110 protein-coding genes (2 of these 110 running past the window's edge) are annotated in these 113,620 nt (G+C 66.8%); 53 read left to right on the plus strand and 57 right to left on the minus strand.

Annotated elements, in window-relative coordinates:
• The 5 genes from G6N14_RS11570 to G6N14_RS11590 form a co-directional block, all read left to right on the plus strand.
• Positions 1 to 17: the end of a hypothetical protein gene (locus G6N14_RS11570; RefSeq protein WP_133054887.1), read on the plus strand. The gene continues 427 nt to the left of window position 1, outside the view; only the last 17 of its 444 coding nucleotides appear in the window; the start codon falls outside the window, past its left edge; the stop codon is at positions 15 to 17.
• 177 nt (positions 18 to 194) lie between these two features.
• Positions 195 to 1,280, plus strand: a complete 1,086-nt coding sequence (locus G6N14_RS11575; RefSeq protein ID WP_234808775.1) for a phage major capsid protein — start codon at positions 195 to 197, stop codon at positions 1,278 to 1,280.
• A gap of 116 nt (positions 1,281 to 1,396) precedes the next feature.
• Complete coding sequence (locus tag G6N14_RS11580) at positions 1,397 to 1,759, plus strand: Gp19/Gp15/Gp42 family protein (RefSeq protein WP_234808776.1); 363 nt, start codon at positions 1,397 to 1,399, stop codon at positions 1,757 to 1,759.
• Positions 1,760 to 2,224: 465 nt separating this feature from the next.
• Complete coding sequence (locus G6N14_RS11585; protein WP_234808777.1) at positions 2,225 to 2,575, plus strand: phage tail termination protein; 351 nt, start codon at positions 2,225 to 2,227, stop codon at positions 2,573 to 2,575.
• A 1,318-nt stretch (positions 2,576 to 3,893) separates the two neighbouring features.
• Entirely contained in the window at positions 3,894 to 4,067 is a 174-nt protein-coding gene (locus G6N14_RS11590) for a hypothetical protein (RefSeq protein ID WP_163787141.1), read from the plus strand.
• Between the two features lie 874 nt (positions 4,068 to 4,941).
• Here G6N14_RS11590 and G6N14_RS11595 read toward each other — a convergent pair.
• Positions 4,942 to 6,438 (minus strand): recombinase family protein, encoded by a 1,497-nt coding sequence (locus tag G6N14_RS11595; RefSeq protein ID WP_085133944.1) that lies wholly within the window; start codon positions 6,436 to 6,438, stop codon positions 4,942 to 4,944.
• 44 nt (positions 6,439 to 6,482) lie between these two features.
• Here G6N14_RS11595 and G6N14_RS11600 point away from each other — a divergent pair, with 44 nt between their 5' ends.
• Positions 6,483 to 7,823, plus strand: coding sequence for a macrolide-binding ATPase MABP-1 (locus G6N14_RS11600; protein WP_085133945.1), 1,341 nt, complete (start codon positions 6,483 to 6,485; stop codon positions 7,821 to 7,823).
• 11 nt (positions 7,824 to 7,834) lie between these two features.
• On the opposite strand, the gene G6N14_RS11605 is transcribed toward G6N14_RS11600, so the two are convergent.
• Together G6N14_RS11605 and G6N14_RS11610 are read right to left on the minus strand one after the other, a co-directional pair.
• On the minus strand, positions 7,835 to 8,080 hold the full coding sequence (locus G6N14_RS11605; protein ID WP_085133946.1) for a WhiB family transcriptional regulator: 246 nt from the start codon (positions 8,078 to 8,080) through the stop codon (positions 7,835 to 7,837).
• Between the two features lie 304 nt (positions 8,081 to 8,384).
• Positions 8,385 to 10,508 (minus strand): ATP-dependent DNA helicase UvrD2, encoded by a 2,124-nt coding sequence (locus tag G6N14_RS11610; protein WP_085133947.1) that lies wholly within the window; start codon positions 10,506 to 10,508, stop codon positions 8,385 to 8,387.
• Between the two features lie 73 nt (positions 10,509 to 10,581).
• Between G6N14_RS11610 and G6N14_RS11615 the strand changes: the two genes are divergently transcribed.
• Positions 10,582 to 10,830, plus strand: a complete 249-nt coding sequence (locus G6N14_RS11615; RefSeq protein ID WP_179960833.1) for a mycoredoxin — start codon at positions 10,582 to 10,584, stop codon at positions 10,828 to 10,830.
• A gap of 12 nt (positions 10,831 to 10,842) precedes the next feature.
• Here the strand turns inward: G6N14_RS11615 and nudC are convergent, their stop codons facing one another.
• The 4 genes from nudC to G6N14_RS11635 form a co-directional block, all read right to left on the minus strand.
• Entirely contained in the window at positions 10,843 to 11,766 is a 924-nt protein-coding gene (gene nudC, locus G6N14_RS11620) for an NAD(+) diphosphatase (protein WP_085133948.1), read from the minus strand.
• 73 nt (positions 11,767 to 11,839) lie between these two features.
• Complete coding sequence (locus tag G6N14_RS11625; RefSeq protein ID WP_085133949.1) at positions 11,840 to 12,916, minus strand: potassium channel family protein; 1,077 nt, start codon at positions 12,914 to 12,916, stop codon at positions 11,840 to 11,842.
• Positions 12,917 to 12,972: 56 nt separating this feature from the next.
• Complete coding sequence (locus tag G6N14_RS11630; RefSeq protein WP_085133989.1) at positions 12,973 to 16,302, minus strand: ATP-dependent helicase; 3,330 nt, start codon at positions 16,300 to 16,302, stop codon at positions 12,973 to 12,975.
• Complete coding sequence (locus tag G6N14_RS11635) at positions 16,299 to 19,439, minus strand: ATP-dependent helicase (RefSeq protein WP_085133950.1); 3,141 nt, start codon at positions 19,437 to 19,439, stop codon at positions 16,299 to 16,301. The genes G6N14_RS11630 and G6N14_RS11635 overlap by 4 nt, the downstream gene beginning before the upstream one ends.
• A 57-nt stretch (positions 19,440 to 19,496) precedes the next feature.
• Here G6N14_RS11635 and G6N14_RS11640 point away from each other — a divergent pair, with 57 nt between their 5' ends.
• Both G6N14_RS11640 and G6N14_RS11645 read left to right on the plus strand, forming a co-directional pair.
• The gene (locus G6N14_RS11640) at positions 19,497 to 20,285 is read left to right on the plus strand and encodes an alpha/beta fold hydrolase (RefSeq protein WP_234808778.1); all 789 of its coding nucleotides are present in this window, start codon (positions 19,497 to 19,499) and stop codon (positions 20,283 to 20,285) included.
• Positions 20,286 to 20,296: 11 nt separating this feature from the next.
• Positions 20,297 to 20,590 (plus strand): MGMT family protein, encoded by a 294-nt coding sequence (locus G6N14_RS11645; protein WP_085133952.1) that lies wholly within the window; start codon positions 20,297 to 20,299, stop codon positions 20,588 to 20,590.
• A gap of 87 nt (positions 20,591 to 20,677) precedes the next feature.
• Here G6N14_RS11645 and G6N14_RS11650 read toward each other — a convergent pair whose 3' ends face one another.
• The 3 genes from G6N14_RS11650 to G6N14_RS11660 form a co-directional block, all read right to left on the minus strand.
• Positions 20,678 to 21,532: a TIGR02569 family protein gene (locus tag G6N14_RS11650; protein ID WP_085133953.1), complete on the minus strand. Its 855-nt coding sequence runs from the start codon at positions 21,530 to 21,532 to the stop codon at positions 20,678 to 20,680.
• 92 nt (positions 21,533 to 21,624) lie between these two features.
• Positions 21,625 to 22,803: an adenylyltransferase/sulfurtransferase MoeZ gene (moeZ, locus tag G6N14_RS11655; protein WP_109559652.1), complete on the minus strand. Its 1,179-nt coding sequence runs from the start codon at positions 22,801 to 22,803 to the stop codon at positions 21,625 to 21,627.
• 95 nt (positions 22,804 to 22,898) lie between these two features.
• On the minus strand, positions 22,899 to 23,930 hold the full coding sequence (locus tag G6N14_RS11660) for a DUF3152 domain-containing protein (RefSeq protein ID WP_109559653.1): 1,032 nt from the start codon (positions 23,928 to 23,930) through the stop codon (positions 22,899 to 22,901).
• A 204-nt stretch (positions 23,931 to 24,134) separates the two neighbouring features.
• Here G6N14_RS11660 and G6N14_RS11665 point away from each other — a divergent pair, with 204 nt between their 5' ends.
• Complete coding sequence (locus tag G6N14_RS11665) at positions 24,135 to 24,821, plus strand: HTH-type transcriptional activator FasR (RefSeq protein WP_085129327.1); 687 nt, start codon at positions 24,135 to 24,137, stop codon at positions 24,819 to 24,821.
• Here the strand turns inward: G6N14_RS11665 and G6N14_RS11670 are convergent.
• Together G6N14_RS11670 and G6N14_RS11675 are read right to left on the minus strand one after the other, a co-directional pair.
• Complete coding sequence (locus G6N14_RS11670; protein WP_085133955.1) at positions 24,811 to 25,068, minus strand: DUF3107 domain-containing protein; 258 nt, start codon at positions 25,066 to 25,068, stop codon at positions 24,811 to 24,813. The genes G6N14_RS11665 and G6N14_RS11670 overlap by 11 nt on opposite strands.
• Positions 25,069 to 25,214: 146 nt before the next feature.
• Positions 25,215 to 25,910, minus strand: coding sequence for a ferritin-like fold-containing protein (locus tag G6N14_RS11675; protein WP_085133991.1), 696 nt, complete (start codon positions 25,908 to 25,910; stop codon positions 25,215 to 25,217).
• Positions 25,911 to 26,165: 255 nt separating this feature from the next.
• Here G6N14_RS11675 and G6N14_RS11680 point away from each other — a divergent pair, with 255 nt between their 5' ends.
• Complete coding sequence (locus tag G6N14_RS11680) at positions 26,166 to 27,674, plus strand: DEAD/DEAH box helicase (RefSeq protein ID WP_085133956.1); 1,509 nt, start codon at positions 26,166 to 26,168, stop codon at positions 27,672 to 27,674.
• Between the two features lie 14 nt (positions 27,675 to 27,688).
• Complete coding sequence (locus tag G6N14_RS11685) at positions 27,689 to 28,924, plus strand: Rv3212 family protein (RefSeq protein ID WP_085133957.1); 1,236 nt, start codon at positions 27,689 to 27,691, stop codon at positions 28,922 to 28,924.
• Here the strand turns inward: G6N14_RS11685 and G6N14_RS11690 are convergent, their stop codons facing one another.
• On the minus strand, positions 28,925 to 29,716 hold the full coding sequence (locus G6N14_RS11690) for a ParA family protein (protein WP_085133992.1): 792 nt from the start codon (positions 29,714 to 29,716) through the stop codon (positions 28,925 to 28,927). It lies immediately after the preceding gene.
• 87 nt (positions 29,717 to 29,803) lie between these two features.
• On the opposite strand from G6N14_RS11690, the gene G6N14_RS11695 reads away from it, so the two are divergent.
• Positions 29,804 to 30,406, plus strand: coding sequence for an acid phosphatase (locus G6N14_RS11695; protein WP_085133958.1), 603 nt, complete (start codon positions 29,804 to 29,806; stop codon positions 30,404 to 30,406).
• Positions 30,403 to 31,518 (plus strand): isochorismate synthase, encoded by a 1,116-nt coding sequence (locus tag G6N14_RS11700; RefSeq protein ID WP_085133959.1) that lies wholly within the window; start codon positions 30,403 to 30,405, stop codon positions 31,516 to 31,518. Before G6N14_RS11695 ends, G6N14_RS11700 begins: the two co-directional genes overlap by 4 nt.
• On the opposite strand, the gene G6N14_RS11705 is transcribed toward G6N14_RS11700, so the two are convergent.
• Positions 31,478 to 31,870, minus strand: coding sequence for a hypothetical protein (locus tag G6N14_RS11705; protein WP_085133993.1), 393 nt, complete (start codon positions 31,868 to 31,870; stop codon positions 31,478 to 31,480). The two genes, G6N14_RS11700 and G6N14_RS11705, sit on opposite strands and share 41 nt — an antisense overlap.
• A 55-nt stretch (positions 31,871 to 31,925) precedes the next feature.
• Between G6N14_RS11705 and G6N14_RS11710 the strand changes: the two genes are divergently transcribed.
• Positions 31,926 to 32,891 carry a diacylglycerol/lipid kinase family protein gene (locus G6N14_RS11710; RefSeq protein ID WP_085133960.1) on the plus strand — a complete coding sequence of 322 codons (966 nt, stop codon included), beginning with the start codon at positions 31,926 to 31,928 and terminating at the stop codon, positions 32,889 to 32,891.
• Positions 32,892 to 33,144: 253 nt separating this feature from the next.
• The gene (locus G6N14_RS11715; protein WP_046189156.1) at positions 33,145 to 33,399 is read left to right on the plus strand and encodes a WhiB family transcriptional regulator; all 255 of its coding nucleotides are present in this window, start codon (positions 33,145 to 33,147) and stop codon (positions 33,397 to 33,399) included.
• Between the two features lie 65 nt (positions 33,400 to 33,464).
• On the opposite strand, the gene G6N14_RS11720 is transcribed toward G6N14_RS11715, so the two are convergent.
• Together G6N14_RS11720 and G6N14_RS11725 are read right to left on the minus strand one after the other, a co-directional pair.
• Entirely contained in the window at positions 33,465 to 34,952 is a 1,488-nt protein-coding gene (locus tag G6N14_RS11720) for a two-component system sensor histidine kinase PdtaS (RefSeq protein WP_085133961.1), read from the minus strand.
• A 32-nt stretch (positions 34,953 to 34,984) separates the two neighbouring features.
• Positions 34,985 to 35,200: a biotin/lipoyl-binding carrier protein gene (locus G6N14_RS11725; protein ID WP_085133994.1), complete on the minus strand. Its 216-nt coding sequence runs from the start codon at positions 35,198 to 35,200 to the stop codon at positions 34,985 to 34,987.
• Between the two features lie 321 nt (positions 35,201 to 35,521).
• On the opposite strand from G6N14_RS11725, the gene G6N14_RS11730 reads away from it, so the two are divergent.
• Together G6N14_RS11730 and G6N14_RS21475 are read left to right on the plus strand one after the other, a co-directional pair.
• The gene (locus tag G6N14_RS11730; RefSeq protein ID WP_085133962.1) at positions 35,522 to 35,914 is read left to right on the plus strand and encodes a hypothetical protein; all 393 of its coding nucleotides are present in this window, start codon (positions 35,522 to 35,524) and stop codon (positions 35,912 to 35,914) included.
• Between the two features lie 114 nt (positions 35,915 to 36,028).
• Positions 36,029 to 36,103, plus strand: a complete 75-nt coding sequence (locus tag G6N14_RS21475) for a 50S ribosomal protein bL37 (RefSeq protein ID WP_011728008.1) — start codon at positions 36,029 to 36,031, stop codon at positions 36,101 to 36,103.
• A gap of 73 nt (positions 36,104 to 36,176) precedes the next feature.
• Here the strand turns inward: G6N14_RS21475 and rsrA are convergent, their stop codons facing one another.
• From rsrA to G6N14_RS11755, 5 genes are all read right to left on the minus strand, one after another.
• Positions 36,177 to 36,476 (minus strand): mycothiol system anti-sigma-R factor, encoded by a 300-nt coding sequence (rsrA, locus tag G6N14_RS11735; RefSeq protein WP_085133963.1) that lies wholly within the window; start codon positions 36,474 to 36,476, stop codon positions 36,177 to 36,179.
• Entirely contained in the window at positions 36,473 to 37,141 is a 669-nt protein-coding gene (locus tag G6N14_RS11740) for a sigma-70 family RNA polymerase sigma factor (RefSeq protein WP_234808780.1), read from the minus strand. The genes rsrA and G6N14_RS11740 overlap by 4 nt, the downstream gene beginning before the upstream one ends.
• A 228-nt stretch (positions 37,142 to 37,369) precedes the next feature.
• The gene (locus G6N14_RS11745; RefSeq protein ID WP_234808779.1) at positions 37,370 to 37,735 is read right to left on the minus strand and encodes an anti-sigma factor antagonist; all 366 of its coding nucleotides are present in this window, start codon (positions 37,733 to 37,735) and stop codon (positions 37,370 to 37,372) included.
• A gap of 322 nt (positions 37,736 to 38,057) precedes the next feature.
• The gene (locus G6N14_RS11750; protein ID WP_085133966.1) at positions 38,058 to 38,231 is read right to left on the minus strand and encodes a CsbD family protein; all 174 of its coding nucleotides are present in this window, start codon (positions 38,229 to 38,231) and stop codon (positions 38,058 to 38,060) included.
• 102 nt (positions 38,232 to 38,333) lie between these two features.
• Entirely contained in the window at positions 38,334 to 38,969 is a 636-nt protein-coding gene (locus tag G6N14_RS11755) for a TetR/AcrR family transcriptional regulator (protein WP_109559657.1), read from the minus strand.
• Positions 38,970 to 39,255: 286 nt separating this feature from the next.
• Between G6N14_RS11755 and G6N14_RS11760 the strand changes: the two genes are divergently transcribed.
• Complete coding sequence (locus tag G6N14_RS11760; RefSeq protein WP_085133967.1) at positions 39,256 to 40,113, plus strand: SDR family oxidoreductase; 858 nt, start codon at positions 39,256 to 39,258, stop codon at positions 40,111 to 40,113.
• A 49-nt stretch (positions 40,114 to 40,162) separates the two neighbouring features.
• Here G6N14_RS11760 and G6N14_RS11765 read toward each other — a convergent pair whose 3' ends face one another.
• The 3 genes from G6N14_RS11765 to G6N14_RS11775 all read right to left on the minus strand — a co-directional run bounded on the left by G6N14_RS11765 (position 40,163) and on the right by G6N14_RS11775 (position 43,156).
• On the minus strand, positions 40,163 to 41,602 hold the full coding sequence (locus tag G6N14_RS11765; protein WP_179960834.1) for a sensor histidine kinase: 1,440 nt from the start codon (positions 41,600 to 41,602) through the stop codon (positions 40,163 to 40,165).
• Positions 41,599 to 42,321 (minus strand): response regulator transcription factor, encoded by a 723-nt coding sequence (locus tag G6N14_RS11770; protein ID WP_085133968.1) that lies wholly within the window; start codon positions 42,319 to 42,321, stop codon positions 41,599 to 41,601. The genes G6N14_RS11765 and G6N14_RS11770 overlap by 4 nt, the downstream gene beginning before the upstream one ends.
• Before the next feature lie 79 nt (positions 42,322 to 42,400).
• Positions 42,401 to 43,156 (minus strand): SOS response-associated peptidase, encoded by a 756-nt coding sequence (locus G6N14_RS11775; protein WP_085133969.1) that lies wholly within the window; start codon positions 43,154 to 43,156, stop codon positions 42,401 to 42,403.
• Positions 43,157 to 43,403: 247 nt separating this feature from the next.
• On the opposite strand from G6N14_RS11775, the gene G6N14_RS11780 reads away from it, so the two are divergent.
• The 4 genes from G6N14_RS11780 (at position 43,404) to rsgA (ending at position 47,432) form a co-directional block, all read left to right on the plus strand.
• On the plus strand, positions 43,404 to 43,703 hold the full coding sequence (locus G6N14_RS11780; RefSeq protein ID WP_085133970.1) for a PE family protein: 300 nt from the start codon (positions 43,404 to 43,406) through the stop codon (positions 43,701 to 43,703).
• 14 nt (positions 43,704 to 43,717) lie between these two features.
• Complete coding sequence (locus G6N14_RS11785) at positions 43,718 to 44,956, plus strand: PPE family protein (RefSeq protein WP_085133971.1); 1,239 nt, start codon at positions 43,718 to 43,720, stop codon at positions 44,954 to 44,956.
• Positions 44,957 to 45,159: 203 nt separating this feature from the next.
• The gene (gene aroA / locus G6N14_RS11790; protein WP_109559658.1) at positions 45,160 to 46,452 is read left to right on the plus strand and encodes a 3-phosphoshikimate 1-carboxyvinyltransferase; all 1,293 of its coding nucleotides are present in this window, start codon (positions 45,160 to 45,162) and stop codon (positions 46,450 to 46,452) included.
• Entirely contained in the window at positions 46,449 to 47,432 is a 984-nt protein-coding gene (rsgA, locus tag G6N14_RS11795; RefSeq protein WP_085133972.1) for a ribosome small subunit-dependent GTPase A, read from the plus strand. Before aroA ends, rsgA begins: the two co-directional genes overlap by 4 nt.
• 25 nt (positions 47,433 to 47,457) lie before the next feature.
• Here rsgA and G6N14_RS11800 read toward each other — a convergent pair whose 3' ends face one another.
• The 3 genes from G6N14_RS11800 to G6N14_RS11810 form a co-directional block, all read right to left on the minus strand.
• The gene (locus tag G6N14_RS11800) at positions 47,458 to 48,717 is read right to left on the minus strand and encodes a fatty acid desaturase family protein (RefSeq protein ID WP_085133973.1); all 1,260 of its coding nucleotides are present in this window, start codon (positions 48,715 to 48,717) and stop codon (positions 47,458 to 47,460) included.
• 82 nt (positions 48,718 to 48,799) lie between these two features.
• Complete coding sequence (locus tag G6N14_RS11805) at positions 48,800 to 49,945, minus strand: ferredoxin reductase (RefSeq protein ID WP_085133974.1); 1,146 nt, start codon at positions 49,943 to 49,945, stop codon at positions 48,800 to 48,802.
• Between the two features lie 64 nt (positions 49,946 to 50,009).
• On the minus strand, positions 50,010 to 50,519 hold the full coding sequence (locus G6N14_RS11810) for a DUF6912 family protein (RefSeq protein ID WP_085133975.1): 510 nt from the start codon (positions 50,517 to 50,519) through the stop codon (positions 50,010 to 50,012).
• Between the two features lie 128 nt (positions 50,520 to 50,647).
• Between G6N14_RS11810 and G6N14_RS11815 the strand changes: the two genes are divergently transcribed.
• The gene (locus tag G6N14_RS11815; protein ID WP_163787143.1) at positions 50,648 to 51,325 is read left to right on the plus strand and encodes a TetR/AcrR family transcriptional regulator; all 678 of its coding nucleotides are present in this window, start codon (positions 50,648 to 50,650) and stop codon (positions 51,323 to 51,325) included.
• 61 nt (positions 51,326 to 51,386) lie between these two features.
• On the opposite strand, the gene dmpG is transcribed toward G6N14_RS11815, so the two are convergent.
• The 5 genes from dmpG to G6N14_RS11840 all read right to left on the minus strand — a co-directional run bounded on the left by dmpG (position 51,387) and on the right by G6N14_RS11840 (position 56,733).
• Positions 51,387 to 52,415, minus strand: coding sequence for a 4-hydroxy-2-oxovalerate aldolase (dmpG, locus tag G6N14_RS11820; RefSeq protein WP_163787145.1), 1,029 nt, complete (start codon positions 52,413 to 52,415; stop codon positions 51,387 to 51,389).
• A gap of 5 nt (positions 52,416 to 52,420) precedes the next feature.
• Positions 52,421 to 53,350, minus strand: a complete 930-nt coding sequence (locus G6N14_RS11825) for an acetaldehyde dehydrogenase (acetylating) (RefSeq protein ID WP_163787148.1) — start codon at positions 53,348 to 53,350, stop codon at positions 52,421 to 52,423.
• Between the two features lie 121 nt (positions 53,351 to 53,471).
• Positions 53,472 to 54,317, minus strand: a complete 846-nt coding sequence (locus G6N14_RS11830) for a mycofactocin-coupled SDR family oxidoreductase (RefSeq protein WP_085134224.1) — start codon at positions 54,315 to 54,317, stop codon at positions 53,472 to 53,474.
• Positions 54,314 to 55,111, minus strand: a complete 798-nt coding sequence (locus G6N14_RS11835) for a mycofactocin-coupled SDR family oxidoreductase (protein WP_085134225.1) — start codon at positions 55,109 to 55,111, stop codon at positions 54,314 to 54,316. The genes G6N14_RS11830 and G6N14_RS11835 overlap by 4 nt, the downstream gene beginning before the upstream one ends.
• Positions 55,111 to 56,733: a flavin-containing monooxygenase gene (locus G6N14_RS11840; RefSeq protein WP_085134226.1), complete on the minus strand. Its 1,623-nt coding sequence runs from the start codon at positions 56,731 to 56,733 to the stop codon at positions 55,111 to 55,113. Before G6N14_RS11840 ends, G6N14_RS11835 begins: the two co-directional genes overlap by 1 nt.
• 121 nt (positions 56,734 to 56,854) lie before the next feature.
• Here G6N14_RS11840 and G6N14_RS11845 point away from each other — a divergent pair, with 121 nt between their 5' ends.
• The 5 genes from G6N14_RS11845 to G6N14_RS11865 all read left to right on the plus strand — a co-directional run bounded on the left by G6N14_RS11845 (position 56,855) and on the right by G6N14_RS11865 (position 62,493).
• Positions 56,855 to 57,916, plus strand: coding sequence for a ferredoxin--NADP reductase (locus tag G6N14_RS11845; RefSeq protein ID WP_085134227.1), 1,062 nt, complete (start codon positions 56,855 to 56,857; stop codon positions 57,914 to 57,916).
• 75 nt (positions 57,917 to 57,991) lie between these two features.
• A complete protein-coding gene (locus tag G6N14_RS11850) occupies positions 57,992 to 59,173 on the plus strand; it encodes an acyl-CoA dehydrogenase family protein (RefSeq protein WP_085134360.1) in 1,182 nt (393 codons plus the stop codon).
• Positions 59,174 to 59,183: 10 nt separating this feature from the next.
• Positions 59,184 to 60,092 (plus strand): biphenyl-2,3-diol 1,2-dioxygenase, encoded by a 909-nt coding sequence (gene bphC / locus G6N14_RS11855; protein ID WP_085134228.1) that lies wholly within the window; start codon positions 59,184 to 59,186, stop codon positions 60,090 to 60,092.
• 575 nt (positions 60,093 to 60,667) lie between these two features.
• A complete protein-coding gene (locus G6N14_RS11860; protein WP_085134229.1) occupies positions 60,668 to 61,549 on the plus strand; it encodes an IclR family transcriptional regulator in 882 nt (293 codons plus the stop codon).
• The gene (locus G6N14_RS11865) at positions 61,546 to 62,493 is read left to right on the plus strand and encodes a LipP1 family hormone-sensitive lipase (protein ID WP_085134230.1); all 948 of its coding nucleotides are present in this window, start codon (positions 61,546 to 61,548) and stop codon (positions 62,491 to 62,493) included. The genes G6N14_RS11860 and G6N14_RS11865 overlap by 4 nt, the downstream gene beginning before the upstream one ends.
• On the opposite strand, the gene G6N14_RS11870 is transcribed toward G6N14_RS11865, so the two are convergent.
• On the minus strand, positions 62,486 to 63,721 hold the full coding sequence (locus G6N14_RS11870) for an NADH:flavin oxidoreductase (protein ID WP_085134231.1): 1,236 nt from the start codon (positions 63,719 to 63,721) through the stop codon (positions 62,486 to 62,488). The two genes, G6N14_RS11865 and G6N14_RS11870, sit on opposite strands and share 8 nt — an antisense overlap.
• A 101-nt stretch (positions 63,722 to 63,822) precedes the next feature.
• Between G6N14_RS11870 and G6N14_RS11875 the strand changes: the two genes are divergently transcribed.
• On the plus strand, positions 63,823 to 64,188 hold the full coding sequence (locus tag G6N14_RS11875) for a hypothetical protein (RefSeq protein WP_085134232.1): 366 nt from the start codon (positions 63,823 to 63,825) through the stop codon (positions 64,186 to 64,188).
• Positions 64,181 to 64,807 (plus strand): Dabb family protein, encoded by a 627-nt coding sequence (locus G6N14_RS11880; protein ID WP_085134233.1) that lies wholly within the window; start codon positions 64,181 to 64,183, stop codon positions 64,805 to 64,807. The genes G6N14_RS11875 and G6N14_RS11880 overlap by 8 nt, the downstream gene beginning before the upstream one ends.
• Positions 64,808 to 64,812: 5 nt before the next feature.
• On the opposite strand, the gene G6N14_RS11885 is transcribed toward G6N14_RS11880, so the two are convergent.
• Together G6N14_RS11885 and G6N14_RS11890 are read right to left on the minus strand one after the other, a co-directional pair.
• Positions 64,813 to 65,700, minus strand: coding sequence for an SDR family NAD(P)-dependent oxidoreductase (locus G6N14_RS11885; protein WP_085134234.1), 888 nt, complete (start codon positions 65,698 to 65,700; stop codon positions 64,813 to 64,815).
• A complete protein-coding gene (locus G6N14_RS11890) occupies positions 65,697 to 67,619 on the minus strand; it encodes a flavin-containing monooxygenase (RefSeq protein ID WP_085134235.1) in 1,923 nt (640 codons plus the stop codon). Before G6N14_RS11890 ends, G6N14_RS11885 begins: the two co-directional genes overlap by 4 nt.
• A 118-nt stretch (positions 67,620 to 67,737) precedes the next feature.
• On the opposite strand from G6N14_RS11890, the gene G6N14_RS11895 reads away from it, so the two are divergent.
• The 10 genes from G6N14_RS11895 to G6N14_RS11940 all read left to right on the plus strand — a co-directional run bounded on the left by G6N14_RS11895 (position 67,738) and on the right by G6N14_RS11940 (position 78,847).
• A complete protein-coding gene (locus G6N14_RS11895) occupies positions 67,738 to 69,321 on the plus strand; it encodes an acyl-CoA synthetase (protein ID WP_085134236.1) in 1,584 nt (527 codons plus the stop codon).
• Between the two features lie 228 nt (positions 69,322 to 69,549).
• Positions 69,550 to 70,668, plus strand: a complete 1,119-nt coding sequence (locus tag G6N14_RS11900) for a zinc-binding dehydrogenase (protein ID WP_085134237.1) — start codon at positions 69,550 to 69,552, stop codon at positions 70,666 to 70,668.
• A gap of 25 nt (positions 70,669 to 70,693) precedes the next feature.
• A complete protein-coding gene (locus G6N14_RS11905) occupies positions 70,694 to 72,118 on the plus strand; it encodes an aldehyde dehydrogenase family protein (RefSeq protein ID WP_085134238.1) in 1,425 nt (474 codons plus the stop codon).
• Between the two features lie 59 nt (positions 72,119 to 72,177).
• Positions 72,178 to 72,963, plus strand: coding sequence for a crotonase/enoyl-CoA hydratase family protein (locus G6N14_RS11910; protein WP_085134239.1), 786 nt, complete (start codon positions 72,178 to 72,180; stop codon positions 72,961 to 72,963).
• On the plus strand, positions 72,963 to 74,114 hold the full coding sequence (locus tag G6N14_RS11915) for an acyl-CoA dehydrogenase family protein (protein ID WP_085134361.1): 1,152 nt from the start codon (positions 72,963 to 72,965) through the stop codon (positions 74,112 to 74,114). Before G6N14_RS11910 ends, G6N14_RS11915 begins: the two co-directional genes overlap by 1 nt.
• A complete protein-coding gene (locus G6N14_RS11920; protein ID WP_109559692.1) occupies positions 74,111 to 75,148 on the plus strand; it encodes an acyl-CoA dehydrogenase family protein in 1,038 nt (345 codons plus the stop codon). Before G6N14_RS11915 ends, G6N14_RS11920 begins: the two co-directional genes overlap by 4 nt.
• 110 nt (positions 75,149 to 75,258) lie before the next feature.
• Positions 75,259 to 75,765, plus strand: a complete 507-nt coding sequence (locus tag G6N14_RS11925; protein ID WP_085134240.1) for a nuclear transport factor 2 family protein — start codon at positions 75,259 to 75,261, stop codon at positions 75,763 to 75,765.
• 3 nt (positions 75,766 to 75,768) lie between these two features.
• Positions 75,769 to 76,659, plus strand: a complete 891-nt coding sequence (locus G6N14_RS11930) for an SDR family NAD(P)-dependent oxidoreductase (RefSeq protein ID WP_085134241.1) — start codon at positions 75,769 to 75,771, stop codon at positions 76,657 to 76,659.
• Between the two features lie 10 nt (positions 76,660 to 76,669).
• A complete protein-coding gene (locus tag G6N14_RS11935) occupies positions 76,670 to 77,626 on the plus strand; it encodes an alpha/beta hydrolase (RefSeq protein ID WP_163787150.1) in 957 nt (318 codons plus the stop codon).
• Between the two features lie 144 nt (positions 77,627 to 77,770).
• Positions 77,771 to 78,847 carry a hypothetical protein gene (locus tag G6N14_RS11940; RefSeq protein ID WP_085134243.1) on the plus strand — a complete coding sequence of 359 codons (1,077 nt, stop codon included), beginning with the start codon at positions 77,771 to 77,773 and terminating at the stop codon, positions 78,845 to 78,847.
• Between the two features lie 64 nt (positions 78,848 to 78,911).
• On the opposite strand, the gene G6N14_RS11945 is transcribed toward G6N14_RS11940, so the two are convergent.
• Both G6N14_RS11945 and G6N14_RS11950 read right to left on the minus strand, forming a co-directional pair.
• A complete protein-coding gene (locus G6N14_RS11945) occupies positions 78,912 to 79,202 on the minus strand; it encodes a hypothetical protein (protein WP_085134244.1) in 291 nt (96 codons plus the stop codon).
• On the minus strand, positions 79,192 to 80,364 hold the full coding sequence (locus G6N14_RS11950) for a 3-ketosteroid-9-alpha-monooxygenase, oxygenase component (protein WP_085134363.1): 1,173 nt from the start codon (positions 80,362 to 80,364) through the stop codon (positions 79,192 to 79,194). Before G6N14_RS11950 ends, G6N14_RS11945 begins: the two co-directional genes overlap by 11 nt.
• A gap of 135 nt (positions 80,365 to 80,499) precedes the next feature.
• Between G6N14_RS11950 and G6N14_RS11955 the strand changes: the two genes are divergently transcribed.
• A complete protein-coding gene (locus tag G6N14_RS11955; RefSeq protein WP_085134245.1) occupies positions 80,500 to 82,179 on the plus strand; it encodes a 3-ketosteroid-delta-1-dehydrogenase in 1,680 nt (559 codons plus the stop codon).
• Between the two features lie 16 nt (positions 82,180 to 82,195).
• Here G6N14_RS11955 and G6N14_RS11960 read toward each other — a convergent pair whose 3' ends face one another.
• The gene (locus G6N14_RS11960; protein ID WP_085134246.1) at positions 82,196 to 82,864 is read right to left on the minus strand and encodes a PadR family transcriptional regulator; all 669 of its coding nucleotides are present in this window, start codon (positions 82,862 to 82,864) and stop codon (positions 82,196 to 82,198) included.
• Positions 82,865 to 82,994: 130 nt separating this feature from the next.
• On the opposite strand from G6N14_RS11960, the gene G6N14_RS11965 reads away from it, so the two are divergent.
• From G6N14_RS11965 to G6N14_RS11975, 3 genes are read left to right on the plus strand one after another with little or no spacing between them, the layout of a single operon-like run.
• Positions 82,995 to 83,531 carry a flavin reductase family protein gene (locus tag G6N14_RS11965; RefSeq protein ID WP_085134247.1) on the plus strand — a complete coding sequence of 179 codons (537 nt, stop codon included), beginning with the start codon at positions 82,995 to 82,997 and terminating at the stop codon, positions 83,529 to 83,531.
• Complete coding sequence (locus tag G6N14_RS11970; RefSeq protein WP_085134248.1) at positions 83,524 to 85,071, plus strand: FAD-binding protein; 1,548 nt, start codon at positions 83,524 to 83,526, stop codon at positions 85,069 to 85,071. Before G6N14_RS11965 ends, G6N14_RS11970 begins: the two co-directional genes overlap by 8 nt.
• On the plus strand, positions 85,068 to 85,682 hold the full coding sequence (locus G6N14_RS11975) for a PaaI family thioesterase (protein WP_085134364.1): 615 nt from the start codon (positions 85,068 to 85,070) through the stop codon (positions 85,680 to 85,682). Before G6N14_RS11970 ends, G6N14_RS11975 begins: the two co-directional genes overlap by 4 nt.
• Before the next feature lie 8 nt (positions 85,683 to 85,690).
• Here the strand turns inward: G6N14_RS11975 and G6N14_RS11980 are convergent, their stop codons facing one another.
• The 4 genes from G6N14_RS11980 to G6N14_RS20885 form a co-directional block, all read right to left on the minus strand.
• Positions 85,691 to 86,317, minus strand: a complete 627-nt coding sequence (locus G6N14_RS11980) for a hypothetical protein (protein WP_308214865.1) — start codon at positions 86,315 to 86,317, stop codon at positions 85,691 to 85,693.
• The gene (locus G6N14_RS11985; RefSeq protein WP_234808796.1) at positions 86,314 to 87,078 is read right to left on the minus strand and encodes an Rv1363c family protein; all 765 of its coding nucleotides are present in this window, start codon (positions 87,076 to 87,078) and stop codon (positions 86,314 to 86,316) included. The genes G6N14_RS11980 and G6N14_RS11985 overlap by 4 nt, the downstream gene beginning before the upstream one ends.
• Positions 87,079 to 87,241: 163 nt before the next feature.
• Positions 87,242 to 87,643: an Rv2576c family protein gene (locus tag G6N14_RS11990; RefSeq protein ID WP_085134249.1), complete on the minus strand. Its 402-nt coding sequence runs from the start codon at positions 87,641 to 87,643 to the stop codon at positions 87,242 to 87,244.
• The gene (locus tag G6N14_RS20885) at positions 87,636 to 88,031 is read right to left on the minus strand and encodes a hypothetical protein (protein WP_085134250.1); all 396 of its coding nucleotides are present in this window, start codon (positions 88,029 to 88,031) and stop codon (positions 87,636 to 87,638) included. The genes G6N14_RS11990 and G6N14_RS20885 overlap by 8 nt, the downstream gene beginning before the upstream one ends.
• Before the next feature lie 142 nt (positions 88,032 to 88,173).
• On the opposite strand from G6N14_RS20885, the gene G6N14_RS11995 reads away from it, so the two are divergent.
• Positions 88,174 to 88,686 carry an Rv2253/PknI dimerization domain-containing protein gene (locus G6N14_RS11995; RefSeq protein WP_085134251.1) on the plus strand — a complete coding sequence of 171 codons (513 nt, stop codon included), beginning with the start codon at positions 88,174 to 88,176 and terminating at the stop codon, positions 88,684 to 88,686.
• Positions 88,687 to 88,728: 42 nt separating this feature from the next.
• Here the strand turns inward: G6N14_RS11995 and G6N14_RS12000 are convergent, their stop codons facing one another.
• From G6N14_RS12000 to G6N14_RS12035, 8 genes are read right to left on the minus strand one after another with little or no spacing between them, the layout of a single operon-like run.
• Complete coding sequence (locus tag G6N14_RS12000; RefSeq protein WP_085134252.1) at positions 88,729 to 90,276, minus strand: MCE family protein; 1,548 nt, start codon at positions 90,274 to 90,276, stop codon at positions 88,729 to 88,731.
• The gene (locus G6N14_RS12005) at positions 90,276 to 91,511 is read right to left on the minus strand and encodes an MCE family protein (protein WP_109559693.1); all 1,236 of its coding nucleotides are present in this window, start codon (positions 91,509 to 91,511) and stop codon (positions 90,276 to 90,278) included. Before G6N14_RS12005 ends, G6N14_RS12000 begins: the two co-directional genes overlap by 1 nt.
• A gap of 5 nt (positions 91,512 to 91,516) precedes the next feature.
• Complete coding sequence (locus tag G6N14_RS12010) at positions 91,517 to 92,980, minus strand: MCE family protein (RefSeq protein ID WP_085134253.1); 1,464 nt, start codon at positions 92,978 to 92,980, stop codon at positions 91,517 to 91,519.
• Positions 92,977 to 94,059 (minus strand): MCE family protein, encoded by a 1,083-nt coding sequence (locus G6N14_RS12015; RefSeq protein WP_085134254.1) that lies wholly within the window; start codon positions 94,057 to 94,059, stop codon positions 92,977 to 92,979. Before G6N14_RS12015 ends, G6N14_RS12010 begins: the two co-directional genes overlap by 4 nt.
• Complete coding sequence (locus tag G6N14_RS12020; protein WP_085134255.1) at positions 94,059 to 95,090, minus strand: MCE family protein; 1,032 nt, start codon at positions 95,088 to 95,090, stop codon at positions 94,059 to 94,061. The genes G6N14_RS12015 and G6N14_RS12020 overlap by 1 nt, the downstream gene beginning before the upstream one ends.
• Entirely contained in the window at positions 95,087 to 96,280 is a 1,194-nt protein-coding gene (locus G6N14_RS12025) for an MCE family protein (protein WP_085134256.1), read from the minus strand. Before G6N14_RS12025 ends, G6N14_RS12020 begins: the two co-directional genes overlap by 4 nt.
• 16 nt (positions 96,281 to 96,296) lie before the next feature.
• Positions 96,297 to 97,145 (minus strand): MlaE family ABC transporter permease, encoded by an 849-nt coding sequence (locus G6N14_RS12030; protein ID WP_085134257.1) that lies wholly within the window; start codon positions 97,143 to 97,145, stop codon positions 96,297 to 96,299.
• Between the two features lie 13 nt (positions 97,146 to 97,158).
• Positions 97,159 to 97,971 carry an MlaE family ABC transporter permease gene (locus G6N14_RS12035; RefSeq protein WP_085134258.1) on the minus strand — a complete coding sequence of 271 codons (813 nt, stop codon included), beginning with the start codon at positions 97,969 to 97,971 and terminating at the stop codon, positions 97,159 to 97,161.
• A 309-nt stretch (positions 97,972 to 98,280) separates the two neighbouring features.
• Here G6N14_RS12035 and G6N14_RS12040 point away from each other — a divergent pair, with 309 nt between their 5' ends.
• Positions 98,281 to 98,691, plus strand: coding sequence for a hypothetical protein (locus tag G6N14_RS12040; protein WP_407663167.1), 411 nt, complete (start codon positions 98,281 to 98,283; stop codon positions 98,689 to 98,691).
• A 49-nt stretch (positions 98,692 to 98,740) separates the two neighbouring features.
• Here the strand turns inward: G6N14_RS12040 and ppk2 are convergent, their stop codons facing one another.
• Positions 98,741 to 99,571 carry a polyphosphate kinase 2 gene (gene ppk2 / locus G6N14_RS12045; RefSeq protein ID WP_085134260.1) on the minus strand — a complete coding sequence of 277 codons (831 nt, stop codon included), beginning with the start codon at positions 99,569 to 99,571 and terminating at the stop codon, positions 98,741 to 98,743.
• Positions 99,568 to 100,962, minus strand: coding sequence for a WS/DGAT/MGAT family O-acyltransferase (locus tag G6N14_RS12050; RefSeq protein ID WP_085134261.1), 1,395 nt, complete (start codon positions 100,960 to 100,962; stop codon positions 99,568 to 99,570). Before G6N14_RS12050 ends, ppk2 begins: the two co-directional genes overlap by 4 nt.
• A gap of 207 nt (positions 100,963 to 101,169) precedes the next feature.
• On the opposite strand from G6N14_RS12050, the gene G6N14_RS20705 reads away from it, so the two are divergent.
• Positions 101,170 to 101,703 (plus strand): Rv3235 family protein, encoded by a 534-nt coding sequence (locus tag G6N14_RS20705; RefSeq protein ID WP_234808797.1) that lies wholly within the window; start codon positions 101,170 to 101,172, stop codon positions 101,701 to 101,703.
• Positions 101,704 to 101,718: 15 nt separating this feature from the next.
• Here the strand turns inward: G6N14_RS20705 and secA are convergent, their stop codons facing one another.
• The 4 genes from secA to G6N14_RS12075 form a co-directional block, all read right to left on the minus strand.
• Positions 101,719 to 104,520 carry a preprotein translocase subunit SecA gene (secA, locus tag G6N14_RS12060; protein WP_085134263.1) on the minus strand — a complete coding sequence of 934 codons (2,802 nt, stop codon included), beginning with the start codon at positions 104,518 to 104,520 and terminating at the stop codon, positions 101,719 to 101,721.
• A 109-nt stretch (positions 104,521 to 104,629) separates the two neighbouring features.
• Complete coding sequence (gene hpf / locus G6N14_RS12065; RefSeq protein WP_085134264.1) at positions 104,630 to 105,322, minus strand: ribosome hibernation-promoting factor, HPF/YfiA family; 693 nt, start codon at positions 105,320 to 105,322, stop codon at positions 104,630 to 104,632.
• Between the two features lie 130 nt (positions 105,323 to 105,452).
• Complete coding sequence (locus tag G6N14_RS12070; protein ID WP_085134265.1) at positions 105,453 to 106,100, minus strand: ComF family protein; 648 nt, start codon at positions 106,098 to 106,100, stop codon at positions 105,453 to 105,455.
• A gap of 36 nt (positions 106,101 to 106,136) precedes the next feature.
• A complete protein-coding gene (locus tag G6N14_RS12075) occupies positions 106,137 to 106,811 on the minus strand; it encodes a carboxymuconolactone decarboxylase family protein (protein WP_085134266.1) in 675 nt (224 codons plus the stop codon).
• Between the two features lie 164 nt (positions 106,812 to 106,975).
• Between G6N14_RS12075 and G6N14_RS12080 the strand changes: the two genes are divergently transcribed.
• Genes G6N14_RS12080 through G6N14_RS12090 form a run of 3 tightly spaced genes read left to right on the plus strand, consistent with a single transcriptional unit; the run spans position 106,976 to position 110,777 of the window.
• A complete protein-coding gene (locus tag G6N14_RS12080) occupies positions 106,976 to 109,315 on the plus strand; it encodes a nitric-oxide reductase large subunit (RefSeq protein WP_085134267.1) in 2,340 nt (779 codons plus the stop codon).
• On the plus strand, positions 109,312 to 109,953 hold the full coding sequence (locus tag G6N14_RS12085; protein ID WP_085134268.1) for a hypothetical protein: 642 nt from the start codon (positions 109,312 to 109,314) through the stop codon (positions 109,951 to 109,953). The genes G6N14_RS12080 and G6N14_RS12085 overlap by 4 nt, the downstream gene beginning before the upstream one ends.
• A complete protein-coding gene (locus G6N14_RS12090; RefSeq protein WP_085134269.1) occupies positions 109,950 to 110,777 on the plus strand; it encodes a slipin family protein in 828 nt (275 codons plus the stop codon). The genes G6N14_RS12085 and G6N14_RS12090 overlap by 4 nt, the downstream gene beginning before the upstream one ends.
• On the opposite strand, the gene G6N14_RS12095 is transcribed toward G6N14_RS12090, so the two are convergent.
• Entirely contained in the window at positions 110,774 to 111,544 is a 771-nt protein-coding gene (locus G6N14_RS12095) for an SDR family NAD(P)-dependent oxidoreductase (protein ID WP_085134270.1), read from the minus strand. The genes G6N14_RS12090 and G6N14_RS12095 overlap by 4 nt on opposite strands.
• 167 nt (positions 111,545 to 111,711) lie before the next feature.
• Here G6N14_RS12095 and dosR point away from each other — a divergent pair, with 167 nt between their 5' ends.
• Complete coding sequence (dosR, locus tag G6N14_RS12100; protein WP_046321513.1) at positions 111,712 to 112,353, plus strand: hypoxia response regulator transcription factor DosR/DevR; 642 nt, start codon at positions 111,712 to 111,714, stop codon at positions 112,351 to 112,353.
• On the plus strand, positions 112,346 to 113,620 hold the 5' portion of the coding sequence (locus G6N14_RS12105; protein ID WP_085134271.1) for a GAF domain-containing sensor histidine kinase. Its footprint extends 432 nt past the window's final position; 1,275 of the gene's 1,707 nt are visible here — the first part of the coding sequence; the start codon lies at positions 112,346 to 112,348; the stop codon falls past the right edge of the window. The genes dosR and G6N14_RS12105 overlap by 8 nt, the downstream gene beginning before the upstream one ends.

The following is a 113,620-nucleotide window of genomic DNA, read 5'->3' on the forward strand; positions in this document are numbered from 1 at the left end:
ATCGCCCTGGCGCTTAGTCACCCATAGTTTTCCGCTGAACCCGGTTTGTGGTCGGGTTCGGCGTGCGCCAGCGGCGCACCCATGGCATCCGTCTGTGGCGGTGCTGATTAATCCATCGAAGCCATCCGGTACATACCGGGTGGCTTTTTCGTTTGCCGGGGTAACGCCCTGGCTTGTCTCTATAGGAGATTTTTGTGAGTACTACACGTGCTGATCTGGCATCTGCTTGGTTGCCCGAGGATTATGGCGACCTGGTGAATTTGGCTGTTCAGGCTAAATCTATCGCCGCTAACGCCGCGACGTTTCTGACTACGAATAAGTCGAAACTCAATGTCCCGGTGTGGAAGTCTGACCCCGGTGTTGGTTGGTATGACGAGTTGGACCCGATTGCTGAGGCTGATGGTGATGCCGAAGAGGTCACGGTGGTCCCGGCGAAAACCGCCGGCCTTACCTTGGTCGGTAATGAGTCTGTCGGTGACACCGATCCGGCTATCGCTGACCGTATCGGTCAGGCGCTTGCTAATCAGATTGCTCGGTCTGTTGATCAGGCATTTTTCGCTAACACCACCGCGAAAGGTCCAGACGGGTTGCTGTCGCTGGGGTATTCGGTGGTCAGCACTGGTGGTTCGCTGACCAACTTGGATGCTTTTGTGACCGCCCGGTATAGGGCGCTGGCGTTTGGCAGCGTGTTGACTTCGTGGATTGTCTCGCCGGAAACCGCTGAGGCTTTGTCCAAGTTGAAGATCGCTTCGGGCAGCAACCAGTCGTTGCTGACTTTTGTCGAGGACGGTATTCAGGTGTGCGGCCTACCTGTGTTGGTCTCTGACCAGGTGGATGCGGGCACGGTGGCGTGGGGTATCCCTAAGGAGCACACGCTGTTTGTGCAGCGCACAGGTACCGAGGTTTCGCAGTTCCACAACGTCCAACAGGATGGTCGGTGGATTCGCGCTACTAGCCGTATTGGCGTCGCGTTCGTCAATGAGCCTGGTGTGGTTCGGATTGTGGATGGTCCGATCACTTACGCGCTGAGTTTTGGTGGCGCTACTGGTGGTAACGCGACGGTGAGCCTGAATGGTCTTGGTCCGTCTGTGACTATCGCCCACAACGCGAACGCTACGGCGGTTAAGGCTGCAATTGTCGGTATTGATGACGGCATCGTGGCCGATGACGTGACCGTTACCGGTTCTGCTGGTGAGTTCACCGTGATTGTTCCGGGTGTGTTGACCGTGAATGGTGCTGCGCTGACCGGTGGTACCGGCGCGTCGGTGACCCTCGCCTAGATTCCCCAATCTGGCACGGGCAGGTGGGACCGCTAACCCACCTGCCTGGCTAGGGGGAGGTTCCCTAATTGGCTTACGCAACAACCGCCGATGTCGTAGTACGGCTCGGAAGACCGTTGACGGCGGACGAATCCGCCCAGGCTGAGATCCTGCTCGAAGATGCTGAGCTGGAAATCCGGCAGCGTATCCCCGACCTAGACGAGAAGGTCACCAACGGTGGCCTAGATGAGTCGATAGTGGTCCGGGTGGAGTCCACCGCTGTAAAGCGGGTGATCCAAAACCCCGAGGGTTACACCTCGGAGACCGATGGTGACTACACCTACCAACTCAACTATGAGTTGGCCTCGGGTGAGCTTCAGATCACTAACCGCGAGTGGGGCCTGTTGGGTGTGGGGTCCGCGTTGTTTTCGATCCACCTCAGAGTGCCTACTCCGTTCGAGCGTTTCCGGGCCGATCCACGGTTCGCATTTCCATTGTGAAACAGGGGGTTTCATCGTGTCTCTGTTAGATCGCGGTGGTCAGTATGAACCTGTCACTGTTTATCCCGAGGTGCTTACCGAGGACATCGACGGTAACCCGCGAACGTCACCGGACCCGGATGGAATCCCAACCACCGCAAGATTCCAGGTGATGAACCAAACCGGTACGTCTGCCCGCAGGTCTGAGGAAGACAACGAGGGTTTCGAATCCGAAGAGGTCTACTCGATGCGGTTTCCCCGTTCGTTCGACCGCGCCCACGGGTTGCTCGGTCTGCAATCACAGATCGACTGGCACGGTGATCGCTGGTCGGTGTTTGGGTATGGAAACCGTTTCAACGGTTCCCCCCGTACTGCTCGGTTCGTCTACACGATTAAGAGGTCGTAGTGCCTCGCCTGCCAAGGGTTTTCAGTGTGGTGGCACCGGTCCTCAGAGCCGAGTTTCCCGACTGCCAAGTGGTGTCGTGGGTGCCTAACGTCAAGCATCGAACGTTTCCGCTCATCCAATTGCGTCGATCCGGCGGTGTCCGTCACCGTACCGAACCGACGCTGTTGGGTACTCCGATTGTTGAGCTGACCGTTCACTCTAAGGACGGTCTACCCGAGGTTGAAGAACTCTACGAGGATGCGCTGGAAGTTCTCTACGACGTGGTGCGGCGTCAGATCGTGACGCCTGCCGGTTACCTGCATTCGATCTTTGAGCGGTCGGGCAGCACTCAGGTCAGTTCCCCGTTCCAGGATGCTTGGGCAGTCCAGGGGCTAGTGCAGTTTGGCGTGCGCCCTCCACGTACCCGCGTGCTGCTTGGCCCTGCGGCCTAGCCCTCTGGCACTGGCAGGTCAGCCAGTGCCTTGTGTGGGCGTCGGGGTAGTGGGTGGCCCTGTGTTTGCTACCGCCCTCGCCCGCGCAGCGTGGCCGCTGCACTCCTGCTGCACTGCCGCACTACCGGCGGGGCAGCACGTCAGAGTATTAGCAGGTCAGAGGGGTGGGGGTATCACCCCTCCCCCCCCGCATCCCGACCGGGCTGTAATGCGGCGACGACATCCGGTGTGGTTTAAAACGTCGTTGCCGATGGTTCCGAGTGTTTGCTGGTTTACCTAGCCAGCAGTGCTGCCACGTCGCTAAAGGTCTCGTAGACTTTGGCATCTACAGCTAAGCTGCGCTGGCCGTCCAAGTGCGTATGGTCTGTGAGAGTTGCGAATACCTCTGCTGGTTTGCCGTCCGCTTTAGGGAATGCACCTGGTGGATCGTTACGGACCTCCCAGGACCAAGGCCCTTTGTCTGCTCTGAATCCATCCGGGTGTTGTTCAACTGTCCAACCGTGTTGCTCTGCAAGTTCTCTCAACGTGTCGATATTCACGGTGAGCAGCTAAGCACCTGATACCCGTTGTGGTGTTCGGTTCCGGCCAGCTCGTCGTCGGCAGGAGGCCTAGGCGTGGGTCTGCGGTAAGCTCTTGCCGTCCTGGCCGGTGACAGGTGCGTCATTTGACGCACCTCGATCTCTACGGACAGTTGGCTCACTTGCCCCGGTCACATCTGCGATAGCCCGGTTCGACATCCCCACCCCGGCCAGCTCGGCAACCACTTCCCGGCGTTCTACTGCCGGTAGCTTGAAACCGTCCAGCTCTGAGTTGCACCGTTTTCATTTTTCCGACTAGATATTTTCCGATTTCCGCAGGTAGCGAGTTTTTCGCTACCTGTTTTTGGCAACTAAAAGACGGGAGAAACCGTTGAAATTCACGGTGTTAGACCTCCCCAATAGGTTTGATCGTGCGTAAGCCTCGCGGTTTAGAAACTGCCGGCTCGAATTTGTGGACTCGCATTACCGCTGAGTTTGATATGGATTCTGAGCCTCATAAGGTGGCAATTCTAGAGTCTGCTTGTCGAACCGCTGATGACGTTGCGCGGTTTGAAAAGGCCGCTGCTGATGCGCCGTTGTGTGTTAAGGGCAGCGCTAACCAGCTTGTTATTCATCCGCTCCGCAGCGAGATTAGGTTTTCGCGTGGTTTGTTGAGTCAGCTTTTGGCTCGACTCAATTTTGAAGGTCAGGAAGTTCTATAATGCAAAGATTGTTTTGCGATGGCAGGTAGTTTACCTAAGACACGCAGACGGAGCCGGTCGCCTGTTAAGGCGGCAGAGTTGCCGGATAACTTGAAATCGTTTGATGATTGGGTTTACCCGAACGGCTTATATGATTACATGTCAGCTTTGGGTCAGGTTGTTGGCGGCAACCAGCGTTTGACGCCGATTATGAATCAGGCTGGCTTGAGTGCTGCTGATTGGTTCCGCAGGGCGCTGTCTGTATTGAAGTGATTCCCGTTGGGGTTGCGTCACTTAAACCATTGTTTCCCTGCTGGGTAGAACGCTGTTTCTAGGCAACGGTATTTGTAGAGTCCGTCCTTACTTTTACCAAGCTCTAGCGCCCCTATTTCGACCAGCCGGGCGACCTCCGCACATTCAGCTATGTGAGTGGGGAGTGCATCCTTTGGGTATGACTGCACCGTCCGTGCTGCCGCCACGTCGGCAGGTGTAGCACCTGGTAGGTCGTTAACTGTCGACGGCCAATCATTATCATCATCCATGTTTTGAGATTAACAGCTCCGGTGTGATGTCGCCATGTTCGATAGCGGATTCGATGGCCTCAGCGGGGAGACGGGATAGTTCGTAGAGTGCCTGCATTGAATACGGGAAATGTAGAGAGTTGTCTACATTTGAGATGGCCGGATTTCCACTAATCTCCATTAGCCTCGCCGCCCATGATCGGCTTATCCCGATCTGTTTAAGCATCGACGCTTGCAGGGAACCTGCTGGCGCTTGGCGTCGGCAGATCGTTCCCATGGGAACGGTTGCCTAGCTGTAGCCACTCCCCGTGCATCATCTCGCAAAGCGTCCACCGTAGGCATCTGACGACAGCTCAACGTGCGGCTGTGGCGCTGGACTCCCACCGGAGTTTGCGTCTGGGCGTCGGCAATCTTCGATTGCCTAGCAGCGGTGGAGTACGAGCGGATCTACGCGGAACAGGCCAGAGCACGGCAAGGCCAAAGATCAGACCTTCGGGAAAATTTGCCCGAAGGTGGGAGCGATTACCACGCTTCTGATGAGGCCGGTGAACTGCTCAACGTCTCGGGCAGGTCAGTCCGCGATGCAAAGTTTGTGGCCCAGCATGATCCCGAGACGTTCGACAAGATCAAACAAGGTGAAAGTTATCCTCGTATAATTCCGGTGGTGTTCTAATATCGAAAACGCGAGCTTTACTACCGCTCCCGCCGATTACGCAAGCTTGGAATGTTATCCCGGCGCGTTCTAGTAGTTGGCGGCGTTCTTCGGGGTTATCTTCCAGCGACCGCCATAGGTCGCCGTAGGTGCCACCTGTTTCTCTCCACTCCCACCGCGCCTCATGAATAGGTTGCGACTCTAGTTCTACGATTTTCTTATCTAATGCAGCAAGTTGTCGTTGTAGCCGATCTTTCATGGTGGCCGACGCTGCTTTTCCTGCGGCTAGGGTTAGTTCATCTACGGCCTGTAGTGCCTCTGCCATTGCTTCTGTGTTGTCGCTACCTGGTACCCATACCCGCTCACGGGCGGGGCGGTTGCCGAGTTTGTCGAGGAACGTCTCATCTGCGAGTGTGTCCAATTCGTCAGCCCGTATCATCGGACTGCATCGGTCTGCACATGAGTAATACCGGTAGGTACGCCGCTCGCCTGTTTTATTTCGTGTGCTGGTATTGCTTTCTGAGACAAGTTGTTTGCCGCAGGCGGCGCAGAACGCTATACCAGATAGTAGTGATTTCGGTGAGCGCCGGGCGTCTTTGCGCACGGCAGAATTGCCATCGAGTATAGCTTGTATACGCTCCCATTCACCTACGGTTATTAAGCCATCGGCTAATTTGACTGGTAGCCCGTCGTCATCACGTACTGTTCGGCCATCGTAATTTAGTTGGCCGAGAATTGTGCGGCCTCTTAGTATTTGTCGAATCGGTGTGACCTGCCACTTGCGCCCGATTGGTTTTAGCCCACGATTGACCCGGTGCCTATCCGATGGTGTGTGGATGCCCCCAGCTGTAAGCCGTGCGGCTATCCCGTTCATAGATGAGCCGTCTAGCAGTTCTTTGACGATGCGGCGAACCACGTCGGCAGCCTCGTCGTCTACTTCTAGCAGCCATCCGCCGCCTTTAAGCTCTACTGGCGTGTAGCCGTACGGCGGCGTACCGCCTCCCCACCGGCCTAGTTCCCTTAGTTTGGCGCGGCTGGCTTTGGTCCGTTCCCGTATCGCCTCTAGTTCACCTTCGGCTAGGAATCCGATTACGGATGCGATGAGCCGTCCCACGGGTGTTGATAGGTCGATGGACTCAGAGCACGACACTAGAGTTTTGTCGTGATCGAGGCACCACGCGAAGAGTCGGTTTAGATTGATCGTGTTGCGGGCCAACCGGTCCAGCTTCCAGGTGGCGATCACGTCGAAGTCGTGTATTCGGTGCTTGAGCCAGTGCCCCAACTGTTGTGTGTCAAACGGGTTTGTGGCACCGGATACGTCGATGTCTTCGGCCCAACCGACAATGACGCCACCGTTGGCGGCTGTCCAATTTTCGATTACTTCCCGCTGACGCTCTACCGACGTTGACTCGTCGGTGGCTCTGGATAGCCGTACTCTGCCTAGTACGCGACGTGGTTCACACTGCGTCATAGTTGGTCACCCTAGTCGGATTTTTGTGTATCGTGAGGATTGAAGTGTCAGAGATCAAACGCGGTAGCGCGGCGCGCAATGCGAAGCTGGCCAGCCTGCCCGTCGGCTTCGCCGGCCGGGCAGCGCTCGGGTTCGGAAAGCGGCTGACGGGCAAGTCCAAGGACGCGGTCACCGCCGAGCTCATGGAGAAGGCGGCCAATCAGCTGTTCACCGTCCTGGGTGAACTCAAGGGCGGCGCCATGAAGGTGGGCCAGGCCCTGTCGGTGATGGAAGCGGCCATCCCCGAGGAGTTCGGTGAGCCCTACCGGGAGGCGCTGACCAAGCTGCAGAAGGACGCCCCACCGCTGCCCGCGGACAAGGTGCACCGAGTGCTCGACGGACAGCTGGGCACGAAGTGGCGGGAACGGTTCAGTGCCTTCGACGACACCCCCATCGCCTCAGCCAGCATCGGGCAGGTGCACAAGGCGGTGTGGGCCGACGGCCGCCCCGTAGCGGTCAAGATCCAGTACCCTGGCGCCGACGAGGCGTTGCGTGCCGACCTCAAGACGATCCGGCGGCTGACCGGCGTCTTCAAGCAGCTGGCCCCGGGCGTCGACGTCAAGGGCGTCATCGACGAGCTGATCGAGCGCACCGAGATGGAGCTGGACTACCGGCTGGAGGCCGACAACCAGCGCATCTTCGCCAAGGCCTACGCCGGGCATCCGCACTTCTGCATCCCCAACGTCGTTGCCAGCGCACCCAAGACGGTGATCCAGGAGTGGATCGACGGCGTGGGCATGGCCGAGATCATCCGCAACGGCACCGTCGAGCAGCGCGACCTGATGGGCACCAGGCTGGCGGAATTCACCTGGGACGCGGCCCGCCGGCTGGAGCTGATCCACGGCGACGCGCACCCCGGCAACTTCATGCTGCTGCCCGACGGCCGGATGGGCATCATCGACTTCGGCGCGGTGGCGCCCCTGCCCGGCGGGTTCCCCCCGGAACTGGGTGCGTCCGTACGTTTTGCCCACGACGGTGACTACGACAAGGTCATCGCGGTCATGCGCCAGGGCGGCTTCATCCAGAAGGGCCAGGACGTCTCCGTGCGCGAGATCGACGAGATGCTGCGCCAGCACGTCGAACCGGTCCAGGTCGAGGTGTTCCACTACACCCGCAGGTGGCTGATGCGGATGGCCGGCAAACAGCTGGAGCGGCCGGTGGAGCAGCTCAAGACCGCCCGCCAGCTGGACCTGCCGCCCAAGCTGGCGATGCCGATGCGGGTGCTCGGTTCCACCACGGCGATCCTGTGCCAGCTCGACGCGCATGTGCCGACCAGGCGGATCTCCGAGGAACTGGTGCCGGGCTTCGCCCACCCCGAAGAGGTCCTGGCCGAGCCGTCGGCCTGAGCCTGCCGGACCTAGGCGGCCAGCGGCTGCTTACGCGGCCGGCCGCGGGGCCGTTTGCGGCCCACCACGTTGCCCCGGTCGAGGATCTCGCCGCCCCAGACGCCCCACGGTTCGCCGCGGTGCAACGCCGCTGCAAGGCACTGCTGGCGAATCGGGCACCCAGCGCAGCGCCCCTTGGCCCGCTCCAGGTCGGCCGGGTTCTCGGCGAACCACAGGTCGGGGTCGCCCGTGCACGGCAGCTGAAGTGTTCTCGACATGGTGTACCTGCTTTCCGGTCGGCTCGTGATGGTCGGATCCGGGCCGGAAGGCGGGCTGGCCGAAAACAAAAAAATGACCACGGATCCTGGTTGGGTCCGTGGCCATCGGGTGGCTGGGGCGAAGCGGCCCTAAGGCGAACCCCGATGCACGGACTCGGCGGCGGCGTGACGCGCCGCCGCCTGGGCAGCGGCGCCATGGCGCGCGCCGGCCGGGCGTACCCACAGGACGCTGATCGTGGTCATGGGTTCGAAGGGTAACCGCTGGGCGCACCGCCCCACAACCGAATTTTCTCCAGGACCGCCGTCAGCCCCGGTTGCGGATCATCTCCAGCACGTCGGAACCGAACTGTTCCAGCTTGCGCGCGCCGATACCCGGAATAGCCACCAAGGCGGCCTCGTCGCCGGGCAACATCTCGGCGATCGCGGTCAAGGTGTTGTCGGAAAAGACGATGTAGGCGGGCACTTTCAGCTCGGTGGCGGTCCGCAGTCGCCAGTCCTTGAGGGCGACCAGCAGGTCGGTGTCGACGTCCGCGGCACAGGTCTCGCAGCGGCTGAGCATGATGGCCGCCGGGGTGACCAGCGCCTTGTTGCAGACACGGCAGTGTTTTGGGGCACCACGGGACCGGCGCTTGGCCGGTGCGGTGGAGGCGTCGGCCTGCGGAGCGATACCGCTGAGGAAGCGCGACGGCTTGCGGCCGGCCCGACCGCCCGGGGCGCGGGCCAGCGCCCAGCTCAGGGTCAGGTGAATCCGGGCCCGGGTCACCCCCACATACAGCAGGCGGCGCTCCTCCTCGACCGCCTCACTGTCGGCGCCGTGGGCCAGGGCATGGGAGATGGGCAGCGTGCCGTCGGCAAGGCCGACCAGGAACACCGCGTCCCACTCCAGGCCCTTGGCGGCGTGCAGCGACGCCAGGGTGACCCCCTGCACCGTCGGTGGGTGCCGGGAGTCGGCGCGTACCCGCAGTTCGGCGACCAGCCCGGGCAGGTCGAGGTCAGGCCGCTGGGCCACCTCGTCGTCGACCAGTTCGGCCAGTGCGCCCAGCGCCTCCCAGCGCTCGCGCGCCGTGGCCCCGCTCGGTGGTTCGGCGGTCAGACCGAGCGGTTCGAGAATGCCGCGCACCAGGACAGACAGCGCCGGCCCGCTGCCCCCGCCTTCGCCGCGCGCGCCTTCTCTTTCCGCGGCCCGTTGCAGGGCGACCAGTGCCTGGCGGATCTCCTGGCGGGTGAAGAACCCCTCGCCGCCGCGGACCTGGTAGGCGACCCCGGCCTCGGTGAGAGCCTCCTCGTAGGCCTCGGACTGCGCATTGATGCGGTACAGCACGGCGATCTCGGCCGGCGCGACGCCGTCGTGGATCAGCCGGGCGATCGATTTGGCCACCGCGGTGGCCTCGGCGACCTCGTCGGGGTGTTCCCGAAAGACCGGTGCCGGGCCGGATTCGCGCTGACCGATCAGCTTCAGCTTGCTGCCGGCCACCCGCCCCCGGGCGGCGGCGATCACCCGATTGGCCAGCGACACCACCTCGGGGGTGGAGCGGTAATCGCGTTCCAGGCGTACCAGGACCGCGTCGGGGAACCGGCGGGTGAAGTCGAGCAGGTAGCGCGGCGAGGCTCCGGTGAACGAGTAGATGGTCTGGTTGGCGTCGCCAACCACGGTCACGTCGTCGCGCTCCCCCAGCCAGGCCGACAACACGCGCTGCTGCAGCGGCGTGACGTCCTGGTATTCGTCGACGACGAAGCAGCGGTAGCGATCCCGGAATTCCGCTGCCACCGCCGCGTCGTTCTCGATGGCCGCGGCGGTGTGCAGCAGAAGGTCGTCGAAGTCGAGCATCGCCACCTCGCCTCGGGCCTTGAGCGCCTCGTAACCGGCGTAGACGTCGGCCAGTTTCGCCGCGTCCAACGGGATGTCGCGGCCGGCTGCGGCCACCGCCCCGGGATACTGTTCCGGCCCGATCAGCGAGCCCTTGGCCCACTCGATCTCGCCGGCCACGTCGCGTACGTCGTCGTTGCTCAGCCGCAGGCCGGCGTGCCCGGCGGCGCGAGCAACCACCCCGAACTTGCGGTCCAGCAGCTCCCAGGCGGTGTCACCGACCACCCGCGGCCAGAAGTAGCGCAGTTGCCGGCGAGCGGCCGCGTGGAAGGTCAGCGCCTGCACTCCGGCGACCCCGGCGGCCGCTCCCCCGCCGGCCGCCGCACCCAGCGCACGCAACCGTGACCGCATCTCGCCGGCGGCACGCTGGGTGAAGGTCACCGCCAGCACCTGGCTGGGCGCGACGTGACCGGCGGCGACCAACTGGGCGATCCGGTGGGTGATGGTGCGGGTCTTGCCGGTCCCCGCCCCGGCGAGCACGCACACCGGGCCACGGGGCGCCAGCACCGCAGCGCGCTGCTCCTCGTCCAGGTCGGCGATGAGCGCATCCATGGCGTCCATCTTGGCAGGCACCTCCGACGGCCCCTGACGCCGATTCGGGAATGGCTACCCGACCGACTACGTTTGCACAGTTATGAACCAGCTCGTCATGTACACCACCCGGTGGTGCGGCTATTGCCGGCAGCTCAAAGCGGCGCTGAAGAAGCTCGAGATCCCCTACGAGGAGATCGACATCGAGCTCGACCCCACCGCCGCGGAGTTCGTCGCCTCGGCCAACGGCGGCAACCGCACGGTGCCCACGCTGCGCTTCGCAGACGGCTCCACGCTGACCAACCCGACCGGACGTGAGGTCAAGGCGAAGCTGGAAAGCCTCGGCGCCTAGGACCGGGGCGGCTCAGCCCGATTCTGCCCAGGACTCGATGATCGTCCGGGCGATCGAGATCGAGCCGGGCAGAAGCAATTTCGCATTCGGATCGCCGCTGTTCCAGGCACCGGCCGACAGCGCTGCCCGCACCTCGTCGCGGGTGAACCACGCCGCCTCGGTGATCTCGCCGTCGCTGAAGACAAAGGCCTGGTCCGGGTCGGCGACGGCGTGGAACCCGACCATGAGCGAGCGGGGGAACGGCCACGGCTGGCTGCCCAGGTAGCTCACGTCGCGAACCGTCAGGCCGACCTCTTCGTGGACTTCACGGACCACGCAGGCCTCGAAGGATTCGCCCGCTTCGACGAACCCGGCCAGCAGGGAGAACATTCGCAGCGGCCAGTTGTGCTGCCGGGCCAGCACCACCCGGTCAGCCCCGTCGTGCACCAGACAGATCACCGCGGGATCGATTCTGGGGAACTCCTCGGCGCCGGTGATCGGATTGACCCGCGCCCATCCCCCGCGCGCCGGCTTCGTCGGTGTGCCGTCGACCGGCGAAAACATGGCGCTCTCATGCCAATTCAGCAACGCGATAGCCGACGACACCAGCTGGGCGCTGACGTCGTCGATGACGTCGCCGACCGAACGGATGTCCAGCACCGAGACGTCGGCCCCGGGCGGGGCCTGCAGCGCGGCACGCACGGCCCAAATGTGCCGGCCGTCGGCAATGCGGCCCAGGAATACCGCTTCCGGCGGTGGTGTGTCGCCCAGCTCTGCCGCCTGCTGCAGCACCACCCGGCCGTCGGCGACCAGAACCTGATTGCGGCGATCGACCCGCAGCAGCGCGGCCTGCTGCCACCCGGCGGTGGCCGCGTCGGTGTCGGTGCGCAACTGGTCCGCGCGGTCGGCCCCGATCCGCGAGAGTAGGGGTACCTGGCGCAGTTCGAAGGTGCCCATCACCGCTCCCCGTGCCGCGCCGTCACCGGCACGCGGGTGGTCCCGTCGGCCGGCTCGGCCGGGCTTGCGGCGGTCACTGGTTGCTCACCGTACGCACGTAGAGCAACCGGTCGCCGGCCTCGATCACATCAACCTCCGGGGTATCCAGGCGCAGCAGACGCCCGTCGCGGACCACGGCCAGCACGATCTCGTTGAGGTGCTTGGCCGACCCGCCGACCTCTTGCTGCTCCACCGGCCGTTCGGCGATGGCGTAGCCGGCGTCGGGGGTCAGCAGGTCTTCGATGATCTCGACCACGTTGGGCGTGGTGGTTGCGATGCCGAGCAGCCGTCCGGCGGTCTCGGAGGACACCACCACCGAGTTGGCCCCGGACTGTTCCAGCAGGTGCTGGTTCTCGGCCTCCCGGATCGCCGCGACGATGGTGGCCTGCGGCGCAATCTCCCGGGCCGTCAGGGTGACCAGTGCCGCGGTGGCGTCCGAACCGGTGGCCACCACGATCGCCGCCGCGCGCTGGGCGCTGGCCAGCCGCAACACATCCGACCTGGTCGCGTCGCCGTCGACGGTCACCAGCCCGGCGCTCTTGGCGCGGTCGAGCACCGCGCGGTCGCTGTCCACCACGACGATGTCGCTGGGGGTGGTCTCGTCGTCGCCGAGCATCGCGGCGATCGCGGTCTTACCCTTGGTGCCGTACCCGATGACGATGGTGTGGTCGCGCACTCTTCTCCTCCATCGCTGAATGCGGAATGCCTGCTGCGACGTCTCGGTGAACGCCTCCACGGTCGTTCCGACCAGCAGGATCAGGAAGGCGATCCGCAGCGGGGTGATGATCAAGACGTTGATCATGCGGGCGAACTCGGTGATGGGCGTGATGTCGCCGTACCCGGTCGTCGACAGGGTCACCGCCGAGTAATAGAGGCAGTCCAGAAAGGTCAACCGGTCGCCTTGGACGTCCTGGTAGCCGTCGCGGTCGACGTAGACGAGCAGCGTGGACGCCAGCAGCGCCGCCAGGGCAATGGCGGTGCGCCGGTAGACTATGCGGCCAGGACTGGATTGCCCCTGGGGGATGCGCAGGACGCCGACGAGGGCGTGGCTGGGCTGGGCGGTCAGCGTCTCATCGAGACGACGCAGCCGCCGCCAGCTAGCTCCCGCCACGGTGGGCGGTCATCGGTCGCACCTGACGCACGGACCCACTGTAGCCACCCGCGCCGTCAGTCGGTGAGCAGCGCGGCCAGCTCGGCCAGTTCGGGCAGATCGTCAGCCACGACGGTGGTCCCGGACCGCACGTAGTGGAAGGCAGCCCGCACCTGAGCTTCCGGGCAGCCGGTCAACGCGGCCCAGGCCAGCCGGTAGACGCCGAGCTGGACCGCGGCGTGCCGGCGCGCTGCCGGCCCGTCCGGGGCAGCACCGGTTTTCCAATCCACCACGGTGACACCGCCGTCCGGGTCGGCAAAGACCGCGTCGATCCGGCCGCGCACCACGCGGCTGCCGATGGCCATCTCGAAGGGCACCTCCACGGCGACCGGGCTGCGGGCAGCCCACGGCGAGTCCAGGAAGGCCGCCTGCAGGCTGGCCAGCTCCTGCGCATCGGCACGGGTGGTGTCGGCGTCGGCCGCACCGGGCAGGTCCTCCAATTCGAAGAGCCGCTCGGCCCCGAAGAGCCGCTGCACCCAGTCGTGGAACGCGGTGCCCAACAAGGCATGCGGGTCGGGTCTGGCGGGCAGTCGCCGGCTCAGGCGCTGCCCCGCCCCGGCCGGGTCGCGGCTCAACTCGACCAGGCCGCTCACCGAAAGCTGGCCGGGCAGGACGCCGGCGCGCCGCGTCGCCGCCGCCGACCGCTCCGCTAGCAGCGCCTCGATGTCGGCGGCCCAGGGGCTGTCCGGAGCCGAGTCGTCCTGAGGTTCGCCGTCGCGCAACGCCGCGGCGACCAATGCCGCACCGCGCTCGACGCCGCCCCGCCGGCCGGCCAATGGGTCCGCCGGCCAGATTCCCTCGGCATCGGTGGCGGACAACGGGTTCTGCTCGCCCGCGGCCGGTTCCTGCGCCCAGTGCTCGATAACCCCGCAGGGGGCACCGGCAGCAGCCGATTCATCGATCACCGCCTTGATCTCATCGAGGAAGGCCGACGGGCCACGTGGCTTCGCCTCGCCCATGCCCCAGTGGTGACCCGAGACCAGCAAGGCGTCCTCGGCCCGGGTGACGGCAACGTAGAGCAACCGGCGCTCTTCATCGACCCGTCGCTGGTCCAGGCGGCGCCGATGTTCGGAGATGGCGTCGGTCAGCTGCTTACGGTGGGTCACCGCGCCGGTGTCGAGAAGCGGGACGCCTTCGACGATCTCGGCGCCGGGCTGTGCCCGGTCGCCGCGCAGAAGCGGCGGCAGCTCGCCGGCGTCGGACAGCCAGCTGCGGCGCGAGGCGGTCGAGGGAAACACCCGTGACACCAGGTGCGGAACAGCGACCACCTGCCATTCCAGCCCCTTGGCCGCGTGCACGGTGAGGATCTGAACGCGGTCGGCGGCCACCGCCGGCGCAGCCGGGGCCAGCCCGTTCTCCACGACCGCTGCCGCGTCCAGGTAGGCGAGCAGCCCCGCCAGTGCACCGCCGCCTCCGGTGCCCGGCCCCCAGGACGGCAGCCCGCCCTGCCCGGCGGGGGCCGGCTTCGCCATCGCCTCGGCGTAACCGGCCACCACATCGGCGAAGGCGTCCAGCTGTTCGGTGCCGGATGCCCCCGCCGCCACCGGCTGCGCGGCGATCACCTCGCAGTCCAGGCCGAGCACCCGGCGTACCTCGGCCACCAAGTCGGGCAGCGGATGCCACAGATGGCTGCGCAGCACCGTCAGCTCCTCGGCGAGCGCGATGATGCGCCGGTATCCGGTGGCCGAATAACGCTGCGCCGGACCCGGATCGGCGAGGGCGTCGGCCAGACAGGGGGCGTCGATGTCGGGCCCGGCGCCGGCGGCGATCTCCGCGGCCGAGGCCGGTGCCGTGGCCGCGTCGGGGCGGGACAACTCGGCGGCACGCCGCCACAGGGCGGCGATATCGGCGGCGCCGAGTCGCCAGCGCGGTCCGCTCAGCACGCGCAGTGCCGCCGCACCAGCAGTCGGTTCCTGAATCAGCCGCAGCATCGCGACCAGGTCGGCCACCTCCGGTATCGACAGCAGGCCCGCCAGTCCCACCACTTCCACCGGGACGCCGCGGGCACGGATCGCCTCGGCCAGCGGCGCGGCATCGGCATTGCGGCGCACCAGCACCGCGGCGGTGGGCGGGGCCACGCCGTCGTCGGCGGCTTTGCGGTAGCGCTGCTGCAGGGCATCGGCGACCCACTGCACTTCAGCGGCCACATCGCCCAGCAGGGCGACCCGTACGTCGCCGGGCGGGGCCGCCGGGCGGGGTCGTAGCGACTGCACCGTCACCGAGCGCCGGCGGGCCTCCTGGGATATCTCGTTGGCCAGGTGCAGCACCTCGGGTGGGTTGCGCCAGCTGGTCCGCAGTTCCAGGGTGGGCGCCGGGCTGCCGTCGGAGAGCGGGAAGTCGGTGGCGAATCGGGGCAGGTTGGTGGCCGAGGCGCCCCGCCAGCCGTAGATCGACTGGATGGGGTCGCCCACGGCGGTCAGGGCCAGGTCGTCGTCGGCGCCGCCCCCGAACAGCGACGACAGTGCGATGCGCTGGGCGTGCCCGGTGTCCTGGTATTCGTCGAGCAGCACCACCCGGTAGGTGGCGCGCAGCCGGGCGCCGACCGTCTCGTTGGATTGCGCCAGGCGAGCGGCGGTGGACATCTGCGCGCCGAAGTCCATGGCTCGTTCGGCGCGCATGCGCTGGTTCAGTGCGTCGATCAACGGCACCAGCTCGGCCCGCTCGGTCTGGATGTCGAGCATCTTCAGCAGCGTCTGGTTGGGTTCGGCTCGCTGGCGCGGGCCGGGAGGCAGGGTGTGCACCAGCCGCTCGAGCTCCCCGTGGGTGTGGCGCAGGGCGTCGGTGTCCACCAGGTGTTCGGCCAGCTGGCCGGCCAGCCGCAACACCATGGCCGTGACCGCGGCGGGATCACTATCGGTGCGCAGTTCCCCCGGATAGCGGCTGACCACGTCGAAGGCCATCTGCCACAACCCCGTCTCGGTGAGCAGCCGGGTGTCGGGCTCGATGCCGAGCAGCAGTCCGTGTTCGCGCAGCAGTGCCCCGGCGAAGGCGTGGTAGGTGCTCACGAGGGGCGCCGCCGGCGCAGCGGCACCGTCTGCTTCCGTGCCGGGCTCGGTTGGCATCAGTCCCGCACCGGCCAGGCGCGCCAGCCGGGAGCGGACCCGGCGCAGCAGCTGTCCGGCGGCCTTGCGGGTGAAGGTCAGCCCCAGTACCTGGCCGGGCTCGGCGTAGCCGTTGGCGACCAGCCACACCACCCGGGCAGCCATCGTCTCGGTCTTGCCGGCGCCCGCGCCGGCGATCACCACCAGGGGGCCCGGCGGCGCGGCGATCACGGCGGCCTGTTCCTCGGTGGGCTGGTGCAGCCCGAGCGCGGCCGCCAGTTCGCCGGGCTCGTAGCGGGTTGTCATGCGCCGCACCCTCCGTCGTGGGCCGGGCAGATCGGCCGGACCGGGCAGTGCCGGCACCCGTCGTTGACCCGGGCGGTGAACGTCGGCCCGGCGGTGGCCGCAGCCGCCTGTGCGATGCGCTCGCGCCATTGGCCGCCGGTTTCGGGCGTCAGCGGGTCCTGCTCGCGCTCGGTGGCTCCCGCCGCCCCGGGTTTGGCCGGATAGACCAGCCGGGCTCCGCCGGGCTGCTCGTCTGGCCCGATCAGACCGGCTTCCACGGCCAGCTGATACACGGCGAGCTGCGCGTGTTGTTGTGCGTCGTCCTTGCCCGCCGGGGTCTTGGCGGTCTTGACGTCGATGACCACCAGCCGCCCGGCGGCGTCGCGCTCGACCCGGTCGATGCGGCCGCGCAACCGCACGCCGTCGCCGGCGTCGATCACGCCGTCGAAGGCCACCTCGGTTCCGACTTCGGTGAGTTCGCCCCGGGTCTGGGCTCGCCACTGCAGGAACGTCTCGATCATGGCGCGATGCCGGTCGTGTTCGTTTTCCGAGTACCACGGCGAGGCGAACGGGAGCTCCTGCCATGCCCGGTCCAGCTCGGCGAGCAGCTGCTGCGGACTGTCGGCGGATTGCGCGACCAGAGCGTGAATCATCGATCCGATCGTCGAACGCAGATCGCGGCCGTCGGTGCCGCCGTGGCGTTCGGCCATCCAGCGCAGCGGACAGTCCAGCAGGCTCTGCAGAGCCGAGGGAGACAGCGTGACCGGTCCGGCACCCGGTTGCCGTAGCGGTTCCGCGGTGCTCACCGGCGCCAGCCCATACCAGCTCTGCGGGTCCGCGCCGGGCACGCCTGCCCTGGCGAGTCTCACCAATTGCCTTGCCGCGTCAGCTCGTTCGGCACCGCTGACGATGCCTTCCGGCGCGCAGACCACGGCACGCAATCGGCCCACCAGTCCCGCGGCGGACAGCACCGGCGGCGCCAGTACCGGCGATACCGGCGACGCAGGACCCTCCGCGGTGGCGCAGGCCGCCAGTTCGGTGAAGAACTCCGACGGGATCTGTTCCTCGTCGCCGCCGTCGCCGTCGCCGTCGACGGCGGTTATCACCAGCCGGCGCCGCGCCCGGCCCAGGGCGGACACCAGCAGCCGCCGCTCCTCGGCAAGCAGCGGAGCCCGGGTCGAGACCTCTTCGCCGAACCCGTGCAGGGTGTCCAGGAGGCGTTGGGTGCCCAGCACGCCGCCACGCGGAACGGTGTTGGGCCACAGGCCTTCCTGCACACCGGCGATGACCACCAGATCCCATTCGCGGCCGAGCGCGGCGTGCGCGCTGAGCACGCCGACGGCCTCCATACCTGCCACGGGAGTTTCGGTCCGCGGTGCGGCCAGCTGCATGGCCGTGACGTACTCGACGAGCCCGGCCACGGTGGCGCCCGCGGTGCGCGCCACGTACTGCTCGGCGAGCTCGAACAGGGCGGTCACCGCCTCTAGATCGCGGTCGGCCTGTGCACCGGCCGGGCCGCCGCGCTCGACCGCCGCCAGCCAGCGTTGCTGCAGGCCCGACCGATTCCACGCCTGCCACAGCGTGTGGTGTGGGTCGCGGCCCTCGGCGTGGCTGCGGGCCGCGGCCTGCAGCACCGCACGAACCCGGCGCAGCGCGCGGCTCTGCGCGGCCGGCAGCTCGCCGGGCGGCCCGGCCAATACCGCCACCAGGCGGTCGTCGGGGTCGGCCGGCGCATCCGGGCGGGCCGTACTGCGGCGCAACGTGCGCTGCAGCTGGCGCAGTGAGATCGGGTCCACCCGCCCGATGGGCCCGCTGAGCAGACTCAGCGCGCGGGAACCGTCCACCCCGTCGGCGGTGCACTGCAGCACGGTGATCAGTGCCGCCACCGCCGGCTGCTGGGCCAGCAATGCACCGCTGGCAGGCACCGTGACCGGGATGCCCGCGGCTGCCAGGGTGCGCGGCAGCCGCATGGCCGCCCGCGGCACCGACCGCACGATCACCGCCATCTGCGACCAGGGCACGCCGTCGATCAGGTGGGCGCGCCGCAGTATGTCGGCGATCAGCGTCGCCTCGGCCTGGCCGGTGCCCGCGGTGTGCACACTCACCGCCCCGACATCGGGCCCCGTGCCCTGCAACCCGCGGCAGGCGCCGGCACCGGGCAGTCGCCCGGCGACGGCGCGCACCGCCCGGGCCACCGCCGGGGCGCATCGGTAGGAGGTCGTCAGCGTCACCACCGGGGCCTGAACCCCGCCAGGTTGTAGGTCGTCGGCCAACAAGACGGTGGGTTCGGCACCCCGGAATCCGAACACCGCCTGATCCGGGTCACCGGCGATCACCGTCCGCTGCACGCCGGCGGCGAGCACCCGCACCAGCCGGGCCGCCTGCGGGTCGAGTTGCTGCGCGTCGTCGACCAGCAGCAACCGGATCCGGCTGCGCTCCTCGACGAGCAGGTCCGGGTCCGCGGCGAGGGCCTCCAGCGCCGCCCCGACCAATTCCGCCGCTCCCAGCGCCGGCGTGGTCGCCTGGGGCGCCGCGGTACCGACCGCGGCCCGCAGCAGCATCACCTGCTCATACTGCTGGGCGAACCGGCCCGCGGCGCTCCACTCCGGGCGGCGGAACCGCCGGCCCAGTCGGGTCAGATCCGCCGGGTCCACGCCCCGTTCGGCGCAGCGCGCCATCAGGTCCCGTAGTTCGGTGGCGAAGCCGTCGGTGGCCAGGGCGGCATGCAACGACGGCGGCCAGGCCCCGGCGCCGTCGCCGGCGAGCAGTTCGCGGATCGCGCTGTCCTGTTCGGCCCCGGTGACCAACCGCGGTGGCGTGGCCTCTGCCCGCTTCGCGGCGCGTTGCAGCACCGCGAAGGCGTAGCCGTGCACGGTCCGCACCAGCGGTTCCCGGATGGCCCGGCCCGCCGCCGGCCCCCCGGCGGCCAGCAACGCCGCGGTCAGCGCCCCCCGGTCGCTGGCGGGAAGCCGGCCCGAGCCGGTCAGCAGCAGCACCGAATTCGGGTCGGCGCCCGCGGCGACGTGCGCGGTGGCCACCTCCACGAGCAGGCTGGTCTTGCCGGTGCCCGGACCACCCCGCACCTGCAAGACGCCACGCGCGCGCGGATTCAGCGCCGCGGCGACCTGCGCGGCATCGGATCCCCAGTGCTGTGGCATGCCGCTATGAGAGCACTGCCCTCTGACAAGTGCGTGCGCGGCTGGCACCATCGACGGGTGAATCCCGATCATCGACTCCATGTGCACCGCTACGGCCCAGCCGGCCCGGTGGGGCTGCTGGCGGTCCACGGCTTGACCGGTCACGGGGCGCGCTGGCGACATGTGGCCGAGTATCTTCCCGACGTCGCCATCGCCGCGCCGGACCTGATCGGCCATGGGCATTCGTCGTGGGCGGCCCCGTGGACCATCGACGCCAACGTCGCCGCGCTGGCGGCGCTGCTGGAGCGCGCCGCGGCCGGCCCGGTTCCGGTGGTGGCGCATTCCTTCGGCGGCGCGATAGCGCTGCAGCTGGCCGCGGCACGGCCCGACCTGGTCGACACGCTGGCCCTGCTGGACCCGGCGGTCGGCCTCGACGGTGAGTGGATGGCGACGATCGCGGCCGCGATGCTGGCCTCGCCCGACTACCCCGATCCCGCCGAGGCGCGCGCCGAGAAGGAGCACGGCGCGTGGGCCGATGTGGATCCCGCTCGCCTCGACGACGAACTCGAGGCGCACCTGATCACGCTGCCGGGCGGCCGGGTCGGCTGGCGGATCAGCGTTCCCGCGGTGATGGCCTACTGGAGCGAGCTGGCCCGCCCCGTCGTGGTTCCCCCGGCTACGCCGACCACGCTGGTGCGGGCCACCCGCACCTCGCCGCCGTACGTCCAACAGCCCTTGATCGATGCGTTGCGGGAGCGGCCGGGCGCGAAGTTCGCGCTGGTGGACTTCGACTGCAATCACATGGTGGACCAGGCCCGCCCTGCCGAGGCCGCCGCCGTGATCCGCGCCCAGCTGGCGCGCCGCTAGGAGGCCGGGCCGTGGCGGTCACCGACGACCAGGTCGAGCTGGTACGGGCGCTGATCGCCGGCGTGCCGGCCGGCCGCGTCACCACCTACGGCGACGTTGCCTGCGCGGCGGGGCTTTCCAGTCCCCGCATCGTGGGCTGGATTCTGCGGACCGACGGCGCCGACCTGCCCTGGCACCGGGTGGTTCCGGCGTCGGGCCGGCCGTCGGCGCCCCGGAGCGCCGAACAGCTGGAGCGTCTTCGCTCCGAAGGAGTGCCGGCGGTGGACGGCAAAGTCGATCTGTGTGCGCTGCGACATCGGTTCTGACGGCGCCACTTTCACCGAGCGTGTATTCAGCGCGTAAAACTGGCCGAAATTCCGGCCTGAGTACACGTTCGGCGGGAAACGAGAACGCTAGAGCGCCAGCCGCACCAACGCCGCGGTGCGCGCCAATCCGGGGAATGCCTCCTCGGTCGAGCGCGGATGCAGCGCATGGACGGCAAGGCGGAACATCAACGCGCGCAGCAGCATCTGCGGCCACTCGGGCAGTGTCTCCCAGCGCTCGATCAGCCCGTCGTCGGCATCGCCCCACGACAGGGCATCGACCACCACGACCCCGGCCGCCCACGACGCCGGGCGCCAGTAAGGGGTGACGTCGGTGACGCCGGGAGCCGCCGCACCGGAGAACAGCACCGTTCCGTACAGGTCCCCGTGGACCAGCTGGCTGGGACTCTTGGTGGGTTTACGCAAGGTGGCCAGCTGGTTGATCAGGTCGATCGACCGCTGACCGTCCACCGAACCCGGGGCCAGCCGGGCACCGGCCTGCAGCGAGGCGAACGGCCGCTCCTCCCAGGCCGCCCGGTCCGCCGCGATGAACACGTCGACGTCGGCCCACGGCGCCACCGGCGCCTGGGTCAAAAAGCGCGGCCGCTCCAGCGTCGAGGTGGCCTCGTGCAGCCGAACCGCCGCCGACACCACCTCGTCGTGGCGGGGCTCGGGGCTGCCGGCGACATAGGTGTCGGCCCGCCACCCCGACACCACATAGCGCCCATCGGTGGAACGCACCGGGCGGGCCAGCCGGATACCGTCGGCGAACAGGGTCTCGCGCACCTTCGCCGACCACGCGGCCCGGGCATGGTCGGCGACCATCGACAGCACCACTTCACCGCACTTCCAGCCGTTCTCCCAGCCGGCCCCCAGCGGTGCGGGGTCGATGTTGCGAATCCCGAACGTCGCCAGCACATGTTCGGGCGGCGGCTCAACGGTCACGCGATCAGACTAACCGCGGTGATCGCGAGCGCGGCGGAGCCGGGCGCGGCGGGTCACCGCGACCTCAGGCCGCAGCTGCCCCCGCTGTGGCGCTAGTACATCACCATGTCGGGCTGCATCTGGCTGGCCCACGCCACAATTCCACCGCCCAGGTGCACCGCGTTGGCGAATCCGGCCTCCTTCAGCACGGCCAGAACCTCCGCTGAGCGGACACCGGTCTTGCAGTAGAGCACCGACATTCGGTCCTGCGGGAACTGCGCCAGCCCCTCGCCGCTGTTGATCGTCGATTGCGGGACCAACTGCGCCCCCTCGATGCGGTTGATCGCCCACTCTCCCGGTTCCCGCACGTCGATCAGCGCCAACGGCTGCCCGGAGTCCAGCAGCTGCCGCAGCTCGACCGGGGTGATCGTGGAACCGGCGATCGCTGCGGCAGCCTCGTCGGAGACCGCGCCGCAGAACACGTCGTAGTCGACCAGCTCGGTGATCGCCGGCGTGGAAGGGTCCTTGCGGACCGCGATGGTGCGGTAACTCATCTCCAGGGCGTCATAGATCATCAGCCGGCCCAGCAGCGGCTCCCCGATACCGGTGAGCAGCTTGATCGCTTCGGTGCTCATCACCGAGCCGATCGAGGCGCACAGCACGCCGAGCACACCACCCTCGGCGCATGAGGGCACCATTCCCGGCGGGGGCGGCTCGGGGTACAGGTCGCGGTAGTTGAGTCCCCGGCCGCCGGGGGCGTCCTCCCAGAACACCGACACCTGGCCTTCGAACCGAAATATCGATCCCCACACGTACGGCTTACGAGCCAGGACCGCTGCGTCGTTGACCAGGTAGCGGGTGGCGAAGTTGTCGGTGCCGTCCAGGATCAGGTCGTACTGGGAGAACAGGTCGACGGCGTTGGACGCCTCCAGTCGCACCTGATGCAGCCGCACCTGCACCAGCGGGTTGATCTCGGCGATGGAGTCCCGGGCGCTTTCAGCTTTGGCCCGGCCGACGTCGGAGACGCCGTGGATGACCTGGCGCTGCAGGTTGGACTCCTCGACGACGTCGAAGTCGACGATCCCGAGCGTTCCCACCCCTGCCGCGGCCAGATACAGCAGCGTGGGCGCCCCCAGCCCGCCGGCACCGATCACCAGCACTCGGGCGTTCTTGAGTCGCTTCTGCCCCATCACGCCGACATCGGGAATGATCAGGTGCCGGCTGTAGCGCGCCACCTCATCTCGGGTCAGCTCACCGGCCGGCTCCACCAGCGGCGGCAGTGATATCGGCACCGGGCAGTCTCCTCAACGTCGCGTCCGCCAATCACAGCAGCTGATGGGGGCAACGACAAACCGGGCGCGAAGCTTCCCCAGACGGGGGTCGTCGCTCAGGCGATCGGGGCCGGCCAGGGGTTGAACCGGCAGGTCTTGCCGTCCGGTTTGACCCAATCGGGGTCGAACTTCGCCGCGTCGTCGTTGGATGTTCCGAAGGTCTGCTGCATCATCACCGGCGCCAGCCCGTCCTGCCTCTCGCAGGGTTCATGGTGCTGGTAGCCGAGTGCGTGACCGACCTCGTGATTGATCAGATACTGCCGATAGGACCCGATGTCGCCCTGGAAGGGCACGGCTCCGCGAACCCACCGCGCCTCGTTGATGAACACCCGAGGCTCCGACCTCGCCCCGTAGGACGGGTTGTAGCAGGACGCCTCGAGCGGAATCTCGTACCCGCAGCCTTCCCGGACCGTTATCGGCGAGGTCAGCGAAATACGGAAGTCGGGGGGCATGGGGCTGCTGCCGTCGATCCGCACGAAGCCGATCTGCGGCGCGTGTGTCCATCCCTTGGGGTTGCGCAGCGTCTGGTCGACCATCCGGGCGAACGCCTCGTCTCCGCCGAACGCGGTGGTGTCGATGCCGTTCTCCACCTCGATGGTGTAGGCGAAGACCTTCTCGGTGCCCTGGCCGAACGGCGGCTCCGTACCGGGTATGACGCGCCACGTCATGTCACCGGCTTCGGTGAAGGGGCCGCCGTTGGGCAGCACCCCGGTCGGGAGGTTGACGTCGAACTGCGTCAGTCCCCGCGGCGGCGCACCGATGATCGAGGTGCCGGCCGACCCGATGGTCGGGGGGCCCTGGACCTGGTCGTCGGCGGCGTGGGTGCGCACGCCCGTACCGGTGACGGTCTGGTACACCACCACGATGGTCAGGGCCATGAGCACCGGCAGCGCGTAGGCGCGCCAGCCGTAGGTGGACACGAATCTGCCCAGCCAGGTCTGTTTGCGCCACTGACGGTGCACGTCTCGGTCGGACCGCACCCGCCCGGCGCCGGCCGCGAGCGGGTCGCGCTGGGCGCGTAGCGGCTCGCGGAAGCGGTCTCGTAGCACCGGGGCTCGACCACCGCTCCGCCCCGGGTCGTAGGTCACCGTCCCAGAATGGCACAGGGTGCGCGAGCTGGGACTCTTCGGCACGCCAGGAGGGGGCCCCACCAGGCGTCCGAAACGGCCTTCAACAGCCCTTTAGCGGATGTCGCTGGTGGATGCGACGGGCCCAGCGCGTAGTCTCGCTGTCACGCACCGGCCGTCGCGGGCCCCGACCCCGGCGTCCGGCCGAACCAGATTGAGGAGTCGATGAGCAAACCGATCGACACGGCTGAGCGAGACGGCTCCGGTCCGGCCGACCGCCGCGGGGGCGGCGCCAAGGCGCCAGCTGCCAACGCCCGCCGGGGCAGCCGCCTGCCCCGCGACGAACGCCGCGGTCAGCTGCTGATCGCCGCCAGTGACGTTTTCGTCGACCGCGGCTACCACGCGGCCGGCATGGATGAGATCGCCGAGCGGGCCGGCGTGAGCAAGCCCATCCTCTATCAGCACTTCGCGTCGAAACTTGAGCTGTACCTGGCGGTGCTGGCCCGTCACGTGGACAACCTGGTCTCCGGTGTGCGTCAGGCCCTGCGGACCACGACCGACAACCGGCAGCGGCTGCGGTCGGCGGTGCAGGCCTTCTTCGACTTCATCGAGCATGACAGCCAGGGCTACCGGTTGATCTTCGAAAACGACAACGTCGCCGAGCCGCAGGTCGCGGTCCAGGTGCGGGTGGCCACCGAGTCCTGCATCGATGCGATCTTCGACCTGGTCAGCCGCGACTCCGGCCTGGACCCGCACCGTGCCCGGATGGTCGCGGTGGGGCTGGTCGCGATCAGCGTGGACTGCGCCCGGTACTGGCTGGACAGTGACCGCCCGATCTCCAAGGAAGACGCCGTCGACGGGACGGTGGCCTTCGCCTGGGGCGGCCTGTCACACGTGCCGCTTACCCGCTGACGGCGTCGCCGGCACCGATCCCGAAACCGACCCGTCGACTGTCGGCGACACCGATCTCGACATAGGCGATCTTGGCGGCCTGCACCAGAAAGCGGCGGCCCTTTTCGTCGGTCAGAGACAGCAGTCCGGCGCTCTCGGCACCGGGGGCCAACGCGTCAGCGACCAGTTTCTCGACTTCATCGGGCGTCTGCGCGCTGGAGATGACCAGTTCGCGCGCGCTGTCGGTAATCCCGATCTTGACCTCCACGCCGGCCCCTTTCGTTCGCGTTGGGCGTTGCTAAGCAGGCTAGTGGACGCCCGTCGGGTTGGTGCGCACCGGCTGTTCGCCCTCGGAGATACCGGGCCGGAACGCCCGCCCGGTGGGGGCCGGCGCAGCGCGACCGGCGCCGCGGGTCATGCCAGGCCCAGCTCGCGCATGCGCGCGTCGTGGGTCTGTTGCAGACGGTCGAAGAACCCGGCCAGCTGGGCCAGCCCGGCCGCGCCGTACACCACCAGATCGGCCAGTTCGTCACGGTCGGCCAACACGTACTGCGCCTGGGTGATCGCCTCGCCGAGCAGCCGGCGCGACCACAGGGCCAGCCGGCTGCGCTGTTTGGCGCTGGCCGTGACTGCGCGACGCACCTCCTCGAGGACGAACTGCGAATGCTTGGTCTCGGCGAGCACCGCCCGCACCACGTCGGCCACCTCGTCGGGGAGCCCGTCGGCGATCTGCAGATAGAAATCGGCGGCCAGCGCATCGCCGATGTAGGTCTTGACCAGTGCCTCCAGCCAGGTGCTGGGCATCGTCAGCCGGTGGTAATTGTCAAGGGCGCTGGCGTATTTCGACATCGCCGCCACCACGTCGACGTTCCGGCGTTCGAGGGCTTCGCGCAGCAGCTCGAAGTGGCCCATCTCCGCGGCGGCCATCGCCGCCATCGAGATCCGGCCACGCAGATCGGGTGCCATCCGGGCTTCCTCGGTGAGCCGGTAGAACGCGGCCACCTCGCCATAGGCCAGGGCCGCGAAAAGCTCGTTGATACCCGGATGATCGGCGGAGAGCCGCGGCGGGCCGGTCTGCGCTTCGGCGTCGGCGGAGGGAACCGAATTCATCACCTCACTGTAGGCGTTCCGCGGCGGTGGACCGATGCCCGGCCCGACCAGGTAGTATGACCGTTGGACAGTGCTCATTCGGCACTGCCGCGCAATGTGCGTACATGCGGTTGGCCCGCCTACTCGGCGAGTGCAGGGCCCCCCGGCGGTGCCTCCGAAAATGGGCAAAGTATCGACCGTCTCAGTGTGTGCGCCCCGACCCACACCGCGATCGACTGACATACCGCGCCGACTTCGAAAGGCACCTGCCCGCGCATGACCCCGCTGATTTCCACCACCGTCCCCACCACCCCTCCGAGCTTCGCCGAACTGGGCGTTCGCGAAGAGATCGTTCGCGCACTGGCCGAACAAGGTATCGAGCACGCCTTCGCGATCCAGGAGCTGACACTGCCGCTGGCCCTGGCCGGCGACGACCTGATCGGCCAGGCCCGTACCGGCATGGGCAAGACCTACGGCTTCGGCGTCCCGCTGCTGCAGCGGGTTACCACCAGCCCAGACCGGCCGCTGACGGGGGCGCCCCGCGCCCTGGTCGTGGTGCCGACCCGTGAGCTGTGCATCCAGGTCTCCGGTGACCTCGCCGACGCGGCCAAGTACCTGACTGCCGGCGACCGTCCGCTGTCGGTGCAGGCCATCTACGGCGGTCGGCCCTACGAGCCGCAGATCGAGGCGCTGCAGGCCGGCGCCGACGTGGTCGTGGGCACGCCGGGCCGGCTGCTGGACCTGGCGCAGCAGGGACACCTGCAGCTGGGCGGCCTGTCGGTACTGGTGCTCGATGAGGCCGACGAGATGCTGGACCTGGGCTTCCTGCCCGACATCGAGCGCATCCTGTCCCGCATCCCCGACGATCGGCAGTCGATGCTGTTCTCGGCAACGATGCCCGGACCGATCATCACGCTGGCTCGCAGCTTCATGAACCAGCCCACCCACATCCGCGCCGAGGCGCCGCACTCATCGGCCGTGCACGACGCCACCGAACAGTTCGTCTACCGGGCGCATGCACTGGACAAGGCGGAACTGGTCGCTCGGATTCTGCAGGCGCGGGGCCGCGGCGCGACGATGATCTTCACCCGGACCAAAAGGACTGCCCAGAAGGTCGCCGACGACCTCGGCGAGCGCGGTTTCAAGGTGGGCGCGGTGCACGGCGACCTGGGCCAGGTGGCCCGGGAGAAGTCGCTGGCAGCGTTCCGATCCGGCGACATCGACGTCCTGGTGGCCACCGATGTCGCAGCTCGTGGCATCGACATCGACGACGTCACGCACGTGATCAACTACCAGTGCCCCGACGACGAGAAGACCTACGTGCACCGCATCGGTCGCACCGGGCGGGCCGGGCGTACCGGCGTCGCCGTCACGCTGGTGGACTGGGACGAGCTGGCCCGGTGGACGATGATCGACAAGGCGCTCGACCTGAGTTGCCCGGACCCCGCCGAGACCTACTCCAGCTCCCCGCACCTCTACACCGAGCTGGACATTCCGGCCGAAACCGGCGGTTCCGTCGGCAAGACCCGCCGGTCACCGGCCAAGCGGGACGCGGACGAAACCCGCGAATCGTCGGCCGAGCGCCAGCGTGCGCCGCGCAACACCAGCCGGTCTCGGCGGCGCACCCGGGGCGGTCAGGACGCTGCCGACGGCTCTCCCAAGGCCGCTGAATCCGGTGACACCGGCGCCGGCACCGACGCCACCACCGGCCCCGGTGCGCCGCGCCGTCGCCGGCGCCGTCGCCCGAACAAGACTGCTGCTGCCGCTGCCGCGAACGGCAGCTGAGCCGGGCGGCGCACATGGTACGACCCGAGCGCCGCACCTCCGGTGATCTGGTCGCGGCGGCGCTGATCGTGGTCGTGGTCGCCGCTGTCGGGGTTGCCATCTGGTGGAACAGCGACGCCCGCGCCACCGTCAGCCGACCTGCTCCGGACACCGCAACCATTCCCCCGTCGGCGGCGATGGTGCCAGCGGCGTTGTCGCAGCTGTGGACGGCTCCCAGCCCGGCAACCTGGGCACCGGTGCTGGTCTCGGGCACCGTCATTACCGGCGACGGTCCCCGGATGAGCGGGCGGGATCCCGCGACCGGGGAGGAACGCTGGAGCTTTGCCCGCGACGTCGATTTGTGTGCGGTGTCCTGGATCTACCGCAACGCCGTCGCGGTGTACCCGGACTCCCGCGGCTGCGGCCAAGTCAGCGCGGTGGTCGCGGCCACGGGACTGCGCGGACCGGCGCGGACCAGTTACGCCGACCGCAGCGTGCGGGTCACCTCCGAGGGCAGCGCGGTGCTCTCGGCCGGCGCCACCCGCCTGGAACTGTGGCGATCGGACCTGGTGCGGGTGTTGTCCTACGGCGAGATCGACGCACGGGTGAAACCGTCGGCGCGCGGCGTCGGGCAGGGCTGCACCCTGATTTCGGCGGCGGCGGCGTCATCAACGGTCTCGGTGCTGGAGTCCTGCGCGGGCAGCGAGGACCTGCAGCTGACCCTGCTGCGTGCGGGGAAGGACGAAGACGAGCCCGAGACCCAGCACATCCCCCAGCCCGGCGTGACGGCCGACTCCGGGGCGCGGGTGCTCGCGGTGACCGACTCGGACTCCGGGACCAACACCGCCGTCTATCTGCCCACCCCCGCCCCCCGGGTCGTAGTGGTGGACCAGACCGGCAGCACGATCGCCAAGACCCTGCTCCCGGCCAAGCCCACCGCCGCCAGCGCGGCGCTGCCGGTATCTCGGCCCACCGGGTTGATCTGCTGGTGGACCGGCGACTCGGTGATGGTGTTCGACTCCGGAACCCTGACCTACCGCTACACCGTCCCGGCCTCGGGTGCCGCGGTCCCGCTGGGGCCGGCGGCCATGATGGGCGAGCGCCTGCTCATCCCGGTGACCGGCGGAGTCGGCGTGGCCGACCAGCGCACCGGCGCCGTCGACCGGATCATCCCGGTCAGCCGCCCGCCCGGGGTGACGTCGGTGTTCCCGGCGGTATCGGGCCCGACGGTACTGGAGCAGCGCGGCGACACGGTGGCCGCGCTGGGGTGATCAGACCTCGGGGGTGAAGGTCGGCAGCGGCTTGCCGTTCTTCCAATGCTTGAGCAACGCCTCCGCCAGCTGCCGATAGGCCACCGCGCCCTTGTTCTTGCGCCCGGCGATCACCGAAGCGCCCGACGCGCTGGCCTCGGCGAAACGCACCGTTCGCGGGATCGGCGGCGCCAGCACCGGCAAGCCGTACCGGTCGGCGATGTCGAGCAACACGTCGCGGCTGTGGGTGGTGCGCGAGTCGTAGAGCGTCGGCAACGCCCCGAGCAGCTGCAGCTTCGGGTTGGTGATCTGCTGGACGTCGGCCACGGTGCGCAGGAATTGGCCGACACCTCGATGCGCCAGGGTCTCGCATTGCAGCGGCACGATCACCTCGCCGGCCGCGGTCAGCCCGTTGAGCGTCAGCACCCCCAGCGAGGGCGGGCAGTCGATGACGACCACGTCGAACTCGTCTTCCAGCTTGGCCAGCGCCCGTTGCAGGGCGTACTCGCGGCCGGCCCGCATCAACAGCATCGCCTCAGCGCCGGCCAGGTCGATGTTGGCCGGCAACAGTGTCATACCTTCCTCGGTCGGCACCAGGGCCGTGCTGGGCTCCACCTCACCGAGCAGCACCTCGTGCACCGACACCGGCAGCTTGTCGGGGTCGTGCCCCAGCGAGAAGGTCAGGCAGCCCTGTGGATCGAGGTCGACCAGCAGCACCCGCTTCCCCAGTTCGGCCATCGCCGCACCGATCGAGGCCACCGTCGTGGTCTTGGCCACGCCGCCTTTCTGATTGGCCACCGCCAAGATCCGCATCCCCGTCACACCGACATAGTGGCACGGGTCGGCGCCCCAGAGCACCAAACGGGTGTTGATGTCCTTCGTGGGGCAGAATCGACGGGCGTGGGGATCGAGGAGCACCGACTTCTGCTACTGCGCCACGGTGAAACCGAGTGGTCCCGAAGCGGTCGGCACACCGGGCGTACCGATCTCGAGTTGACCGGGGTGGGCCGGCGACAAGCCGTGGCCGTCGGTGCGCTCGTGGCGGAGCTCGCCCTGTCCAACCCCCTGGTCGTCTGCAGCCCCCGCCGGCGTAGCCAGGTGACCGCCGAGCTGGCAGGACTGCACGTCGACGCTATCTCCGACGACCTCGCCGAGTGGGACTACGGCCGCTACGAAGGGCTGACCACCGCGCAGATCCGCCAGACCGAGTCCGACTGGCTGATCTGGACGCACGGCAGTGCCGGCGGTGAGACGGTGACGCAGGTCAGCGACCGCGCCGACCGAATGGTCGCGGTGGCGCTGCGGGAGCTGGCCACGCGTGACGTGGTGTTCGTCGGGCACGGACATTTCTCCCGGGCGGTGATCACCCGTTGGCTCGAGCTGCCGTTGGCCGATGGCGCGAGGTTTGCGATGAGCGCGGCGTCGCTAGCCGTCTGTGGGTTCGAGCACGGCGTGCGCCAACTGGTGGCACTGGGGCTGAGCGCGCCGGAAGCGCGCGCGTGAGCACCCCGGCATTCGTGCTGTCCGGACCGTCGGGGACCGTGTCGGCTGACGCGGTGGCAACCGGATTCGCAGACGTCGCCGCGGCCCAGGCGGCGTTGCGGTCGGGCGTGGCACCCATAGTGGTGGGCGCCTTGCCTTTTCGCTCGGATGCTGCTGCGGCGTTGTTCGTCCCGGATGGACTGCGATGCGCCGATGCCCGGGCGCCGGGGCCCGGCGCCGCGCTGCCGGCGATCCGCATCGCCGCGCAGCTTCCGCAACCCGAGGTGCACCGCGACCGCATTCGCCGGGCCCTGGATGAACTGCGAGCACCGGGCAATCCGCTGCACAAGGTGGTGCTGGCCCGCGGTCTGCGTCTGGCCGCCGACGCCCCGGTGGATGCCGGCACCGTGCTGCGGCGGCTGATGGCCGCCGATCCCAGCGGCTATGGCTACCTGGTGGACCTGAGCGCGGCCGGCGGCGACTACGCCGGCACCGTCCTGGTGGGCGCCAGTCCCGAGTTGTTGGTGGCCCGCGAGGGCGCCCGCATCACCTGCCGGCCTTTCGCGGGTTCGGCACCACGCTCCCCCGACCCCGCCGTGGACGCCGCGAACGCGGCTGCGCTGGCCGATTCCGGCAAGAACCGCCACGAGCATCAGTTGGTGGTCGACCAGCTGCGTACCGCCCTCGGGCCACTGTGCACCGACCTCGAGGTGGCTCCGGTGCCGCAGCTGAGCAGTACTGCCGCGGTGTGGCACCTCAACACCCCGATCACCGGCCGGCTGCGCGACCCGGGCACCACCGCGCTGGACCTGGCGCTGGCCCTGCATCCGACGGCGGCGGTCGGCGGGGTGCCGACCGCCGCGGCGGTCGAGCTGATCACCGAGGTGGAGGGCGACCGGGGCTTTTATGCCGGCGCCGTCGGCTGGTGCAACGCCGCGGGCGACGGCCGGTGGGTGGTGTCGATCCGCTGCGCGCAGCTCTCCGCCGACCGGCGATTCGCGCTGGCCCATGCCGGCGGCGGGATCGTCGCCGAATCGGACCCGGACGAGGAACTGGCCGAAACCGCGACGAAGTTCGGCACGATCCTGTCGGCTATGGGTGTCGTTCCGCCCAGCGCAGCGCCGCGGGACTGAACAGCGCCGCCAGCACCGTCAGTGCCGCCACCGCCACCGCCACGCCGTAGCCCCAGCGGTGCGAGCCGACCCCGAGGTACCAGGCGACCGGCAGCAGGAGCAGGTTGGCGAAGACCGCGACGCCGCGCCCGGCCCGGCGGCCCCGCAACAGCGCCCAGCCGGCCGCCGACACCGCGGCACCGATCAGGGCGAACCACGCCGCCGTGCCATAACCGTTGGCCGCGTGCTGATCCGCTCCGGCCAGCGCCCGCAGCACCAGCGTCGCCGCGACGATCCATGCGGCCGCGCCCTGTGCCGCAACGATCAGGCCCGCTGCGAACACGGCGCGTGGTTGTTCAACGGCGGGTTTCACGCCGCCAGCGTAACCACCCCGGCCCCTGGTGCCGATGCCCATACACTGGTACCCCGTGCGTGCCGTGCTGATCGTCAACCCGAATGCCACGTCCACCACGGCTGCGGGGAGGGATCTGCTGGCCCACGCGCTCAAGAGCCGACTCGACCTGACGGTGGTGCACACCGACTACCGCGGTCATGCCGTCGAGATCGGTCAGGCCGCCTGCCGGGACGGCATCGACCTGGTCATCGCTCATGGCGGCGACGGGACGGTGCATGACTTGGTCAACGGCCTGCTCGGGTTGCCCGGATCCCCGGCGCCCGCGCGTCTGCCGGCGGTGGCGGTGGTGCCCGGCGGGTCGGCCAACGTGTTCGCCCGATCGCTGGGCATCGCGGCCGACCCGATCGCCGCCACCAACCAACTCATCGACCTGATCAATGTGCCGGACGGCCGGCCCAGGTGGCGCCGTATCGGGCTGATCGACTGCGGCGAGCGGTGGTCGGTGCTCAACGCCGGGATGGGTCTCGACGGCGAGGTGGTGGCCGCGGTCGAAGCCGAACGCGAGAAGGGCCACGCCGTCACGCCGTTGCGTTATATCCGCGCGGCGGTTCCCGTGGTCCTGGCCAGCACCCGCCGGGCGCCGACGTTGACACTGCAGCTGGGCGACGAGGCGCCGGTCGAAGGCGTGCATTTCGTCTTCGTCTCAAACTGCGCGCCCTGGACCTACGCCGACGCGCGCAGCGTGTGGACCAATCCCGGCACCACCTTCGAAGCCGGGATGGGGGTGTTCGCGACGACCAGCATGAAGGTTCTACCCACGCTGAGGCTGGTGCGGCAGATGGTGTCGAAACGGCCGAAGCTGCGCGCCAAACAGCTCATCCGTGACGACGACGTGGCTGTGCTCCGGGTGGATGCGGGCGACACGCCGATCGCAACGCAGATCGATGGCGAATACCTCGGATTGCGATCTTCCATGACGTTCCGCGCGGTCCCCGACGCGTTGGACGTCGTCGCTCCCCCGGCAGAAGAATCCGGCTGACCTGCGGAGATAACCCTCGGCTCGGTCGATAAGCGCACAGGTGTGTCCACTGTAATACATGGGCCCCGCGGGGCTGGCGGCAGCCCCGCGCAAACGTGACCTGGGCCACGTGATAAAGAGCACCCTTGACATCTGTCCAGGCTGTGAAACGATCGAGCGATCGGATGCAAGCCGTAATCATTTCTTGCGCCGCTTATAACAGTCGAAAAGCATGGCGCACCCTGCTGCGCCCAAGCTAAGGAGTTGGAGACCTATGGATTGGCGCCACAAGGCGGTCTGTCGCGACGAGGACCCGGAGCTGTTCTTCCCGGTGGGAAACAGCGGGCCGGCTCTCGCTCAGATTGCTACCGCTAAGCAGGTCTGCACCCGTTGCTCGGTTGTCACCGAGTGCCTGACCTGGGCGCTGGAGACCGGCCAGGACGCCGGCGTGTGGGGCGGCATGAGCGAGGACGAGCGGCGTGCTCTCAAGCGCCGCAACGCCCGGACCCGGGCCCGCAGCGGGGTCTGACCCCTCAGACGATGACGCGGCCCCGACCTAGTCGGGGCCGCGTTTTTGTGCCTCGGGCCAGGCCCTCACAACGCCTGGCGGAGCCGGCGACCGCCGACCGGGATGCGCAGCACCATCTCGGTGCCGCCTCCCGGCGCGTCCTGGGCGGTCAGTTTGCCGTTGAGTTCCGCCGACACCAGCGTGTTGACAATCTGCAGTCCGAGCCGGTCGGAGGTCTCCAGCCGGAACCCCTCGGGCAGTCCATGGCCGTCGTCGTGAACCACCACGTCGAGCCAGCGCGCCGAACGCTCGGCCCAGATGGTCACGGTGCGCCGGTCCGCATCGGCTTCGAAGGCGTGCTCGATGGCGTTCTGGACCAGTTCGGTGATCACCATGATCAACGCTGTGGCGCGGTCGGCGTCCAGCGAGCCGACCGACCCGACCCGAGCGATGTGAATCGGGATATCCACGCTGGCAACGTCGTTCATCATCGGCAGGATGCGGTCGATCACCTTGTCGAGGTTCACCACCTCATCGACCGACATCGACAGTGCCTCGTGGACCACCGCGATCGACGACACCCGCCGAACCGACTCCAGCAGCGCCTCGCGTCCTTCGGCGCTGGCGGTGCGGCGGGCCTGTAACCGCAGCAGCGCCGCCACGGTCTGCAAGTTGTTCTTGACCCGATGGTGGATCTCACGAATGGTCGCGTCCTTGGACAGCAGCGCGCGGTCGCGGCGCTTCACCTCGGTGACATCGCGAACCAGCACCGCTGCACCCGCCGGCTGGCCGTGCACGATCAGCGGCAGGGTCCGCAGCAGCACCACCGCTCCGGCAGCGTCGACCTCGAACCGCATGCTCGATCCCCCCGACAGCGACTCGCGCACATGTTCGGCCAGCTCGTGGGCCTCGAAGGGGTCGGAGATCAGCGGCCGGGTGACGGCCACCAAGTCATGACCGGCCAGCTCGGCGGCCAGGCCCATCCGGTGATAGGCCGACACCGCGTTCGGGCTGGCGTAGCGGACTGTGCCGTCCACCGCAAGCCGGATGAAACCGTCGCCGACCCGCGGGCTCGAACGCGACACCGCGATGTCGCCGACGTCGGGAAAGGTGCCCTCGGAGAGCATGTGCACCAGGTCAGCGGCGCAGTCGAGGTAGGCGGCTTCGAGCCGGCTGGATGCCCGGCCGCCGGTCAACGCCGTCTGGTGGGTCAGCACCGCCACCACCCGATCGCCGTGGCGGACCGGCACCGCTTCCATATTGGGTTGTCCGGCAATGCCTTCCCGTCCGATCACGCCAGACTCGAAGGCCGCGACAGCCAGTGGCATCCAGTCCGGGAGCACGACGGTGCCGACCGCGTCGCTGAGCAGCACCGTGGGCGCGGTGTTGGGCCGGCATTGCGCCACACACACCAGCGCGCCGACGGGGTCCGGCTCACGGCGTACCCACATCAGATAGTCGGCGAAGGACAAATCCGCCAGCAGTTGCCACTCCCCGACCACGGCGTGCAGGTGATCCACCGCACTGCCGGGCAACACGGTGTGTTCGGCGAGCAGGTCACCGAGTGTGGACATTGACTACGTAGCGCCGTTCGGGCCCGCTGCGGTCAGCTGATCACGGCGATCAGGTCGCCGGCCTGGATCACGTCTCCGACCTGCACTGCGACCTTGCTGATGGTGCCGGCGCTCTCGGCCAGCACCGGAATCTCCATCTTCATCGACTCCAGCAGCACCACGGTGTCGCCTTCGCTGATCTGGTCGCCCTCGCGGACCACGACTTCGAGCACGCTGGCCACGATCTCCGCCCGAACGTCCTCGGCCATCTTCACCTCGTTCATCACCCAGTCGACCATTGTCGATCTGAAAAGCCTAGGCCCTATCGAACCACAACCCGTCCGACCGACGGGCAGCGCGCCCGGTTAAGCAGACTCCAAGATAATTAAGAGGATTTAGAGAGTTCGATCCGTGATCGTGTCGTGTTTCTCCTGTGACATTTGCATAGCACCGTTACTCGAGTGTTTTTAACGCGTGACGAAATCGCCGTGGCGCGGCACAAGTCGAGACCGAACTTGAGGAGTAACGCGTTGTCTGTAAACCGTTTAGCACAGCCGAGGGTACGGCTGACCGTGGTATGTGCCGCCGCGATGTCGCTGGCCACCCTCGGATTTGGGATCGCGTCCGCCAAAGCCGTCCCGGGACTCATCGACGAGCCCATGCCGATGCCGATGCCTGCGCCGCTCGGCGGCCCCGCCCTGCCGGGCCTGCCCGGCGGCCTGCCCGGCGGTCTCCCCGGCGCAGCGGCCCCGGGCAGCTCAGCAGCCGGGATGAACGCCGCCAACTCGTTCCTGCAGGTGCTCAACGGGATGCTCAACCGCGTGATCCCCGGGGTGGGCTCGATCATGCCGACCGATGTCAGTTCCCTGACGCCGCCCGGCTCACCGATGTCGGTGACACCGGCGCTCGAGGCCCCGCCGGCTTCCCCGGCGCCGCCGGCGCTGGTGCCGCAGACCCTGGCCGGTGCGCGGAGCTTCTACTGACGGATCACGGCCGGATTACGGACGGCGCGGCGGCCAGCCTGGTTCCCAGGGCCGCCACCGCGCCACGCCGGACCATATGAGAGACTGTCCAGCCGGAGTATAGGAGGGTCAATCATGGCAAAGCGTGGACGCAAGAAGCGCGACCGCAAGCACAGCAAAGCCAACCACGGCAAGCGACCCAACGCCTAGATCTAGAGCGTTAATCCGCTAGCTGCCCGCAAGCCCGGCCCCCGGCCGGGCTTGCTGCGGTTGAGCACCTCGACTAGCCGTCCCGGTGCACGATGGTGGTCCGGCTGATCTCCAGCCGCACCCGCTCGTAGAGCCGACGCGGCGCCTTGTCTCCACTGCACTTGCGGGCGATCAGCATCTTGATGCGCTCTTCTACCCCGTAGTGCCGCAGACAACCCGGGCATTCCTCCAGATGCCGGCGAAGTTTAGCCCTGGTCTCGGCCGTGCACTCCCCATCCAGCAAGGTCCATACCTCGGCGATCACTTCCGAACAGTCGGTGCCGGATTCGCCGGCAACCGGCGGCGTGTCGCAGTCCCGCGAGCGCTCGGTCACGACGACACCTCCTCGGGAGCCTGGCCGTCGCGGATGAATCCGCGGTCACGGGCGACGTCTGTCAACAGACCGCGTAGCTGTCGTCGGCCGCGATGCAGCCGCGACATCACCGTGCCGATCGGTGTATCCATGATCTCGGCGATCTCCTTGTACGGGAACCCTTCGACATCGGCGTAATACACCGCCATCCGGAACTCCTCGGGCAGCTGCTGCAGGGCCTCTTTGATCTCGGTGTCGGGCAGCGACTCCAGCGCCTCCACCTCGGCCGAACGCAGTCCCGTGGAGGAGTGTTCGGCGGTGGACGCCAACTGCCAGTCGGTGAACTCGTCAGTCGGGTATTCGGCGGGCGAACGTTGCTTTTTGCGGTAGCCGTTGATGTAGGTGTTGGTCAGGATGCGGTACAGCCACGCCTTGAGGTTGGTGCCTTCCCGGAACGAGCGGAACCCGGCGTACGCCTTGACCATGGTCTCCTGGAGCAGGTCCTCGGCATCGGCAGGGTTGCGCGTCATCCGCAACGCACCGCCGTAGAGCTGATCGAGTAGCGGGATCGCGTCGCGTTCGAACCGGGCGGTCAGCTGCTCGTCGGTCTCCCCGGAACGCACCGGGGCCTTCGACTGCGACGCGGCGTCAGTTCCGGTACCGACCGCACTCTCACCGTCTGCCATCTGTATCGCCGAGATCCCTTCCGTCGCGATGCTCACAATCAGCGCTGCCGGCGCCTCGCGTTCCAGCAGGCCAATCGCCGTCGACATCGCCGACTCCTTTCCGATCCTAGGGCCGTGAGCGACAGTCACGGGTGGCGACCACACCAACTGTGTAACTCAACACCGTGAACCGTGGCGCTCATTCCCGCGGCAGCAAGGCCCAACGGGTCGGAATACCGGCGGTTGTCCTCAGCCTCCCAGCACCGGGCCGGGATCCTCGCTTGAGGCGCCGCCAAAAGCATCCTCAACCGTCGCCGCGAACGAGAAGTGGGTGTGCAGGCCCGCCGCCGCGACCACGCGGGAGGCGATGTGCTGACTGCTGACCAGGCACAGCCGGATACCACGACGGCGGCAACTGGCCGACTCCTCCACCAGGACCGCAAAGGCACAGACCCCCATGAACTCGAGTCCGCTGGTGTCGATGATCAGTGGCCCGGGCGGAGTTGCGACCCCGGCGGCCTCGCCGACGAGCCGACGCCACACCGCCACGTTGGACGCATCGACGCTGCCCGCAGCGCAGATCAGCAACGCCGAGCCGCGACGCTCCACCAGCACGTGGACTTCGTCGGCTTCATCGGCGGCGCAGTCCGCCGGTACGGCCGGCGCCTCCTGCCGTGCGGACGCGCCACCGGGCCGCGTTCCGGCGCCGCGAGCGGGCGCTCGCCGCGATCGACGTTCGCTAGGGCGCCACGCCGCGTAGCGGCAGAGTTTACGTCGTAAACCAGACAGCATTTGCTCGAAGGTACGCCCGTTTGTTTACGTTGTAAACGCGACGCCCAGCCCTGCCCGGAAGGGGAGCCGCGGCATCGCCCCCACCCGTACAGCACCGCCGTCCCGCGCACCATCGCAGGTGCGCGGGACGGCGGCTCGGCGTTTATCAGTCCCGGAAGGCGTCCTTGACGTTCTCGCCGGCCTTCTTCAGGCTGGACTTGCCCTGGTCGGCCTTGCCCTCGTTCCTGAGCTTGTCGTCGCCGGTGACCTTGCCGGCAGCCTCTTTGGCCTTGCCGGTGACGTCCTGGGCAGCGTTTTTCGCCTTGTCTTGCAGCCCCATCGTGAAACTCCTCCCTCGTGACGGTGCAACACCGTGACGGTGCAACATGAGGCATGCCCACGATGTTTACGACGTAAACCTTTTGAGTGGCGATCTGCCGAATCAGCTTCGGGCAGCCAACGATTCGAGGCGATCGAGGATGGCTTCCAGCGCCTCATCGAACTCGGCGGTGCTGCGGTCCTGCGACAGCCTCGGCTGCAGCCGCCGCAGGTGCGGATAATCGGTCAGGGCGCGCCCAGGCGGCGGGCCGTCCTCGAGGATCTCCACGTCGGGGTGCAGCTGGGCACCCCGGGCGGACACTTCCAGCAGCAGGTGACCGATCAGGAACGTGGTGTAGGAACGGTAGGCCGACACCGCGGCGTCGTCGTCGAATCCATAGGAGATCAGGGTGTCCAGGAAGCTTTCCATCCAGCGCAGGCTGCGGAGCGGCGGCCGGACCCACGGCGCCTCCGGGGCCTGGGTGGCGACCAGCGGAAAGACCTCCGGGTGATCGAGTGCAATCGCGCGGACGCCGTGCGCCAGCCGGAGTAGGTAGTCCTGCCAGCCGTCTTCCTGACGCCGCGCCGCGAGCTGGTCGGCGTAGAGCCGGTCGATGATGTGGTCGACCACACCGGTGAGCAGATCCCCGCGACCATGCACATAGCGGTACAGCGCCATCGCCTCAACCCCGCAGGCCGCTCCCAGGCGCCGCATCGTCAAATTCGACAGCCCGTGCCGATCGATGAAATCGATGGCCATTTCCAGAATGCCCTCGCGGCTCAGCAGCGGACGTAGGACGGCGGGATCTCCAGCGTCGGCGAGCAACTCGGACCCTGCCGAGTCCCGCTGGGCATCCAGTTCATCGGCATCCACGCGGACCACCCCATTTCACGGCACCGGCGATCGGCCGACCAGCAATTCCCGGGCGAGGTAGCTTCTCCTACCGCCGCGGGCCTCAGCATCTGCCGTTGGTGAGTTTACGTCTCCTGGCGCCCGTGGCCAGACCCGCTTCACCACTTTGCCGCCGCGGCATAGGCTGACAGCCATGCCCACCTCCGGCCCACTCTCCGGCAAGACGATGTTCATTTCGGGTGCCAGCCGTGGCATCGGCCTGGCGATCGCCAAACGAGCCGCACGCGAAGGCGCCAACATCGCGTTGATCGCCAAGACCGCGCAACCGCACCCGAAGCTCGACGGCACCATCTACTCCGCGGCCGCCGAGATCGAAGAGGCGGGCGGGCAGGCGCTGCCGATCGTCGGCGACATCCGTGACGGGGACGCGGTGGAAGCCGCGGTGGCGACCACCGTCGAGCGGTTCGGCGGCATCGACATCTGTGTGAACAACGCCTCGGCGATCAACCTCGGCTCGATCCTCGAGGTTCCGCTGAAGCGCTTCGACCTGATGAACGGCATCGAGGTTCGCGGCACCTACGCGGTGTCACAGGCCTGCATCCCGCACATGATCAACCGCGAGAATCCGCACATCCTGACCTTGTCCCCGCCGATCCGGCTGGAACCCCAATGGCTCAGGCCCACCGCATACATGATGGCCAAGTTCGGGATGACGCTGTGCGCGCTGGGTATGGCCGAGGAACTGCGCGGGCACGGGATTGCATCCAACACGCTGTGGCCGCGCACGATGATCGCGACGGCGGCCGTGCAGAACCTGCTCGGCGGGGACGCGGCGATGGCCCGCTCGCGTACCCCGCAGATCTACGCCGACGCCGCGTACGCCGTCGTGACCAAGCCGGCTGACTACACCGGGAATTCCCTGTTGTGCGAGGACGTACTGGTGGAGTCCGGCGTCACCGACCTCTCGGTCTATGACTGCGTGCCCGGAAGCGAGCTGGGAGTCGACCTGTGGGTCGACGCCGTCAATCCCCCGGGATACGTGCAGCCCTGACCCTGCGGCACTGACCGGATGGCGGCCGATAGGGCGATGCTGTCGATGTTCACGCAGATGTGTCGGAGATAGGGCCGGTTCGACCCTCCGGGAGGACCCACAGGAAGGTCACGCCCGCACCGTTGTGAGGTAGACAGGTCAGCGTCCCGCCGTGCGCGACCGCCAATGCCCGCGCGATCGGCAGCCCGAGACCGGCCCCCCCGTGGTCCCGGCCGCGGTCGCTGTCCAGACGCACCAACCGATCGAAGATCCGCTCGGCGTCGTCGGCACTCACCCCGATACCGGTGTCGGTGACCCGCACCTCGACCCCTCCGTCAGCGCGGCCGACCTCGACAGCGATCCGACCACCGGGCGGCGTATAGCGGCGTGCGTTGTCGAGCAGGTTGGACAGGATCTGCGCCGCCCGCATCGGGTCGACCCGAACAGTCGCCGAATCCAGGCCGCTGCGTTGCAGACTCAGCTGCGGCGCCAGCAACGCGGCACGATCCATCTGCGTCTCGACGATCCCGACCAAGTCGGTCTCCACGAGCTCCAGAGGCAGTCCCGCATCGATGTAGCTCAGGTCGAGCATGTCGGTGACCAACCGGGTGGCCCGCCGCGCCTCGGTCAGCAGCAGCGTGGCCCGACGATGCTGGCGGAGCAACTCGGGCTCACGTCCGATGTCTGACTCGAGTGGGTCGTGCGACAACCGCTGGCTGACGTAGCCGGCGATCTGTTCCGCGGCGGCCTGCATGCCCGCGATCGGGGTACGAAGCTCGTGAGCGGCATCGGCCAGGAATCGGCGAACCGCGGCCTCCGCACGCCGGGCACCCTCGGCCGCGAGCTGCGCTCGCGTCTCGGAGGCTTCCAGCTCGTCGAGCATGTCATCGAAAGCCTCTGCTGCCCTCCCGAGTTCGGTCTTCGGACGGTCCGGACGCAGGCGCCTGCCCCGGTCGCCGGTGGTGATATCGCGCGCCAGATCGGTGAGCCGGTCCAGCGGTGCCAGCAGCATCCGGCTCATCCCCGCCAGCAACACCGCTGCGAACACCAGCGTGGCCAGGCCGGCTTCGATCATCAAGCGCCGCAACCGCTGTAACGTCTCGTCGGCCTCGGTGGTGTCGGCGACCAGAATCACCCGATCGCCGTTGGCCAGGGAATGCACCCGCACCGCTGCGGAATCGTCGGGTTCCATCGGCGGGTGAGAGCGCAATGCCCCGGCGGTCAACCCGGGATCGATCGCCGGGTTGCCGTAGGCAGGGCCGTCCGCGGTCACCACCAGCGCCGCGACCACTCCCCCATTGAGCTGCTCCGCCAGCTTCTCCGCGGAAATCCCCATTGCCACCAGAGAATCGGCGCGAGCCAGTGCCGACGCCAACCGCTCGTTGAGGCTGCGGGTGTTCGACGCCGTCAACGTGGCGTCGATCACCAGCCCCATCGCCACCATCAGCGCGGCGAGCAGTGCCAGCACCATCACCGTCAGCCGGTGCCGCAGCGATGGCGTGGCGGTCATGAGCCGGGAATCTCCAGCCGGTAACCCATTCCCCGCACGGCGTGCAGAATCTGCGGTCCCAGCGCCTCGAGTTTGCTGCGCAATGCATCCAGGTGAGCCTCAACCAGGTCCGGGTCCTCGGCCTCCTGGCCCCATACCGCGGTGAGAATCTGGCCGGCGCTGACGATGCGGCCGCGCTGTTCGACCAGAAAGACCAGAACCTGCAGCTCCGTGGCGGTCAGGTTCAAGGGTGCGCCTGACCGGGAAGCCGCCCCGGCCTCGACGTCGATCGTGAGGTCCCCGACATTCAGCGCCGACGGCAGGCGCCCCCTGCGGCGCAGCACCGCGCCGACGCGGGCAACCAGCTCGGCGAGCTCGAACGGCTTGGCCACATAGTCGTCGGCGCCGTACTCGAGCCCCCGCAGCCGGTCGGAGAGCCCACCGCGAGCGGTGAGCAGCAGCACCGCTGCTTCGCCCCGCTTCACGATCACGTCCATCAGCGCAAAGCCGTCGCGGCCCGGCAGCATGACGTCCAGTACCACCAAGTCGGGCCGGAAGTCGTCCAGCACGTGCTCCAGCCCGTGCCCGTCCGGCATCGTGGCAATGACGTAGCCGGCATCGGACAGCGCCTCGCCGACCATCTCTCGGATTGTCTCGGAGTCCTCGACGACCAGCACTCGCGGCGTCCCAGTGCCGCCAGACCCGCCGCCGCGCCGCTCGGCGGGCCGGAAGTCGGTCATGCTTCATTGATAACACTGTCGTGCGCGGATCGGAAAAGGCCTCCACGGTAACTGCGTTCAGAGCGTCGTTCCTCCCGGGCTACAGCAGGTACCCCTGCTCGGGTTGCGGCGCGGCGGGCGCGATCAGGTCGGGCGAGTTGTTGGCGACGCTGTTGACCAACGGCGAGACCTGGCGCAGCACCGTCCTCGGTGCCTCAAGTCCGCAGGTCAAAAGCCCGGTATCGATCGCACTGTCGGGGTCCAGCCAACGATCCCAATGGCTTTGGGCAAGCAACACCGGCATCCGGTCGTGGATGCCGGCCAGGTCGCCGACGGAGTCGGTGGTGATGACGGCCAGGCTCAGCACCGGCTCGGAGGTCTTGTGCGGTCGCCACACCGACCACAACCCGGCGGCGAACAGCGTCGCGCCGTCCCCGTGGATGTAGAACGGGGTCTTGCGGGCTTTGCGGCCGGCCGGACCGCCGGACTCGGTGCGCCATTCGTAGTAGCCGTCCATGGGCACCAGACAGCGCCGATGGTCCGCGGCTGCCCGAAATGCCGGCGCGGTGGCGACCTTGTCCGCGCGGGCGTTGATCAGCAACCGCCCCCCGGGGGCCGGCCGGCCGTCGGCCCCGGCCCGGGTCCAGGGCGGAACCAGACCCCAGCGCATCTGTCGAAGGCGCCGCGTCGGCCGGTCACCGGGTTCGCCGTGCCTGCAGACCACCGCGATCACGTCGTCGGTGGGCGCCACGTTGTAGTTCGGCCCGGCGTAGCGCTCCGCCGGGATTTCGTTGATCGCGCCGATCCGCTCGGCCAGCATCGCCGGGTCGGTGGTCACCGCGAAACGCCCGCACATGCTTCCATGGTGACAGCTGCCCGGTGCGGTCGCGACCGCGAAACGAAACGGTTAACGGCAGGCGTGGAAGATGAACAGCAGGCGTCATCGAATCGACGGCTAAGCCTGGCCGATGAACATTCGATCCTTCGCGGTGAACAACGAGTGTGAGCGCTTTTCAGGCCCCCGTACAGGTGCTTACGCTGGCAGTGTTCTGCAAGTTTCCCGCAAGTTCCTGCACTCCCGTGCAGGCAAGGAGGAGTAAGACGTGTCGACCGTTGTTGCGCAGCCGGAGGTCTTGGCTGCGAGCGCCCACGAGCTTCAGGCGATAACCGCGGAAATGGAGGCCGGCAACGCAGCTGCAGCGGTCCCGACGACCCAGATCATTCCGGCGGGCGCAGACCTGGTGTCCATTCTGACCGCCACCAGCTTCGCCGCACACGCCGAGCTCTACCAGCAGGTCGGTGCACGTGCTGTTGCCATGCAGCAGATGTTGGAGACCGTGCTGAGCATCAGCTCCGGGTCGTACGCCGCCACCGAGGCCGCCAACGCGGCCGCTCTGGGTTAAGCGCAGGCAACGCAATGGATTTCGGCATGTTGCCGCCCGAGATCAACTCGGCGTTGATGTACGCGGGCGCCGGCTCGGCCCCGCTGTGGGCCGCTTCGCGGGCCTGGGAGAGCTTGGCCGCGGGCATCTACTCGACGGCCGCGAGCTACACGACGGCGCTGGCCGACCTGACCGCTGAGTGGCAGGGCCCGGCGGCAGCGGCCATGACGAACGCGTTTGCGCCGCACCTGGAATGGCTGAACCGGGCGGCCGCCCAGGCCGAGCAGGTGGCAGCGCAGGCTGGTGCTGCGGCGGCGGCTCATGACGCGGCGTTTGCCGCAACGGTGCCGCCGGCGGTGGTCGAAGCCAACCGCGAGACGTTGATGGCGCTGCTGGCGACCAACATCCTCGGACAGAACACTCCGGCGATCGCGGCCACCGAAGCCGCCTACGGCGAGATGTGGGTGCAGGACGCCGCCACGATGTACAGCTACGCCGGCCAGTCGGCGGCCGCGACGACGCTGCCGCCGTTCACGCCGCCGGCACCCACCGTCAACCCGGCCGGGGTGGCGGCACAGGAGGCCGCGGTTGCGCTGGCGGCCGGATCGGCCACCGCCACCGACGCCGACACGTTGACCGCCCTGACCACGGCGCTGCCCGGCCGGTTGGGCAACCTCGCCGGCCCGGCCTTGTCCGGTCTCGTCGAGGACTTGCAGAATCCGTTCACCCTGGACGGGTCGAGTATCACCTTCAACGGTGTGCTCGGCGACTTCATGCGGGGTTTGACCGGGTCGGAAACGCTGAGCGCGTCGAGCCCGATGGACATGTTCATCCGGATGGTGTCGCCGGCCCGCCTGTTCACCACGACCTTCAAAGACATCGACGGGTTGTCCCACTCGATGTTCCCCGTGGCGAAGGTCGCCGAAGGAGCTTCCAAGCTCGCCGAAGGAGCCGCCAAAGCAGCCGAAGGCGCGGCCAAGGGCCTCGGTGCCGGTATCTCGGGCACCATCGGCAAGGCCTCGCTGGTGGGACCGCTCTCGGTGCCGCAGACCTGGGCCGCTGCCGTGCCCGCGGCCGCAACCCAAGCCGCAACGGCGCAGCTCAGCGGCCTGGGGGCAGCAGGCGCGGCCGGGGCCGGTGGCGCCGCCCACACAATGGGCGGAATTCCAATGGCGGGCGCCGGCGGTGCCGGCCGCGGCGGCTTCGGTGCCTTCGGCACTCCGCGTTACGGGTTCCGGCCGATGGTGGTCGGACGTCCCCCGGCCGGAGGCTGACCCCCTAGCTCCTGGGCCGATCGCGACGCCCCGCGATCGGTCCCCCACCCCTATCGATGCCGCGCCATGACCTGCTCTGGCGCGGCATCGGCGTGCTGGTGGCGCAACGCGGACAGCACATGGCACGCCGGCAACCCCCGCCGGCGGCGGCCCGACCGCGCGCCGATATCAGCGACCCGGTCCGACGCTGGCAGGATGAGACCGTGATGAATTGGCCGGCGCCTACGCCTACCGCTGCTATCGACGCGACGGTGACCGTGCCCGGTTCGAAGTCGCAGACCAATCGGGCGTTGGTCCTGGCCGCACTGGCGGCCGATCGCGGCAGCGGTGTCTCCACCCTGTCCGGCGCCCTGCGCAGCCGCGACACCGACCTGATGCTCGACGCACTGCGGGCGCTGGGCCTGCGCGTCGAGGCCGTGGCGCACCACGTGACGGTCAGCGGCAAGATCGACCCCGAGCCGGACATCCGGTTGAACTGCGGTTTGGCAGGTACCGTGCTGCGGTTCGTGCCTCCGCTGGCCGCCCTGGGCACGGTCACCGTCACGTTCGACGGGGACGAGCAGGCCCGGGCCCGCCCGATTGCACCACTGTTGGATGCGATGCGCAGCCTGGGCATCGCGGTCGACGGCGACGGGTTGCCGTTCGGGGTCCACGGCACCGGGTCGGTGGCCGGTGGCACGGTGGCGATCGACGCCTCGGCGTCCTCGCAGTTCGTCTCCGGCCTGCTGCTGGCTGCGGCGGCGTTCGACGACGGGCTGACCGTGGTGCACACCGGGGCGAGCCTGCCGTCCGCGCCGCACATCGCGATGACGGTGGCGATGCTGCGCCAGGCCGGTATCGACGTGGACGACGCCACCGCGAACCGCTGGCGGGTCGAGCCGGCGACGGCGGCAGCCCGCAACTGGGACATCGAGCCGGACCTGTCCAACGCCACCCCGTTCCTGGCTGCCGCCGTGGTCACCGGAGGACGGGTGCGTATCGCCGGCTGGCCCGCCGTCGGCGTCCAGCCCAGCGCGGCCATCATCGAGATCATCGGCGCCACCGGCGCTCGGGTGAGCCACACCGACGCGCACCTTGAGGTGCAGGGCCCAGACGGTTACGGCGGCTTCGACGTGGATCTGCGGGCCGTCGGCGAGCTCACCCCGACGGTGGCTGCGCTGGCAGCCTTGGCCGATCCCGGGTCGGTGTCGCGGCTGAGCGGCATCGCGCATCTGCGCGGCCACGAGACCGACCGCCTCGCGGCGCTGACAACCGAGATCAACCGGTTGGGCGGCCAGGCCGTCGAGACCGACGACGGCCTGGTGATCACCGCCACCGAGCTGCACGGCGGGACGTGGCACTCCTACGCCGACCATCGGATGGCCACCGCCGGTGCGATTCTGGGGCTAAGGGTGCCCGGCGTGGAGGTCGAAGACATCGAGACCACCGCCAAGACCCTGCCGGCGTTTCCCCGAATGTGGGCCGAGATGCTCGCCGATGCGGGAGCCGGGGCTTGAAGCCGGAGGACTACGACGAGTCCGACGTCAAAGTCCGCTCCGGCCGCGGATCGCGGCCGCGCACCAAAATCCGCCCGGGGCACGCCGACGCCCGTTCGGCGATGGTCGTCAGTGTGGACCGCGGCCGCTGGGGCTGCGTTTTGGACGGGGATCCGGCCGACCGGCAAGTCACCGCGATGCGGGCCCGCGAGCTGGGCCGTACCCCGATCGTGGTCGGCGACCGCGTCGACGTGGTGGGCGACCTGTCCGGGCAGCCGGACACGCTGGCCCGGATCGTGCGACGCAGACCCCGGCGAACGGTCTTGCGGCGCACCGCCGATGACACCGACCCCACTGAGCGGGTGGTGGTCGCCAACGCCGATCAGCTGCTCATGGTGGTGGCGCTGGCCGACCCGCCGCCACGGACCGGTCTGGTCGAACGGGCCCTGATCGCCGCCTACGCCGGAGGCCTGGCGCCGATTCTGTGCCTCACCAAGACCGACCTGGCCGATCCGGAACCGTTCGCCGGTCAATTCGCCGACCTGGACCTCACGATCGTGACCGCGGGCCGCGACGACCCGCTCGACGCCGTCGCTCCCCTACTGGAGTCGAAAGTGACCGTGCTGTTGGGCCACTCCGGTGTCGGCAAATCCACGCTGGTGAATCGCCTTGTCCCAGATGCTGACCGGGCCGTGGGGCGGGTCACCGACATCGGCCGGGGCCGGCATACGTCCACTCAGTCGGTAGCCCTGCGGCTGGCGGACTCCGGCTGGGTGATCGACACCCCGGGGATTCGCTCGTTCGGCCTGGCCCATATTGCGCCCGACGACGTGTTGCTGGCGTTCTCCGACCTGGCCGAGGCCATCGCCGATTGTCCGCGCGGCTGCGGCCATCTGGGTCCGCCCGCCGATCCCGAATGCGCGCTGGACAACCTGACGGGGGCGGCGCAGCGCCGGGTCGCGGCGGCCCGCCGGTTGCTCACAGTGTTGCGCGAGGGCTGACCGGTCGCTTTTGGCTTCCGCCGGATCAGGCGGCCAACTCGGCCTGCCGGCCGCTGCGCCAGCCCCGCACCGCATTGATAGCCGACTTTAGACCGCGACGGCGCCCGGTCATCGGATCCACCCGCGAGAATCCCGGCCCGAGTTCGGCGAACATCTTCTCGCTGCGCGTTTCCGGCGCATCATCGGAGGTGTCGTGCAGGAAGCGGTCCGGCAGAGACAGTTTGGCGATGGTGCGCCAGGTTTTGCCGTACTGCACCAGGAACGGCCCGGAGGTGTAGGGCAGGTCGTAGCGCTCGCACACTGCTCGCACCCGCTCGGCGATCTCGGGGTAGCGGTTGCTCGGCAGATCGGGGAACAGGTGATGCTCGATCTGGTGCGACAGGCTGCCGCTGAAGAACCGCATCGCCGGCCCGGCGTCGATGTTGGCACTTCCCAGCAGTTGCCGGAGGTACCACTGCCCCTGCGACTCACCGGCCATGTCGGTTTTGGTGAATTTCTCTGCGCCGTCGGGGAAATGGCCGCAGAAGATGATGGCGTTGGCCCACACGTTACGAATCACGTTGGCGATCGCGTTGGCCTTCACCGTGGAGGCGAACGATGCGCGGGGCGACAAGGAGGTCAGGGCCGGAAACGCGATGTAGTCCTTGAACACCTGCCGGCCGGCCTTGCCGCCGAACTCCCGCAGCCGCACCAATATCGCCTGGCGGTTGTTGCGACCCTTGAAGATCTTGCCGATCTCCAAGTGCTGCAACGCGATACCCCACTCGAACCCGATCGCCAACATGGCGTTGTAGAACAGGTTGAATATGTTGAAGCGCTTCCAGGGATTGTCGCGAGTGACCCTTAGCAGGCCGTAGCCCACGTCGTCGTCCATCCCGAGGATGTTGGTGTACTTGTGGTGGGCGAAGTTGTGGGTGAAGCGCCAGTGCTTGGAGTAGCCGGCCATATCCCATTCCCAACCGGTGGAATGGATCTCCGGATCGTTCATCCAGTCCCACTGGCCGTGCATGACGTTGTGGCCGATCTCCATGTTCTCGACAACCTTGGCCACGGCCAGGGTCGCCGTACCGGTCCAGCGCGCCCAGCGCCGATCCCCGGCCGCCAGTAGCACCCGACCGGTCACCTCAAGCAGTCGCTGAGCCGCGATGGTGCGGTGGATGTAGCGCGCGTCGCGCTCGCCCCGGCTGGCCTCGACGTCTCGGCGAATGGCGTCCAGTTCCGCAGCGAGGTTCGCCACATCGGCGTCACTGAGGTGCGCAAACACCTCGACGTCGGTTACCGCCATCTAACTTCCTCCAGGAAACACTCTACCGTTTTTACCTACGCTATCGTAACCTACGTCAACGTAGGTTACCAGCGGGTAACCGTCAGGCGTCCAGTTGGCAATCGCCGGCCGCGGCGCTCACACAGGTCTGCACCCGGGTGCCGGCCTCGTGGTCGACACCGGTGCGTAGATCCCGCACCTGCCCGGACACCAGCGTCACCACGCATGATTGGCAGATGCCCATCCGGCATCCGAACGGCATCAGCACTCCGGCGCCCTCGCCGGCCTCGAGCAGAGTGGTTGCCGCATCCGCCGCGACGCTCTTCCCGCTGGCAGCGAAGGTGACGGTGCCACCGCCCTCGACCGCCCCGGTACGCGCCACCGAGAACCGCTCGACATGCAGGCGCTCGGCGATCCCCTCGGTCGACCAGAGACGCTCGGCGTCGCCCAGCATCGCCGCCGGCCCGCACGCCCAGGTCTGACGCTCCCGCCAGTCGGGCACCGCACTGTCGAGGGCTTCCGGGCCACGCAGCTGCAGCCGGCCCTGGTCGCGCGTGCTGCGCAGCAGCAGCCGGTAACCGGGATTGTCCTGCGCCAGGCGGTCCAGCTCATCGGCGAACAGCGCGTCTGCCGCGGTCGGGGCCGAGTGCAGGTGAACGACGTTGCCCAGGTCGCCCCGCCGGGCCAGAGAGCGCAACATCGCCATGACCGGGGTGATCCCCGATCCCGCGGTGAGGAACAAAACCGAGGCCGGCGCCGGATCGGGCAACACGAACTCCCCCTGCGGGGCGGCCAGTCGCACGATGGTCCCGGCCGCAACGCCGTCCACCAGGTGACTGGACAAAAAACCCTCCGGCATCGCCTTGACGGTGATCGCGATGGTGCGGGCGCCGCTCACCGGCGCCGACGTGAGCGAGTAGGAACGCCAGCGCCACCGCCCGTCCACCAGCAGGCCGATACCGATGTATTGACCGGGCCGATAGTCGAACTGGAAGCCCCAGCCGGGCTTGATGACCAGCGTCGCCGAATCCGCGGTCTCCCGCCGGACCTCCACCACGCGCCCGCGCAGTTCGCGGGCCGACCACAACGGGTTAGCCAGCCGCAGATAGTCATCCGGCAGCAACGGCGTGGTGATCTGCGTGGCGAGGCGACGTAATGCGTTCCACGCCGGATGCCGCTCGGCCCCCGCGGCCGTCGCCCGTTTGGTGTCGCCGAGCCGCGCGACGATGGCCGATTGCTTTTTGCTCACGACGATGTCCCTGTTCGCTACCGGATGGATGAACCTACGGTACCGTAACCTAGCTCAGGCGGCATCAGAGCAGGTCAAGCAGGAACGGCAGCTCCTGGGTGGCGTACCAGGCCAGGTCGTGGTCCTGGGCGTCGCCGATTGTCAGCTCGGCGTCCTCGTCTCCGAGATCGGCGTCGTCGATCACCGCCAGCGCCGCGCGTACAGCCGGCTCGGCAGCGGCGTTGTCCACATACGCCGCGACCACGTCGGTGAATGCCACCGGACCCGCCAGCCGGACCACGGCGGCGTCCAGGTCGGGGCGGACCGTGACGCCCTCGACTTCGGCGACCAGCACCGCCCGGCGAACCGGCAGCTTCTCGGCAGCCGGATCGGTCGCGGCAGCACCGAGCAGCCGCAGGGACGCCAGCGCCGCCTCGGCGAGCGCGACCTCGGCCAGCTCGTCCTCATCGCCGTGGGCGTAGGCCTCCCGCAGCGCCGGGGTCACCGCGAACGCCGTCCCGCTGACCGGACGCAGTGAGCCGTCGGCGACCAGCTGGGCCAGCATGGCCAGCGTCGCCGGGATGTAAACCCGCATGAGCCAGACCTTAGCCCGCCGGCGCGGCAGACGATTGTTCGCCGTGGTTCAGCGGCCACCTTCCGCCGACGCGCGTCGACCTCGGCTTCACCCCGGCAAGGCAGCAACGGCCGGCGAAAATTGTTCCGGTGAACGAGAATTCGTCAACGGTCCGATTCGCCGGAGTCATAGCCTTTCCGCGCGGTCGCGACGACGATCACCAGAATCCAGGAGCACAGTCCGTGAATGACCCAGTGATCGGATCCAGGCCATCAGAGCAGCGAGGCCGGATCGCAAGGGCCGCCCTTCAACAGGCAGCCAACGGCTACGAGTCGGTGCACATCAGATCCGTCGCCAAATCAGCCGGCGTATCCCCCACCGCTGTGTACCAACACTTCTGTTCGAAAGATGACCTGCTGGTCGACTGCCTGAACACCTGGCTGAGCAATTTCAAAGCCTCGGCGCCACTGGCTCCGCTGCGCCCAGCCCATCCCTACCGTCGGCTGATCATCGTTGTCGCCTCCCTCACCGAACAGATGTCGTTGACGCCGCGATTTGCCGAAGCCGTGGCACGCGCCTACCTACACGCCGCCGGTTCGGCCGCCCGCAGAGCCACGGCCGTGCGGGAAGGCCTGGTGGAGATCCTTGCCGACGCGTTGAACCACCAAGATCCCGCCAGCCACGAACACGTCCGCCAAGTCGCTGCACTTGTCGCCGATGTGTGGCTCACAAACCTCCTGGCGATCGCACAAAATCGGACGACACCAGACGAACTACGGCGTCATCTCGAAAGAGCCATCGCGGCCATCTACAACAACGACGCGTAGCAGCAGACAGCAGATTCCTGGTCCAGTTCGCAGCGGATGGCACCGTGTGGTCATGCCGCGATTATTTCGCGGCCCGCTCCCGCTGGATCTCCAGGGCGATGTCGATCAGCTGGTCCTCCTGGCCACCGATCAGCTTGCGCTGCCCGGCCCGGTGCAGCAACTCATGCGCCGGCACGCCGTAACGCTCACCTTGACGCACCGCGTGCTTGAGGAAGCTGGAGTACACCCCGGAGTAGCCCATGATCAGTGCGTTGCGGTCCAGCACGCACTCGGCCGGCATCGCCGGGCGCACCACTTCCTCTGCGGCATCAGCGATGTCAAAGAAATCGATTCCGGTCTTGATCCCGACCTTGTCGAACACCCCGATCAACGCCTCCACCGGGGCGTTACCCGCGCCCGCACCGAAGCGGCGCACCGAGCCGTCGATCTGCTTGGCGCCGGCACGCACCGCCTCCAGCGAGTTGGCAACGCCCAGCCCCAGGTTCTCGTGGCCATGGAAACCCACCTGGGCGTCATCACCGAGCTCGGCCACCAACGCGGCCACCCGATCGCGAACACCCTCCATCACCAGCGCACCGGCCGAATCCACCACGTACACGCACTGGCAGCCGGCATCAGCCATGATGCGGGCCTGGGCGGCCAGCTTCTCCGGGGAGACGGTGTGAGCCATCATCAAAAACCCGACGGTCTCCAGACCCAGCTCCCGCGCCAGGCCGAAATGCTGAATGGAGACATCGGCCTCGGTGCAGTGGGTAGCGATCCGGCAGATCTGCCCGCCGTTGCCCTGCGCCTGCTTCATGTCTTCCTTGGTGGCCACGCCGGGCAGCATCAGGAAGGCGATCTTGGCGTCCTTGGCGGTCTGCGCCGCGAGCTTGATCAGCTCCTGGTCGGGCGTCTTGGAGAACCCGTAATTGAAGCTCGATCCGCCCAGGCCGTCACCGTGGGTCACCTCGATGACCGGCACCCCGGCGGCGTCGATCGCCGCCACGATCGCCGCGACCTCCGCAGGCGTGAACTGGTGACGCTTGTGGTGCGAACCGTCGCGCAGCGAGGTGTCGGTGATCCGCACATCAAAAATGTGATCAGACATAGCGATTACGCTCCTCCAGCCTTTGCTGCCGCCATCTCACGGGCGATCTCTTCGCCGACCTTGGTCGCAGCGGCGGTCATGATGTCCAAGTTGCCCGCATACGGCGGCAGATAATCGCCGGCGCCCTCGACCTCCACGAACGTGGTCACCACCGCACGCCCCCCGGAGTTCAGCGACGGCTCATCGAACTGCGGCTCGTTGAGCAACCGGTAACCGGGCACATAGGTCTGCACCTGAGCCACCACATCCTTGATCGACGCGGTGATCGCGTCGCGGTCGGCGTCCTCGGGGATCTGGCAGAAGATCGTGTCGCGCATGATCATCGGCGGGTCGGCCGGGTTCAAGATGATGATCGCCTTGCCGCGCTGCGCACCACCGATGGTCTCCACCCCACGCGAGGTGGTCTTGGTGAACTCATCGATGTTGGCCCGGGTCCCCGGCCCAGCCGACACGCTCGCGACACTGGCCACGATCTCCGCATAGGGCACGGTGCCGCCCTGCTCTTTGACCGCACGCGTGACGGCATACACGATCGGAATGGTGGCCTGACCACCGCAGGTGATCATGTTGACGTTCGGCGCATCGACATGCTCATGCAGATTCGCCGGCGGGATCACCGCCGGACCCACCGCCGCCGGCGTCAAGTCGATGGCCCGGATACCGGCGGCCTCATACTTGGGCGCATACGCCTTATGCACGTAAGCACTGGTGGCCTCGAACACGAAGTCCGGCTTCTCATCGAGGGCCAACAGCCAGTCCGCCCCCTGCGCCGAGGTCTCCAGGCCGAGCTTGCGCGCCCGCGCCAAACCCTCAGACTCGGGGTCGATGCCGATCATCCAACGCGGCTCCAGCCACTGCGAACGCAGCAACTTGTACAACAGGTCGGTACTGATATTGCCCGACCCGACGATCGCAACTGAGGCCTTAGCAGCCATGAAAGCTCCTCTATTCGAATCTATTCGAAAACCAGCCGGACCGAACCCAGCCCGGAAAACTCGCTGCACTGTTCGCCGATCCGCGGCGGTCGGGGTGTCATCGTCTACTCACCGGACGTCTTCATCGCCCCTGTCGCTGGGTGGCGCCGGCGTCCACCGGAAGGGCGACTGCCGTGATGTAGCGGGCCTCGTCAGACACCAGGAACAGGGATGCATTGGCCACGTCCACCGACTGCACCCACGGCACGTCGAGCATGTTCATCGCCTTGGTGGCGTCGGCGAACTCACTTCGCGTTGGCGGCTGTTGCAGGTCGGGGCGGAAGGCGCACCGCACCGAGTCGTTCTGAATGAGCGGAGTGTCGACATTCGTCGGATGGACCGTGTTGACCCGAACGCGGTGCGGGGCCAGTTCATTGGCAAGGCTGCGCATCAGCCCGACCACTCCGTGTTTGGCAGCGCTGTAATGGGCGACCCCCGCCAATCCGCGCAGGCCTGCGATGGAGCTCACCAGAACCATTGCACCGCCCCCGCGGGCGATCAGGTGAGGTGCGCTCACCTGACAGGTGTGGAATACCCCGGTGAGATTGACGTCCAGCATCGTGCGCCAGGTCTCTTCGGACAGTTCGACCGCAGGACCCCGGGAAGTGATTCCCGCTGTGGCGCAAACGATATCGAGTCCGTCGTGTTGACTAACCGCCTGGTCGACGGCTGCACACAGCGCCTCTTTGTCGCGTACATCGGCAACCGCCGATGTCATCCGGCCACCAACAACGCCCACCTGGCGGGTGGTCTCCGCAAGATCGTCGAGAGTGGCGTGCGGTACCCGGACCGTGTCGACCGGACCACACAGATCGACACCGATGATCTCAGCGCCCTCCTGGGCAAAGCGCACCGCCTGCGCACGCCCGATTCCCCGCGCCGCGCCGGTGATCAGCGCGACTTTTCCGGCCAGCCGAGGAACGGTCATGTCTTCTGGGTCAATCCGGCGTCGACTACCAGTTGGGCTCCGGTGATGTAGCGGGCGTCGTCGGAAGCCAGGAACACCGAGGCGTTGGCGACGTCATACGGCTGCACCCACGGCACACCCAGGAGATTGCGCGCTGCGAGAACTTTGATCGCGTCCGCTTCGGTCGGACTGTCGAGATCAGGGCAGAGTCCTCGGTAGGTCGCTTCGTTGCGGACCATCGCAGTGGCCACCGCTCCGGGGTGCACGGTGTTCACCCGGATCCCGCGCGGCCCCAGTTCGTTGGCGAGTGTGCGGGCCAGACCCACCGCGGCATGCTTGCTGGCAGTGTAGTGCGCCGTATCGCCAGGGCCACGAATTCCACTGGTGGAATTGATGATCACGACCGAGGCGCCCGGCCGCAGGTGTGGCGCAGCAGCCTTGACGGTATGCCACACACCGGTGAGGTTGATGTCGAGCGCGTCCTGCCAGACCTCGCCGGGCAGTTCCCACACCGGGGCGCCGGGAGCGTGGACTCCGGCATTGGCGATCACGATGTCCAGGGCGCCCAGCGCTGTCACGCCGGCACCGACGGCGGCCGACAGCGAACAAAGATCCCGGACATCGGCGATGGCGGTGAAGCATCTGCGGTCCTTGTCGGCCAGTACCGTCGCCATGATCGACAGATCGTCTACCGCGCTGGATCGGTCAATGGCGATGATGTCTGCACCGGCCTCAGCCAGCTGCTCGCAGTGCGCACGCCCCGTACCGCGCGCGGCGCCGGTGACCACGGCGACTTTGCCGGCGAGGTTGGGCATCAGGATGCCTTGATCAGGGTGAATCCCTTGTACCCTGCGTCGGCGACCTCGGCGCAGATATCGAGGTAGGTGGCGAAGCCGCCGATGAAGAGCATGAACACGCGGGGCTTTCCGGGCACGTTGGCCCCCACATACCAAGAGTTCGCCTTGGGGAAAAGGGTGGCATCGGCCAGACGATTGCATTCCGCGACCCAGGCGTCGACGGCACCGGGAATGGCCTCGATAGCCGCGTAGCCATGTTGGTCCAGATAGGCGATGGCCGCGGAGATCCACTGGATGTGCGCCTCGGCGTGCAGCACCATATTGGCCAGCACTGCCGGTGCGCCGGGACCGGATACCAAGAACAGATTGGGAAATCCGTCGACACCGAGCCCGAGGTAGGTGCGAGGGCCATGTGACCAATCATCGGCCAGCTTCTGACCGCCCCGACCGACGATATCGATCTTGGCCAGTGTGCCGGTCATGGCGTCGAAACCGGTCGCCAGGACGATGGCGTCGAGTTCGTAGTGCATCTCGGACGTCGCGATGCCCGATTCGTCGATCGCCTCGATCGGGGTCTTGCGAACACTGACCAATGTGACGTTGGGGCGATTGAACGTTTGGAAATAGTTGGTGTCGGTGCAGATTCGCTTCGTGCCGATCGGATGGTCTTTGGGGATCAGCAGGTCGGCGACTTCGGGGTCGTCGATCACGGCGCGAATCTTGCCTTCGTAGAACTTTCGGGCCTCCTCGTTGGCCTCGATGTCGATCATCTGGTCAGCGAAGGTCTTGGAGAACAACACCCCGCCCAGCTGCCAGCGTTCCTCGAAGGCCGCACGGCGCTCTTCGGGCGTGGCCTGCATGGTCAGCTTCGGATGTGGCACATGCGGCGACCCACCGCCACTGCGCCAGGACATCTGGCGCCGTTCGTCGTACGTGGCCTTGGCGTGAGCGATCTCCTCGGCGGTCAACGGGCGGTTGCCCGCGGGCACGCTGTAGTTCGGGCTGCGCTGGAAGACGACCAGCTGTGCGGCCTGCTCGGCGATGATCGGAATCGATTGCACACCCGAAGAACCGGTCCCGATGACGCCGACCCGCTTTCCGGTGAAGTCCACGTCTTCGTGCGGCCAGTGCGCGGTGTGATAGATCTCACCGCCGAAGGTCTGCAGTCCCGGGATGTCCGGAGTCAACGGTGAGGACAGCGGCCCGGTGGCCATCACCACGAAGCGCGCGACGACGGTTTCTCCGGTGTCGGTCGCGATCGTCCATCGCATCGTGTCCTCGTCGAGAGCAGCCGATACCACCCTGGCGTTGAAGGTGATCCCCTGCCGCAGATCCAGCTTGTCGGCTACCCAGTTGATGTAGTCGAGGATCTCGGACTGGGTGGCGTACTTCTCTGTCCAGGTCCACTCCTGCTGCAACTCATCGGAGAACGAATAGCAGTAGTCCAGGCTCTCGACATCGCAGCGCGCTCCCGGATACCGATTGAAGTACCAGGTTCCTCCGACCTCGGGTGCCGCTTCGAAGACGCGCACCGACAGCCCCTGTTGCCGGAACTTGTGCAGGGCATACAGGCCACCGAACCCGGCACCCACCACGATGACGTCGACATTGCTCTCGGTCGCGCTGTTCACGGCGGCCACCGTAGGCAGTCACCGAGCGTTCCGGCGCCGACACTTCCCGGTCAACGGGCATCGGGAAATTTCTCCCGGCCACCGGTGAGGGCATCCGGCGGAAGTCGCGCGCTTCCTCACAATGTCGGCCATGACCGATGCAGAATCTGCCGAACGAGCCGGGGGCGGCACCCGCGCCGTAGCACTGACCGTCACAGCCGTCATCGAGGAAAGCCACGACGCGAAGTCGGTGGTGCTGGCGATTCCCGACGAGCACCGGGCCCGATTCGACTACCGGCCGGGACAGTTCCTGACGATGCGCGTACCAAGCGACCTGACCGGGTCGGCCGCCCGCTGCTACTCGCTGGCAAGTTCTCCGCACACCGATGATGTGCACAAGGTCACCGTCAAGCGGACGAACGGCGGCTATGTGTCGAACTGGCTGTGCGACAACGTTTCCGTTGGCGACACGATCGATGCCCTGCCGCCGTCAGGACAGTTCACACCCGCGGACCTGGACGCGGACTTTCTGTTGTGGGCAGCAGGCAGCGGGGTCACCCCGGTGATGTCGATTCTCAAGTCCGCGCTGGCTGCAGGCACCGGACGGGTGGTGCTGTGCTACGCCAACCGTGACGAGCGTTCGGTCATCTTCGCCGCCGAGTTGCGAGACCTGGCTGCGCGGTACGCCGGTCGGCTCACCGTTCTGCACTGGCTCGAGTCGATCCAGGGTCTGCCTACTCGCGCCCAGTTGGGCGGCTTCGCCCGGATGTTCACCACCTACCAGTCCTTCGTATGCGGCCCCGAGCCGTTTATGGCGGCGGTGAAAGAGGCGTTGGGCGAGGCCGGCGTGCCACGCGGCAACATCCACCTCGAAGTGTTCCAGTCGCTCACCGGTGATCCCTTTGCCGAATTCTCGATCGAGGACATCGCCGGCGACGCGGAGGCGGCCGACACGGAGGTCAGCATCGACGGGCAGACCCATCACCTCTGCTGGCCCAAGTCCCGCAACCTGGTTGACGTGATGCTCAGCCAGGGGATTGACGTGCCGTTCTCCTGCCGGGAGGGCAACTGCGGCTCGTGTGCGGCAACGGTGCTCGACGGGCAGGTCGATTTGGGCAATGCCGCGATCCTCGAACCAGAAGACATCGCCGAGGGGTTGTTCCTGGCCTGCCAGGCACGCCCGCTGTCGAGCAGGCTAAGAGTCGAGTTTTGATGTCGACGGTGAATGTCGTCCGCTCACCGGGACGAGGTCGGCAACCGCGGACTCGCCGCGTCCACCATCGTTGCCATGACTAAACGGGTGATCGACCGCGTCGCGGAGCTGGCCGACCAGCTGCGCGGGCAAGCCGAAGAAGCCGAGAAGATCGGCAAGCTGACCGACAACACAGTCAAGTCGATGAAGGAGATCGGCAGCATTCGGCTGTTGCAGTCGAAGAAGCACGGCGGGCTACAGGTGCACCCACGTGAGTTCGCCGAAACGGTGATGGCGACCGCCGCGCTGGATCCGTCCGCGGGGTGGATCAACGGTGTGGTCGGCGTTCACCCCTACCAGCTCGCCTACGCCGATCCTCGCGTCGGCGACGAGATCTGGGCCGACGACGTCGACACCTGGGTGGCTTCGCCCTACGCTCCACAAGGCGTCGCCAAGCCGGTTGACGGTGGTTACCTCTTCAACGGCCGTTGGCAGTTCAGTTCCGGCACCGACCACTGTGACTGGATCATTCTGGGCGCCATGATCGGTGATACCGAGGGCAAGCCGTTGATGCCCCCGCAGATGCTGCACATGATCCTGCCGCGCAAGGACTACCAGATCGTCGAGGATTCCTGGGACGTCGTCGGATTGCGAGGCACCGGCTCCAAGGACGTCATCGTCTCCGATGCCTTCGTGCCGACCTACCGCACGATGAACGCATTGGAAGTAATGGACGGCACCGCCCAACGCGAGGCCGGGATGACCGAGACGCTGTATCTGATGCCGTGGTCGACGATGTTCCCGCTCGGCATCTCTTCGGCGACCATCGGCATCGCCGAGGGTGCGTTGGCCGCTGCGTTGGACTACCAGCGCTCGCGGGTCAACTCCAGCGGTGTGGCGATCAAAGACGACCCCTACGTGATGTTCGCGATCGGCGAAGCCGCCGCCGACATCAACGCCGCTCGCCAGGAACTCCTGGCCAACGCCGACCGGATCTATGACATGGTCGACGCCGGCAAGGAAGTCTCGTTCGAGGATCGAGCGGCCGGGCGCCGCACACAGATTCGCGCGGTATGGCGTGCCGTCTCCGCGGTCGACGAACTGTTCGCCCGGTGTGGCGGCAACGCGACGCGGATGGACAAGCCACTGCAGCGCTACTGGCGTGACGTTCACGTCGGTCAGGTGCATGCCATCCACGCCCCGGGAACGGTCTATCACGCCTCGGCGCTGAGTTCGCTCGGCGTGGACCCGCAGGGCCCCCTGCGGGCGATGATCTAGGGGTCGACCTGTGAGCCCGATCAAGAGCCTCGGTTACGTGACGGTAAAAGCCACCGACATCGAGAAGTGGCGCCACTTCGCCTTCGGCGTGCTGGGTTTCGCCCAAGGCAGCGGACCCGATCCGGATTCGCTGTACCTGCGGATGGACGAACGCGCCGCCCGGGTCGTGGTATCCCCGGGCGAAACCGACAAGATCGTGACCGTCGGCTGGGAAGTGCGTGACCATGCGGAACTGCAGACGCTCGCGCAGAGGCTCGAGTCCGCCGGCGTCCCGTACAAGCAACTGTCGCTGGCCGAAGCGGACGCCCGCCGTGTCGAAGCGGTCATCGCGTTCGAAGACCCGGCCGGCACTTCGCTGGAAGTCTTTCACGGACCGGTACTCGATCACAGCCCGATCATCACGCCGTTCGGCGCACGATTCGTGACGGGCGACCAGGGCCTCGGACATGTGGTGCTGCCCGCCCTCGATGTCGAGGGCTCGGCTCGGTTCTACACCGAGGTTTTGGGGTTCAAGTCACGCGGCGCCTTCCGGGTGCCCGTCCCGCCCGAGTTCGGACCGGTACGCGTGCGCTTCCTGGGTATCAACGAGCGTCATCACAGCCTGGCGCTGTGCCCCGCGGCGACGCTGCGCGACCCCGGTTTGATCCACCTCATGGTCGAAGTCGACAGCCTCGACAGCGTCGGCCAGGCGCTTGACCGCGTCGCCAAGGACGGCTTCCAACTGTCTTCCACGCTGGGTCGGCACACCAACGACAAGATGGTGTCGTTCTACGTCCGCGCACCTGGGGATTGGGACATCGAGTTCGGCACCGACGGCATGCGGGTCGACGACACCTACTACACCGCCGAAGAAATCACGGCAGACAGCTACTGGGGACACCAGTGGGTGGACGACCTGCCTGCGGCGATGCGCCCCTGATCCTGGCTAAACTCCCCGGCCGGCCATCGCGTGGCCAGCTGAGACTGCGAAGTCGACATCGCCGACATAGGCCGGGCGCGGCCAGCGCCGGATTCATAGTGATGAAGCCGCTGTATACACCGCCGCCCAAGCACCGCGCCCGGCGCGCGCTGGTGTCGGCTGCCGGGCTTGGCCTACAACGAGGCGATAGCGGCGCAGACTCTGGGCGCCGACCTGCCCACCTGGACGCCACCGACGCGGCCGCATTCATCGATCCGGAGCACTGGGGCGCCGACACGATCGTCGTCCTGGAATCACTGATGGGGGCAGCCGCTTCGAACGGCCGGCGGGGCTCGGCGCGGCTTACGCCTGACGAACAGCCGGGCCACGATGCCGAGTTACAAGTTTGCCAGTTCGCACCTAAGTCCAGCCCCGTCCCGTCAATCCGGATTGCTGACTGGGACCCCTGGCGTTGGGGGATCGCGGGTGCGCGGGCACACCATTCAGCCCGAAGTGTGACAGCAGCAACACCGATGTGGTAGGCATATGCCCATTAGTCATATGCCTATTAGGACTATCTCCGGGAGGATTCCTCGATGCCCGCGTCAGCCGCATTGCCCATGACCGCCGCCAAGGATGCGCCGAACGAAACCCCCAGCGCCGTCATCGACCGGGTATCCCTGGTCCTCGACGCGTTCGACGGGCCCGGCCGCCTGACTCTGGCGCAGATCGTGCGCCGGACCGGGCTTCCCCGATCGTCGGCGCATCGCATGCTCGAGCGCCTGGTTCAGCTGCGCTGGCTGCGCCGCAGCGGCCGGGACTACGAACTGGGCATGCGCCTGGTCGAACTGGGCTCCCTGGCGGTACACCAGGACCGCCTGCACAAGGCCGCGCTCCGCAAACTGCACGAACTGCACGCCGCGACCGGCCTGGTGGTTCACCTCGCCGTCCTCGACGGACCCGACGTGGTCTACATGGACAAGGTCGGCGATCGCATGGCGGCGGCAATTCCGACCCGTGTCGGCGGCCGCCAATTGGCGCACTGCACGGCGGTGGGGAAGGCGATGCTGGCGTTTGCCGACGAGCGTGACATCGACGCCTTGAACTCCGCGCCGCTCCCCCGTCGGACCAAGTATTCGATCTCCACGCACGCCCAACTCCGCAACGAACTGCTCAAAGTCCGCTCTCACGGCTTCGCGTTCGATCGGGAAGAGTCGCTGCCCGGCTTCGGCTGCGTCGCCGCCCCCATCGGCGACCCGGGCGAGGCGGTCGCCGCCATCTCGGTCTGCGGGCCGATGAACCGGATCAAGCTGGACCAGCGGTTGGTCGCTCCGGTGCGTATCGCCGCGATGGGCATCTGGCAGGCGGTCGACTGCGGGTCCGTTCGAGTGTCTCCCACCCTGCAGCAGATGCGACCGCTGCGCGGCGGTCCGACCGCGCGATCGGCGGCCGGCGCCGGGACCCTGCACCTCGCATGATCCTGGATTCGCAGATCGCACGGATCATCGAAGTGCTCAACGCGGGGTTCCCGCCGGTGCACACGATGACCGGCGCCGAGGCCCGAGCCGTCATCCGCTCGCGATTCACTCCGGTGGCCGATCCCCGACCGGTGGCGCAGGTAGGTGACCGAACCATCGCCGGACCGGAAGGTCCGATCGAGGTCCGGATCTACCGCCCGCGCGCCGCAGACACCGACGCGGTCCCGACTCTGGTGTGGGCTCATGGCGGCGGGTGGGTGTTCTGCGACTTGGACAGCCATGACGACCTGTGCCGTGACTTTGCGAACCAGATTCCTGCCGTGGTGGTTTCCGTGCACTACCGGCGTGCGCCCGAAGAAGGACGGTGGCCCGCCGCGGCCGAGGACGTGTATGCGGCCACCGTGTGGGCGGCAGAGCACATCATCGAACTCGGCGGCGACCCGAACAGGCTGCTGGTCGGCGGCGACAGCGCCGGGGGCAACCTCGCCGCCGTCACCGCTTTGATGGCACGCGACCGCGGCCAGCCGCTGCTGAACGGTCAAGTGCTGCTGTACCCGGTCATCGCTGCCGATTTCGACACGCCCTCCTACCGTCAGTTCGGCCGCGGCTACTACAACCCGAAGCCCGCATTGCAGTGGTACTGGGATCAGTACGTGCCCGCCGTCGCCGATCGGTCCCACCCCTATGCGTCCCCCCTGCAGTCCGCGGACCTGTCCGGACTGCCGCCGGCGGTGGTGGTGATAGCGGGCCATGACCCGCTACGCGACGAGGGAGGCGCTTACTCCGAGGCGCTGCGCGGCGCGGGTGTTCCCACGGTGGTGCGCTACTTCGAAGGCGGCGTGCACGGCTTCATGACCATGCCCAGCCTCGACATCTGCCACCGGGCCCGAACCCAGGCGTGCGCATCACTGATCGAGCTCCTGGGCCCGTCCGTCACTACGTAACCGGCGGGTCTTCGGACGGCACACTCATGGGCATGGCTTGGCCATAGCGCTGTTGTGGGTCCAGGACGCAGTGCGTGCGCGTGAAAACGGTCACCATGCACTTGTTGTTGTGGTCGCAGCGGCTGCGCACCTCGGGATCGCTGATCATCTTGTTGACCAGATCCGGTTCGCGCAGCAGTGCCCTGCCCATCGCCATGAAGTCGAAACCCTCACGCATGCCGGTCTCCAGATGGTCACGGTTGGTGATGCCACCGAGAAGAATCAGCTTGGTGTTACCCATGATCGGCACGAACTGACGTGCTGCGGGCAGCATGTAAAGGTCCTCATACGGATAGTTGCCCATCGCCCACTTACCCATCACACGTACGCCGGGGCGCAGCGCAGGTGGCATCACTCGGGCGAACTCGCGCACCGGCACATCACCGCGAAACAGGTACATCGGTTTGAAGACCGATGATCCCTGGGTCAATTCGATGGCATCCAATGTCCGATCGGCGTCCAAAAGCTGTGCTGTGCGCAGCGCCTCGTCGATCCAGATGCTGCCGGGCAACCCGTCGTCCATGTCCAACTTCGCGATGACGGCGATCCGCTCGCCGACGACCTCACGGACGCGACGCGCGATCTCCCGCACGAACCGCGACCGGTTGTCGATATCGCCCCCGTACTCGTCTTTGCGCCGGTTGATCAGGGGAGAAAGAAACGAGCTGGGCAGATACAGGTGGCCGAAATGCAGTTCGACGGCGTCGAAGCCTGCGTCGACTGCCACCTGCGCCGCCGCGCCGAACTGATCTATGACGGCCACGATCTCATCGCGCCGTATCTCCCGGCAATAGGCGAACGAGGTGGGATTGACAAAGCGGCTCGGCGCGATCGCGGTGACGCCGGTCAGCTTCTTCTGAGCGACCACACCGGCATGGCCGAGTTGAGCGGAGATGGCGGCGCCCGCCTCATGCACCGCGTCGGTGAGCTTCTTGAGGCCCGGCAGAGCCTTGGCGTCCATCACGATCTGCCCCGGCGCGCTGGCCCCCTGCTTGGACACGCAGCAGTAGGCGACCGTGGTCATGCCGACCCCACCTCTGGCAAAGCTCAGGTGGAAATCGATCAGATCGTCGGTGACCAACCCGTCGGGTGAACGGCCTTCGGATGTCGCGGCCTTGATGACGCGATTGCGCAGTCGGACCGGACCGAGCTGCGCCGGGGCGAACGGATTCGGGCTGAGATCCTTCATCGCCTAACCGTCCTCGCTGCCGACGGCGTCCGTCAACGCCTGTCTCCCGATGTCCGGGACTGCAGCCGGTCTCACGACTGGCCCGCCCCTAGCCTGGTCGCATGGCTGACGGTGAAGTCTTCGTCATCGACCGTGTGCTGACCAAACCGGGGCAAGCACGACGGTTCGTCGATCGCTACCTCGCCGAGTACGCGCCCGGAGCCACGCATCGCGGGATGACACTGCGAAGTGTGCTGGTCAGTCCGCCCATCTGGTTCGACGACGAGTCGAACACCGTCACGATCACGTGGGCGTTGCCCGGCCCACTGGCCTGGTGGCAGATGACCTGGCAGGGCCGCAATGATCCCCAGCTGGGTCAATGGTGGTCGGAAATCGGTGAATTGGTGGCCGAGCGCACCCGCTCGGTTGCGGCCGCGGCAACCGATGTCGACACGCTGTGTGCGCTCGAGGAAGAAGCCGATGTTTAACGTCACCAGACTCCTCGACGTCGAGCCGGGCGAACTCGACCGGGTGCGGGCCGACCTGCGAGCGTTGGCCGAACACAGCGGGGCCTTGCGTTGGGTCATCGGACCTACCGATCCCGGCTCGCGAAACGGTGGCGACATCGTGGTGCACCTGCGCTTCGCCGAAGAGCCGTTCTGGCGCAGTGTCGAGTCGCGGTTTGCCGCAGCGCTGGACGATGCCGCGATCACGCGAGTCAACGGCGCCACGTACCGGGGCGGCCCGACCAGAACGGGCCGGACCGGCACGGTCTATCGGACGCTCCTGCTGAAAGTACAGCCGGAGACACCATCGCAGACCGTGGCCCGATTCGAGGCGGAGCTGAAGTCGATGGCCGACTATGTCAGCACCATCTGCGCGTGGCAGCTGAGCACAGTGAGCGAGGCGACGGGCACCACTGCCTGGACGCATGTGTTCGAGCAGGAGTTCACCGATGTGGCCGGGCTGGTGGGTCCGTATCTGATGCACCCGATCCACTGGGCAGTGGTGGACCGCTGGTTCGATCCTGAGACCACCGACGTGATCGTGCGCGAGCGCGTCTGCCACAGCTTCTGCACGACAGATCGTGGCGTCCTACAGCCGTGACGGCATCACAGCCCGGCGGGCAGGATGTTCGGATTGGCGGTCTGCGGAGGTGCCAGGGGCGGAAGCACCGTTGCCCCATCGAGGCTGTGCACTGCCAGCTTCTGCGACCACGGGTAGTGCAGGCTGAAGGCCACCAATCCGGTGCGCGCCGCCGCCGGAAGGTGGCACATCGCCAAGACCGTCTCGGCCAGGTACTCCACCGGCTCGGTGGGAAACGAATCCGGTATCAAGGCGGCCGCACCGGGGGTGCGCACGGCGCTTGACGGTCCGACGGCGTTGACGGCGATGTTGGAGTCCAGCACTTCGGCCGCGACCCCCTGGGTGAATCGATGCAAAGCGGCCTTCATCGACGCGTAGACGACGTCACCGGCCGACTTGTTGTATTCGCGGTAGGGCCGGGCCGGGGCCAGCCCGGTGACAGAGCCGATGTTCACGATCCAACCCGCGCCCTGCCGGCGCATGTGCGGGATGGCCGCCTGGGTCAGCGCGAACGGCGTGCGCAGGTAGTGTTCGACGGTGCGGTCGAAGGTCGCCATCGACATGTTCTCGATCACGTCGTAGTCGGCATATCCGGCGTTGTTGACCAAGATGTCGATTCGACCGGTTCGCTCGACCACGTTGTCGACCAACCCGGCTCGCTGCTGTGGATCCTCCAAGTCCGCGGCAATGCCGAATGCCGTGCCGCCGGCCGCCTCGATGAGCGCGACGGTCTCGTCGATCGTGCCCGGCAACGCCTCGGTCTGACCCGCGCGTGTCGACGGCGACGTCTGATGGGAACGCGCGGTCACCGCGACCGTCGCCCCTTCCGCGGCCAGCCGCTGCGCGATCGCTCGTCCGATCCCGCGACTGCTGCCGGTCACCAATGCTGTTCTACCAGCGAGTAGTCGATTCATCGAAGGATGAGGTCTTCCTCGATCGGCGCACGGTGACTCTGCCACACGTCGATCAGCCGGAACGGGAACGCGGTGACGATCCGCCCACCGCCGGAGCGGTAGTAGGTGTGCGCGGTGGGTGTGTGGCACCAGACGGTGTCTGCCATCGCTTGGTCGATCTGTCCGACGTAGCTCTCGAAGGCCTCCGGCGTCACCTCGATGGTCGCGGCGCCGCGCAACGCCATGAGCTGCAGGCATTCCACCACGTAGTGGACCATCACCTCCACGCCGAAGTTGTGTCCGGCGCCATGACCCGGGCTGTAGTTGGGCGCCGACGAGATGAACAGGTTGGGGAATCCGGGCACCATGCCGCCCCGGTATGCGCTCGGGCTGTCGCCCCAGACCTCTTTGAGCCTGATGCCGTCGCGGCCCCGGATGTCCACTGTCGACAAGAAGTCCAGGTGGTAGCCGGTGGCGTAGACGATGACGTCCAAGTCTATCTGCCGACCGTCTTGAGTGACGATTCCGCGCTCGTTGACCCGAGCCGGCTCACTGGCCTCGACATCGACATGCGACTCGGTCAACGCTTGGTAGTAGCCACCGGGGTCGCGGATGATGCGTTTGCCGTACGGCGCAAAGTCGGGGGTGACCTTCTTCGCCAGCTCCGAGCCGGCGCCGAAGACCCGATCGATGTAATCGAGGCACATCTGCAGCAGCCGGTCGTTGGCCGGCGAGATCGACAGGTGATCTGCTGCCCACTCGGGGTCCCGCACGATAACCGGATAGTTGTTGTCAGCGGTTCCCCAGAACGACTTGAGGCGAGTCCAGTTGGCGTAGAACGGGATATTCGTGTTGAGCCACCTGCGGTATTCGGGCACGTCATCGGTCAGGCGCTTGCGGGGCGCCACCCAATGCGGCTGCCGCTGGAACACCGTCAGATGCTCAACGTCGCCGACGCAGGCATCGACGATCTGTACCGCGGTACAGCCGGCCCCGATGATCGCCACCTTCTTGCCGCGCAGGTCAAGGTTCGGGTCCCATTCGGCGGAATGGATGCTCACGCCGGCAAAGGAGTCTGCGCCGTCGATGTCGGGCAGTCGCGGACGGTTGAGGTAACCGGCCGCCGGGATCACCACGTTGGCATAACTGATATCCCGACCGCCGTCGGGACCGACGGTGTGCACCTGCCACTTCCTGAGCTGCTCGTCCCACCACAGCGCCTCGACCTCGGTGCTGAACCTGGTATGGCTGCGCAGATCGTTTTCTGTGGCAACCGACTCCAGATACTTCTGATACTCAGCGCCTTGCGGGTAGTAGCTCGACCACGCGCCATTGATGTCACGCGACAGCGAGTAGTAGGCCGACGGGGTGTCGACACCGATGCCCGGGTAAACGGTGGTGTACCAGGTGCCGCCCACCTCGTCGTTGCGGTCGATGATCTCGTATTCGATTCCGGCGGCGGCGCATTCCAGGGCAGCGGCCATGCCGGCGATTCCGGCGCCGACAATGACGACTTTGAACTCCCTCGGGAGCTCAGCGGTACGCGGCAACACCGGCTGCGACGGGTGAAACCCGCCCTGCTCCAACAACAGCCCCACATACTCGTCACCCACCGCGGAGCCCAGTGCCAGTGGCGCGATCCGGGCAAAAAGTCCGGGATCGTCGCTGGGCAGCGCGCTTGCAGGACGCGGACGGCCGAGCGCTTCGACCACCGACTCCACCAGCGCTTCGCGGGTCTGGGGGTCGGTGACACCCACCTGCTCCGGGGGGTCGGGCTCGAACGAGATCTTGTCGGCGAACCGTTCCACCACGGCGGGATCTCCGGTCAGTTGCGCCAGTACCGCAACCAGGACTCCGGCGTCGGCTTGGCCCAGATAATCCCGCAGTTCGCCGGGATTCGAACCCCCGTGGTCGGCTGATACGGTCGCGTCCGTCGTCATCGAACCTCCTTGCTCGAAGTCTGAGTATGTGTTCGCCCGCTGCTGTCCGCCCGCGTCCTGTCTACTCAGCGGGACGTGGCTTGGCGGGAGCCCGCCCGCCGGCCCTACAGTCCAGGTCATGAACGAGCTGGATGACATGCTCGCCGCGGCACGCAGTCACGCACTCGGTGACATCCCGCGCCGCTCGGCGCGCAAACAGCCGGACAAGATCGCGGTGATCGACGGCGATGTCTGCCTGACTTTCGCCGAGTTCGAGCGCCTGGTCGATCGCACCACGGCGGCGTTGCAGGACAACGGGTTGCGCTGCGGTGACCGCGTCGCGGTGCTGGCGCACAACTGCTGGCAGTATGCGGTGCTGGCGTTCGCCACCGCGCGGGCTGGTGTGGTGTTGATACCGATCAACTTCATGCTGACCGCCGAGGAGATCTCGTTCATCCTCGAGCACAGCCGCGCGGTCGGTCTGATCGCCGAAGCCGGCCTGGCGCCCACCGCCGCCACCGCGATGCGGCGCGGCGGCCACGTTCGAACTACGGCCGCGTTTGCCCTCCCCGGACAAATCCTGCCATCGGGCTGGGATGACTTCAGCCGATGGTTGCAGACCACGGCCACCGCGCCCCGACCGCACGTCGCCGACGATCAGCTCATTCGGCTGATGTACACCAGCGGTACGGAGTCGCACCCCAAAGGCGCGATGCATTCCACCCGAAGTCTGATGGGCAACTACATCAGTTCGATCATCGCCGGGTCGATGACGGGTACCGACATCGTGGTGCACTCACTGCCGCTGTATCACTGCGCGCAACTGGACAACTTCTTGATCCCCGCTGTCTACCTCGGTGCCACCAGCGTCATTCTGCCGCGACCGGAACCCGATCTGGTGCTCCGGTCGATCGAAACATACAGAGCTACCAGCTATTTTGCGCCGCCAACGGTGTGGATCTCGCTGCTGCGATCCCCGCTTCTCCAACAGGTGGACCTGTCCAGTCTGCGTAAGGGGTACTACGGCGCGTCGGCGATGCCTGCGGAAATCCTTGCCGAGATGCGCGAGCGGCTGCCCGAGCTGCGGTTGTGGAACTTCTACGGCCAGACCGAGATGGCCCCGTTGGCATCTGCTCTGGGACCCGAGGAGCAGGACACCCACGCCGGCTCTGCGGGCAGGCCGGCGATCAATGTGGAAACGGCGATCGTCGACGAGGACAACATCCCCGTCGGGCCCGGCGTCGTCGGCGAGATCGTCCATCGAAGCCCGCATCTGATGCTCGGCTACCTCGATGACGACGAGAAGACGGCGGATGCGTTCCGCGGCGGCTGGTTCCACTCCGGCGATCTCGGCTACTACGACGCGCACGGTCTGCTGCATGTCGTGGACCGCAAGAAGGACATGATCAAGACCGGCGGAGAGAATGTCGCCAGCCGCGAAGTCGAAGAGGTCATCTACCGTCATCCCGGCGTTCAGGAAGTTGCCGTATTCGGGCTGCCTCACCCGCGTTGGGTGGAAGCGGTGGTCGCCGCCGTGGTGGTCCGCGACGGAATCGTGATCACCGAAGACGAACTCCTCGGCCATTGCCGTGCGCATCTGGCCGGATTCAAAACACCCAAGCAGCTGTTCTTCGTCGACTCGTTGCCCAAGAATCCGAGTGGGAAGCTGCTCAAACGCGTGTTACGCGAGCGGTTCACCCTGACCCAGCCCGCGCCCAGCTGATTGATTCGCTTGCTCTTGCGGCCAATCCGCGCTGAGTTCATCGGGCATGAGCAGCCTGAGCCGGGCCGACCACGCGATGACCACTGGGCGGGAAGGCGAGATCCACTGCTTGCTCGAACCGAATAGTCTGCCGCGAGGGCGGCACCTCCCGGCTTCCGGCCGCGACGACGGCACCACCGCAGCGGGCGCCTGACATCGAATCTGATTTCGCATGAAAGGAACTCAGCTGTGAGTCCACGCCAACACACGGGTCGCATCGCCCGGTTCGACGAGCCCGGAAAGCCGTTCGAGATCGACACGGTCCCGTTGCCCGAAGTCGGCCCAGGCCAGATCCTGATCAAAGTGACCCGGGCCAACATCTGCGGTTCCGACGTGCACGCCTGGCACGGAACTTTCGCCACCCGCGGCCTGGGCGGGCAGCTTCCCACGGTTCTCGGCCACGAAATGGTCGGATCGGTGGCCGAACTCGGCGAGGGCGTCACCGCTGATTCCAACGGCAGGCAGCTCAGTGTCGGCACGCGAGTGGTCTTCCCGTACTTCTTCTGCTGCCACACCTGCCGCAACTGTCTGGCCGGGCGCCGCAACGCCTGCCTGAACCTGAAGATGGCGATGCTGGGCCGCGCCGACGAACCGCCGTACTTCGTCGGCGGCTATGGCGACTACTTTCTGCTACCGGCCGGCGCGGTGGTCTACACCGTCCCGGACTCCGTCTCCGACGAGATCGCGGCCGGCGCCAACTGCGCTCTGTCGCAGGTGATGTACGGGCTGGAACGGGTTGATCAGCAACTGGGCGAGTACGTGGTCATCCAGGGCGCGGGCGCGCTCGGCCTGTATGCCGTCGCAGTGGCCAAGGCCCGCGGCGCCGCCAAGGTGATCGCCATCGACGGCATCCCGGAGCGACTCGAACTGGCCACGGCGTTCGGCGCGGACTTCGTCATCGACATCACCGAAGTCACCACTGAGAAGGAACGCGCCAAGCTCGTCCGCAAGCTGACCGACGGGCAGGGCGCCGACGTCGTGGTCGAAGTGGTCGGTCATCCCTCGGCGATCGACGAGGGCCTCAAGCTGCTCGGCCAGTTCGGCCGTTATGTCGAGATCGGCAACATCAACATCGGCAAGTCTTTCCAGTTCGATCCGTCTCGTTTCGTCTTCGCCAACAAGACCATGGTCGGGGTCTCGCTCTACGATCCGGCCGTGCTTTCCCGGGCCCTGGACTTCCTGGCGGAGCATCAGCACAGGCTGCCCTTCGAACGGCTCGCCGCCGCCTGCTATTCGCTCGACGACATCAACGAAGCCTTCGCCGCCGCCGAAGGCAAACGCGATGTCCGCGCCAGCATCGTCCCGTAGAAACGCAGATGAGCGGAGAGCAACCATGAGCAACGACCACGACTACACGCGCACCAAACTCTTCATCGACGGGCAATGGGTGGACCCCCAGGGCACGGGCACCGTCGAGGTGATCGACCCGGCGACGGAGAAGGTGTGCGGCCATGTCCCCAGCGGTACCGAAGCCGACGTCGACGCCGCGGTCACCGCGGCACGCGCCGCGTTCGATCCGCTGATCAGCGTCACCGAACGGCGCGAGCGTCTCGATGCGGTGATCACCGCAATGGAACGGCGGCTGCCCGACATCGCCGAAACGATCACGCGCGAAATGGGCGCCCCGATCCGCATCGCACAGGGCGTACAGACGCAGGTGCCCCTTGCCGTCGCTCGCGGATTCGCCGAGGCCCTGGCCACGTTCGAGTTCGAGGAGAGGATCGGCAATTCACTGGTGGTGCGGGAACCCTACGGTGTGGTCGCGGCGATCACCCCGTGGAACTACCCGCTGTATCAAGTGGTCGCCAAAGTCCTGCCCGCCATCGCAGCCGGTTGCACTGTCGTGCTCAAACCCAGCAACGAGGCTCCCCTGTCGGTATTCGAGTTCGTCGACGCGATCGCGGATGCGGGTCTGCCTCCGGGGGTGGTGAACCTGGTGTCGGGACCCGGCCGGATCATCGGCGAGCGGATGTCGAGCCATCCCGATGTGGACTTCGTCTCGTTCACCGGATCCACCGCGGTGGGAAGCCGAGTCGGGGAACTGGCCGGCAAGTCCATCAAGAAGGTGGCGCTGGAGCTCGGCGGCAAATCGGCCAATGTGATTCTCGACGGCGCCGACTTAGCCACCGCGGTCAAGGTCGGCGTCGGAAATGCCTTCCTCAACGGTGGCCAGACCTGCATGGCCTGGACCCGGATGCTGGTGCCGCTGTCCCGATACAGTGAAGCCTTGGAGCTGGTGGAGGCTGCGGTTTCGAAGTACTCCGTCGGGGACCCGTGGGATCCGGGCACCCGGCTCGGTCCATCGGCGTCGGAAGCCCAGTATCAATCGGTGCTCGGCTTCATCGAGCGGGCGCCGCAGGATGGCGCCCGCCTCCTGACCGGGGGCGGCCACAAGCTGCCCGATGTGGGCTACTACATCGCCCCCACCGTCTTCGCCGACGTCCACCCGGACTCCGAACTGGGCCAGGAGGAGGTGTTCGGGCCGGTGCTGGCTGTCATTCCGTTCCGCGACACCGACGAGGCGCTGAGCATCGCCAACGGCACGCCCTACGGCCTGTCCGGTGCTGTCTGGGCGGCCGACGACGACACCGCGATCGCCTTTGCCCGCCAGGTAGAGTCCGGTCAGATCGATGTCAACGGCGGCAAATACAACCCCGCGGCACCCTTCGGCGGCTACAAGAAATCCGGGATCGGACGGGAGCTGGGACGTATCGGATTCGAAGAGTACCTGCAGATCAAGTCATTGCAGCTGCCCTGATCGGCACTGCCCACACGGCGACGATCCCGCTCCGCCGCCAGAATCGAGGTATTCCCATCATGAGCACAACTACCGGTCCGCTGGCCATCGCGTCCGAAGGCGCCGTGCAGGTGTGGACCATCAACCTGCCGCACCTGGGCAATGCCATCACCGACCAGGACTTCATCACCGCTTTCGAGGGCGCAGTCGATGCCGCCAATTCCGACACCGGCGTGCGGGCGGTGATCCTCACCGGTGCAGGAAAGATCTTCTCAGCCGGCGGCAACGTCAAAGACATGGCCAACCGTGAGGGCATGTTCGGGTTGGAAGCGATCGAGCAGCGTTATGCCTACGTCGACGGCATACAGCGCCTACCGCGAGCGCTGGCGCGTCTCGAGGTTCCGATCATCGCGGCGGTCAACGGCGCGGCGGTCGGCGCCGGCTGTGATCTGGCCACGATGTGCGATATCAGGATTGCCTCCGAACGTGCCTCCTTCGCCGAGAGTTTCGTACAGATCGGGCTTGTCCCCGGCGACGGCGGCACCTGGTTTCTGCAACGGGCTATCGGCTACGAGCGGGCCGCCGAGATGACCCTGACCGGCGACCGCATCGATGCGACCACCGCGCACGCTTGGGGGCTGGTCAGCCGAGTGGTTGCCCATGAAGATCTCATGAGCGCAGCGATGGAGCTCGCGGAGCGGATCGTCAAGAATCCCCCGCATGCCCTGCGGATGGCCAAGCGGCTGCTGCAGGAATCACGAACCGGTCTGCTGGAGTCCACGCTGGCCATGGCCGCAGCGATGCAGCCCCTGGCGCACCGCGACGCCGAGCATGAGCGGCGCATCGCGCAGTGGCGGAGCGTCTGATGGCCCTGTCCCGCCTGGTCCCCGCGGCGACCGCGGAGTCGGCGGACACCGCTGCACTGCGAGCCGAAGTCCGGGCATTTGTCGCCGAACAGCTCTGCGCGGGCAGTTTCACCCCGTCGGTGGATGCCTGGCTGTGCGGTTGGGACGAAGACTTCACCTTGGCGCTGGCCGCCCGGGGCTGGTTGGGCATGACTGTGCCGAAAGAATATGGCGGACATGGGCGTTCCTTCCTGGAGCGATTCGTCGTCACCGAGGAGCTGCTGGCGGCCGGCGCGCCGGTGGCGGCGCACTGGATCGCCGATCGCCAGATCGTCCCCGCACTGCTGAGGTACGGCACCGAAGCACAGAAGCGCGAGTTCCTGCCGAAGATCACGGCCGGTGAGTGCTTCTTCGGTATCGGCATGAGCGAGCCGGACTCCGGTTCGGATCTCGCCAGCGTGCGGACCCGTGCGGTTGCGACCGACGGCGGTTGGAGCTTGGCCGGCACAAAGGTCTGGACGTCGGGAGCACACCGTGCCCACGCGTTCATCGTGCTCGCTCGCACCGCGCCGGTCGATCCCGCTCACCGGCACGCCGGACTCAGCCAGTTCATCGTGCGGTTCACCGACCCCGGCGTCGAAGTACGGCCCATCATCTCGATGAACGGCGGCCACCACTTCAACGAAGTCATCCTCGATGACGCATTCGTACCCGACACCATGGTGTTCGGTGCTATCGGCGATGGGTGGCACCAGGTCACGTCCGAACTCGCCTTCGAGCGAAGCGGGCCCGAGCGACTGCTCTCCACCTTCCCGCTGCTGGCCGCTTCCGCGGAGAGTATGGCCGGCCAGGCGATCGGCCGCGATGCCGATCTGGGTCGTCTGGTGGCCAGGGTCGCGGGGCTGCACCGGATGTCCACCGCTGTGGCCGGTGCCCTGGAACGGCGTGAGCCCGCCGACGTCGCGGCCGCTGTGGTCAAGGTGCTCGGCACGACTACCGAAGGCGACATCGCCGATTTCGCCGACCTGTACGCCGGCGACGACTCGACCATCGGATCCCGGTACCGCGAGCTGCTCGGGTCCGCGGTGGATCAACGCCCCGGCTTCACGCTGCGTGGCGGCACGAACGAGGTACTGCGCGGCGTGATCGCGCGCGGATTGGGACTGCGATGACCAACACTCAAGCCACGGACGCCACCGTCGACCTCGAGCTGGTCAAGATGATCGATGCCGTGCTGGCGGAACACCGAGCAACCCGGCCTCGCAGCGCACCGATCACTCGCGACATCGAATTATGGTCGCGCCTGGATCAATTGGGACTGGTCCGACTGTCGGGTTCGGAACGGTCCGGCGGAAGCGGTGCAGGCTGGCACGAAGCGGCCGAGCTGATCAGCGCGGCGGTCCGCCACGGCGTACGAGCTCCGTTGGCCGAACATGACGTGTTGGCCTGCTGGCTGCTCGAAGCCGTCGGCGCACCGGTCGACGAGGTCGCACGCACCGTCTGCATCCTCGACGTGGCCGGCACCGCAACGGCGGTGCCGTGGGCCTCGACGGCTGACCGGATCGTGGTCGTCTGGCCGGACGGAGCGGACTACCTGATGGCTGACGTGGATCGCACGGACCTGCGAATCACGCCGGGCGCCAACCTTATCGGAGAGCCCCGCGACACCGTCACCGCCGATATCGCTGCGCTGAGCGGGAGGGCGGTCTCCGCGGAACTGGTCACGCAGCTGCGGCGCAAATGTGCGTTGGTGCGAGCGATCCAGGTCTGCGCCGCATTGGACAGCATCCTCGAGTTGTCCGTCGAATTCGCAGCGGCACGAAATCAATTCGGCCGGCCGCTGTCGAAGTTCCAGGCGATCCAGCATCTGATCTCCGATATAGCCGCCGAAGCAGCACTCGCGCGCGCGGCCACCGAAGCTGCCCTGGCAGCGGCTGTCGCCAGCGACTGGTCGGCATCCAGCTTGGGATTCCTCGTCGCCGTGGCGCGCTCCTGCGCGGGACACGCCACCTCAGTCGCAGTCCGAAACGGACATCAGATCTTCGGCGCCATCGGTTCCACCGTCGAACATCGACTGCACGAGTACACCCGTGCCGCACTGGCCTGGCGTTCGGAGTACGGATCCGTCCGGCACTGGGACGAGGAGGTCACGCGTGCCGCACTGGTCGCCGGGGCGTCCGGTCTGTGGAGCCTGATAGCCGACTGACCCGATGTTCCACTGATCGGTTACCTCCGTGCCATCGGCCCCGGATTCCCGGTTGACTCCCAAGAGACCACCTTCGGGTTCCGCACGATCGACACCGGGAGACGACTTTCGTGAGTACTGACGCTGCTATCTCGCTGGCCGAGCTGCAAAGCTTTATCGGCCGGTTCTGGTACCACTACGATCAGGCCGACTACGCGCAGATGGGTGCAGCGTTCGCCAGCGATGCCGTCTACCTCAGCCGCAGCGACTCCGGGTCCTGCCCGTTCGAAGAATCGCTCGCCGCGGAGCTGAGCACCGCAGCGGAGATCGTTCCCTGGCTGACCGAGCACCGTCAGGCCAGCCCGTACCCGCTGCGGCATCACACCACCAACCTGCACATCACCGGCACGGACGGCGACATCACTTCAGCCCGGTTCTACATCTTCGTCAATCAGGTGACGAACTTCGTGCCGTTCGCCGTGTCCAGCGGTGTCGCCGAGATCGAGGTGCGCCGCACGGGCAGCGGCTCCGGTGAGCTCGAGTTCACCAAGATGTCGGTCATCCTCGACGTGACCAACTCCGAACCCCTTGCCGGCGCCGGGCTGCAAGGAGCCGCGGATACGTCGGCGAACAGCTGACCGGTGCGTACCACTGAGACAAGCCCAGCCGAGATCTTCGGCGGTGGTGTCGCCGTCATCACCGGGGCCGGCGCCGGTATCGGCGCCGGCCTGGCCCGTCACGCTCACCGCCTGGGGATGTCGGTGGTCCTGGCCGATGTCGACGGCGCTGCCATTGCGGCGATGCGCGACGAAATCGTCGCCGACGGCGGTGCGGCAGTCGACGTGGTCTGCGACGTCCGCGACCCCGAGGCGGTGGCCGCCCTGGCGGAGCGCACCCAGCGCGAGGTCGGACCGGTACGGCTGCTGGTCAACAATGCCGGCGTGGAGCAGTTCGGGTATCTGTGGGATACGCCGGTAGCCAACTGGAACCGCGTGATGGACATCAACGTCAGCGGTGTATTCCACGGCGTCCGAGCTTTTCTGCCCAAGATGATCGCCGCCGGCGAACCGGCATGGATCTGGAACCTGTCGTCGATCGGGGGCGTGGCAGCCGTTCCCCTGCAGACCCCCTACATCGTCAGCAAACACGCAGTCCTGGCTCTGACCGAGTGTCTGCGCCTGGAGGTCCAGTTGGCCGGTCATGACGACCACATCCATGTCCAGGCGGTGCTGCCCGGTGCGGTGAAGTCCAACATCTTCGAGGCGGCGGGCGGCGCCGACGCCGACCTCGACGGCGCGGACGTCGATGCCGCCGACTCACAACGCGACGCGATGTTGGCGATCAAAGCGGGGGCGATGGATCCTCTCGAAGCCGCCGAAGTGATTTTCGAGCAGTCCGCTCAAGGCGCGTTCTATGTGTTGACGCAGCCCGAGTATGTGCGATCGGCGATGGCCGAGCGGGCCGAAGCGCTGCGCACCCTGGTACCGCCGTCGTTGCGGGACAAACGCCGTTTCGATCCCGCCAAACACTAGGAGCCCAGCCGTGAACGGGCCGCACATCCCCGCGTTAGACCCCGACGCCGCCGCCAGGGTTGCGTCATTCGGCGCGTCGACGCCGATTCGAGAACGCGGCCTCGACGTGGTGCGCGCAGCCCTGGAATCCGCGCCATTGCCGCCCGATATGGCGGAGATGGCCGACATCATCGACGCCGAGGCCGCCGGGCCGGGCGGCGCGATTGCGCTGCGGATCTACCGTCCGCACTCCGGCGAGCAGCGCTCGCCGGTGATCGTTCACCTCCATGGCGGCGGACTGGTCATGGGCTCCAATCGGTCATTCGAGCCGATGGCCCGGGCGATGGCAGCCGCGAGCGGTGCGGTGGTGGTCGCCGTCGACTACCGACTGGCACCGGAGAATCCCCCGCCTGCACAGTTCGAAGACGCGATGGCAGCGATCGAGTGGACCGCTGCCCATGCGGCCGATCTGCAGCTCGAGCCACGCAGACTTGTCGTCTCCGGCGACAGCGCCGGCGGCGGTGTGGCCGCGGCGGTCGCCGTGGCGGTCCGGGACCACGGCGGCCCCCCGATCTTCGCCCAGCTGCTGATGTACCCGGGGGTGGACCGCGACATGGCCGCAAACTCGGTTCTTCGCCTTGCGGATGCCCCGATGCTGACCCACGACGACATCGTCTACCTACACGAACTCGCCGACCTCGGAGCGGGATCCCCGCACGACGTCCGCCGCGTCCCGGCCTACGCCACCGACCTGCGCGGCCTGCCCCAGGCCATCGTCGTCACCGCGGAGCTCGACCCGATCACCGACTGGGGTGAGCGCTATGCCGGCCGCCTGCGCGATGCGGGGGTACAGACCACGATCACCCGCTATCCGGGGATCTACCACGGCTTTCTGATGCGGCCGGAGGCGACCGCACGAGGGCGGTTGGCGATGGCAGAGATAGGCGCGCTGTTGCGCGCCAAGTTCGCACACCCCATGCCGTTCTAGGCGGGTGCGCTGCACGGCCCGCGGCCGACTGTCGTCCCGATGATTGGACACCAGGGGTTCGGGATAGCGGTGGCGCAGCACACAATCGAGACCAGCAACGGGCGTGTGGTTCAGCGCCGGAACTACAGAAAAGGAGTCCCTGTGATGCTCACCGAAGAGCGGCGAATGGAGCTTTCCGACATCCTGCGCCCCGCTTCGCCGCCCCGCGAGATTGCCGATGTCTACACCGACGACCAGCGCGATCGCCTCCTGGACGTGGTCCGCAGGGACGGGCCGTGGAAGTTGATCATCGCGCAGCACTTCGCTTCCCCCGAAGAACTCATCGCCACCATGAGCGGCAAGTTTCCGGAGGGCTTCACTCCGACCTTAGATCTGTTCCTGACGCCCACCTTTCGCGGCTTTCTGGCCAATCACGGCACAGTGCTCTACCCCGAGCTACACGACAGCTTCTACAACGCCGGGTTCTTGGACATGGCCAAGTCGTACTGGAACGCCGAGTACGCCAAGCCGCAGATGATGTTGTTCAACATCAACGGCCCGTGCGCCAATCGTGACCCGGGGCATCTCGATTCGCCGAGTTTTCGCGGTGTGCGCTACGAAAACGCCCCGACCTGGCTGGTCAGCGTCATGGGCAAGTCCGGCCTGTTCGCCGACTACATGATCAAGATGGCACAGGTCATCACGTGGTTCTCCTTGGACGAAGGCAGCGGGTTCACCTACTGGCCCAACGGTCCGCTGCGTGCACCCGAGCGCATTCGTCCGCCGGTCTACAACCGGGGCGTGGTGGTGCAGAACGAGATGCTCGTACACCGGGGCGAGGCAAACGGTCCGCTCGACCAACAGGTGCCCGCCGGACTGGCATTCGACACGGTGTTCGCCGGCGACTCGGAGTCCCGCGACCACTGGGTGCTCAAGAACGGCGACGACGTCATCGCACGCCATCACACCGACGAACTCCGATTCCTGGTGCACTGGTCATCTGAGATCTACCAGGACTACGACGAGCTCAAGAAGAACATGGATCACTCCGACGATCTGACGATCGACAAAGCCATCGACATGATGGTCGATGACTTGAGCAAAAGGGGTTACAAACTCGACATCCCGAGCGAGCCGCTGCACGACGCCGCGTTCATCGGCGCACTGAACGCGGGCTACGACCTGGGCGGCCCCGCGGTGTATCCGCAAGAAGCGCCGTTGAGCGCCTTCCAGCTCGGCTGACGTCTCACGGAATGCGATGGGGCGCCACGGATCTTCCTTCCGTGGCGCCCCGTCGCTCGAGCCTTCAGAACTCGTCGAGAACGGGCAGTGAACCGGTGCGCGCGGCGTGCTCTATCGAAGCGCGCAACATCGGGCACACCAGGAGGGCCCCGGACCGTTGGAGCGCGCCGTCCGTCGCGATCGATGCACGGTGCTCCCCTCGGCGCGGGCGCTCAAGGCAACGGCCCATCGAGTCGCGGCTCCATTGCACACTGGTCTGTTCCCAGCTGCTCTTGCGAGCCAACACCCGGGCACCGCACGATCCGCAGATCACCGGAGTCATCGGCGCATCGCTCAACCGGTTGTCAGAACGCATGGTCTGAGGTCGTCAGACCTACCAGCCGAGGCAGCCGATTGGCGGCGATGTTGTCCTGCACTTCGCTCATCCAGGCCGCACGGGGACGGGTGGTGTCGATCTCGAACTCGAATCGATCAACCATGTCATCGGTGACGTCGTCGACGTCGACATAGAACTGCTCGTACCACCGGCGCACCTGGTAGACGGGTCCGTCCTCCTCGCACAGCAGCGGATTGTCGATCCGGGCTTTGCGTCGCCAGATGGCCACGTCCTGCTCGAAGCCCATCTTCACGAAGTCGCCGAGCGCGATGGCCATCTGCATCGCAGCATCCTCAGGCAGGCCCTCCGATTTCTCCACGGTGATGCCGTATTGCAGGACAAACGAATTCGCGTCAATCGGGTAGTGGCAGTTGAGCAACACGGTGCGTTGATCGCCGTGCTCGTAATGGTAGGTGAGGTCGTCGATCATGAACGAGGGGCCGTAGTAGGACGCCACCGATGTCGTTCCGAGAATCGCGGCTCCCTCACCAGAGCCGAGATCCGGTCGCGCCTCACTCTTGTAGTACTGGGTGGCGATGTGCCCCTCGAACACGTTCTTGAAGGCGGTCGGAAGACCACCGTGAATGTAGAAGAAGTGCGCCATGTCGACGATGTTGTCAATGATCTCGCGACAATTCGTGTTGACGACCGTGCTGTACCAATGCCAATCGGTCCACTGTTCGCCCCCGACACCTTCGATGCGCGGAATCGTCACATCGGGCGGCGGCGCCGTCTTCTCCGGGTCGTTCCAGGCGAACAGCATGCCGTCCTGCTCCATGGTCGGCCAAGTCGCCGTACGTGCCAGCTTGGGAACCCTTCGGCTGTAGGGAATCTTTTTGCAGCGGCCATCGCCGCCCCAGCGCCAGTCGTGGAACGGACAGGCGATCTCGTTGCCCTTGACCTCACCGTCGGACAGATCGCCACCCATGTGCCGGCAGTAGGCGTCCAGGACATTGATCTTGCCGTCCTCGCCGCGGAAGACCACCAACTTGCCGCCGAAGGCATTGATCGAGTGCGGTTTTCCATCGCCCAGATCACGGGTCAGTCCGAGGCAATGCCAGCCTCGCGCATACCGTGTCGGCGCGGCCTGCGCCTCGATCTCACGGACCTCTTCGGAGCAGTTGTGCCCTGACGGTGTCATTCCGGCCATCCTCGCTGTTCATCGCCTGCAAGAGCTGCTTTCGTTCTAGCACCGCGCGAGGTGATGAACGGGGCGGTGTTCCACTGACCGGGCAGGGTGGCGATATCTCGTGGCTGCCCGTCCGACAATCAGTCGGTGACCGAACCACACAACATCACTGTCGATCTACTCATCGTCGGTTCTGGTACCGGAATGGCGGCGGCACTGGCCGCACACGAGGCGGGCTTGTCGACACTGATCGTGGAGAAGACCTCCTACGTCGGGGGGTCGACGGCGCGTTCGGGCGGCGCGTTCTGGATGCCGGCCAACCCGATTCTCACCCAGTCGGGATCTGACGACACCCTGGCGGCTGGACGCACCTACCTCGACTCGGTCGTCGGCGAGGCGTCAGCTCACGACCGGGCACACGCCTTCCTCTACTACGGTGGGCCGACAGTTCAGATGCTGCAACGCACCACCCCGATGAAATTTCAATGGGCAAAGGGCTATTCGGACTATCATCCGGAAAAGTCCGGGGGCAGCGCGATCGGCCGCACCTGCGAATGCCGCCCGTTCAACACCGCTGTGCTCGGCCCGGAATTGGCCCGGTTGCGTCCCGGCGTGATGAAGTCGTCGTTTCCCATGCCGGTGACCGGCGCTGACTATCGTTGGCTCAACCTGATGGTCCGGGTTCCACGAAAGTCGTGGCCTCGAATCCTCCTTCGCGCCTTCCAGGGCATCGGGGGGCTCGCTTTGCGCAGGCGATACGCCGCGGGCGGACAGGCGTTGGCGGCAGGCATGTTCGCCGGCGTCGTGCGCGCCGGTATCCCGGTATGGACCGACTCCCCCGTCTCCGATCTGCTTGTCGACGGCAGCCGCGTTGTCGGTGCCGTTGTGAACCGCAGTGGCACCGCGGTGGCCGTCACCGCCCGTCGTGGTGTTGTGCTGGCTGCGGGCGGTTTTGACCACCGGATGGACTGGCGCCACAAATTTCAATCCGAACGGCTCGGCGAGCATGCCAGCCTCGGCGCCGAAGGGAACGTCGGTGACGGGATTCGCCTGGCCCAGGATTCCTGCGGCGCCGGCACTGCGCTGATGGACCAGGCATGGTGGTTTCCGGCCTTCGCGCCGCTGCCCGGCGGCGAGCCGACGGTGATGCTTGCCGAACGTTCCCTTCCCGGTTGCCTGCTGGTCGACCAGAACGGGCAGCGATTCGTCAACGAAGCCGTCGACTACATGTCGTTCGGACAGAAGCTGCTCGAACGCGAACGCGCGGCCAACCCGGTCGAGACGATGTGGATGATCTTCGATCAGAAGTACCGCAACAGCTATCTCATGGCCGCAGAACTGTTCCCGCGGATGCCGATCCCCGCCACGTGGTATGACGCCGGTATCGCGCACCGGGCCGACGATATGCCGGCACTGGCGCGTGCGATCGGTGTCGATCCGTCGGCCTTCGGCGCCACGCTCGATCGCTTCAACCGGTTGGCCGCCGCAGGTGACGACACCGATTTCGGTCGGGGCGCGAGTGCATACGACCGCTACTACGGCGACCCGACGATCGCCCCGAATCCCAATCTGCGTCCCCTCGGCAGCGGACCGTTCTACGCCGTGAAGGTGGTTCTCAGCGACCTGGGAACCTGCGGCGGACTTCGCACCGACGTCCGCGGGCGGGTGCTGCGCGAGGACGGATCGGCCATCGATGGGCTCTACGCGATCGGCAACACCGCGGCCAACGCGTTCGGCGCAAGCTATCCCGGGGCGGGTGCGACGATCGGTCAGGGCCTGGTATTCGGATACATCGCGGCGCAGCACGCGGCCGGCAAGCTCGAGTGAGCGGGCGACCCGGCCGCTAGGTCTGGTCGTCTTCGGCGGCGATACGCCGCTCGACTTCATACCAGTAGTCGCGCACCGGGAACTTCGTGCCCTCTTCACCGCCCTTGGCGAAGATCTCGTCGACCTCGTCCAAGTCCTTGATCATCTGCAGTGCCAAGTCCCGTTCGGCCGCGTAGTAGTCCTCCGACCAGCGCAGTGCCAGCCGGGCGTAGGACCACGCCGGCTCCTCACCGGTCCAACGCGCCTCGGTTGCCGCCGCACGATGCATCTGCTCGACGTGGGCGACATGCGCGGTGAGAATCTCCCGGAGCCGGCCAGGATTCATCAGGTGACCGAAAATGACCCGCAGCAACGGGTTGTGTTTGAGGGTGGGAGGTTCAACGGGTTCCTCGTTGGCCCACTTTGTCACCGCGGCCAGTCCGGAATCGGTGATCTGATACATCCGCCGACTGCGAATACCTGCATCGACGCGGGATGTGACCAACCCCTGCTGCTCAAGCCGCTTCAACTCCGAATAGATCTGACTGTATGCCGGACTGGAGTAGAAGAACCGGATGGTCCAGTTGAACCACTTCTTGATGTCGTACCCGGAGAGCTCGTCTCCGCCCGACAGCATCCCCAACAGCGCGCAACCTGTGGGCGACACGCTCCACGCGTCGCGAGCATTGTCGGCTGCTTCGGTCACCGAACAAGGCTAACAACGCCAGCCCTCACCGAAGCGTCGCGGCTACCGCTGACCGGGATACCACGTTGCACCGGTGGACCCCCAGGACCGACAGTGACAAGCAGACGAATTCACCCGCGCGAGGAGACGCATGCCCGCCACCACCACCCGAACGCCACCCGGCGACCTGCTTGTGCCGCAGGCTCCGGCGATGCGTCACGTACTGGGGCACTTCTGTACCGGTGTCGCCGTCATCACCGCACATGATGGATGCAGTCCGCTCGGTTTCACCTGCCAATCGGTGACGTCGGTATCACTGGACCCGCCATATGTCTCGTTCTGTCCGGCCAAGGCCTCCAGCAGCTGGCCGATGATCCGCGACGTCGGCCGGCTCTGCGTCAATATCCTCTCCGAACATCAGGTGGGCGTGGGCACACAGTTCGCCGGTCGTGGCCGCGACAAGTTCAGTGGGATCAGCTGGTACCCGGGTGTCAACGGGGCGCCCACATTGGACGGCACGCTCGCGTCGATCGAGGCAGACGTCGAATCCGAACATGACGCCGGCGACCATACGATCGTGATCGCACGGGTGACCGGTCTACGGGCCCACCAGGAAAGCGGTCCCCTGTTGTTCTACCGGGGCGGCTTCGGCGGTTACAGCGACTTCGGCGGCGGCCGCCATGGCTGACTTCGATTCGGTCTTCGATGTGGTCGTCGCGGGTTCCGGGGGCGGCTTGGCGGGCGCCTACACCGCAGCACGCGAAGGCCTTTCGGTACTGCTGGTGGAGGCTACCGACCGGTTCGGCGGCACCACCGCGTACTCCGGCGGCGGCGGGGTCTGGTACCCGTGCAATCCCGCGCTGAAACGTGCCGGCGCCGACGACACGATCGCTGACGCCCTGCGCTACTTCCACGCGGTCGTCGGCGACCGCACTCCGCGCGACCTCCAGGACACCTACGTTCGCGGTGGTGCGGGATTGATCAAATACCTGGAACAAGACCCGGGGTTCGAATTTGTGGCCTTCCCCTGGCCGGACTACTACGGGTCTGTTCCCGGCGCCCGCGCCGACGGCTACCGTCATACCGTCCCGGTGCCAGTGCCCGATCAAGAGCTCGGCAGCTACCGCGGGTCGGTGCGCGGGCCGCTGGATGCCGAACGCCTCGGCAGCCCGGCCCCGGACCTGCTGACCGGCGGCCGCGCACTGGTCGGACGATTCCTGGCCGCACTCGACAAGCTTCCGAACGCTCGGTGCTGGCGAAACGCCCCCCTCACCGAGCTGATCGTTGAGGACGGCACAGTGGTGGGCGCGGTGATCGAGCACGACCGCAAGCCGGTGCGGGTTGGGGCCACGCGCGGAGTGCTGCTTGCGTCAGGTGGCTTCGAACAGAACGCGGCCATGCGCGCGCGGTACCGCGTGCCCGGCAGCGCACGGGACACCATGGGCGCACCGGGCAATGTCGGAACCGCCCACCTGGCGGCCATCGCGGTCGGGGCCGATATCGATCTGATGGATCAGGCCTGGTGGTCACCGGGGATGATTCACCCCGACGGAAAGGCAGCCTTCGCGCTGTGGTTCACCGGTGGCATCTTCGTCAACCACGATGGCAGCCGATTCGTCAACGAATCGGCCCCCTACGACCGGCTCGGGCGCGACGTGCTGGCGCAGATCGCCTCCGGCAAAGCGTCATTGCCGTTTTGGATGATCTATGACAACCGGACCGACGGTATTCCCCCGGTCGGCGCGACCAATGTGTCGATGGTCGACGCGGCCGACTACCACCGAGCCGGCCTGTGGCATACGGCGGACACTCTGCACGACCTCTCCGAGGCCATCGGCGTTCCGAGCGCCCAGCTGACGGCAACCATCGAGCGATTCAACAAACAGGCAGCAGCCGGTGCCGATGAGGACTTCGGTCGAGGAGACGAAGCCTATGACCGAGTGTTCACCGAGGGCGCCTCGCCGCTGGTCCCCATCGACACCCCTCCGTATCACGCCGCCGCGTTCGGCGTCTCGGATCTGGGTACCAAGGGCGGTTTGCGAACCGACGCACGCGCTCGGGTCTTGACCGCCGATGATTCCGTCATTCCGGGGCTTTACGCCGCCGGGAACACCATGGCTGCTGTCAGCGGAACCACCTATCCCGGCGGCGGCAACCCGATCGGCGCCTCAATGCTGTTCAGTCATCTTGCCGCGCTGGACATGGCAGCACGGGAGGACCGGTGCTGAGCGAGCCGATCACGCCGGAGGACGTGCAGCGCGCACAGGCCGTCTTCGAACCGTTGACCCAATCCCTGCGTGAACTCATCGACGTCACGATTCGCAGCCGCGCGGACGAGTCCGAGGTGCGCAGGGCGCACGCCCTGATCCAACAGGCCGGCGAGATACTGGGATCGCGACTGGACCCCGCACCCTTCGGGGTCCGCACCGCCACGGATGGGCGGCCACTGCTCTGGGGCAACGTGGCGATCGGCATGCGCAACGCCATAGCACCGCCGCTGCGCGTTGACCGTGACGAAGCGGGGCAGCGCGCTGTGGCCGACCTTGTGCTGGGCGCCGCCTACGAGGGCCCTCCGGGACTCGTCCACGGCGGCGTGTGCGCGTTGATCCTCGACCACGTGCTGGGCGCCACCGCACACCGGCGCGACCGTCCCGCCTTCACGGGGACCCTGACGCTTCGCTACGTGGCGCCGACTCCGCTGGGCAGATTGCGGGCGGAATCCTGGGTGGAGCGCGAAGACGGCGGGAAAACGTTCGCCGAGGGGCATCTTCTCGATTCCCAGGGCCGCGTCACCGTCCATGCCACGGGGATCTTCATCAGGCCGGTCGCCAGAACCTGATTACCGAATCACACCGGGTCGAGCGCCGAAATCAGCCATTGGGCATCGACTTTGGCCAGGCTCACCACCACGCTGCTGGCGGTGAGCGCAGGCTCTGGCCGTTCGCGGCTGACCGTTTCCTGGTTGAGAAACACCAGCACCTTCGCCTCGTTCGGCTGGATCTCCATCAGGCCCGCATTCACCACCTGGGCGGTCGCCTTGATTCCCTTGGTGCGCACTGCCGGTGCGACGACATCAGTGGTGAACTTGCTGTAATAGGTCAGAAAATCGCCGGACATCAGAGTCCGGGACCGTTCGATGTCCTGATCGAGAGTCTCGGGCGCATACGACAGCAATGCCACCGTCGCCGATGACGCGGCGCGGACGGCCGCGTCGCCGGCCGCATCACCGGACTGCTGAACTGGACGGTAGGCGGTCACATAGAGCACCGTCGCCAACAGCGCTGTCACCGCCAGGATGAGACCGAGGAAAAGCGCCTTGCGGCGTGCGCCGAGCACTACCTTGGCTCGGCCGACCACTCCGGGGGCCGGCACGACGGCGGGGACGTGATCGTCCACACCCCGCGGCTCGTCGGCATGCGCCGCACCATCGGCTTCCTCGACGAATGGAGCGACGGAGCCTTGCTCAACCGTCACGGTACGAACTCCACTTTTGACATCTTGATCTGGTCTCCTTCCCGCCGCAGATCGACGGTCAGACGCCACCTGCGGGGAGATTCGTCGGCGCCGGCAGCATTGGTCACCGTGGACGAGGCCGACACCAGGACCACAGCGGTGTCCGAGGTCATCGATTCGACCGCGGCTGCCGTCGCCGTAGCTTTGGTGGTCACCTTGGCATCCGTGGCGACTCTGCTGAAGTCGTCCGCAGCGCCCAGGAATTCATCCCGGAACGGACCAGTCGAATTGTCGACGATTCGCTGCACACTGCCCTGGGGATCGTTGAAATCGATCGACATCAAGGTCACCACGGCTTGGCGCGCCGCGGCGACGAACTCAGCACGGTTACGCTCCTGTGCCTGCGCCGTCTGCTGAGATCTGAGCATCAACGCGCTCGCCACGAGCAGGACACACGCGCACAGCACGATGACGGCCGTGGCCAGCTGTCGCCACCGGAGTCCGGAAAGGCGAGCCCGAGTCCACGTAAGCCATGACGGATCACCGCCAACGGGCGCGGGCTCGTCACGTTGTTCGGAAACTGGCACGACCTCGGAGACCGAGGCGAGATTCTGCGCTTGCTGCTGCAAGCGGATGACGCGGGCCCGCGCTTGGGCTGCCAAGGCTTCTGCCGCAGCGGCCTCGGCCTCGGCGCGTTTCACCAGTACGCCGGCATCTTCGGCAGTCGACTCGGCAGGATCGACCGCCGAGGGCTGCGCGGGGGGCATCACCGCGTCCGGCATGGTCTCGGTTTTCGACATAGCGCCCACCGGTTTCCCTTCATCGCCGGGTCGGGCCGATCACGGCCGACGTCGGAACACTAAGCCCGCCCACCGCCGCCGTGGCGACGCTCTCCCACCCAGCGGGCGGGTTCCACCCGCATCGGGACCGCCGGCCGGGGATCGATCACCAGTGGCGCAACGCGCACAGTGCGCCCTTCGGGCCGTCGGCGGTGGCGACCACGGCTCCGTCCACCGTCAACTCACACCGAAACCCCGGCTCCGTCGGCGAACGGCCGCTCGTGGCCGTCACCATCGCCCACCGCTGCGGATCGACCAATGTGGCACGCAGCACCCACGGTCTGCCGGGGCCGATGTCGGCCCGCACTTTGGGGCTGAACTCATAGGGATTGTGGCTGTAGTCCGCCCACGTCGGCGGATCCGTGTCCCGGTAGTAGATGTCCGCGGCCACCGGGGACTGCGTGGTCACGGTGTAGACGACCTCGTGCGGACCGGGAGGGTCCGCGTGTGCGGGCGCACACAGAAAGACCAATACGGCCAGCGCCGCCGCCACGGGCTTCCTAGCCATCACCGCGACTCCAGCGGGGGGCGCCGTTCTTCGACTGACAGCTGAGAAACAGTCCATCGGGAGCCTGAGCCACCCAGTTCTCGTATCCGGCACAGCTTGAACCCAGTTCTTTGATGCCCGCCATCGACGGGGAGCGGAAGTATCGCGGCTCGTAACGTCGCGGCGATCCGCAGAACACCAGCCTGTCCGGCTGAAGGGAGGGTCCTGCGACAGCAGTCCCGAAAACGTAGTAAGCGGTATCGTGACACGCCTGCCCCAGGACGACTCCCGTGGCCAGGCCCGGTACGCACGACGGGTCATCACACGAGACGGGATCTGCCCCGGCAGGGGCCGTCGTCGTCAACGCCACCACCAAGGCCGCCGCAGCCAATAGCGCTCTTCGCCGCATACCTGGCAACTTTGTCAGGCCGATGCCGCTCCGAGATGTTGACAGTCCACTCAGCGGACATATTGGCCTGCAGCTGCCCCGGAGCGAGGTTTACTGCGGACGCCGAAGACTAGCTGTCCCAGACCGATCCGAGGAGCATGCTATGCCCCGTGGGCCCGCCATCGCGGTCACCGTCGCTGCGGTGGCGCTCACCAGCACAGCTTCCATTCCCGTCGCGCAGGCCGATCACCCCGACTGGGGCCTCAACGGCACCTACACCGCCACCTCCAACGGCGAATGGGCGCGCAAGAACGAGGTTTTCTACGATCAGCCCAGCCGGCGCAGCACCTGGACCATCAGCACCGAATGCAGCTACCCGGGCGAGTGCACCGGGACGGTGCGTAGCGACGAGACCTGGACAGCGCCCATCTACCAGAGAAGTTCGGTGTGGTACGTCAAGCGGCCCATCGACAACTGGGTCCCGTGTCCGGATGGCAGCACCGCTCCTGGACTGCAGACCTTCCGATTCAAGGCGATGACGCCCGAAGGCGCCAACGCGGACCCGACGTCGACCACGCTGGTCGGCGAAGACATCACCACCGGCCCCAGCGGCGCGTGCGGGTCGAACAAACCGGTGTACATCAACATGCCGTTCAAACTCACCAAGATCGGATGAATCGGCGGATCTGCTGATCCTCTGCCCGTTGCGGACGGGCGCTCATTTCGGGAGCATGTCTTCCCAACTCCGCGGCGCCGGACGCACCAGGTCCGATTGGCTGTACACCTTGCCGTCGGGTGCCGCGTACTGCCCAGTCCGGGGGTTGTAGGTGGCAAATGCCACCGACGGGCCGGCGGTGCCCGCGGCATAGCCACTCGGCGCAACAGAAGCGGATCCCTCAGGAGCCGAACCCGTTACCTCCGGGGGTGCCGGATCACCCTCGGCGGCCCCCGGAGCCGGCATGGCCGGGTTCTCGGCAGGGCCGAAGATTTGTTCTCCGAAGGTGATCCGATCATCCGGCGGAACACCCTGAGCGATCAGCGCAGGGTCGATCGGGTAGGGGCCGGTAACATGCTGGCGCATGGCCAGCGGCTCGAAAGGCTGGTCGCTCTCACAGATCTCGACCGTCGGCGCGCGCTTCCCGGGCTGATTCATGCACGGAAAATTTCTCGCACCGCGAACCCCGATGGCAGAATCCTGCGGCAGTTTGCAGTACAACCCGTCCGGCGTATCCACGTCGCTCAGGTCCGCCGGGGAACGCCATGACGACGGCGGCAAGAACCCCACCGTGCATGCCGGCGGGTCGCCGAGAGTAAGGCTGAACTCCGAAAGCGCCATCCCCGTCGGATTGTTCAGAGAAGACCCGTAGGACTGGGTGGCGGCCAAATACGGCGGCAACAACACCAGCAGCTGCTCGATGGATCGATGGTAGACCAGGCCGATCTGGCCGACCGTGGTGAGATTGGCCAACAGCAGCGGCAGCGTCGGCTTGATCTCGGACAACAGGCGGGACGCCTCGTCCGCTGCGCCAGATCCGGCGCGAAGGATGGTCCGGACTTCCGAATCACGCGCATCCACCTGCTGGGTGATCCCGGCCAGGCTGCGCGCCCAGGTTCGGATCGCGTCAACGCTGTCTACCTGACCCTCCAACAGCGGCCGACTGTCGTCGATCAGGCCGCGCGTACTGTCGGCGGCTCCGTTGAGCCGGGCGGCCAGCTCGCTCGATGATTCGAACAGAGAGCCGAGGTCGTTACCTGTTCCATTGAGCGCCTTGAACGATTCGTCGAGTAAGGCCCCCAGCTTGCCGGTGGGGATGCTGGTTACCAACTCGCTCATCTGATCGAGCATCGGGCCAACCGGCTTCGGCAGCGACACGTTATCAGCGGTTATGGTGGAACCGTTTTCGAGGTAGGGACCGGCATCGGTGCGCGGTACCAGATCCACGTATTGCTCGCCTACCGCCGATACGCTTCGCACGTTGGCCTGCAGATCTACGGGAATCCTCGGCGAGGACTTCAAGGACATCGAGACGTGCGCGCCCAGGCGGGTTGGCCGGATGTCGGTGACCTTGCCCACCTCTACACCTCGGTAGGTCACGTTGGAGAACTTGTACAAGCCTCCGGTGGTCGGCAGTTGCAGCGCCACCGAGATGCGCCCGATGCCCAGCAGGACCGGCGCCTGCATGTAGACCAAGACCATCGAGCTGACACCGATCACCGAGGCGATGGAAAAGATGATCAGTTGGTTGCGAACGAAACGGGTCAGCATCAGCTTCCGCCCTGGGCCGGTGGGGACGACACGTGGCCGTCCTGTGGGGGTGAGCTGACGGGCCCGTCCGTAATCGCGTCACCGTCGGTGTCGGCGGCCGTCAGCGGCGGCAGGCTTGCCACCTCGGTCGGCGGCGGCCCCAGGGGTGCATGCAGCGGGTCCCGCGTATAGGTCGAGTACCACGGGTCCCCGGGCGCCGGTACGAGTGAGGTGCTCGCGTCACCCCACCGGGTTCCGAGCAATATGCCCCTCTTCATACGGGGAATGGTGAAGTCGAACACGATGAACTGGTTCATATAGTCGCCGCGGATGCCGCGGTCGATGAACTCCTGCGTGTAAGGGTAGGTGGGCAGGTAAGAAATCGCCGTGGTCAGGTCCGGCCCGATGTCGGCGAGTGCGCGCACCGTCGGCTCGAGATTCTTCAGGTTGCGAACGATGTCGTCCTGTGAGTCGTTGATGAGTCGGTTCGCGGTAGCACTGAAGTCGCCCAGCTTGTCCAACGCAGTGATCAGTCGCGGCCGCTGTTTGTTCAACACCTCGAGGGCAGGAGGAATCCGGTTCAGTGCGCCGGTCAGTACGTCGCGTTGTCCGGCGAACGTCGCCGCCATCCGGTTCAGCGACGAGATCGTGGCGATGATGTTGTCGTGCTGACTGTCCAGCAGCGTCACCACCGTGTTCATCCGGGTCAGCAGATCCCGGATCTGAACTTGCCGGCCGTCGAGGGCCGCGTTGAAGTTATGGACGATGTCGCCGATGCGAGTGAGGCCACCGCCGTTGACCACCACCGACAGCGACGACAGAGTCTGCTCGGTCGAGGGGTATGTCGAGGACTTGGACAAGGCAATGGTCGCACCGGGAGCCAACCGCCCCGTGGGTGCCTCGCCCACAGGCGGGTCCAAGGCGAGGTGCATCGACCCCAACAAACTGGTCTGCCCCACCGCTGCGACCGCGTTTCCCGGAATCACCGCATCAGGCCGGACCGAGATCTCGACGTCAGCCCGCCAGTCCTCCACGTTCATCCGGCGAATAGCGCCGACAACCACGTCGCTGACCATCACCGGTGAATTCGATTCCAACGTGCCGATGTTCGCGATCTGCACGTGGTAGCTCACCGCGTCGGAGCCGGTTCCGACCGTGCCGGGAAGCGGCAGCGAGTTGAGCCCGTCGAAGGAACAGCCCGACGTGGTCAGGGCCGCGCAGCAGGCGGCGATGGCCAGCCTCCGGATCGACATCATCCTCGTCACGGCGCACCCCCCGGGGCTGACAGGCCGGCTCCTGGCGGTAACAGCAGCTCGGTCACATCCGATGCGGCCGGCACCGGTGGCGGCGCCACCCCGGGCGGAATGGGCGCACCCGGATACAGGGCCGGGTGCCGATGCGCGGGCATGCCGTCGGGTGCGTAAGCCCCCGGCGGATGTGCCGGATCGGTCCACCCCGGCGGAGGGGGCACGTCGCCGACACCGGTATAAGCCGAGACCGCCGGCGAGATCTCCTGCGGCCCGCGATCGGTTCCCCCGCCCCCGGGCGCCAGCGCGGGGTCGGAATAGATCACGTTCTTCGGAGAGGGACCCAGGTAGGCGTTGAAGGGTAACGGCAGATAGTTGAAGTTCATCAGGCGTAGGGCCGGTCCCAGATACTGCGCGCACGCCTTGCCCGACGCCTCGGCCGTGACATTTTCGACGGCTGCGATCGCCGAGCAGATCGTCGCGACAGGATTCGCGAAATTGTTCATCGCGAACGATCCTCGGGGGCCACCGGTGTCCGGGTTGTAGATGTTGTAGCCGTTGACCAAAGCATTCGGCGCCGCGTGCAGCACGTTCTTGACCACCATGCTGTTGTCGGAGAGCACCTGCGTCACATTCGCCAGTCGCTCGACCTGTTCGACGGTCTGATCACGCGAACCCGCGATGAACCGCTGAATCTTGCCGACGACGGCCGACAGCTCGGTGATGGCCGAGTCCAGATCCGAGCGGCTGCCGTCGATCACGCTCGTCACATCGGCGAGGCGACCCTGGAACTCCACGATCTGCGTATTGCTGTCACGTAGCGCGGCGACGAAGGTCTGGAGATTGGTGATCACCCCGACGATGTCGCCGCTCCCCTTGCCCAGAACCCTGCCGACATCGGCCAGCTGGGTTATGGTCTGGCGCAGTTTGTCACCATTTCCTGCCATGGCGTCGGCGGTGGTATCGATGAAATGTCCCAGCGAAGTGCTCGACACGCCGCTGGACGGGCCCAGGTCGGAGGCGAGCCTGGTGAGCTGCTCTTTGATCTCGTCCCACTCGACCGGTACGGCGGTCCGGTCCTCGCCGATCTCGGCACCGTCGCGCATGGTGGCACCACTGGCCGCGGGACTCGATTCATAGGCCGGCGTCAGCTGCACATAGCGAGCCGACACCAGGTTGGGCGCCACGATGATCGCCTTCGCGTCTGCGGGAACGGGCACCGCACGGTCCACCGCGAGGACGATCCGGGTGCGAGTTCCCAACGGCTCGATAGAACTGATCGTGCCCACCCGCACGCCCACCACGCGGACCTCGTCACCGGGATAGATAGCCGTTGCCGATGTGAAGTACGCGACGATCGTCTTGGGCCCCATCAGCTTCTGATAGCCGACGAACACGACGGCAGCGGCCATCAGCAACGCGATACCGAGGGCGGCCAATTTCTTTCCCCGGCTGTCGAGCACTGTCCTGACACTCATCGCGAACCCCCGGGAATCCCGTTGTAGGGGAATGGGAATTCCGCCCGCGGACCGGCGTTGTCGGGCGGCTGGCCGGCGTTGACTCCGCGACGGAATCCGAGTGCGTAGTCGAGGAACGGCTGGATCGCCGGCCCGGGAAGCAGATTGGACGCAAATCCGTTGTAGTAGAACCCGTTGTTGACGGCCTCACCTTGCGTCAGCTGGTATTTGGCCAGGCCCTTGAGGGACTTCTCCAGATTGTCGCGGTTGCGTTCAAGCATCTCCGCGACCTTGTTGAGCTGCGTGAGCGTAGGAGCCAGTTCCTGCTCGTTGTCATCGACGAGCCCGGAAAGTTGCTGTGCCACGGCGGAGGTATTGGCCAGCAGGTCGACAATCGCGTGGCGACGATCCTGTAACACCGCCAGTAAGTCGTCGGCATTGAGGATCAGCCGATTCACCTGCTCACTGCGTTCGGCCAGGACCCCGGTGACATCGGCGGCCGAGGAAAGCAGGGCGCTCAACGACTCGTTTCGGTTGTTCAGCGACTTGGACAACCGACTCACCCCTTCGAAGGTGGGGGCCAGTTGAGGCGCCAGTCGCTCGATGGTCGCCGACAACGTGTCCAGAGACTGGTTGATGGTCGCGGTGTCGGTCGCCGCGGTGTTCGAGGTGAACTCCCCGAGCGCGTCGGTCAGCGAATACGGCGAGGCGGTGCGGGTCAGCGGGATGACGCCGAGAGCGCCGATACTGCCGGGACCGCGCGGTTCGATGACCAGGACCCGCTCACCGAGCAGCGTCGCGATTCCGATGTGCGCTGTGGTGTCGACGCCGAGTCGCACCCGACTGTCGACGGCGAAGCTCACCCGCGCCTTGCCGTGATCGAGGGAAACCCTGGACACCGTGCCGACGTTGACGCCCGACACCTTCACATTGTTGCCGGCAGCCAGGCCGCCGGCCTCGGCGAACAACGCCTGGTATCGGATCGACGTCGCCATCGCCAGGAGCTGCTTGGGTTGCAACCCGACCATGATGATCAGCACTATCAGCACAAGACCAACGAATCCCAGACGAACAAGCGATGATTCCCGGTACTTCAACATCAGGGCTCTCCGCACCTTCCGGTGTTCTGGACGACCCAGGGGAAGTGAGCCGTACGGCCCTGCAGATCAGTGACCCGAACCGAGACGCCGCAGATGTAGAGGTTCAGCCAACTGCCATACGAGCCCAGACGGACCAGTTTGCGATAGTTCTGGGGAGTCTTCTGCATCAGCAGGTCAAGCCTGGCCAGGTCGGTTTCGTTCGCCAGCAGCGGGGCAAGTCGGGTCAGCTGATCCACCGTTCCCGACAGCGGTGAGCGGGCCTGGGTCAACAGGCCGGCCAACGAGGCCGTCCCATTGTCGAGCGCCGTGATGGCTTGGCCGATCGGATCGCGCTCGGCGGCCAGACCGCTCACCAGGCGCTCGAGGCCGTCAACCGTGCCGGAGAACTTCTTCCCGTCCTGCGACAGCACCGCCAGGGTGTCGTCGAGATTGGCGATGAGCTGCTCCACGACGTTTCCGTTGTCGGCCAATGCGTTTGTGAACGACGACGTTCTGGTGAACAACGACTCCAGGTCACCGCCCTGTCCCTGCAGGATCTGAATCAACGAGCTGGTCAGCGAGTTGACGTCGTCGGGATTGAGACCCTGGATGACGGGCTTGAGACCGCCGAGCAGCAGGTCGAGGTTCAGGGCCGGCTCAGTCTGTTCGACACCGAAGCGAGATCCCGGTGGCCGGATCCTGGTCGACCCCGGCTCGTCGATGAGCTCCAAGTAGCGGTCGCCAACCAGATTCAGGTAGCGAACAGCGACTTTGGTGCTCTCGGTCAGCCGCACATTGTCGTCGGCGTCGAAGGACACCAGGACGGTATTGTCGCGTTGCAGAGCGATCTTGCGGACGGTGCCGACGCGAATGCCGGCGACGCGCACAGAATGTCCGGCCTTGAGGCTGGAGGCATCCTGGAAGACCGCTGAGTAGGCGTTGGTGGCGCCGGACCGGTATTGGCTGAAGATCGCGAGCATGACAGCGGTCAACATCACCATCGTCAGACCGAACGCACCGAACTTGGCCGCCGTCTTGCCGAGGCCGCTCATCCTGGCTGACCGATCTGTGCGCCGTTTCGTGGTGGTCCGTCGATCGGCCCGTACAGCAGCTGCTTGAGTCCGTCGGAGTTCAGCAGAATCCCCTCGTTGCCGTATTGCGCGGGGTTTGCGTTGACGTCGGCGATCACGAGCGGTGGGCTCTTCTGGAATCCGACCTTGGGGAGGTCGGTGCACTGTGGCCCGCCCGTGGCGGCGACCTTCGGCAGGTTCTGCGGATACCGGTAGCGCTCTTGACCGAAGACCACGGTCTGCAGGAGCAGGCCGCCGGGCACCGGTGTGCCCGGCGCTTTGGCGAGCTCCACCGCACCGCCTAACCCACAGGTCAGTGCCTCGTGGTACTGATTGGTGAGGTCTGTGGTCGGGCCGAACAGGTGCATGACGTCGGTGATGGCCTGGCGGTTGGTTCCCACGACGTCATTGCCGGTGTCGGCCAGGCCGATCGCGCTGAGCAGCAGCGTGTCCAGGTTGTGCTGTTCGCTGACAATCGTCTGGCTCATCCGGGTCGTTGCCGCGGCGGCGGAGGTCAGGTCAGGTGCCGCGTCGGCATAGGCATCGGCCACGGCGGGTGCGACTGTGAGCTCGCGCTCCAACGCCGGCAGGCTCGAATCGGTTCGCGCCAGGAACTCATCGAGGTCGCTCATCATCTGACCGATCCGATCGCCACGGCCGTCCAATGCGGTGGCCAGCGCACCCAGGGTCTCGTTGAGTTTGGTGGGTTCGATCTTCTGCAGCACCGAGGACAGGCGCTCGAACACCGAGTTGATCTCGACCGTGACATGTTCGGCATCCAGCACCTGTCCCGTCCGCAGAGAGTCAGCCGAGGGTTCTTCCGGCGGAAGCAAATCGACGAACTTCGCACCGAACACGGTGGACGAGGCGATGCCGACGCGCACGTTTGCGGGGATGACGTCCAGGTAGGAGGGGTTCATGGCGAGGTGCAACGCGGCGCGCCCATCGGGTAGCGATTCTATTGACTTCACCGAGCCGACTTGGGCCCCGTGCAGTTTCACCTTTGCGCCGGTGTCCATCACCAGACCGGCGCGCTGCGACAGCACCGTGACGGGAACGGTCTTGGTGAAGCTGCCGCGGAAGAATCCCAGGGCTACCGCGACGGTGGCCACGGCCACCGCCACGGTGGTCAATCCCAACAGCATTCGCCGTGCCTTCGAAGTCGTCGCCATCAGTGCTGTGCCGCCCCTAGCCCGACAGGTTGAAGTTGCCGTTGGATCCGTAGACCGCCAGCGACACCAGCAGTGTCACCGAGATCACGACGACCAGTGAGGTCCGCACCGCTGCGCCCACGGCCACCCCTACTCCCGAGGGTCCCCCCGCGGCGAAGTAGCCGAAATAGGTGTGGACCAGCAGTACCGCGATCGCCATCAGGATCGCCTGCAGAAACGACCACAACAGGTCCTGCGGATTGAGGAACGTGGCGAAGTAGTGGTTGTACAGGCCTGCCGACTGTCCGAACATCACCACGGTGGTCAGCTTGCTGGCGGTGAACGACAGAATCACGGCGATCGAGTACAGCGGTGCGATCGCGACCATTCCGGCCGCAATGCGGGTGCTCACCAGATATTCGACGGCGCGGATGCCCATGGTCTCCAGTGCATCGATCTCCTCGTTGATCCGCATGGCACCCAACTGCGCCGTTACCCCGGCACCGAACGTCGCCGCCAGGCCGATTCCGGCAACCACCGGCGCCGATATCCGAACGTTGATGAATGCGGCCAGAAATCCGGTCAGGGCTTCGATGCCGATGTCGCCGAGCGAGCTGTAGCCCTGAACCGCCAACGTTCCGCCCGCGGCCAGCGTGAGAAACCCGACGATGACGACGGTCCCGCCGATCATCGCCAAAGTACCCGCCCCCATGCTGATCTCGGCAATGAGGCGGATCACTTCATGACGGTAGGTCGATGCCGCGCGTGGCACACCGGCCAGTGCGCGCCCGTAGAATGCGGTGTGATCACCTATCCGGCCGATGACCTCGATCGGTCTGTTCAGCTCCCGCGTCAACTGCGGGTGAAGTACGCGTATGGCGGCCATCGTGATAACCCGGCTAGTCCGACGTCATCTGGATGCCGATGGCGGTCACCACCACGTTCACCACGAACAGTGCCATGAAGGCATACACCACTGTCTCGTTGACGGCGTTCCCCACCGCCTTGGCCCCTCCTCCGCTGATGGTCAGCCCCCGATAGCAGGCCACCACGCCGGCGATCAGGCCGAACAGTGCCGCCTTCACACACGAGATGAGCACTTCCGGAACCCCGGTGAGCAGGGTGATCCCGGCAGCGAACGCCCCGGGGTTGACACCCTGAATGAAGACCGAGAAGGTGTAGCCGCCGAGGATCCCGATGATCACCACCAGGCTGTTGAGCAGCAGTGCGACGATGCCCGCGGCCAGCATCCTGGGCGCCACCAGGCGCTGAACCGGGTTGATACCGAGCACCTCCATGGCATCGATCTCTTCGCGGATGGTGCGCGATCCCAGATCAGCGCACATCGCCGTTGCCCCGGCACCGGCCACGATCAACACGGTGACCATCGGTCCGACCTGGGTGACCGCGCCGAACGCCGCCCCCGCCCCGGACAGGTCCGCGGCCCCCAGCTCGCGCAACAGGATGTTCAGCGTGAAGCTGACCAGGACGGTGAACGGGATGGCGACAAGAACGGTGGGCATCAGTGAAACCCGGGCCACAAACCAGGACTGTTCCAGAAGTTCTCGGCCTTGGAAGGGACGCCGGAACAGGAACTTCACCGCATCGGCCGACATGGCCAGCAGGCCGCCGACTGCCTGCATGGTCCCGGCTCCGCCGGTACCGAGCACCCGCAATCCGGACGACCAGCGGTCCTGGGCACCGTTCACCATGTACCGCAAACCCTTCGCTGGTGGTTCGACCTGTCACCGTTCCGCCCGACTCGGCGGCGGCTACAGGACACGTTGACAGCCGAAGGTGTCCGCCGACACACGATGTCCCACCTACCGGGAAGCGTCGCGGCGCCGAGGCTGGTCGGACGGGAACGTATCGGGCTGTCCAGGCGCGTCGACCACAGCGATAGGGGTTCCCCTGTGCCACTGCCCGCCGAGGCCCCGCCTGACCTCTCCCGCTGCGTTCAACCTCGATGGAGGATTCCCATGAAGACGGCGAGACTGCTCAGTGCGCTTTCAGCGCTGGTGATGCCGATGCTGGTCGCGTCGCCGCTGAGCCATGCCGAGCCGTTCTTTGCCAATTACCAACTGATCATTCCGGACCGCAACGACTTCCACACGTGGACGTGGGCCGTGTCTCGATGTATCGACGGTCCGGCAAACTGCGTACACATCAGCGCAATTCCGATGCCGGTAGCCAGGGCATTCGAGTACACCGGTGACGCCCATATCTCCGACGGCCGCTACACCTTAGCCGTCGACGTTCCGGACGGGCTGCGGTGCGGCAACATTTACTACGGTCAGCTCATCCCGACCCACGATGTGTACTCCTGGGATGCGAACACGTTGCAGGGAACACTGACGTCGTCGTTTGCCGGCGGCTGCGATGGGGCGCCGGCGGGTAGCGTCAGCTATCCGTTCACCCTCGTCCGTCTCTGATCGAGCAGACGAATCGCCGCGATGAAAAGACGGCGCGCTGGGCGTCTTGTCAACTGTCGCCGAACAGGGTGGCGGCGTAGTCCTCGACGTACCGATAGTGGCTGCGGTCGGGACGCTGGTAAAAGCCGGTGACGACCGGCTTTTTCGGCAAGTCCACGCGCTCGCGCTCCACTTCCCGATAGGGAATCGACCGCAACAGGTGCGCCATCATGTTCAGCCTTGCATGGGCCTTCACCTCGGACTCGACCACGTACCAGGGGCTTGACGCCGTATCGGTGTGAGACATCATCTCGTCGCGGGCCCGCGAGTAGTCCTCCCAGCGGCGCAGTGCCTCCAGGTCCATCGGCGAGAGCTTCCACTGCCGCAGCGGGTCGTTGCGGCGCTTACGGAAGCGGCGCAACTGCTCGGCCTGGGAGACCGAAAACCAATACTTGCGCAACAGGATTCCGTCGTCGATCAGAAGCTGCTCGAACACCGGCACCTGCTTGAGGAAGCGCGCATGCTCATCGGCGGTACAAAAGCCCATCACCTTCTCCACCCCGGCCCGGTTATACCAGGACCGGTCGAAGAGCGTGATCGCACCGCTGGCCGGCAAGTGTGCGACGTAGCGCTGGAAGTACCACTCCCCCCGTTCCCGCTCGGTGGGGACCGGAAGGGCGGCGATGCGAACCGTGCGTGGGCTCAGGTATTCGGTGATGCGCTTGATGACGCCGCCCTTTCCGGCGGCGTCACGGCCCTCGAAGATCACCACCACCCGGGTGCCCGTTGCGCGAACCCACTCCTGGAGCTTGACGAACTCGCTCTGCAGACGCAGCAGCTCCTTCTGGTACACATCGTCGGCGAGCCGCCTTGAGGCAGATGCGAATTCGTCGTCGCTCACTGTGCTGCCTCCAACAGTTCGGCCAAAGACTCATCCAGCAGTGACGAGACCATACCGACGTCGCTCATCGCCTTGCGGTCGGCATTGACACCGAAGTACAGCTTGCCGTTGTAGGACGTCACCCCGATCGCCAGGGCCTTGTTGGGCAGCAGCGGCGGCACGCTGTAAGTCTCGAGCAACTTGGCGCCGCAGACGTAGAGCTGTCGTTGCGAACCCGGCGCATTGGTGATCAGCAGGTTGAACACCCGCCCGGAGAACCCGGCATAGGCGGTCGCGACCCGCACACCCATCGCGTGCAGGGTCGGTGGGGCGAAACCCGCCACCGTCAAGATGGTGCGGGCATCCACCAGCCCGGTCGAGGTGGGATGCGATTCGGTGGCATAAGCGATCTGGGAGAGCCGCACTACCGGATTGGGTTCTCCCACCGGAAGATCCACCAGGAAAGGCGTCACGGAACCGATGGGCTGGCCGGCGGAGTCGATCGCGTGGTCAGGGTACACCGACAACGGCGCCAGTGCCCGAACCGTGCGCGTCGGCCCGACCGGCTCCCCACGGGCCAGCAACCAGTTCCGCAGCGCTCCGGTGATCACCGCGAGCACGACGTCGTTGATGGCGCACTCATAGCGCGCCCGGACCTTTCGGTAGTCCTCCAGCGAGCCGCGTGCCACCGTAAACAGGCGGTTCTGCGAAACCTGCGTGTTGAGCGGGCTTTGCGGAGCGGCGCCGCGGACGACGGCCCGCAGCGCATCGAAGGTCTTGCGGCCCGCCCAGGCCACCGGTCCGCCCACCGTCGCCCCCACCGCTTGAAGCTGGGTGCGCGGAGCGGCCACCCAGTCGCCGAGGGCGCCGAGTACCAGTTCCACGGCGCCGGGCTCGTCGCGCGGCACCCAGATGTCTTCGTCGAACGGGGGCGGACGTTGGGTGCGGTCCACCAGCACATGCCCCATCGCCGGAGCCGCCATGCCGTTGACCAACGCCTGGTGCGACTTGAGGTAGACAGCGATCCGGTTGTCGGCCAGCCCTTCGATCAGGTAGACAGCCCACAGCGGCCGGGCCCGATCCAACGGTTGCTGTCCCAGCCGCGCGATCAGCTCATGCAGCTGCCGATCGCTGCCGGGAGACGGCACCGCCAGATGCCTTACGTGATAGGTGATGTCGAATTCGTGGTCATCGACCCACACCGGGCGGGCCAGGCCCAGGGTGACTTCGTGGATGGTCTGCCGGTAGCGCGGGATCTGCGGCAACCGCTGCTCGATGGTCTCCAGCACCTTGTCATACCCCAGCCCGCCACGCGGGTTGCGCAGAATGAACAGCGACTGCACGTACATCGGCGTGGTGGTGTTCTCCAGCCGGTAGAAAGAGGCCTCCGACGCCGACAGCCGGTTCACCATCGCGGCCCGCCCTCCCTGCTGAATCGATCCGGCCCCGGGCGCTGAACCAGCCCCCGGATCGGAGAAAAACACTGCCGCTCACGGTAGCCCGCCCGCCCGACGCGGCGCACGCGAATACGCGCGTGCCGCCGTTGTGCGATGATCGGGCGCACACGCCCTGCCACTCTCCAGCAGGCCCGCCGCCCGGACCGAATGTGGAGAGTTGCCGTGCCTGCCGACCCCTGCCTGCCCCAGCGCCCGGCCGTCGCGCCGTTGGGCGACTACGAACCACCGGCCAGCCCGACACCACCGGCTCCGCCCGGAGGTTCACCGGCGCCCTCGGCGTGCGTCCGGGTGCGCCACGGGCATTCGGGCCGACCTCGTCCCGCACGCCCGGCTCGCACCGCACTACCTGCGCCGTTGCGGTCGGCGGCGATGTTCGCCGACGCCGCCCTGCGCCGCGTCCTGGAAGTGCTCGACGGGCGCCGACCCGCCGCACACCTGTTTGGGCTGCTTGCCGCGGGACTGGCCGAAGCCGTGCTGGCGGTGCGCCTGGCCGCCCCCGCGGGCCGGGTCGAACCGGCCACCCTGGTGCGGGTGCGCGTGCAGCCGGCGGGTTCGGGTGAGGTGGCTCGCGCCGTGGAGGTCTTCGGCACCTACCGGCGCGGACAGCGCACGCATGCGCTGGCGTGTCGCGTGGAGCCGGTTCCCGGAAGCCGCAAAGACACCGCGTGGCGGGTCGTCGCCCTGCACATCGGGTGAGGCCGAGTCGGTGCCTCAGCCCTTGCGCGGCACCTTCGGCAACCGCGACCCCCGGCCCTCCCGGCGGGCCGCCTCCCGGCGCTCCCGGCGCGACTGGGGGGTGTTGGCTCCCGCGGGCTGCAGGTCGCCGCTGCGCCGCACCTGCGCGGAACCGTCCTCGGCCGGCCCTGAATAGGTCAGCCCCGCAGCACCGTCGGCACCATCGGCGCCATTGGCGCCGTCGGCTCCGTTGGCGCCGTCGATGCCCTTGGCACGCAGTCCGAACTCCGCCAGGCCTTCAGGCGCGTCCACCGGTGCCACCGGCTGCTTCGGCACCGCCTCGACGGCGACGTTGAACAGGAAGCCGACCGACTCCTCCTTGAGCCCGTCGAGCATGCCGCGGAACATGTCGAAGCCCTCCCGCTGGTATTCCACCAACGGATCGCGCTGCGCCATCGCCCGCAGACCGATGCCCTCCTTGAGGTAGTCCATCTCGTAGAGGTGTTCGCGCCACTTGCGGTCCAGAACACTGAGCAGCACCCCGCGTTCCAGCTGCCGCATGGCTCCGGGGCCGGCGGCCTCGTCGACCTGGGCTTCCCGTGCGGCGTAGGCGTTCTCGGCGTCGGCCAGCAGCGCCTCGAGCAGCTCTTCACGCGTCAGGTCGTCGGCTTCGCCGATGTCGTCGGCGTGCAGCAGTTCGTGATAGTCGATGCCCACCGGGTAGAGGGTCTTGAGCGCCGTCCACAACTGCTCAAGGTCCCAGTCCTCCGCGTAGCCCTCGCCGGTGGCACCGTCGACGTAGGCGGTGATCACGTCGACGAGCATGTCGTGGGCCTGCTCGGCCAGGTTCTCCCCGTCGAGAATGCGGCGGCGCTCGGTGTAGATGACCTTGCGCTGCTGGTTCATCACCTCGTCGTACTTGAGCACGTTCTTGCGGATCTCGAAGTTCTGCTGCTCGACCTGGGTCTGGGCGCTCTTGATCGCCCGGGTGACCATCTTGGCCTCGATCGGCACATCGTCGGGCAGGTTCAGCCGGGTCAGCAATGATTCGAGGGCCGCACCGTTGAACCGCCTCATCAATTCGTCACCGAGCGACAGGTAGAACCGGGATTCGCCCGGGTCGCCCTGCCGGCCGGACCGGCCGCGCAGCTGGTTGTCGATACGCCGCGACTCGTGCCGCTCGGTACCCAGCACGTACAGGCCGCCCGCCTCGATCACCTCTTTGGCCTCGGCGGCGGCCTCGTCCCTGATCTCACGCAACGCCGCATCCCAGGCGGCCTCGTACTCGTCGGGCGTCTCCACCGGGTCCAGTCCCTGACTGCGCAGCCGCTGGTCGGCCAGGAAGTCGACGTTGCCGCCGAGCACGATGTCGGTGCCGCGGCCGGCCATGTTGGTGGCGACCGTGATCGCGCCGCGCCGGCCGGCCTCGGCGATGATGTGCGCCTCGCGCTCATGCTGCTTGGCATTGAGCACGTTGTGCGGGACCCGACGCTTGGTCAGCTGCTTGGACAGGTACTCCGAGCGCTCGACGCTGGTGGTGCCGATCAGCACCGGCTGGCCCTTTTCGTAGCGTTCGGCGACATCGTCGACGACCGCGAGGAACTTGGCCTCCTCGGTCTTGTAGATGAGGTCGATCTGGTCGATGCGTGCCATCGGCTTGTTGGTCGGGATGGGCACCACCCCGAGCTTGTAGATCTCGTGCAGCTCGGCGGCCTCGGTCTCGGCGGTGCCGGTCATGCCGGCGAGCTTGTCGTAGAGCCGGAAGTAGTTCTGCAGGGTGATCGTGGCCAGCGTCTGGTTCTCGGCCTTGATCTGCACCCGCTCCTTGGCCTCGATGGCCTGGTGCATGCCCTCGTTGTAGCGCCGGCCCACCAGCACGCGGCCGGTGAACTCGTCGACGATGAAGACCTCACCGTTGCGGACGATGTAGTCCTTGTCGCGGTTGAACAGCTCCTTGGCCTTCAGGGCATTGTTGAGGTAGCTGACCAGCGGGGAGTTGGCGGCCTCGTAGAGGTTCTCGATGCCGAGCTGATCCTCGACGAATTCGACCCCGGCCTCGTGCACACCGATGGTGCGCTTGCGCAGGTCGACTTCGTAGTGGACGTCCTTCTCCATCAACGGAACGATCCGGGCGAACTCGCTGTACCAGTGGGAGCTGCCGTCGGCCGGCCCGGAGATGATCAGCGGGGTCCGGGCCTCATCGATCAGGATGGAGTCGACCTCGTCGACGATCGCGAAGTTGTGCGAACGCTGCACCAACTGGTCGAGCGAATGCGCCATGTTGTCGCGCAGATAGTCGAAACCGAACTCGTTGTTGGTGCCGTAGGTGACATCGGCGTTGTAGGCGATGCGGCGCTCGTCGGGGGTCATCTGCGACAAGATCACCCCGACCTCCAAGCCGAGGAATCGGTGCACGCGGCCCATCCACTCGCTGTCGCGCTTGGCCAGGTAGTCGTTGACGGTGACGACGTGCACGCCCTTGCCGGCGAGCGCGTTGAGGTACGCCGGAAGCACACAGGTCAGGGTCTTGCCCTCACCGGTCTTCATCTCGGCGACGTTGCCGTAGTGCAGCGCTGCACCGCCCATCAGCTGTACGTGGAAGGGCCGCTGGCTCAGCACCCGCCAGGCCGCCTCCCGGGCCACCGCGAAGGCCTCCGGCAGCAGGTCGTCGAGGGACTCGCCGCCTTCGTGACGCGCGCGGAACTCGTCGGTCTTGGCCCGCAGCTCGGCATCGGTCAGCGCCTCGACGTCGCCGGCGAGGGTGTCGATGTAATCCGCGACCTTTCTGAGCCGTTTGACCATGCGGCCTTCACCAAAACGCAGCAACTTGGACAGCACGGCTATGTCCCCTACTCAGTCTTCGGCATTTACGAGCGTCACCCATGGTAGGTGACACCGTCACCGAGGGCGGTAATGCGCCGCCAACGCAGCTGTCGAGGCCCTGCCCTCAGACCAGGCGGATCAGGCCGTAGTCGTAGGCATGCCGCCGGTAGACCACCGAGGGCTGGTCGGTCTCCTTGTCGTGGAACAGGAAGAAATCGTGCCCGACGAGCTCCATCTCGTAGAGCGCATCGTCGACAGACATCGGCGTGGCGGTGTGTTCCTTGGTGCGCACGATCCGGCCGGGTCCGTGGCCGTAGCCCTCGCTGTCGTCACGGCGGTCGGGTTCGGCGGTGCCGCCCCGGTCGAAGGCACCCGCCACGAACGCCGGGTCCAGATTGCCGACCCCGGTGGCCTCGGCCACCGAAACCGGTGTTTTGTCTCCGTAGGAGACGTTGCGCCGCCCCTTGTCGCGACGCAACCGGCTCTCCAGCCGGTCGATCGCGGCCTCGAAGGCGGCATAGAAGCTGTCGGCCCTGGCCTCACCGCGAACCACCGGCCCACGGCCGTGCGCGGTGATGTCGATCCGCTGGCAGGACTTTCGCTGGCGCCGGTTGTTGGCGTGTTTGAGCTCGACGTCAAACAGGCGAATCGAGCGGTCCAACCGCTCCAGGCGGGCCAGCTTCTGGGACACGTAAACCCGGAAATGGTCAGGAATCTCGACGTTGCGGCCCTTGACCACGATCTCCGCGCCCGCCTGCTCGGGCCGCTCATCGGCATCGACGGACGCCGGTTGGATTTCCACAAATTGATTTGCCATGTTCGACACTCTCCTGTCGTTTCGACCACGAACTGATGGCGCTCTACGGTCCCGGGGACCTCATGATGACGACCGTAGCCATGCCGCCCGATACGTGCCACTGGTTTGGCGCACCCATTTGGAACCCATCTCATACCGACGCGATCACAAGTGCGGCCGCGACCGGCAGACGGGCTTGACACAGCACCCGAACCGACTCGGCCAGCGTGGCACCCGTGGTGAGAACGTCATCGACGACCACGACATCACCGGCGCCACAGATGCCCGCCAGCCGCCGCCGGCGCAGCACCACGCGGCCGGCGACGTTGCGCTGCCGGGCGCCGGCCCCCAGCCCGACCGAGTCGCGAGTCAGCGCCCGCATTCGCAGTACCGGCGCCACCCTGACGCCGCACTCGCGGTCCGCCACCGCCGCGGCGATCCGCGTGACCGGATCGCCGCCCCGCCGCCGGGCGGCGCCGGCGCGGGTAGGTGCCGGAACGAGCGTCACCGGCAGCTCCAGCAGCTGCCAGCTCAGCAGCCGCTGCAGCGCTGCACCCACGGCGCATGCCAGCGGCGCGACGAGGTCGCTACGCCCCCGTTCCTTGACCCCGACAATGGCCTGCCGGCGGGGCCCGGCGTAGCGGCCGAGGGCGAACACCGGCACCTGCGGGTCCAGCCTTGGGACCACCACCCGGGGGTGGTCGTCCCCGACGGTCAGCTGGGCGGCGCAGGCGGCACACCAGCGGGCGCCGGGCGCACCGCAGCCCCCGCACTGCAGGGGAAGCACCGCGTCAAGCACACGCCGATCTTGCGCCGCGGTACCGACAACCCGCCGTCACTGTCCGGCCAGGTCGGCCGAGAGGTCCGCGACGTGCATGCCCGCGGGAACCTGGACCTCCTCGATCAGCTCGGGCCGGTCGTCGAACTCCAGGCGCAACGCGCGACAGATGACGGAGTGCATGTCATACATGCAGGTGATGTAGGTCAACTCCAGGATTTCGGGGTCTGAGAGGTTCGCCTTGAGGACCGCGAAGATCTCGTCGGAAACCCGGCCGCCGTCATAGACCAGGGCATCGGTGTATGCCAGCACCGCCCGCTCGAGCCCGGTGAAGGCGTCGCTGACCTGCCAGGACGGCAAAGCGGCGATCTTCTCCTCGGACATGCCCAGCGAACGCATCTGCTTGCAGTGCTGGGAGTAGACGAACTGGCTGCCGCGCGCATAGCCGGCACGGGCCTGACCGAGTTCGCGCAGCAGTGGGTCCAGCGAGGCGTTGCGATACAGCGCGAAGCCGCGCACCGCGTGGGAGAACACCGCGGGCGCCTGGGCGAACACCGTCCACCAGTCCCCCGGCGTGCCGTGGATGGTGCGGTAGCCCTCCGGGCCGCCGGAGGGCGCTTCGGGATCTGTGTGCTCCACCGGGTCTACGCCCGCGCCGAAGATCCGGTCGTAGAAGAACAGAATCTGCTTGTCGGTCACTTCGGCGCGCGGGATCTCGCGGAGTCGGGGCATGGTGTGAGTCCTTTCCGGTCCGCGTCGCGGACCGCCACTAAGGTATGCGCCGCTGCGGCGTCAAGGGGTATTTGGTCCACAGAGAAACTAACGCCCGGCCCCAAATTCCGATGGTCCCCAACAGTTTCGAGAACATTCTTCCTCGATACTGTTAGCGTCCCGTCATGAGCACCGATGCGACGGAGTTAGGCGCCCCCACCAGCGGTTCCGGGCGCAGTGCGGCGCTGGTCGGCAAGGGCTGGGCGCAGGGCGTGGCCCTGGTCATGATCTTCGGCTTCCTGGTGATGGGAATCCTGGCCTACCGCACCTACACCGCATCGATGCCGATGCCGGCGCGCGTCACCACAGCGTCCGGCCAAGAGCTGTTCTCCGGAGCCGACATCACCCGTGGCCAGCAGCTGTATCAGGCCCGCGGCCTCATGCAGTACGGATCGGTGCTGGGCCACGGCGCCTACCTGGGCCCGGACTACACCGCCGAGTACCTGCGGTTGGCCACCGAAGACGTGACCGAGCAGTTCCGGGCGCAGGGCGTGGCAAACCCGCACGACGACGTAGTCGCCGAGTTCAGGACCAACCGCTACGACGCCGACACCAAGACCCTGGTGTTCACCGACAAGCAGGTCAAGGCGTTCGACACGATCCAGCAGCACTACGCCGACTACTTCGGCGAACCCTCCACCAAATACGGCCTGCTGCCCCACCTGATCACCGACCCCGGCGAGATCCGGGACCTGACCGCTTTCTTCGCCTGGACCGCGTGGGCGGCCGCCGCCGAGCGGCCCGGCCACAGCTACAGCTACACCAACAACTGGCCCGCCGAGCCGCGCGTCGACAACGGCCCCACCGGATCGGTCGTAGTGTGGTCGGTGTTGTCGCTGATCATGCTGCTGGGCGGCATCGGCGTCATGTTCACCGTCTACGGCCGCTGGAGCCAGAACATCGGCTGGCACGGCACCGAGACGACCAAGCTGCACTTCCGCCAGCCGGGCGAGGTGCCGCTGACCCGCTCGCAGCGCGCGGCGATCTGGATCTTCGCCGTGGTGGCGGTGCTTTTCCTGGCCCAAGTCGTGCTCGGCGGCGCCGTCGAGCACTATCGCGCGGATCTCTCGGAGTTCTACGGGATCGACCTCGCCAAGATCCTGCCCTACAACCTGGCCCGAACCTGGCACCTGCAACTGTCCCTGTTCTGGACCGCGGCGGCGTTTTTGGCCGGCGGAATCTTCCTGGTGCCCTTCATCACCCGCCGCGAACCGGGCAAGCAGTCGCTCCTGGTCTACGGGCTGCTCGGGGGGCTGGCTGTGGTGGTGTTCGGCTCGCTGACCTTCGAGGCGCTGTCGATCTTCGGTGTGATCAAGCCGGGCACGCCGGTATCGCAGCAGTGGGAGTTCCTGGACCTGCCGCGGGTGTTCCAGGTGCTGCTGATCGTCTGCCTGTTCTGGTGGATCGTGATCATCTGGCGCGGGATGCGCTCGAAGCTGGCTACCACCTCGAAGATGAACCTGCCCTGGATGTTCTTCTTCACCGGCCTGGCCATCCCGACGTTCTACGCGGCCAGCCTGCTGGCCGGCAGCGAGGCACATTTCTCGGTGGCCGACTTCTGGCGGTTCTGGATGGTGCACCTGTGGGTGGAGGACTTCCTGGAGCTGTTCACCACCGCGATGGTGGCCTACATGTTCGTCCTGCTCGGCGTGGTCCGCGAGCGGGTCGCGTTGCTGGTCATCTTCCTCGACATCATCTTGTACTCGGCCGGCGGAGTGATCGGCACCATGCACCACCTGTACTTCTCCGGCACACCGGTGGAGCACATGGCGCTGGGCGCGTTCTTCTCGGCGGCCGAAGTGATCCCGCTGACCTTCCTGACCGTGGAGGCCTGGGCTTTCCTGCAGCTGGGTGCACGTCAGGAGGCCGGTGAGCAGAACAACTTCCCGGCGCGCTGGGCGGTGATGTTCCTGGTTGCCGTTGGGTTCTGGAACTTCCTGGGCGCGGGCATCTTCGGGTTCCTGGTCAACCTTCCGGTGGTGTCCTACTACGAGATCGGCACCGCGCTGACCGCCAACCACGCCCACGCCGCGATGTTCGGGGTCTACGGCATGCTCGCGGTGGCGCTGGCGATGTTCGCGTTCCGCTATGTGATCCCGGCCGACAAGTGGCCGAACAAGCTGGCCCGGCTCTCCTTCTGGGGCATGAACATCGGCCTGGTGTGGATGGTCTTCGTCACCCTGCTGCCGCTGGGCGTGCTGCAGCTGTTCCACTCCGTCAACGCCGGGTACTTCGAGGCCCGCTCCCTGGGTTACCTCACCCAGCCCGGCAACACACTGCTGGAATGGATGCGCCTGCCCGGTGACCTGATCCTGATCGGGGCCGGTGTGGTGCCCTTCGTCTGGATCGCCTGGATCGCGCTGCGCAACTTCCGCACCGGAGAAACGGTTGAGGAGTTGCCGGAGCATCCGCTCTACACCGAGGTCACCGCGGACGCCGCGCCCACCGGCAAGGCCCGGTCGTGACGGGGCCGGCGACCTGGGTGTGGCTGGTGGCCGGCTACGCGCTGCTGCTGCTGTCCTTCGCCTGGGGCTTCGACCGGTTGGCCCAGCGGACCTCCGACCGGGCTGCACAGTGGCGCACCGGCAAGTTCGTCTACCACCAAGACCACGACGCCTGGAAATGTCCTGAGGATCAGTGGCTGTGGCCCACCACGTTCGACCCCGACAATCGCGTGATGCGGTACCGCGCGACTCCGTCGATCTGCAACGCCTGTCCGGTCAAACACACGTGCACCACATCGCCCCACGGCAGGGAGATCAGCCGAGCCGTCGACCCCTGGCCGCATTCGGAAACCGGCCGATTCCACCGGGGCATCGCTTGTGCGGTAGCCGGTTTCGGCATCATTCTGCCGTTGGCGACGCTGATTGTGAACCATTCGGCCGCCGACCTTCTGGTGCTGACCGCCGCGGTCGCAGTGGTGGCGGCCGGCGGCTTTCCCCTGGTGCGCCACCTGTGGAATACCCCCAGCAACGCGCCCGGTGACCCAACGGGGGCGGATCAGGCACCGAAGGCGGCGAAGGTCGAGGCCGCGGTCGACCGATACTCCACCCGATGGGGCGGCTTCTCCGCCCCGGCGTCGGCGAAACGGCCGGTGAAATGAGCGAAGGAGTGATCACCGCGCTGGTGCTGGGCGTGGTGGCGGTGACCGTGCTGGCATTTTTCGCGCTGAACGTGGTGCGGGAGTACGAACGGGGCGTGGTGTTCCGAATGGGTCATGCCCGGCCCCTTTACCAGCCGGGACTGAAGTTCCTCATCCCGCTGGTGGACAAAATGTTTCGGGTAGACCAGCGCGTGGTGACGCTGACCATTCCCCCACAGGAGGTGATAACCCGCGACAATGTTCCGGCGCGGGTGAATGCCGTGGTGATGTTTCAGGTCACCGACCCGCTCAAGGCAATCATGGAAGTGGAGAACTACGCCGTGGCCACCTCGCAGATCGCCCAGACCACACTGCGGTCGTTGTTGGGCCGCGCGGATCTGGACACGTTGCTGGCGCACCGCGACGATCTCAACGCCGACCTGCGCACGATCATCGACAAGCAGACCGAGCCGTGGGGAGTGCAGGTACGGGTGGTCGAGATCAAGGACGTGGAGATCCCCGAGTCGATGCAACGGGCGATGGCCCGCGAGGCCGAGGCCGAGCGCGAGCGGCGCGCGAAGGTGATCAACGCCCGCGGCGAGCTCCAGGCCTCCGAGGAACTGAGCCAGGCCGCCGAGAGGCTGTCCCAGAATCCGGCATCGCTGCAATTGCGTTATCTACAAACTCTTTTGGAGCTGGGAGCCGACCAGAACTCCACGGTGGTCTTTCCGCTCCCGGTGGACATCATCACCCCGTTCCTCGGCTCGCGCAGTGCGGATCACCAGCGCGACCGGCGGGCCTCGTCACAGCGGAATCACGAGGGCCCCAGACCCCCGTCCGCTTAGCGAGCCACCATCCCGCCGTCGGCGTGGATGGTCTGACCGGTGATGTAGCTGCCCGCATCGGAGACGAGAAGCATGACCGGACCGACCATTTCATCGGGATCGGCGATGCGCCGCAGCAAGGTGGAATCGCGCAGCGCTGCGATGAACTCCGGCGGGTTGTTGCGCACCATGTCCGTGTCGACCGGGCCGGGGGCGATCGCGTTGACCCGGATCCGCGACGAGGCGAGCTCGGCCGCCATCGAGCGGGTGAAGGACACGAGTGCGGCCTTGGCGGCCGAGTACATCGAGGTGGCCGGCGAGTAGACGAAGGCGCCGGCCGACACCACGTTCACGATTGCCGCGTGCCCGCTCTTGCGAAGATGCGGCAGCGCCGCCTGAACCAGAAACACCGGCCCTTGCAGGTTGACCGCGAATGACTTGCTCAATGCCTCCGGGGTGATCTCGCCCAACGGCAGCGCGAGCGCGTTGGCGGCGTTGTTGATCACGATGTCCACCCCGCCGAACCGCTCGACGGTGGCATCGACCAGGCGGGCGATCGCATCGACGTCGCCGAGGTGGGTGGGCACCCCGATGGCCTCGGCGCCGGCCTGCCGCAGTTGCTCGGCGGCGCGTTCGCACGCTTCGCTCTTGCGGCTGGCCACCACCACATTGGCGCCGGCCGCGGCCAGCCCGTGCGCCAGCGCAAGACCGATGCCGCGGGTCCCGCCCGTCACGATGGCGGTGCGTCCGGTGAGGTCGAACAACGCGTTGAGGGCAGACCTGTCCACTGGGATCTCCTCGTATGTGGGCCGACGCGCATGAAGCGTAGTTCACGCAGCCGAAGGGGGCAGCCGACGGATCGGGGCTTTGTACCCTGGGTATCCGCAGGTGCCGCCGCTAGCGTGGGTTGTGGCTGCGCGTGCCGCGACGGCGGCTTCGGGCGAGAGGACGCGATGTGGTCAGAGTCTTTCTGGTAGACGATCACGAGGTGGTACGGCGCGGACTGATCGACCTGCTCGGCGCCGATCCCGAACTGGACGTGGTCGGCGAGGCCGGTTCGGTGGCCGAAGCGCTCGCCCGCATCCCCGGGTTGTGCCCGGACGTCGCGGTGCTCGACGTGCGGCTGCCGGACGGCAACGGCATCGAACTGTGCCGCGACCTGCTGTCGCGGATGCCCGAGCTGCGGTGCCTGATCCTGACGTCCTTCACCTCCGACGAGGCGATGCTCGACGCCATCCTGGCCGGCGCCAGCGGCTTCATCGTCAAAGACATCAAGGGGATGGAGTTGGCCCGCGCGGTCAAGGAAGTCGGCGCCGGCCGGTCGCTGCTGGACAACCGGGCCGCGGCCGCCCTGATGGCCAAGCTTCGGGGTGCCGCCGCGAAACCCGACCCGCTCTCTGGCCTGTCCGAGCAGGAGCGGACGCTGCTGAGCCTGCTCGCGGAGGGGTTGACCAACAAGCAGATCGCCGACCGGATGTTTCTGGCGGAGAAAACCGTCAAGAACTATGTGTCCCGGCTGTTGACCAAGCTGGGCATGGAGCGCCGCACGCAGGCCGCCGTCTTCGCCACCAAGCTGGAGCGTGCGCGCAATGGCTGATCCCGCGCCCGCGGATGGCTCGAACCCCCTGCACGACAAACTCTTTCATTTGCAGTTGCCCGAATTGCTGGTCGGCGTGCACGACCGGGTCCAGCAGATCGCGCAAGGACGCGACCGCCTCGACGGACTGCTGGCGGCAATGCTGGCGGTCACCTCGGGGCTGGAACTCGATCAAACCCTGCGGACCATCGTGCAGACCGCCACCAACCTTGTCGACGCCAGGTACGGGGCGCTGGAGGTCCACGACCGCGACCGCCGGATGCAGCAGTTCGTCTACGAGGGTATCGACGACGAAACGTTCACCAAGATCGGTCGGTTGCCTGCGCAGGTGGGGGTGGTCGGTCTGCTGATCGACGAACCCCAGACCCTGCGACTGGACGACCTCTCACAACATCCGGCGTCGATCGGGTTTCCGCCCCACCATCCGCTGATGCGGACGTTCCTCGGCGTGCCGGTGGGCGTGCGCGGTGAGGTCGTCGGCAATCTGTACCTCGCCGAGAAGGCCGACGGGCAGCCGTTCAGCGAAGACGACGAAGTGCTGGTGCAGGCGCTTGCTGCCGCCGCCGGGATCGCGATTGCCAACGCCCGGTTGTACGCCCAGGCCAAAGCGCGGCAGTTCTGGATCGAATCCACCCGCGACATCGCCACCGAACTGCTGTCCGGTACCGACCCCACCACCGTGTTCCGGCTCATCGCCCAGGAGGCGACAAAACTCACCGGTGCGCAGTCGGCGTTGGTGGCCATCCCGCTGGACACAGATGCCCCCGATGCCGGGGTCGACCAGCTCCTGGTGGTCGAAACCGTGGGCACCGCAGTGGATTCGCTGTCTGGGGAAGCCATCCCGGTGGCCGGCTCGCCGGTCGGCGAGGCCTTCTCGAAGCGGGAGCCACACCGGGTCGACCGTTTGAGGCTGACCGGTGTCGATACCGCCGGGCCGGCTCTGATCCTGCCGCTGCGCGCCACCGACGCGGTGGCCGGCGTGGTTGTGGTGATGCGGCACAGCACCACCGCCCCGTTCAGCATCGAGCAACTCGAGATGATGGCAGCGTTCGCCGACCAGGCCGCGCTGGCCTGGCAACTGGCTACGACGCAGCGCCGCATGCATGAACTCGACGTGGTCACCGACCGGGACCGGATCGCCCGCGACCTGCACGACCATGTCATCCAACGGCTGTTTGCCGTCGGCTTGTCGTTGCAGGGCGCCGTGGCTCGCAGCGGGGAGGCCGCGGTGCAGCGCCGGCTCTCCGACGCGGTCGACGACCTGCAG

This window comes from Mycolicibacter hiberniae, assembly GCF_010729485.1.
In the GTDB taxonomy this organism is placed as follows: domain Bacteria; phylum Actinomycetota; class Actinomycetes; order Mycobacteriales; family Mycobacteriaceae; genus Mycobacterium; species Mycobacterium hiberniae.

What these genes read in the sequence shown, in the direction of transcription:
- G6N14_RS12020 (WP_085134255.1), bottom strand. Translation starts at nt 95,090, where the DNA reads ATGAGCGGCCTCGGCAAGACGGCGGCCAAGTTCGGTGCGTTCGGTCTG.
- G6N14_RS11630 (WP_085133989.1), bottom strand. Translation starts at nt 16,302, where the DNA reads ATGACAACCCGCTACGAGCCCGGCGAACTGGCGGCCGCGCTCGGGCTG.
- G6N14_RS11885 (WP_085134234.1), bottom strand. Translation starts at nt 65,700, where the DNA reads ATGAATCGACTACTCGCTGGTAGAACAGCATTGGTGACCGGCAGCAGT.
- G6N14_RS11940 (WP_085134243.1), top strand. Translation starts at nt 77,771, where the DNA reads ATGCTCACCGAAGAGCGGCGAATGGAGCTTTCCGACATCCTGCGCCCC.
- G6N14_RS11690 (WP_085133992.1), bottom strand. Translation starts at nt 29,716, where the DNA reads ATGCGGATCTTGGCGGTGGCCAATCAGAAAGGCGGCGTGGCCAAGACC.
- G6N14_RS11635 (WP_085133950.1), bottom strand. Translation starts at nt 19,439, where the DNA reads ATGCCACAGCACTGGGGATCCGATGCCGCGCAGGTCGCCGCGGCGCTG.
- G6N14_RS11725 (WP_085133994.1), bottom strand. Translation starts at nt 35,200, where the DNA reads ATGGCCGAGGACGTTCGGGCGGAGATCGTGGCCAGCGTGCTCGAAGTC.
- G6N14_RS11910 (WP_085134239.1), top strand. Translation starts at nt 72,178, where the DNA reads ATGAGCACAACTACCGGTCCGCTGGCCATCGCGTCCGAAGGCGCCGTG.
- G6N14_RS11760 (WP_085133967.1), top strand. Translation starts at nt 39,256, where the DNA reads ATGCCCACCTCCGGCCCACTCTCCGGCAAGACGATGTTCATTTCGGGT.
- G6N14_RS11685 (WP_085133957.1), top strand. Translation starts at nt 27,689, where the DNA reads ATGGTACGACCCGAGCGCCGCACCTCCGGTGATCTGGTCGCGGCGGCG.
- G6N14_RS12015 (WP_085134254.1), bottom strand. Translation starts at nt 94,059, where the DNA reads ATGTTGAAGTACCGGGAATCATCGCTTGTTCGTCTGGGATTCGTTGGT.
- G6N14_RS11985 (WP_234808796.1), bottom strand. Translation starts at nt 87,078, where the DNA reads ATGCCGGACGCGGTGATGCCCCCCGCGCAGCCCTCGGCGGTCGATCCT.
- G6N14_RS12030 (WP_085134257.1), bottom strand. Translation starts at nt 97,145, where the DNA reads ATGGCCGCCATACGCGTACTTCACCCGCAGTTGACGCGGGAGCTGAAC.
- G6N14_RS11890 (WP_085134235.1), bottom strand. Translation starts at nt 67,619, where the DNA reads ATGACGACGGACGCGACCGTATCAGCCGACCACGGGGGTTCGAATCCC.
- G6N14_RS12035 (WP_085134258.1), bottom strand. Translation starts at nt 97,971, where the DNA reads ATGGTGAACGGTGCCCAGGACCGCTGGTCGTCCGGATTGCGGGTGCTC.
- G6N14_RS11785 (WP_085133971.1), top strand. Translation starts at nt 43,718, where the DNA reads ATGGATTTCGGCATGTTGCCGCCCGAGATCAACTCGGCGTTGATGTAC.
- G6N14_RS11990 (WP_085134249.1), bottom strand. Translation starts at nt 87,643, where the DNA reads ATGGCTAGGAAGCCCGTGGCGGCGGCGCTGGCCGTATTGGTCTTTCTG.
- G6N14_RS20885 (WP_085134250.1), bottom strand. Translation starts at nt 88,031, where the DNA reads ATGCGGCGAAGAGCGCTATTGGCTGCGGCGGCCTTGGTGGTGGCGTTG.
- G6N14_RS12050 (WP_085134261.1), bottom strand. Translation starts at nt 100,962, where the DNA reads ATGGTGAACCGGCTGTCGGCGTCGGAGGCCTCTTTCTACCGGCTGGAG.
- G6N14_RS12040 (WP_407663167.1), top strand. Translation starts at nt 98,281, where the DNA reads ATGCCGATGCTGGTCGCGTCGCCGCTGAGCCATGCCGAGCCGTTCTTT.
- G6N14_RS11800 (WP_085133973.1), bottom strand. Translation starts at nt 48,717, where the DNA reads ATGGCGGTAACCGACGTCGAGGTGTTTGCGCACCTCAGTGACGCCGAT.
- G6N14_RS11770 (WP_085133968.1), bottom strand. Translation starts at nt 42,321, where the DNA reads ATGACCGACTTCCGGCCCGCCGAGCGGCGCGGCGGCGGGTCTGGCGGC.
- G6N14_RS11610 (WP_085133947.1), bottom strand. Translation starts at nt 10,508, where the DNA reads ATGGACGCCATGGATGCGCTCATCGCCGACCTGGACGAGGAGCAGCGC.
- G6N14_RS11750 (WP_085133966.1), bottom strand. Translation starts at nt 38,231, where the DNA reads ATGGGGCTGCAAGACAAGGCGAAAAACGCTGCCCAGGACGTCACCGGC.
- G6N14_RS11730 (WP_085133962.1), top strand. Translation starts at nt 35,522, where the DNA reads ATGTCGCTGGCCACCCTCGGATTTGGGATCGCGTCCGCCAAAGCCGTC.
- G6N14_RS11875 (WP_085134232.1), top strand. Translation starts at nt 63,823, where the DNA reads ATGGCTGACGGTGAAGTCTTCGTCATCGACCGTGTGCTGACCAAACCG.
- G6N14_RS11945 (WP_085134244.1), bottom strand. Translation starts at nt 79,202, where the DNA reads ATGCGTTCTGACAACCGGTTGAGCGATGCGCCGATGACTCCGGTGATC.
- G6N14_RS12090 (WP_085134269.1), top strand. Translation starts at nt 109,950, where the DNA reads ATGAGCGAAGGAGTGATCACCGCGCTGGTGCTGGGCGTGGTGGCGGTG.
- G6N14_RS11895 (WP_085134236.1), top strand. Translation starts at nt 67,738, where the DNA reads ATGAACGAGCTGGATGACATGCTCGCCGCGGCACGCAGTCACGCACTC.
- G6N14_RS11965 (WP_085134247.1), top strand. Translation starts at nt 82,995, where the DNA reads ATGCCCGCCACCACCACCCGAACGCCACCCGGCGACCTGCTTGTGCCG.
- G6N14_RS11720 (WP_085133961.1), bottom strand. Translation starts at nt 34,952, where the DNA reads ATGTCCACACTCGGTGACCTGCTCGCCGAACACACCGTGTTGCCCGGC.
- G6N14_RS11995 (WP_085134251.1), top strand. Translation starts at nt 88,174, where the DNA reads ATGCCCCGTGGGCCCGCCATCGCGGTCACCGTCGCTGCGGTGGCGCTC.
- G6N14_RS11765 (WP_179960834.1), bottom strand. Translation starts at nt 41,602, where the DNA reads ATGACCGCCACGCCATCGCTGCGGCACCGGCTGACGGTGATGGTGCTG.
- G6N14_RS12025 (WP_085134256.1), bottom strand. Translation starts at nt 96,280, where the DNA reads ATGGCGACGACTTCGAAGGCACGGCGAATGCTGTTGGGATTGACCACC.
- G6N14_RS11810 (WP_085133975.1), bottom strand. Translation starts at nt 50,519, where the DNA reads ATGCGGGTTTACATCCCGGCGACGCTGGCCATGCTGGCCCAGCTGGTC.
- G6N14_RS11835 (WP_085134225.1), bottom strand. Translation starts at nt 55,111, where the DNA reads ATGCCCAACCTCGCCGGCAAAGTCGCCGTGGTCACCGGCGCCGCGCGC.
- dmpG (WP_163787145.1), bottom strand. Translation starts at nt 52,415, where the DNA reads ATGTCTGATCACATTTTTGATGTGCGGATCACCGACACCTCGCTGCGC.
- G6N14_RS11775 (WP_085133969.1), bottom strand. Translation starts at nt 43,156, where the DNA reads ATGTGCGGGCGTTTCGCGGTGACCACCGACCCGGCGATGCTGGCCGAG.
- G6N14_RS12010 (WP_085134253.1), bottom strand. Translation starts at nt 92,980, where the DNA reads ATGAGTGTCAGGACAGTGCTCGACAGCCGGGGAAAGAAATTGGCCGCC.
- G6N14_RS11615 (WP_179960833.1), top strand. Translation starts at nt 10,582, where the DNA reads ATGAACCAGCTCGTCATGTACACCACCCGGTGGTGCGGCTATTGCCGG.
- hpf (WP_085134264.1), bottom strand. Translation starts at nt 105,322, where the DNA reads ATGGCAAATCAATTTGTGGAAATCCAACCGGCGTCCGTCGATGCCGAT.
- G6N14_RS11850 (WP_085134360.1), top strand. Translation starts at nt 57,992, where the DNA reads ATGACTAAACGGGTGATCGACCGCGTCGCGGAGCTGGCCGACCAGCTG.
- G6N14_RS12000 (WP_085134252.1), bottom strand. Translation starts at nt 90,276, where the DNA reads ATGCTGACCCGTTTCGTTCGCAACCAACTGATCATCTTTTCCATCGCC.
- G6N14_RS11845 (WP_085134227.1), top strand. Translation starts at nt 56,855, where the DNA reads ATGACCGATGCAGAATCTGCCGAACGAGCCGGGGGCGGCACCCGCGCC.
- G6N14_RS12075 (WP_085134266.1), bottom strand. Translation starts at nt 106,811, where the DNA reads ATGCCCCGACTCCGCGAGATCCCGCGCGCCGAAGTGACCGACAAGCAG.
- G6N14_RS11970 (WP_085134248.1), top strand. Translation starts at nt 83,524, where the DNA reads ATGGCTGACTTCGATTCGGTCTTCGATGTGGTCGTCGCGGGTTCCGGG.
- G6N14_RS11950 (WP_085134363.1), bottom strand. Translation starts at nt 80,364, where the DNA reads ATGACACCGTCAGGGCACAACTGCTCCGAAGAGGTCCGTGAGATCGAG.
- G6N14_RS11830 (WP_085134224.1), bottom strand. Translation starts at nt 54,317, where the DNA reads ATGACCGTTCCTCGGCTGGCCGGAAAAGTCGCGCTGATCACCGGCGCG.
- G6N14_RS11870 (WP_085134231.1), bottom strand. Translation starts at nt 63,721, where the DNA reads ATGAAGGATCTCAGCCCGAATCCGTTCGCCCCGGCGCAGCTCGGTCCG.
- G6N14_RS11715 (WP_046189156.1), top strand. Translation starts at nt 33,145, where the DNA reads ATGGATTGGCGCCACAAGGCGGTCTGTCGCGACGAGGACCCGGAGCTG.
- G6N14_RS11665 (WP_085129327.1), top strand. Translation starts at nt 24,135, where the DNA reads ATGAGCAAACCGATCGACACGGCTGAGCGAGACGGCTCCGGTCCGGCC.
- G6N14_RS11860 (WP_085134229.1), top strand. Translation starts at nt 60,668, where the DNA reads ATGCCCGCGTCAGCCGCATTGCCCATGACCGCCGCCAAGGATGCGCCG.
- G6N14_RS12080 (WP_085134267.1), top strand. Translation starts at nt 106,976, where the DNA reads ATGAGCACCGATGCGACGGAGTTAGGCGCCCCCACCAGCGGTTCCGGG.
- G6N14_RS11825 (WP_163787148.1), bottom strand. Translation starts at nt 53,350, where the DNA reads ATGGCTGCTAAGGCCTCAGTTGCGATCGTCGGGTCGGGCAATATCAGT.
- nudC (WP_085133948.1), bottom strand. Translation starts at nt 11,766, where the DNA reads ATGGGCACCTTCGAACTGCGCCAGGTACCCCTACTCTCGCGGATCGGG.
- G6N14_RS11595 (WP_085133944.1), bottom strand. Translation starts at nt 6,438, where the DNA reads ATGACGCAGTGTGAACCACGTCGCGTACTAGGCAGAGTACGGCTATCC.
- G6N14_RS11865 (WP_085134230.1), top strand. Translation starts at nt 61,546, where the DNA reads ATGATCCTGGATTCGCAGATCGCACGGATCATCGAAGTGCTCAACGCG.
- G6N14_RS11605 (WP_085133946.1), bottom strand. Translation starts at nt 8,080, where the DNA reads ATGTCGAGAACACTTCAGCTGCCGTGCACGGGCGACCCCGACCTGTGG.
- G6N14_RS11915 (WP_085134361.1), top strand. Translation starts at nt 72,963, where the DNA reads ATGGCCCTGTCCCGCCTGGTCCCCGCGGCGACCGCGGAGTCGGCGGAC.
- G6N14_RS11680 (WP_085133956.1), top strand. Translation starts at nt 26,166, where the DNA reads ATGACCCCGCTGATTTCCACCACCGTCCCCACCACCCCTCCGAGCTTC.
- G6N14_RS11755 (WP_109559657.1), bottom strand. Translation starts at nt 38,969, where the DNA reads ATGGCCATCGATTTCATCGATCGGCACGGGCTGTCGAATTTGACGATG.
- G6N14_RS11920 (WP_109559692.1), top strand. Translation starts at nt 74,111, where the DNA reads ATGACCAACACTCAAGCCACGGACGCCACCGTCGACCTCGAGCTGGTC.
- G6N14_RS11905 (WP_085134238.1), top strand. Translation starts at nt 70,694, where the DNA reads ATGAGCAACGACCACGACTACACGCGCACCAAACTCTTCATCGACGGG.
- G6N14_RS12005 (WP_109559693.1), bottom strand. Translation starts at nt 91,511, where the DNA reads ATGATGTCGATCCGGAGGCTGGCCATCGCCGCCTGCTGCGCGGCCCTG.
- G6N14_RS11740 (WP_234808780.1), bottom strand. Translation starts at nt 37,141, where the DNA reads ATGGCAGACGGTGAGAGTGCGGTCGGTACCGGAACTGACGCCGCGTCG.
- G6N14_RS11880 (WP_085134233.1), top strand. Translation starts at nt 64,181, where the DNA reads ATGTTTAACGTCACCAGACTCCTCGACGTCGAGCCGGGCGAACTCGAC.
- G6N14_RS11675 (WP_085133991.1), bottom strand. Translation starts at nt 25,910, where the DNA reads ATGAATTCGGTTCCCTCCGCCGACGCCGAAGCGCAGACCGGCCCGCCG.